The organism is Actinoallomurus acanthiterrae, from assembly GCF_054775715.1.
Window position 1 is genome coordinate 4,807,286 of record NZ_BAAHCO010000001.1, and the last position, 110,712, is coordinate 4,917,997.

General features: G+C 68.9%; 116 protein-coding genes and 3 pseudogenes (2 of these 119 only partly in view). 62 read left to right on the forward strand and 57 right to left on the reverse strand.

Features of this window, described 5'->3' with window-relative positions; genetic code table 11:
• A protein-coding gene (locus tag ACYVF7_RS23080) for a hypothetical protein (RefSeq protein ID WP_460344221.1) crosses the window boundary here: on the forward strand, positions 1-764 show its 3' portion. Its footprint begins 637 nt before the window's first position; the window shows 764 of its 1,401 coding nt (coding positions 638-1,401); its start codon lies off the left edge, out of view; the stop codon is at positions 762-764.
• Between the two features lie 71 nt (positions 765-835).
• Here ACYVF7_RS23080 and ACYVF7_RS23085 read toward each other — a convergent pair whose 3' ends face one another.
• From ACYVF7_RS23085 to ACYVF7_RS23120, 8 genes are all read right to left on the reverse strand, one after another.
• Positions 836-1,732: a hypothetical protein gene (locus ACYVF7_RS23085; RefSeq protein ID WP_460344224.1), complete on the reverse strand. Its 897-nt coding sequence runs from the start codon at positions 1,730-1,732 to the stop codon at positions 836-838.
• Positions 1,729-2,628, reverse strand: a complete 900-nt coding sequence (locus ACYVF7_RS23090) for a type II secretion system F family protein (RefSeq protein ID WP_460344227.1) — start codon at positions 2,626-2,628, stop codon at positions 1,729-1,731. The genes ACYVF7_RS23085 and ACYVF7_RS23090 overlap by 4 nt, the downstream gene beginning before the upstream one ends.
• Positions 2,625-4,043, reverse strand: a complete 1,419-nt coding sequence (locus ACYVF7_RS23095) for a CpaF family protein (RefSeq protein ID WP_460344230.1) — start codon at positions 4,041-4,043, stop codon at positions 2,625-2,627. The genes ACYVF7_RS23090 and ACYVF7_RS23095 overlap by 4 nt, the downstream gene beginning before the upstream one ends.
• A complete protein-coding gene (locus tag ACYVF7_RS23100) occupies positions 4,040-4,798 on the reverse strand; it encodes a hypothetical protein (RefSeq protein ID WP_460344233.1) in 759 nt (252 codons plus the stop codon). Before ACYVF7_RS23100 ends, ACYVF7_RS23095 begins: the two co-directional genes overlap by 4 nt.
• 41 nt (positions 4,799-4,839) lie before the next feature.
• Entirely contained in the window at positions 4,840-5,421 is a 582-nt protein-coding gene (locus ACYVF7_RS23105; protein ID WP_460344236.1) for an SAF domain-containing protein, read from the reverse strand.
• Between the two features lie 140 nt (positions 5,422-5,561).
• Entirely contained in the window at positions 5,562-5,864 is a 303-nt protein-coding gene (locus tag ACYVF7_RS23110) for a hypothetical protein (RefSeq protein WP_460344239.1), read from the reverse strand.
• Between the two features lie 503 nt (positions 5,865-6,367).
• On the reverse strand, positions 6,368-6,685 hold the full coding sequence (locus ACYVF7_RS23115) for a hypothetical protein (protein ID WP_460344242.1): 318 nt from the start codon (positions 6,683-6,685) through the stop codon (positions 6,368-6,370).
• Between the two features lie 433 nt (positions 6,686-7,118).
• Positions 7,119-7,940: a DUF2637 domain-containing protein gene (locus ACYVF7_RS23120; RefSeq protein WP_460344244.1), complete on the reverse strand. Its 822-nt coding sequence runs from the start codon at positions 7,938-7,940 to the stop codon at positions 7,119-7,121.
• Positions 7,941-8,181: 241 nt separating this feature from the next.
• On the opposite strand from ACYVF7_RS23120, the gene ACYVF7_RS23125 reads away from it, so the two are divergent.
• Positions 8,182-11,109, forward strand: coding sequence for an AfsR/SARP family transcriptional regulator (locus ACYVF7_RS23125; protein WP_460344247.1), 2,928 nt, complete (start codon positions 8,182-8,184; stop codon positions 11,107-11,109).
• A gap of 723 nt (positions 11,110-11,832) precedes the next feature.
• The gene (locus ACYVF7_RS23130; protein WP_460344250.1) at positions 11,833-12,150 is read left to right on the forward strand and encodes a hypothetical protein; all 318 of its coding nucleotides are present in this window, start codon (positions 11,833-11,835) and stop codon (positions 12,148-12,150) included.
• A gap of 570 nt (positions 12,151-12,720) precedes the next feature.
• Here ACYVF7_RS23130 and ACYVF7_RS23135 read toward each other — a convergent pair.
• The gene (locus ACYVF7_RS23135) at positions 12,721-13,071 is read right to left on the reverse strand and encodes a hypothetical protein (protein ID WP_460344253.1); all 351 of its coding nucleotides are present in this window, start codon (positions 13,069-13,071) and stop codon (positions 12,721-12,723) included.
• Between the two features lie 403 nt (positions 13,072-13,474).
• On the opposite strand from ACYVF7_RS23135, the gene ACYVF7_RS23140 reads away from it, so the two are divergent.
• The 5 genes from ACYVF7_RS23140 to ACYVF7_RS23160 all read left to right on the forward strand — a co-directional run bounded on the left by ACYVF7_RS23140 (position 13,475) and on the right by ACYVF7_RS23160 (position 19,082).
• On the forward strand, positions 13,475-14,500 hold the full coding sequence (locus tag ACYVF7_RS23140) for a MarR family transcriptional regulator (RefSeq protein ID WP_460344256.1): 1,026 nt from the start codon (positions 13,475-13,477) through the stop codon (positions 14,498-14,500).
• Positions 14,501-14,590: 90 nt separating this feature from the next.
• Positions 14,591-15,232 (forward strand): hypothetical protein, encoded by a 642-nt coding sequence (locus ACYVF7_RS23145; protein WP_460344259.1) that lies wholly within the window; start codon positions 14,591-14,593, stop codon positions 15,230-15,232.
• Between the two features lie 103 nt (positions 15,233-15,335).
• On the forward strand, positions 15,336-16,517 hold the full coding sequence (locus ACYVF7_RS23150; RefSeq protein WP_460344262.1) for a tyrosine-type recombinase/integrase: 1,182 nt from the start codon (positions 15,336-15,338) through the stop codon (positions 16,515-16,517).
• 610 nt (positions 16,518-17,127) lie between these two features.
• Entirely contained in the window at positions 17,128-18,660 is a 1,533-nt protein-coding gene (locus ACYVF7_RS23155) for a tyrosine-type recombinase/integrase (protein WP_460344265.1), read from the forward strand.
• Positions 18,657-19,082 (forward strand): DUF6262 family protein, encoded by a 426-nt coding sequence (locus ACYVF7_RS23160; protein ID WP_460344268.1) that lies wholly within the window; start codon positions 18,657-18,659, stop codon positions 19,080-19,082. Before ACYVF7_RS23155 ends, ACYVF7_RS23160 begins: the two co-directional genes overlap by 4 nt.
• On the opposite strand, the gene ACYVF7_RS23165 is transcribed toward ACYVF7_RS23160, so the two are convergent.
• Positions 19,075-19,527 carry an nSTAND1 domain-containing NTPase gene (locus ACYVF7_RS23165; RefSeq protein ID WP_460344271.1) on the reverse strand — a complete coding sequence of 151 codons (453 nt, stop codon included), beginning with the start codon at positions 19,525-19,527 and terminating at the stop codon, positions 19,075-19,077. The genes ACYVF7_RS23160 and ACYVF7_RS23165 overlap by 8 nt on opposite strands.
• 159 nt (positions 19,528-19,686) lie before the next feature.
• On the opposite strand from ACYVF7_RS23165, the gene ACYVF7_RS23170 reads away from it, so the two are divergent.
• Genes ACYVF7_RS23170 through ACYVF7_RS23180 form a run of 3 tightly spaced genes read left to right on the forward strand, consistent with a single transcriptional unit; the run spans position 19,687 to position 20,466 of the window.
• A complete protein-coding gene (locus ACYVF7_RS23170) occupies positions 19,687-19,920 on the forward strand; it encodes a hypothetical protein (protein ID WP_460344274.1) in 234 nt (77 codons plus the stop codon).
• Entirely contained in the window at positions 19,917-20,102 is a 186-nt protein-coding gene (locus ACYVF7_RS23175; RefSeq protein WP_460344277.1) for a hypothetical protein, read from the forward strand. The genes ACYVF7_RS23170 and ACYVF7_RS23175 overlap by 4 nt, the downstream gene beginning before the upstream one ends.
• Positions 20,089-20,466 (forward strand): hypothetical protein, encoded by a 378-nt coding sequence (locus tag ACYVF7_RS23180; RefSeq protein ID WP_460344280.1) that lies wholly within the window; start codon positions 20,089-20,091, stop codon positions 20,464-20,466. The genes ACYVF7_RS23175 and ACYVF7_RS23180 overlap by 14 nt, the downstream gene beginning before the upstream one ends.
• A 251-nt stretch (positions 20,467-20,717) precedes the next feature.
• Here the strand turns inward: ACYVF7_RS23180 and ACYVF7_RS23185 are convergent, their stop codons facing one another.
• The 3 genes from ACYVF7_RS23185 to ACYVF7_RS23195 all read right to left on the reverse strand — a co-directional run bounded on the left by ACYVF7_RS23185 (position 20,718) and on the right by ACYVF7_RS23195 (position 24,054).
• Positions 20,718-21,284 (reverse strand): hypothetical protein, encoded by a 567-nt coding sequence (locus ACYVF7_RS23185; protein ID WP_460344283.1) that lies wholly within the window; start codon positions 21,282-21,284, stop codon positions 20,718-20,720.
• Between the two features lie 144 nt (positions 21,285-21,428).
• Entirely contained in the window at positions 21,429-22,880 is a 1,452-nt protein-coding gene (locus ACYVF7_RS23190) for a serine/threonine-protein kinase (RefSeq protein WP_460344286.1), read from the reverse strand.
• Between the two features lie 97 nt (positions 22,881-22,977).
• A complete protein-coding gene (locus ACYVF7_RS23195; RefSeq protein WP_460344289.1) occupies positions 22,978-24,054 on the reverse strand; it encodes an IS110 family RNA-guided transposase in 1,077 nt (358 codons plus the stop codon).
• Between the two features lie 920 nt (positions 24,055-24,974).
• Here ACYVF7_RS23195 and ACYVF7_RS23200 point away from each other — a divergent pair.
• From ACYVF7_RS23200 to ACYVF7_RS23240, 9 genes are all read left to right on the forward strand, one after another.
• On the forward strand, positions 24,975-25,652 hold the full coding sequence (locus ACYVF7_RS23200) for an AAA family ATPase (RefSeq protein WP_460358068.1): 678 nt from the start codon (positions 24,975-24,977) through the stop codon (positions 25,650-25,652).
• Between the two features lie 49 nt (positions 25,653-25,701).
• Positions 25,702-27,555: a VWA domain-containing protein gene (locus ACYVF7_RS23205; protein ID WP_460344292.1), complete on the forward strand. Its 1,854-nt coding sequence runs from the start codon at positions 25,702-25,704 to the stop codon at positions 27,553-27,555.
• A 115-nt stretch (positions 27,556-27,670) separates the two neighbouring features.
• Positions 27,671-28,066, forward strand: coding sequence for a hypothetical protein (locus ACYVF7_RS23210; protein WP_460344295.1), 396 nt, complete (start codon positions 27,671-27,673; stop codon positions 28,064-28,066).
• Between the two features lie 187 nt (positions 28,067-28,253).
• Positions 28,254-28,736: a hypothetical protein gene (locus tag ACYVF7_RS23215; protein WP_460344298.1), complete on the forward strand. Its 483-nt coding sequence runs from the start codon at positions 28,254-28,256 to the stop codon at positions 28,734-28,736.
• Positions 28,733-28,942 carry a hypothetical protein gene (locus ACYVF7_RS23220; RefSeq protein WP_460344301.1) on the forward strand — a complete coding sequence of 70 codons (210 nt, stop codon included), beginning with the start codon at positions 28,733-28,735 and terminating at the stop codon, positions 28,940-28,942. Before ACYVF7_RS23215 ends, ACYVF7_RS23220 begins: the two co-directional genes overlap by 4 nt.
• A gap of 253 nt (positions 28,943-29,195) precedes the next feature.
• Positions 29,196-29,423: a winged helix-turn-helix domain-containing protein gene (locus ACYVF7_RS23225; RefSeq protein ID WP_460358071.1), complete on the forward strand. Its 228-nt coding sequence runs from the start codon at positions 29,196-29,198 to the stop codon at positions 29,421-29,423.
• A gap of 31 nt (positions 29,424-29,454) precedes the next feature.
• Positions 29,455-29,787, forward strand: coding sequence for an SPDY domain-containing protein (locus tag ACYVF7_RS23230; RefSeq protein WP_460344304.1), 333 nt, complete (start codon positions 29,455-29,457; stop codon positions 29,785-29,787).
• Positions 29,788-29,853: 66 nt separating this feature from the next.
• Positions 29,854-30,447, forward strand: coding sequence for a hypothetical protein (locus tag ACYVF7_RS23235; RefSeq protein ID WP_460344307.1), 594 nt, complete (start codon positions 29,854-29,856; stop codon positions 30,445-30,447).
• Between the two features lie 331 nt (positions 30,448-30,778).
• Positions 30,779-31,723, forward strand: a complete 945-nt coding sequence (locus ACYVF7_RS23240) for a DUF3631 domain-containing protein (RefSeq protein WP_460344310.1) — start codon at positions 30,779-30,781, stop codon at positions 31,721-31,723.
• A gap of 239 nt (positions 31,724-31,962) precedes the next feature.
• Here ACYVF7_RS23240 and ACYVF7_RS23245 read toward each other — a convergent pair whose 3' ends face one another.
• Genes ACYVF7_RS23245 through ACYVF7_RS23285 form a run of 9 tightly spaced genes read right to left on the reverse strand, consistent with a single transcriptional unit; the run spans position 31,963 to position 43,143 of the window.
• On the reverse strand, positions 31,963-33,057 hold the full coding sequence (locus ACYVF7_RS23245) for a C40 family peptidase (RefSeq protein WP_460344315.1): 1,095 nt from the start codon (positions 33,055-33,057) through the stop codon (positions 31,963-31,965).
• Positions 33,054-33,659, reverse strand: coding sequence for a hypothetical protein (locus ACYVF7_RS23250; protein WP_460344318.1), 606 nt, complete (start codon positions 33,657-33,659; stop codon positions 33,054-33,056). Before ACYVF7_RS23250 ends, ACYVF7_RS23245 begins: the two co-directional genes overlap by 4 nt.
• Positions 33,656-34,549, reverse strand: coding sequence for a replication-relaxation family protein (locus ACYVF7_RS23255; RefSeq protein ID WP_460344321.1), 894 nt, complete (start codon positions 34,547-34,549; stop codon positions 33,656-33,658). The genes ACYVF7_RS23250 and ACYVF7_RS23255 overlap by 4 nt, the downstream gene beginning before the upstream one ends.
• 52 nt (positions 34,550-34,601) lie before the next feature.
• Positions 34,602-37,127, reverse strand: coding sequence for a type IV secretory system conjugative DNA transfer family protein (locus ACYVF7_RS23260; protein ID WP_460344324.1), 2,526 nt, complete (start codon positions 37,125-37,127; stop codon positions 34,602-34,604).
• Positions 37,124-38,974, reverse strand: a complete 1,851-nt coding sequence (locus tag ACYVF7_RS23265; RefSeq protein WP_460344327.1) for a VirB4 family type IV secretion system protein — start codon at positions 38,972-38,974, stop codon at positions 37,124-37,126. Before ACYVF7_RS23265 ends, ACYVF7_RS23260 begins: the two co-directional genes overlap by 4 nt.
• Positions 38,971-39,948: a PrgI family protein gene (locus ACYVF7_RS23270; protein WP_460344330.1), complete on the reverse strand. Its 978-nt coding sequence runs from the start codon at positions 39,946-39,948 to the stop codon at positions 38,971-38,973. Before ACYVF7_RS23270 ends, ACYVF7_RS23265 begins: the two co-directional genes overlap by 4 nt.
• Positions 39,945-41,657 (reverse strand): hypothetical protein, encoded by a 1,713-nt coding sequence (locus tag ACYVF7_RS23275; protein ID WP_460344333.1) that lies wholly within the window; start codon positions 41,655-41,657, stop codon positions 39,945-39,947. Before ACYVF7_RS23275 ends, ACYVF7_RS23270 begins: the two co-directional genes overlap by 4 nt.
• Positions 41,654-42,013: a pilin gene (locus ACYVF7_RS23280; protein WP_460344336.1), complete on the reverse strand. Its 360-nt coding sequence runs from the start codon at positions 42,011-42,013 to the stop codon at positions 41,654-41,656. The genes ACYVF7_RS23275 and ACYVF7_RS23280 overlap by 4 nt, the downstream gene beginning before the upstream one ends.
• Positions 42,010-43,143, reverse strand: a complete 1,134-nt coding sequence (locus ACYVF7_RS23285; RefSeq protein ID WP_460344339.1) for a sigma-70 RNA polymerase sigma factor region 4 domain-containing protein — start codon at positions 43,141-43,143, stop codon at positions 42,010-42,012. The genes ACYVF7_RS23280 and ACYVF7_RS23285 overlap by 4 nt, the downstream gene beginning before the upstream one ends.
• Before the next feature lie 261 nt (positions 43,144-43,404).
• Here ACYVF7_RS23285 and ACYVF7_RS23290 point away from each other — a divergent pair, with 261 nt between their 5' ends.
• The 6 genes from ACYVF7_RS23290 (at position 43,405) to ACYVF7_RS23315 (ending at position 49,333) form a co-directional block, all read left to right on the forward strand.
• Positions 43,405-43,812 (forward strand): hypothetical protein, encoded by a 408-nt coding sequence (locus tag ACYVF7_RS23290; RefSeq protein ID WP_460344342.1) that lies wholly within the window; start codon positions 43,405-43,407, stop codon positions 43,810-43,812.
• Positions 43,813-44,217: 405 nt separating this feature from the next.
• Positions 44,218-44,430, forward strand: a complete 213-nt coding sequence (locus ACYVF7_RS23295) for a hypothetical protein (RefSeq protein ID WP_460344345.1) — start codon at positions 44,218-44,220, stop codon at positions 44,428-44,430.
• A 691-nt stretch (positions 44,431-45,121) separates the two neighbouring features.
• Complete coding sequence (locus ACYVF7_RS23300) at positions 45,122-46,168, forward strand: TRM11 family SAM-dependent methyltransferase (protein ID WP_460344348.1); 1,047 nt, start codon at positions 45,122-45,124, stop codon at positions 46,166-46,168.
• Positions 46,169-46,992: 824 nt separating this feature from the next.
• Positions 46,993-47,226 (forward strand): DNA-binding protein, encoded by a 234-nt coding sequence (locus ACYVF7_RS23305; RefSeq protein ID WP_460344351.1) that lies wholly within the window; start codon positions 46,993-46,995, stop codon positions 47,224-47,226.
• A gap of 4 nt (positions 47,227-47,230) precedes the next feature.
• The gene (locus ACYVF7_RS23310; protein ID WP_460344354.1) at positions 47,231-48,778 is read left to right on the forward strand and encodes a tyrosine-type recombinase/integrase; all 1,548 of its coding nucleotides are present in this window, start codon (positions 47,231-47,233) and stop codon (positions 48,776-48,778) included.
• A gap of 270 nt (positions 48,779-49,048) precedes the next feature.
• The gene (locus ACYVF7_RS23315; RefSeq protein WP_460344357.1) at positions 49,049-49,333 is read left to right on the forward strand and encodes a hypothetical protein; all 285 of its coding nucleotides are present in this window, start codon (positions 49,049-49,051) and stop codon (positions 49,331-49,333) included.
• A gap of 416 nt (positions 49,334-49,749) precedes the next feature.
• Here the strand turns inward: ACYVF7_RS23315 and ACYVF7_RS23320 are convergent, their stop codons facing one another.
• On the reverse strand, positions 49,750-50,232 hold the full coding sequence (locus tag ACYVF7_RS23320) for a GbsR/MarR family transcriptional regulator (protein ID WP_460344360.1): 483 nt from the start codon (positions 50,230-50,232) through the stop codon (positions 49,750-49,752).
• Between the two features lie 144 nt (positions 50,233-50,376).
• Here ACYVF7_RS23320 and ACYVF7_RS23325 point away from each other — a divergent pair, with 144 nt between their 5' ends.
• A complete protein-coding gene (locus ACYVF7_RS23325; protein WP_460344363.1) occupies positions 50,377-51,081 on the forward strand; it encodes a DUF998 domain-containing protein in 705 nt (234 codons plus the stop codon).
• A gap of 161 nt (positions 51,082-51,242) precedes the next feature.
• Here ACYVF7_RS23325 and ACYVF7_RS23330 read toward each other — a convergent pair whose 3' ends face one another.
• The 4 genes from ACYVF7_RS23330 to ACYVF7_RS23345 form a co-directional block, all read right to left on the reverse strand.
• Positions 51,243-51,929, reverse strand: coding sequence for a response regulator (locus ACYVF7_RS23330; RefSeq protein ID WP_460344366.1), 687 nt, complete (start codon positions 51,927-51,929; stop codon positions 51,243-51,245).
• A 9-nt stretch (positions 51,930-51,938) separates the two neighbouring features.
• On the reverse strand, positions 51,939-53,915 hold the full coding sequence (locus ACYVF7_RS23335) for an APC family permease (RefSeq protein ID WP_460344369.1): 1,977 nt from the start codon (positions 53,913-53,915) through the stop codon (positions 51,939-51,941).
• Between the two features lie 118 nt (positions 53,916-54,033).
• Positions 54,034-54,936, reverse strand: coding sequence for an alpha/beta fold hydrolase (locus tag ACYVF7_RS23340; RefSeq protein ID WP_460344372.1), 903 nt, complete (start codon positions 54,934-54,936; stop codon positions 54,034-54,036).
• A 43-nt stretch (positions 54,937-54,979) separates the two neighbouring features.
• Positions 54,980-55,450 carry a GbsR/MarR family transcriptional regulator gene (locus ACYVF7_RS23345; RefSeq protein WP_460344375.1) on the reverse strand — a complete coding sequence of 157 codons (471 nt, stop codon included), beginning with the start codon at positions 55,448-55,450 and terminating at the stop codon, positions 54,980-54,982.
• Between the two features lie 87 nt (positions 55,451-55,537).
• Between ACYVF7_RS23345 and ACYVF7_RS23350 the strand changes: the two genes are divergently transcribed.
• The 5 genes from ACYVF7_RS23350 to ACYVF7_RS23370 all read left to right on the forward strand — a co-directional run bounded on the left by ACYVF7_RS23350 (position 55,538) and on the right by ACYVF7_RS23370 (position 59,570).
• Positions 55,538-56,455 (forward strand): ABC transporter ATP-binding protein, encoded by a 918-nt coding sequence (locus ACYVF7_RS23350; RefSeq protein WP_460344378.1) that lies wholly within the window; start codon positions 55,538-55,540, stop codon positions 56,453-56,455.
• 58 nt (positions 56,456-56,513) lie between these two features.
• Positions 56,514-57,362 carry an ABC transporter permease subunit gene (locus ACYVF7_RS23355; protein ID WP_460344381.1) on the forward strand — a complete coding sequence of 283 codons (849 nt, stop codon included), beginning with the start codon at positions 56,514-56,516 and terminating at the stop codon, positions 57,360-57,362.
• A 322-nt stretch (positions 57,363-57,684) separates the two neighbouring features.
• Entirely contained in the window at positions 57,685-57,987 is a 303-nt protein-coding gene (locus ACYVF7_RS23360; protein WP_460344384.1) for a DUF3040 domain-containing protein, read from the forward strand.
• Between the two features lie 517 nt (positions 57,988-58,504).
• A complete protein-coding gene (locus tag ACYVF7_RS23365; RefSeq protein WP_460344386.1) occupies positions 58,505-58,951 on the forward strand; it encodes a hypothetical protein in 447 nt (148 codons plus the stop codon).
• Positions 58,952-59,000: 49 nt separating this feature from the next.
• Complete coding sequence (locus tag ACYVF7_RS23370; protein ID WP_460344389.1) at positions 59,001-59,570, forward strand: PP2C family protein-serine/threonine phosphatase; 570 nt, start codon at positions 59,001-59,003, stop codon at positions 59,568-59,570.
• A 141-nt stretch (positions 59,571-59,711) separates the two neighbouring features.
• Here the strand turns inward: ACYVF7_RS23370 and ACYVF7_RS23375 are convergent, their stop codons facing one another.
• On the reverse strand, positions 59,712-60,176 hold the full coding sequence (locus ACYVF7_RS23375) for a hypothetical protein (RefSeq protein WP_460344392.1): 465 nt from the start codon (positions 60,174-60,176) through the stop codon (positions 59,712-59,714).
• 11 nt (positions 60,177-60,187) lie between these two features.
• Complete coding sequence (gene nhaA / locus ACYVF7_RS23380) at positions 60,188-61,513, reverse strand: Na+/H+ antiporter NhaA (RefSeq protein ID WP_460344395.1); 1,326 nt, start codon at positions 61,511-61,513, stop codon at positions 60,188-60,190.
• A 212-nt stretch (positions 61,514-61,725) separates the two neighbouring features.
• Between nhaA and ACYVF7_RS23385 the strand changes: the two genes are divergently transcribed.
• From ACYVF7_RS23385 to ACYVF7_RS23395, 3 genes are all read left to right on the forward strand, one after another.
• On the forward strand, positions 61,726-61,938 hold the full coding sequence (locus ACYVF7_RS23385; RefSeq protein ID WP_460344398.1) for a hypothetical protein: 213 nt from the start codon (positions 61,726-61,728) through the stop codon (positions 61,936-61,938).
• Positions 61,939-62,127: 189 nt separating this feature from the next.
• A complete protein-coding gene (locus ACYVF7_RS23390) occupies positions 62,128-63,606 on the forward strand; it encodes a potassium/proton antiporter (protein WP_460344401.1) in 1,479 nt (492 codons plus the stop codon).
• A 293-nt stretch (positions 63,607-63,899) separates the two neighbouring features.
• Positions 63,900-64,559 carry a recombinase family protein gene (locus tag ACYVF7_RS23395; RefSeq protein WP_460344404.1) on the forward strand — a complete coding sequence of 220 codons (660 nt, stop codon included), beginning with the start codon at positions 63,900-63,902 and terminating at the stop codon, positions 64,557-64,559.
• Positions 64,560-65,002: 443 nt separating this feature from the next.
• Here ACYVF7_RS23395 and ACYVF7_RS23400 read toward each other — a convergent pair whose 3' ends face one another.
• Positions 65,003-65,197 (reverse strand): STAS domain-containing protein, encoded by a 195-nt coding sequence (locus ACYVF7_RS23400; RefSeq protein ID WP_460344407.1) that lies wholly within the window; start codon positions 65,195-65,197, stop codon positions 65,003-65,005.
• Here ACYVF7_RS23400 and ACYVF7_RS23405 point away from each other — a divergent pair.
• Positions 65,184-65,369, forward strand: coding sequence for a hypothetical protein (locus tag ACYVF7_RS23405; protein WP_460344410.1), 186 nt, complete (start codon positions 65,184-65,186; stop codon positions 65,367-65,369). The genes ACYVF7_RS23400 and ACYVF7_RS23405 overlap by 14 nt on opposite strands.
• A 98-nt stretch (positions 65,370-65,467) precedes the next feature.
• Here ACYVF7_RS23405 and ACYVF7_RS23410 read toward each other — a convergent pair whose 3' ends face one another.
• Entirely contained in the window at positions 65,468-65,659 is a 192-nt protein-coding gene (locus tag ACYVF7_RS23410) for a hypothetical protein (protein ID WP_460344413.1), read from the reverse strand.
• 257 nt (positions 65,660-65,916) lie between these two features.
• Between ACYVF7_RS23410 and ACYVF7_RS23415 the strand changes: the two genes are divergently transcribed.
• Positions 65,917-66,222: a hypothetical protein gene (locus ACYVF7_RS23415; protein WP_460344416.1), complete on the forward strand. Its 306-nt coding sequence runs from the start codon at positions 65,917-65,919 to the stop codon at positions 66,220-66,222.
• A gap of 17 nt (positions 66,223-66,239) precedes the next feature.
• On the opposite strand, the gene ACYVF7_RS23420 is transcribed toward ACYVF7_RS23415, so the two are convergent.
• Both ACYVF7_RS23420 and ACYVF7_RS23425 read right to left on the reverse strand, forming a co-directional pair.
• Positions 66,240-66,587: a hypothetical protein gene (locus tag ACYVF7_RS23420; RefSeq protein WP_460344419.1), complete on the reverse strand. Its 348-nt coding sequence runs from the start codon at positions 66,585-66,587 to the stop codon at positions 66,240-66,242.
• A gap of 604 nt (positions 66,588-67,191) precedes the next feature.
• The gene (locus ACYVF7_RS23425) at positions 67,192-67,617 is read right to left on the reverse strand and encodes a nuclear transport factor 2 family protein (protein ID WP_460358074.1); all 426 of its coding nucleotides are present in this window, start codon (positions 67,615-67,617) and stop codon (positions 67,192-67,194) included.
• 35 nt (positions 67,618-67,652) lie between these two features.
• Here ACYVF7_RS23425 and ACYVF7_RS23430 point away from each other — a divergent pair, with 35 nt between their 5' ends.
• Positions 67,653-67,925: a TfoX/Sxy family protein gene (locus tag ACYVF7_RS23430; protein WP_460344422.1), complete on the forward strand. Its 273-nt coding sequence runs from the start codon at positions 67,653-67,655 to the stop codon at positions 67,923-67,925.
• Positions 67,926-68,165: 240 nt separating this feature from the next.
• Here ACYVF7_RS23430 and ACYVF7_RS23435 read toward each other — a convergent pair whose 3' ends face one another.
• On the reverse strand, positions 68,166-69,980 hold the full coding sequence (locus ACYVF7_RS23435) for a chloride channel protein (RefSeq protein ID WP_460344425.1): 1,815 nt from the start codon (positions 69,978-69,980) through the stop codon (positions 68,166-68,168).
• A gap of 55 nt (positions 69,981-70,035) precedes the next feature.
• Between ACYVF7_RS23435 and ACYVF7_RS23440 the strand changes: the two genes are divergently transcribed.
• From ACYVF7_RS23440 to ACYVF7_RS23465, 6 genes are all read left to right on the forward strand, one after another.
• A complete protein-coding gene (locus ACYVF7_RS23440) occupies positions 70,036-70,557 on the forward strand; it encodes a MarR family winged helix-turn-helix transcriptional regulator (protein WP_460344428.1) in 522 nt (173 codons plus the stop codon).
• Between the two features lie 143 nt (positions 70,558-70,700).
• Entirely contained in the window at positions 70,701-71,363 is a 663-nt protein-coding gene (locus ACYVF7_RS23445; RefSeq protein ID WP_460344431.1) for a hypothetical protein, read from the forward strand.
• Between the two features lie 176 nt (positions 71,364-71,539).
• The gene (locus tag ACYVF7_RS23450; protein ID WP_460344434.1) at positions 71,540-72,322 is read left to right on the forward strand and encodes an SCO family protein; all 783 of its coding nucleotides are present in this window, start codon (positions 71,540-71,542) and stop codon (positions 72,320-72,322) included.
• Complete coding sequence (locus ACYVF7_RS23455; RefSeq protein ID WP_460344437.1) at positions 72,319-72,807, forward strand: copper chaperone PCu(A)C; 489 nt, start codon at positions 72,319-72,321, stop codon at positions 72,805-72,807. Before ACYVF7_RS23450 ends, ACYVF7_RS23455 begins: the two co-directional genes overlap by 4 nt.
• A 37-nt stretch (positions 72,808-72,844) precedes the next feature.
• Positions 72,845-74,068 carry a Dyp-type peroxidase gene (locus tag ACYVF7_RS23460; RefSeq protein WP_460344439.1) on the forward strand — a complete coding sequence of 408 codons (1,224 nt, stop codon included), beginning with the start codon at positions 72,845-72,847 and terminating at the stop codon, positions 74,066-74,068.
• Positions 74,065-75,132, forward strand: a complete 1,068-nt coding sequence (locus tag ACYVF7_RS23465; RefSeq protein WP_460344442.1) for a cytochrome c oxidase assembly protein — start codon at positions 74,065-74,067, stop codon at positions 75,130-75,132. Before ACYVF7_RS23460 ends, ACYVF7_RS23465 begins: the two co-directional genes overlap by 4 nt.
• A gap of 81 nt (positions 75,133-75,213) precedes the next feature.
• On the opposite strand, the gene ACYVF7_RS23470 is transcribed toward ACYVF7_RS23465, so the two are convergent.
• Both ACYVF7_RS23470 and ACYVF7_RS23475 read right to left on the reverse strand, forming a co-directional pair.
• On the reverse strand, positions 75,214-75,525 hold the full coding sequence (locus tag ACYVF7_RS23470; RefSeq protein ID WP_460344445.1) for a hypothetical protein: 312 nt from the start codon (positions 75,523-75,525) through the stop codon (positions 75,214-75,216).
• Positions 75,526-75,618: 93 nt separating this feature from the next.
• Positions 75,619-76,626 carry a PP2C family protein-serine/threonine phosphatase gene (locus ACYVF7_RS23475; protein WP_460344448.1) on the reverse strand — a complete coding sequence of 336 codons (1,008 nt, stop codon included), beginning with the start codon at positions 76,624-76,626 and terminating at the stop codon, positions 75,619-75,621.
• A 423-nt stretch (positions 76,627-77,049) separates the two neighbouring features.
• Here ACYVF7_RS23475 and ACYVF7_RS23480 point away from each other — a divergent pair, with 423 nt between their 5' ends.
• From ACYVF7_RS23480 to ACYVF7_RS23490, 3 genes are read left to right on the forward strand one after another with little or no spacing between them, the layout of a single operon-like run.
• Entirely contained in the window at positions 77,050-77,223 is a 174-nt protein-coding gene (locus ACYVF7_RS23480) for a hypothetical protein (protein ID WP_460344451.1), read from the forward strand.
• Positions 77,220-78,404 carry an FAD-dependent monooxygenase gene (locus ACYVF7_RS23485; RefSeq protein ID WP_460344454.1) on the forward strand — a complete coding sequence of 395 codons (1,185 nt, stop codon included), beginning with the start codon at positions 77,220-77,222 and terminating at the stop codon, positions 78,402-78,404. The genes ACYVF7_RS23480 and ACYVF7_RS23485 overlap by 4 nt, the downstream gene beginning before the upstream one ends.
• 3 nt (positions 78,405-78,407) lie before the next feature.
• A complete protein-coding gene (locus ACYVF7_RS23490) occupies positions 78,408-78,890 on the forward strand; it encodes a nitroreductase family deazaflavin-dependent oxidoreductase (RefSeq protein WP_460344457.1) in 483 nt (160 codons plus the stop codon).
• Positions 78,891-79,005: 115 nt separating this feature from the next.
• Here the strand turns inward: ACYVF7_RS23490 and ACYVF7_RS23495 are convergent, their stop codons facing one another.
• Together ACYVF7_RS23495 and ACYVF7_RS23500 are read right to left on the reverse strand one after the other, a co-directional pair.
• On the reverse strand, positions 79,006-79,278 hold the full coding sequence (locus ACYVF7_RS23495) for a hypothetical protein (protein WP_460344460.1): 273 nt from the start codon (positions 79,276-79,278) through the stop codon (positions 79,006-79,008).
• 384 nt (positions 79,279-79,662) lie between these two features.
• The gene (locus ACYVF7_RS23500; RefSeq protein WP_460344463.1) at positions 79,663-80,745 is read right to left on the reverse strand and encodes a class I SAM-dependent methyltransferase; all 1,083 of its coding nucleotides are present in this window, start codon (positions 80,743-80,745) and stop codon (positions 79,663-79,665) included.
• A gap of 244 nt (positions 80,746-80,989) precedes the next feature.
• Between ACYVF7_RS23500 and ACYVF7_RS23505 the strand changes: the two genes are divergently transcribed.
• The 3 genes from ACYVF7_RS23505 to ACYVF7_RS23515 all read left to right on the forward strand — a co-directional run bounded on the left by ACYVF7_RS23505 (position 80,990) and on the right by ACYVF7_RS23515 (position 84,876).
• Entirely contained in the window at positions 80,990-81,364 is a 375-nt protein-coding gene (locus ACYVF7_RS23505) for a DUF2752 domain-containing protein (protein WP_460344466.1), read from the forward strand.
• Positions 81,365-81,531: 167 nt separating this feature from the next.
• Positions 81,532-81,693, forward strand: coding sequence for a hypothetical protein (locus tag ACYVF7_RS23510; protein WP_460344469.1), 162 nt, complete (start codon positions 81,532-81,534; stop codon positions 81,691-81,693).
• 33 nt (positions 81,694-81,726) lie between these two features.
• Positions 81,727-84,876, forward strand: a complete 3,150-nt coding sequence (locus ACYVF7_RS23515) for an ATP-binding protein (protein WP_460344472.1) — start codon at positions 81,727-81,729, stop codon at positions 84,874-84,876.
• Positions 84,877-84,939: 63 nt separating this feature from the next.
• On the opposite strand, the gene ACYVF7_RS23520 is transcribed toward ACYVF7_RS23515, so the two are convergent.
• From ACYVF7_RS23520 to ACYVF7_RS23540, 5 genes and pseudogenes are all read right to left on the reverse strand, one after another.
• Positions 84,940-85,761 carry an SDR family NAD(P)-dependent oxidoreductase gene (locus ACYVF7_RS23520; RefSeq protein ID WP_460344475.1) on the reverse strand — a complete coding sequence of 274 codons (822 nt, stop codon included), beginning with the start codon at positions 85,759-85,761 and terminating at the stop codon, positions 84,940-84,942.
• Positions 85,762-85,855: 94 nt separating this feature from the next.
• The gene (locus ACYVF7_RS23525; protein WP_460344478.1) at positions 85,856-86,032 is read right to left on the reverse strand and encodes a hypothetical protein; all 177 of its coding nucleotides are present in this window, start codon (positions 86,030-86,032) and stop codon (positions 85,856-85,858) included.
• A 313-nt stretch (positions 86,033-86,345) separates the two neighbouring features.
• Positions 86,346-86,534, reverse strand: a pseudogene (locus ACYVF7_RS23530) (MerR family DNA-binding protein); the annotation flags it as partial.
• 43 nt (positions 86,535-86,577) lie between these two features.
• The gene (locus ACYVF7_RS23535; protein WP_460344481.1) at positions 86,578-87,402 is read right to left on the reverse strand and encodes an ABC transporter permease; all 825 of its coding nucleotides are present in this window, start codon (positions 87,400-87,402) and stop codon (positions 86,578-86,580) included.
• Entirely contained in the window at positions 87,399-88,355 is a 957-nt protein-coding gene (locus ACYVF7_RS23540) for an ATP-binding cassette domain-containing protein (RefSeq protein WP_460344483.1), read from the reverse strand. Before ACYVF7_RS23540 ends, ACYVF7_RS23535 begins: the two co-directional genes overlap by 4 nt.
• Before the next feature lie 254 nt (positions 88,356-88,609).
• On the opposite strand from ACYVF7_RS23540, the gene ACYVF7_RS23545 reads away from it, so the two are divergent.
• Positions 88,610-89,050, forward strand: a complete 441-nt coding sequence (locus ACYVF7_RS23545) for a universal stress protein (protein WP_460344486.1) — start codon at positions 88,610-88,612, stop codon at positions 89,048-89,050.
• Between the two features lie 275 nt (positions 89,051-89,325).
• On the opposite strand, the gene ACYVF7_RS23550 is transcribed toward ACYVF7_RS23545, so the two are convergent.
• Positions 89,326-90,693 carry a WD40 repeat domain-containing protein gene (locus ACYVF7_RS23550; protein ID WP_460344489.1) on the reverse strand — a complete coding sequence of 456 codons (1,368 nt, stop codon included), beginning with the start codon at positions 90,691-90,693 and terminating at the stop codon, positions 89,326-89,328.
• A 14-nt stretch (positions 90,694-90,707) separates the two neighbouring features.
• A complete protein-coding gene (locus ACYVF7_RS23555) occupies positions 90,708-91,319 on the reverse strand; it encodes a hypothetical protein (protein WP_460344492.1) in 612 nt (203 codons plus the stop codon).
• Positions 91,320-92,573: 1,254 nt separating this feature from the next.
• Between ACYVF7_RS23555 and ACYVF7_RS23560 the strand changes: the two genes are divergently transcribed.
• From ACYVF7_RS23560 to ACYVF7_RS23575, 4 genes are read left to right on the forward strand one after another with little or no spacing between them, the layout of a single operon-like run.
• Entirely contained in the window at positions 92,574-93,218 is a 645-nt protein-coding gene (locus ACYVF7_RS23560) for a TetR/AcrR family transcriptional regulator (RefSeq protein ID WP_460344495.1), read from the forward strand.
• Entirely contained in the window at positions 93,215-93,865 is a 651-nt protein-coding gene (locus ACYVF7_RS23565; RefSeq protein WP_460344498.1) for an ABC transporter ATP-binding protein, read from the forward strand. The genes ACYVF7_RS23560 and ACYVF7_RS23565 overlap by 4 nt, the downstream gene beginning before the upstream one ends.
• A complete protein-coding gene (locus ACYVF7_RS23570; RefSeq protein WP_460344500.1) occupies positions 93,852-94,124 on the forward strand; it encodes a hypothetical protein in 273 nt (90 codons plus the stop codon). The genes ACYVF7_RS23565 and ACYVF7_RS23570 overlap by 14 nt, the downstream gene beginning before the upstream one ends.
• 11 nt (positions 94,125-94,135) lie before the next feature.
• A complete protein-coding gene (locus ACYVF7_RS23575; RefSeq protein WP_460344503.1) occupies positions 94,136-94,675 on the forward strand; it encodes a hypothetical protein in 540 nt (179 codons plus the stop codon).
• Between the two features lie 132 nt (positions 94,676-94,807).
• Here the strand turns inward: ACYVF7_RS23575 and ACYVF7_RS23580 are convergent, their stop codons facing one another.
• From ACYVF7_RS23580 to ACYVF7_RS23615, 8 genes are all read right to left on the reverse strand, one after another.
• Positions 94,808-95,641 (reverse strand): class I SAM-dependent methyltransferase, encoded by an 834-nt coding sequence (locus ACYVF7_RS23580; protein ID WP_460344506.1) that lies wholly within the window; start codon positions 95,639-95,641, stop codon positions 94,808-94,810.
• Positions 95,638-96,288 (reverse strand): YHS domain protein, encoded by a 651-nt coding sequence (locus tag ACYVF7_RS23585; protein WP_460344509.1) that lies wholly within the window; start codon positions 96,286-96,288, stop codon positions 95,638-95,640. Before ACYVF7_RS23585 ends, ACYVF7_RS23580 begins: the two co-directional genes overlap by 4 nt.
• Before the next feature lie 481 nt (positions 96,289-96,769).
• The gene (locus ACYVF7_RS23590) at positions 96,770-97,054 is read right to left on the reverse strand and encodes an AfsR/SARP family transcriptional regulator (protein WP_460344512.1); all 285 of its coding nucleotides are present in this window, start codon (positions 97,052-97,054) and stop codon (positions 96,770-96,772) included.
• 287 nt (positions 97,055-97,341) lie between these two features.
• The gene (locus ACYVF7_RS23595; protein WP_460344515.1) at positions 97,342-97,611 is read right to left on the reverse strand and encodes an alpha/beta hydrolase; all 270 of its coding nucleotides are present in this window, start codon (positions 97,609-97,611) and stop codon (positions 97,342-97,344) included.
• Positions 97,608-98,201 (reverse strand): alpha/beta fold hydrolase, encoded by a 594-nt coding sequence (locus ACYVF7_RS23600; protein WP_460344518.1) that lies wholly within the window; start codon positions 98,199-98,201, stop codon positions 97,608-97,610. The genes ACYVF7_RS23595 and ACYVF7_RS23600 overlap by 4 nt, the downstream gene beginning before the upstream one ends.
• A gap of 171 nt (positions 98,202-98,372) precedes the next feature.
• On the reverse strand, positions 98,373-99,344 hold the full coding sequence (locus ACYVF7_RS23605; RefSeq protein ID WP_460344521.1) for a TerC family protein: 972 nt from the start codon (positions 99,342-99,344) through the stop codon (positions 98,373-98,375).
• Between the two features lie 1,575 nt (positions 99,345-100,919).
• Complete coding sequence (locus tag ACYVF7_RS23610; protein ID WP_460344524.1) at positions 100,920-101,576, reverse strand: response regulator; 657 nt, start codon at positions 101,574-101,576, stop codon at positions 100,920-100,922.
• Positions 101,573-102,763, reverse strand: a complete 1,191-nt coding sequence (locus ACYVF7_RS23615) for a sensor histidine kinase (protein WP_460344526.1) — start codon at positions 102,761-102,763, stop codon at positions 101,573-101,575. Before ACYVF7_RS23615 ends, ACYVF7_RS23610 begins: the two co-directional genes overlap by 4 nt.
• A 200-nt stretch (positions 102,764-102,963) precedes the next feature.
• Between ACYVF7_RS23615 and ACYVF7_RS23620 the strand changes: the two genes are divergently transcribed.
• The 6 genes and pseudogenes from ACYVF7_RS23620 to ACYVF7_RS23645 form a co-directional block, all read left to right on the forward strand.
• Positions 102,964-103,890, forward strand: coding sequence for an ATP-binding cassette domain-containing protein (locus ACYVF7_RS23620; RefSeq protein ID WP_460344529.1), 927 nt, complete (start codon positions 102,964-102,966; stop codon positions 103,888-103,890).
• Positions 103,887-104,717, forward strand: a complete 831-nt coding sequence (locus ACYVF7_RS23625) for an ABC transporter permease (RefSeq protein ID WP_460344532.1) — start codon at positions 103,887-103,889, stop codon at positions 104,715-104,717. The genes ACYVF7_RS23620 and ACYVF7_RS23625 overlap by 4 nt, the downstream gene beginning before the upstream one ends.
• Entirely contained in the window at positions 104,710-105,564 is an 855-nt protein-coding gene (locus ACYVF7_RS23630) for a hypothetical protein (RefSeq protein WP_460344535.1), read from the forward strand. The genes ACYVF7_RS23625 and ACYVF7_RS23630 overlap by 8 nt, the downstream gene beginning before the upstream one ends.
• 73 nt (positions 105,565-105,637) lie before the next feature.
• Positions 105,638-105,754, forward strand: a pseudogene (locus ACYVF7_RS23635) (IS982 family transposase); the annotation flags it as partial.
• A 42-nt stretch (positions 105,755-105,796) separates the two neighbouring features.
• Positions 105,797-106,036 carry a hypothetical protein gene (locus ACYVF7_RS23640; protein ID WP_460344538.1) on the forward strand — a complete coding sequence of 80 codons (240 nt, stop codon included), beginning with the start codon at positions 105,797-105,799 and terminating at the stop codon, positions 106,034-106,036.
• Positions 106,036-106,260 (forward strand): annotated as a pseudogene (locus ACYVF7_RS23645) (lipase); the annotation flags it as partial. The gene ACYVF7_RS23640 and the pseudogene ACYVF7_RS23645, both read left to right, overlap by 1 nt.
• Before the next feature lie 171 nt (positions 106,261-106,431).
• On the opposite strand, the gene ACYVF7_RS23650 reads toward ACYVF7_RS23645, so the two are convergent.
• On the reverse strand, positions 106,432-106,614 hold the full coding sequence (locus ACYVF7_RS23650; RefSeq protein ID WP_460358631.1) for a hypothetical protein: 183 nt from the start codon (positions 106,612-106,614) through the stop codon (positions 106,432-106,434).
• On the opposite strand from ACYVF7_RS23650, the gene ACYVF7_RS23655 reads away from it, so the two are divergent.
• Positions 106,613-106,999 carry a hypothetical protein gene (locus ACYVF7_RS23655; RefSeq protein WP_460358633.1) on the forward strand — a complete coding sequence of 129 codons (387 nt, stop codon included), beginning with the start codon at positions 106,613-106,615 and terminating at the stop codon, positions 106,997-106,999. The two genes, ACYVF7_RS23650 and ACYVF7_RS23655, sit on opposite strands and share 2 nt — an antisense overlap.
• Positions 107,000-107,486: 487 nt before the next feature.
• On the opposite strand, the gene ACYVF7_RS23660 is transcribed toward ACYVF7_RS23655, so the two are convergent.
• From ACYVF7_RS23660 to ACYVF7_RS23670, 3 genes are all read right to left on the reverse strand, one after another.
• A complete protein-coding gene (locus tag ACYVF7_RS23660) occupies positions 107,487-108,683 on the reverse strand; it encodes an MFS transporter (protein WP_460344540.1) in 1,197 nt (398 codons plus the stop codon).
• A gap of 434 nt (positions 108,684-109,117) precedes the next feature.
• Positions 109,118-109,813 carry a cytochrome P450 gene (locus ACYVF7_RS23665; RefSeq protein ID WP_460344543.1) on the reverse strand — a complete coding sequence of 232 codons (696 nt, stop codon included), beginning with the start codon at positions 109,811-109,813 and terminating at the stop codon, positions 109,118-109,120.
• A 580-nt stretch (positions 109,814-110,393) separates the two neighbouring features.
• Positions 110,394-110,712 carry the 3' portion of an FAD-dependent oxidoreductase gene (locus ACYVF7_RS23670; protein ID WP_460344546.1) on the reverse strand. The gene runs 1,175 nt beyond the window's last position, so 319 of the gene's 1,494 nt are visible here — the last part of the coding sequence; its start codon lies beyond the right edge, outside the window — the gene reads right to left on this strand; the stop codon is at positions 110,394-110,396.

The window sequence follows — 110,712 nt, forward strand, 5'->3', positions numbered from 1 at the left end:
GGCCCCGAAGTCCCCGCACCGTCCGCGGCTACGTCTCCGCCACCGTCCCGATGCTGCACGCCTGGGCGGCAGCCGGTCACCAATCGCTGCGCGAGATCACGCGAGCCGACATCATCGACCTGCTGCCCGACCGCCCCCACCGCAGGGAAAAGACACTGACCGCGGTGCGCGCCATGTTCCGATTCCTGCGCGCACGCCGCCTGGTCTTCACCAACCCCACGGCGCGCCTTCGGGGACTGCCCACCCAGCTCGGCCAGCCGCTGCCGGCAGACCTGGCATCGATGCGCGCAGCCGTGCACAGCGACAAACCGGCCCGGGCCGCCATCGCAGCGCTGGTCATCTTCCACGGCCCGCGCCCCAGGGAACTGTGTCACCTGGAACTGACCGACGCCCGCGACGGCCGGCTGCACCTGCCCGGACGGACGATCGTCCTGGCCGAACCCGTTCGCGCCAAGCTGGCCGCCTGGCTCGACGAACGCGCCCGCCGCTGGCCCGAAACAAGCAACCCCTACCTGTTCATCAACGGTTACACCGCGGTGAGGACGAGCACCGTCAGCCCCGAATGGATCACCAGGACACTTGGGCTGTCCGCCAAGGCGCTCCGCGAAGACCGCATCCTGCACGAAGCCCTCGCCAGCAACGGCGACATCCGGCTGCTCTGCGACCTGTTCGGTCTCAGCCCCTGCGGCACCCGACGCTACGTCCAGACACACCGCGAACCGGCTGGCCCCCACTTCGGTACGGGAACCGAAGCACACCGATAGCCTCGAATCCGGTGTCTCGTCCTTCAGTTCCCTCACCTCCACACTTCAGAAATCACGAACCCACGAACCTTTCAGCCGGAGCCGATCAGTCGGATGAAGAACGGGAACCCGATTAGCACCACGAACCCGAGCATCAGCAGAGAGGTCGGCACCCACATCGCGGTGGTGCGGGCGTTCGCCTCGGCACGGGTGGCGGCGGCTGCCTCGTGGCGCATGGCGGTGATCTTGGCGGTCAGGACGTCGTGCATCTTGGCGCCTTCGGCCCCGGCGATCTGCGCGCTGTGCGCCAGATCCACCAGGTCACGAACGCCGATGCGCTCGCCGAGTTCGGCCAGGGCACGCCAGGGTTGCTGTTGCCCGCGCCGGGCGGTCTCGAGAGCATCGGCGATGCGGCGGAACGGCCAGGCCTCGGCCACGGTGACGGGGCCTTCCAACGCGGCGTTCAACGCCGCACCGGCCTCGCGTTCCAGCAGCACGAGTTGGAGGTAGCAGGCGAAGGCGTATCGGAACTCGCTGCGTCGGCGGCGTGCCTCGGCCCGTACGTTCACATCCGGGATGAAGGACAGCCCGAACGCCGACGTCAGCACTGCGAGCACCGGAAGCGCCCACGGCAGCGAGGCTCCCATCACCGTCAGCGCACCAAGGAACAGCGAGGGGATGATGATGCCGGCGATGAGCAGGGCGAGCTTGTCGAGCATGAAGCGTTCGGCGGTCCGGTCCAGCAATGCCAGATCCGTACGCGGCAGCGCGAGCAGGCCGGCTGGGCGGGCCAGATGGGTGGCGAGCCAGCCCCCGACCCGCTCAGATCGCCCCAGAACCGATGCCGGCTCGGCGGCAGGATGCAGGCGGGTGGCCTGGATCCGGGCCAGCGCCACATCCAGCCGAGGCGGCGCCGGCCACACCTGCCAGGCGATGATCAACACACCCGCAACGGTGAGACCCGCGGCCAGGACAGCGAACGCGATCACGATACCGCCTCCCGCCGACCGCCCGCCGCACCACCCGCGACGTCGGTGGCCTGGAGCAGGCGGGTGCCGGTGCTGATGGTCGCCAGACGCCGCATCCACCACAGCCCACCCGCGTACAAGCCGGTCACCCCCGCCAGGACAAGCTGGCCCACGGGCGTGTCGTAGGGGGCGGCCAGCGTTCCCGACGCGATGAACAATCCGGTCAACGCCCCCACGGAGATGACGATGACCAGCAGGGTGGTGCGCAGGGAGGCGCGTTCGGCCTCGACCTCCCGGCGGACGCGCACCTCCTGGGCGACCGCGTCGGCCAGGGCGGTGAGGGCTTGGCGGGTGCCGGGCCCGCGCCGTTTGGCCGCCAGGATCAACGCGGTGGCGATCAGATCCCCGACGGGGTCATCCAGCTCGGCGGCGAAGGCCCGCAACGCCTGTTCGGTGCCCGCCCGGTTCTTCAGCCGCTCGGCCAGCAGGGCGACCGGCTCGCGGATCGGGGTGGGGGCGACGCGGAGGCTGTCGGTGAGTGTTTGTTCCAGGCCGCGGCTGGCGCCCATCACTTCGGCCAGCCGCCGCGCCCACGCCTCCAGTGCCTCCAACCGGACGATCCGCTGCTGGGCCGCACGCCCGGACAGCATCCGCGGCAGCACGTAGACCCCGGCGGCCACCGCGAGCGCGGCCACCGGCCACCCGAGCACCAACAAGACCCCCAGCCCCGCCGCGACGGCGGCGAGCAGCCGGTTACGACGGCTAGGGTCGCCTGCCGAGTGCAGGAATTCACGCCAGCGGGCCGGTGGCCGCCCGGACGTGGCCTTGGCCGGGGGGACGCCGGTGAGGGCGCGGACGGTCAGGAGGACGCCGCCGGCAACACACAGCCCGGCCAGCCCGGCGACGAGCAGCATCATCGGGACCACCCGCCCTCGTCACCGAGCCCGGACCGGCCGCCGTTCGGCCCACTCGAAATCAGTGCCGGGTCCAGTCCGTAGCCGACGAGGTCGTCGAGCAGATCGGCGCTGATGTGCCCGCCTGCGGGGACGGCGCGTCCGTCGGGGCCGGGGATGAAGACGCGGTTGCGGGCCGGTTCCGGGCCGTCGGCGGGTGGGCCGGTTTCCATGATCTCGGTGACGAACCGGGCGTTCGTGTGCGGGTCGCGTTGCAGGTAGACGATCAAGGGTTCGGCCAGGCCGAACATCAGGTGCAGGTCTTCGGGACTGAAACCGAGGCCGGAGCGGCGCCCGAGCTGGATGACGCGGTTGAACACGTGCTGTGGGCGGTGGACGTGGAGCGTGCACATCGAGCCGCGAGCGCCGGAGTACATCACCTCGAGCATCGGCGCGAGTTCGCCTTGGCGGGCTTCGCCGACGATGACGCGGTCGGGGTTGAGGCGCAGGCTGGCCGGGACCAGGTCTTGGAGGGTGACTTCGCCGGCGCCTTCGGAGTTGGCGTGGCGGGCTTCGAGCGCGACGACGTCGTGGTGGCGGTGCGCCAGCCGCGGGTCATCAAGGAACAGCTCGAAGTCAGATTCGAGCGTGATGATGCGCTCATCCGGGTCGATCTCGTTGGCCAGGGCGCGGATGAGGGTGGTCTTGCCGGTGTTGACCTCGCCGGCCACGATGATGTTCCGCCGCGCCCGTACCGCCGCCCGCAGGAACGCCTCAACCGCTGGGGTGAGGGTGCCGAGTTCGGTGAGCTGGTCGAGGGTGACGTCGACCAGGCGGTGGATCCGCAGCGCCAGGTGCGGGCGGCGCGAGACCCAGTGCACCACCGCCAGCCGCACCCCGTCGGTGAGGGCGACGTCGAGGAGGGGGGTGGCGTGGGAGAACTCGCGGTTGGAGTTCCCGCGCCTTGCCAGCAACTGGATCCACTCGATGAGTTCCTCATCGCTGGCCGCGACCGGCGGGCCGGCCTGTTTGGTGCCGTTGGTGTAGGTGACCCAGGTCTGGTCACAGCCGTTGACGACGATGTTCTCCACATCGGTGCGTTCCAGGAACGGCTGCAGCACCCCCAGCCCGTACCGGCGGTCGAAGATCAGGCGGGTGAGGTACTGCTGGGCTTGTGCCGTGGGCATCGGATGGCCGGCCGCGGCCTGCTCATGCGCCCACCCCTGCACCGCCCGCACGATCGCCTGTCGCGCGTGCGCGCGGTCGAGGTCGTCGCTGAGCACATCGACCAGCTGCTCGCTGATCTGCCGTACCGCCGCCCACCATGCGCGGTTGTCCGGTTCGGCTGCATGGGCGTCGCGTGAGCCGTTCACCAGCCCGGCAGAGGTCAGGTCCGCGGTTGGCTGGATGGTGGTCGGTGACCAGCCGTAGCGGGTCACCCGGCACCTCCTGGAGTGGTCTCCCGGGTCGGCAAGGCTTCGGGGTGGAAGGCGCGTTCTTCGACCAACCGGCGGATCTCGTGACCGAGGTTTCCCGCCGTGCGCATCAGCAGGCAGGTGCGGAACGCCAGGCGAGGACGAGCCCCGTCTGACAACACCTTCGCATCAGCCGGAGCGTACGGAAGCTCGGCCAGCACCGGAAGCCCGAACAGCACTCGGCTCACCTCGGAAGCGGGGTAGCGGCCGGACTCGATCAGGCACAACGCCACCGGCACCCGCCAGTTCAACGCCCCCAATAGGGCGTCCAAGCGGGGCTGGGCGGCGTCGACCTGCGCGAGCGTCCCGCGCAGCACCATCACCACCACAGCCGCGCCCGCCAGCAACCCCATCGGGGTCTCCGGACCGCCGACCCGGCCGACATCGGCGATCACATCGACCTCGCACGCGGCGAACCGTTCGGCCAGCGGCTGCCAAAGCCGGGCGAGCTGGGAGGCATGCCGGGGGTCACGGATTCCGTGCAGGAGCCGCGCCCGGCCGTGATCGGCCAGCCGGATCGTGTAATCCTCCACCCACCCCGCCTCGTCCTCACCCTCACGACCGGGCGACATCGCCAGGCCCAGCAGCCCGGGGCCAGGCGGGCCATCGAGCCGCTCAGCGAGATACCCGGGCAGAATCCGCCGGCCCGCTGGGTCGCACTCGGCCAGCACCACCTCCCGCGGCCAGCCCAGCGCCAGCGCCAATGCGGTCGTCGTCACCCCCGGCGATCCCCCCGGCGAACACAGGCAATACAGCGCCATCACGACCCCACCCGGCTGGTCACGACCAACGCGACCCGCCCCGCAGCAGCCAGCCGCGCGACCGAGCTGGAATCGCCGTCAGCGACCAGCAGGGACACCGTCACTGATCCGTCGGCATCCGGGCTACCGACCGCATCGACCACTGCTGCGACGTCCTTGCCGGGTGCCGGACTGGCCTGACCGGCCTGACTGGTGGCGTCTTCTTGAGCCCCGGTGGTGGCCACGATCCGAACTTGTGATCCGGGCTCGAGTCCCCGGGGTGGCAGCTGGCTGGGTTTGAGCGCCACCGCGACCAGCGCCTGCCCCGGGCCTGGCGTCAGCTGCGTCGTCACCTGCGAGGCCGTCAGCAACGTTCCGGCCCGCAGCCCGACCGCCGCACGCCGCCCAACCACCTGGCCCAACTGGTCGGCCGGAATCGTCTGCACCCCGAGTCCGAGCGCCACTGCCGTGGCGTCCAGATCCGCGCGGGTGATGGGCTGACCGACCGCCACGTCCCGCGCCACCCGTACCACCGACACCCGATCGCTGACGGTCTGGAACAGGTACACGTTCGCCAGCACACCCAACGCCAGCAGCGCCACACCCGCAGCGATCCACCCCGGACGGCGCTGCCGGGCCAACCGCACTGGGCCACGAGTCTGGTTGCCGGCTGCTGGTGCCTGCGTACGGATCGCCGTGCTCGACCGCCGCCCACTCGTGCCTGCCGCCATCTCGCCACCCTTCATCCGTACAGCCCTTGCCCTTCGGCCACCTTGAGACCGAAGACGGTCGACCGGCTGATGTCCGGGAGCGTCCCGCCGGCACCCCCCGAGCCTGTCCAGGCACCGGACCACACCACCGTGACCGTCACCCGATAGACAGCGCCAGGCTCGGCGACCGAGGACCGGCGGTAGGTGTAGGAGCAGTCGGTGTGCTGCGTGGACGCGGGCTTGGCCGGGTCGTATGTCGTCCCCGGGCCGTCGCAGGACACTGGGGGAAGGTCGGAGCCGGGTTTGATGACCAGGCGTCTGGGCGTGGCCGTCACTTGTGCCCACACCGACCCCGTCGACGTCCTCCTCGACGTCGCGTGCCACTGACTACGTGGCACCCATACCCATTCCGGAAGGCCGACCAGCCCTTGAGATCCGCGTGGGGGTGCGGTCCGTGCGTCGGGTATGGGCAGGCGGAGGTCTTTCCAGGCTCGCTGAGCGAGTTCCTGCGGTGTTACGGTCGGCGTGGATTTCGGGTCGGCTGAGCAGATGACCGGGGTGCCGGGTATGACGCCGAAGGTGTCGGCGACGGCGCCGGCAGCCGCTGCCTCCGCGCAATAGGTGGGAGTTTTTTCGCGATTCGATTTTCTGTCGTTCGTCCCTGCCTCAGATTTCTTGCCGACGCTCGTGGTGTGAGATCCTGGCTGCGCTGCATCGATGTGATATCCGAAGGGGTCCGCCCATCCGGCTGCTTCCCCCGTGGGCCCTCCGTGGCCGTGACTTGCGAGCGCGTTTCCGGCCGTGGAAATAAGCGCATTCGCCGTGATGCATGTCACGCTCAGGAAGCGTGACACGCTGCGGGGTATTGCTTGAGGCCTGATACTCGCCATTGGCCATCACCACCTAGGGTCATGTCCGCGATGAGATTTCTGCTAGCTGTGCCGCGAGTCCGAGGAATCAGTTGATGATTCTTAGCGTTGGCCAGGCCAGCGTTTGAAGCGTCCTGGCAGTCGTGGATTTTTGCGCTCGTCGCGGTGAGATCCACGCGGGTCACGTGCAGGACGGGCTTGCCCCACGGCTCTTCGTGTTGTGATTGGTGGATCATGAGCTGGCGAATCTCCCAGTCCAGGTATTCGCCGGTGACGTAATCCCTCATGATTGATCGAGCTTGCTCCGGCGGCGCGAGGACCGCCTTGTCCGCAGCTTCGTAGAAGGCTGTGTAAGCGGCGATTGCGGCGTCCCTTGCCGTCTGCGGCGACGACGTGGCTGAACCTGGTGCGGCGGCTCCACTCGTCGGCCCTTGAGGCGGGGTCGTTACGGGAAAAGCGACAGTGGAACGGTGGCCACCGCAGCCCGCGGTGAGAGGACTGATTGCAAGCGCGCCGATAAGGATACTCAAATGTCGACGGTTCACCCGAGTGCTCGGCTTCGGGGCCGGTGTGGAGGGTGCCTTGGTGCTCACCTGTCGCATCGGGCGGCCACCGTTTCCATAGGCCGACATTGGTTGCAATGCCTTATTCGCGTGCGATAGCGCGGGCGCCTTGTGGTCACGGATGAGAGGTGGGTTTGCTTGGTATTTCTTGGAGCGTTCATTTTTGCACCTCTGCGGCTTCCAGCGCGTGTTGCTTTTTGGTGATGCGGGTGAGTGTCCGGGAGACGTAGGACAGATCGACGTCGACATCACGCTCGGCGAGCCATCTTTGGACCGCTGCGGGTTCGTAGGAGCCGGCGGCTGCAGCGGCGTAGGCGACGGCGCGGCGCTTGCCGCCACGCTCGGCGGCCAGGGCAGTCAGCCGCTCCGGCGGCAGTTCCTCTTCACAACCGGCGGGCGGAAGCAGGAGGAGCTCCCGTTGCGCCTGTGCGATGGCGTCTGCCGGGCGGGTGATGTTCTGGCGGATTGCGACTTTGAACGCCGCGTAGGTCTCCTGAAAGGCGAACATCCACCGCAAGAGCCGGAAGCGGGGTAGCGGGTCTTCGAGCGCTTCGGCCTGGCGAAGGTCCGAGCGGCGCAGCCGGGTCAAGATGTTGTGCCACATCAGGTACGCGGCGACACTCGCGCCGGCGAGATAGTCAGCGGCCAGGGTGGACCGGCCGGCGTGTTTGGCGCCCTGGTAGTTGGCGCAGGCGGCAGCACCGATGAACGCCATCGTCATCAAGCGCGACAACGCAGCCGAATCGTGGTTCAGTACCGCCCACAGCGTCAAAGTGGCCGCGGCCAAGGTGCCGCCCTCGAGCGCGATCGGAGGGATCGCCAGCCACCGACCGTTCAGCCTCAGCACGTACCGGCCGAAATCTACTTGTCCGCGCAGCGCCATCGCCTCGATAGCGGCCAAGACACCGAGGAAGGACACGAGAGCGATCAGCGCGGCAACCGGCACCCGCCACCGGCGAGCACCCGGTATGTCCGCCATCGATCCGACCCTCCTCTCACCGCCTTGGAGTGCCACCCTCTGCCCAAGCAGAACGCAACAGTGACCAACTCACAACAGACAGTAACCGAGTCGGATCACCCGCACCTCATCAAGCAGCACCGCGATCAATTACTAAGAGTAGTCAGAGGTGACTGTTGGTGGCCAGACGTGGCCATGACGGAACGTCAAGGGTGGTTGTAGCGTGGTCCGTTCCGAAGAGACGGGGCAGGGACTACCGGGGATGAAGTTTCGGGTTCTTGGGCGCTTCGAGCTGATCAGCGAGGAAGGGACACGTGTCGTCACGCGTACGCTGGCGCGCGGCGCGTTGCTCACGCTGACGCTGGACCGTAACCATGCTGTCCCCCCGGATCGCCTGATCGACCTGCTGTGGGGCGCGGTGGCTGAGGCCGATGACCGACTGCCTTCTCTACGTAACTGCGTGTGGAACCTCCGCCAGGCCCTGCCGCCGAACCGGCTTCTCACCGACGATGTCGGCTACCGGCTGCGCGTCAACCCCGACGACGAAGTCGATGTGGACCGCTTCCGGGCGCTGTACCGGCAAGGCTGCACGGCGTTGAACGACGGCGATGCGACCACTGCGGCACGCTCGCTCGAGGCGGCGATCGCCGAGTGGGAAACCGGCCAGCTCGCCGAGCTACTCCCATCGACTCCCGCCATGGCCTCGCTCATCACCGGGCTACTCCAAGAACGCCGGGATGCCCGCAACGCATTAGTGCGAGCTCGGCTGGCCTTGGGCCGGCATCGGGAACTGCTGCCCGAGCTGCGAACGACCCTCACCGCCGAGCCGGAAAACGAGCAACTCTGGGCCGATCTGATGCTCGCCCTGTACCGGTGTGGTCTGCAGGCTGACGCGCTGCAGGCGTTCACCGAAGCCCAAGCTGCCCTCGCCACCCACATAGGAGTCGAGCCGGGACCGATCTTGCACGCGCTACGGCGCCGGATCCAAGGCAACGACCCGGCCCTGCGCCTCCCAGCGACCGCGGATCCCGTGACGCTCCACAAGACGGGCCAGGCGGTGCCGCCACGTCAGCTCCCGGCGGATTTGGCGGACTTCACCGGCCGGGAGGAGGAGGCGGCCGAACTAATCGCGTTGCTGTCGCCGATCTCGCTGGCGACAGCACCCCGTGTGGTCCAGATCAGCGGACCACCAGGGGTCGGCAAGACCGCACTGGCCCTGCGGGTCGCGCACGCCGTCGCCCACGACTACCCCGACGGCCAGCTCTACCTCCGGCTCACCGGAGCATCACCGGCCCCGCGGAAGACATCGGAGCTACTGGGGGAAGTCCTGCACGGCTTGGGGATGGCGGCGTCGGCAATCCCGCCTACGCTCGCCCAGCGCGCCGCGCTGTTGCGGACGCGGCTGGCGGGTCGGCGCATGCTGCTCGTGCTCGATGACGCTGCCTGGCCGGAGCAGATCCAGCCGCTGCTTCCGGGCGCCGCCGGATGCGCCGTCATCGTCACCAGCCGCGCCCGGATGCCGGGCGTCGCCACCGGTCGCTCGATCAACCTGGCACCGCTCGACCATGCCGAAGCACTGCACTTGCTGACCCGCCTGGCCGGACATGAACGAGTGAGCGCCGATCCCGAGGCCGCCGACGCTGTCATCGAAGCGTGCGGGCGGTTCCCGCTCGCGGTACGGATCGTCGCTGAGCGCCTGGCCGCGCGCCCGTCGTGGCCCATCGCCTACCTCGCCCACCGCCTGGCCGATGAAAAGACCCGGCTGGATGAGCTGGTCGCCGGGAACCTGGCCGTCCGTGCCAGCATCGCTCTCAGCCATCAGACCCTTGAGCCTGCGGCACAGCGGGCGTTCCGGCTGCTCGTCCTCGCCCCGGCGGGGGAGTTCGCGGCCTGGGCCGGCGACGTCATCCTCGGCGAACCGGCAAGCGACCTGATCGGCACACTCGTGGATCGCTCCCTGCTCAACAGCACTGGAATCGATCCGCTCGGTCAACCCCGCTACCGCTTCCACGACCTGGTACGGGAGTACGCCACCGAGCTCCTCACCGCAGACCCCGACGCCGACGCCGCACGGGAACGCCTGATGAACGCATGGCTGGAGCTGGCCGACATCGCCGATGCTCATATCCCGCGTGGCCTGCACGCGCCTCCACGGACTCGCCCGCCGCTTCCCATCCGCCTCGTCCCCTCGTATCTGGCGGAGCGGATTGTCGCCGATTCCGAAGGTTGGTTCGCGGCCGAACGCACGAACCTCTTGGCCGCCGTCGAGTCCGTCTGCAGTATCCCAGACGGGTATCGGCAAGGCCGCGAACTGGCGCTGCGGCTGGCCGCGTTCTTGCACCTGCGCGGCTGCCACGAGGACGCCGAACACATGTGGACCGCGATCGCGCAGGCCGCCGAGTCCGCCGGGGACACGGCGTTCGCGGCGCGAGCGTGGCTGCGGGCCGCCATCGTCCTCGCAGGCGACAGCGGCGACCCGGGTGCCGCACTGCCGCTGGCCGAGCGATGCATCACCGCCTTCGAGCAGGAGAAGGATCACCTGCGGCTCGCTCGCGCCTACGGACTGCGCGCCTACTGCACCGGTGCCCGAGGTGACCTGCCCGCGGCCAGAGCCGATGTCGAGCGCGGCCTGGCCCTTGCGCGGCAGACCGGCGACCAGCACGCGGAGTTCTTGTGCCTGCGGGTCCTGGGGGGAACGCTTATACGCCTCGGTCGTCATGCCGAAGGCCTGGCCCGCTGCCAGGAAAGCCTTGACCTGGCTCGCAGCCTGGGAAACACCCGCTACGCCTGTGTGGCACTGCACTCGCTCGCCAAAGCCCACCTGCTGGCCGGCGAACCCGACGCCGTACTCGACCTGTGCCGCCAAGGACTCGACCTCAGCACTGATGGCCGCGAACCACTGCGCGCCTACTTTCACCACCGAGCCGGACTGGCCTATCAGACCCTGCATCGTCATGACGCGGCGATTGAGTCCCTCACCACCGCAGCGGAACTGTTCGGGGCCCGTCATGATGACTACCAGCACGCCTGCTGCCTACGCGCACGCGCCAAAAGCCACCAGGTCACCGGCCACAACGATCAGGCGACCAGCGACCTGGAGAAAAGTGTCGCTCTATTCAGCAGCCTTGGCCGTACGGATCTGGAGAACCAGGCACGCGAAGAACTCGCCCGATGTCAGCGTTCACTATAATGGCGCTGCAGGCAGTGTCTTTTGGTGCAAGTCCAGTTTCAGGGAAATTGCCTTGTGATGCCTTGAAAGTCGGCCGATAATAGATGTCGGACCCGTCGAGCCCTTGGAATTGAATACAGGGCATCGGTTCAGCCTCGCATACAAAGGGCGGGCGACGTGCCATTGGAGGCCGGTGCCTCAAGTGGCAGATTGTGGGGCCTGTATCTGCTGCGAGGTCCTATGGGTCGGCCCGCTGTGGCTGCCGCCACGAGGCTGTTTCCTTGGGCGTGACCGTGGCCACGGTGGCCGTCGTTATGCCAGTTGGTCTACCGCTGGTATGCCAGCTTGCCCACCGCCCAGGCCGGTAGAGCGCGCACGCACTAACACTGCAGGTCGGAGCTGATCTGCCTATGCCGATGGCTCACCCGACTCCTATAAAGAACCCCTCTATCGAATGACGGCCGCCGCCGTGCCGGCCAACCGTCATGCCAGGGCTGGCCTCTCATCGGCCTGCCTCGAACACGTCCCGCAAAATCATCACCCATCATTATTCATTCGCGAATTCGGCCGACGACTCTCATGTGGGGTCGCTGAAAAAGCCGATCCGGCGAGTCCGATCTGAATGCCAACGGCACCCTAGAAAGAGTCTTGAAAACGAATACGAAATGACGTTTGGCGGCCATGGTTGGCGGGGTATTATTGATGCAACGAACAAAAACGACCGATTCCCAACGGGGGGACGCGATGACCGTGACGATGGATCAATTCGACGGCGAATTCAAACACGTCACCGCCGCCGCCGTCCGGCAATACGACGTGATCTTGGGTGGTGCCCGGATGGTCAAAACCCCGCCGGTGACCGACAACGGCCGCGTGACCATCGCCACCGCGCACGGCACCGAAACATTCGACACCACCGCGCCGGTTTACGTGTACCGCCCCGCCGCCGGATCCGCCGACGACGGTTGCACCCAATGTGGTGCCGAACCGGGTGAGCCGTGCACGGCGGATTGTCTTGGTTGTGCGTTGCTAGATGACGCGGCCGGTACCGCCATCGCGTGACATGCGCACCCGTTGTGCCGCACCCGGCCGGGTGCGGCACAACGGTGTTACGGATCCACGCCACGAAACCCGCGCGCCACGTGTCTGCGGCTGCCCGGGTGATCAGGTCCCGCGTTGACGCGCGGGAAACGGGCCGGGGACATGACCCCGCCGGATGACGTCCCCCGTATCACCGGGTGCCGCGTGACACGCTGTCGGCACACATCGGCCCGGTCACCCCGCCGCATGCGGGGTGACCGGGCCGATGTTGTTTCCCCGGGCTGGTGCCGGGGGGCCGCCGTTGCCGGGTGCGCGGTGGTGCCGGTGGCCCCCCGGATGACCGCCACCGCCGCACCACCCGGCGGGCGCGGACCTCACCGGTGACCCACGTCCGGTGATGGCGGGCAACGCCCATCGCGGACGGCACGCCGATCACCCGCGCGGCGTGGACATGATCGGATGACCGGTCATCGGCCCCGGGCGGTGGTCGCCCGCAATCCCCCCGGGGGGGGGCCGTAGATGGTTGATCGCCGCGCGGGGGGTGATGGCGTGTAGCCATCGTGGTGGCGACCGGTCAACCGGCGCGGGGCATCACCAATCGAACGCGGTGCACACCGGGCCGCAATCGCCGCGTTGGTGGGGGCCGCCGGGGGCGTAGTGCGCGGCGATGGCGCGCCGCCGTTCGTCCTCACCCCGGGCGCGGTCGCCGGTGCGGGCGGTGCGCGGCGGCGCGCCGTCGTGGAGCTGGTCGCATCGCGGGCACGCCCCGTGCGGCATGCGCCGTCCGAACGGCAACGGCGCGTGGGTGTGATCGATCAGGCCGCGCGCGGCGCGGTCGGCGCGGCGGGCGTCGCATCGGGGGCATTGCCCGGGCGGGCGTAGCGGGTTGAACGGTTCGGCCGGGTGGTTGTGCCCGGCCGCTTTCCCGGTGCTGGCATTCATCGCATCCCCGTGGATGACGGTTCGTGTTTCGGTGTCGTGCTACGTCTATTGGAACTCGTCGGCGCATGAAGTCAAGTCACCCGATCGAGTCGATTAACGGCTGGACTCGATATCGGGCCGGTAAGGAACTCCAGCCGTTAAAGACTGGCTACCGGCGCGGGTGGCCGAGGTGATGTTCTTCAGTCCCCGGCGACATCCGGCTGCACTTGACTGCGGCGCGTTTATCGAGGTAGAGGGCATGATCGTGGGCGTGGTGGAGGTGAGGTAGTCCAGCCGTTCCGGTAACCGAGAAACCGGCGTGGCCCTATTGCGCGGACGCCGGGTGTCGAGAAATGGTCGAGCTCCACACGACAGGAAACGGCACCAAATGAAAGGTGCCGACACCGACTGAAAGGACCCGGCAATGACCGCCACCGACACCCGCAACAACGCCACCGATAACGGCCCCGCCAATGACGCCGGGAACGGCGCGCAGACGGTCGGTACGGCGACCGGAACCGCCACCGCACCCGTTAGCCCGGTTCAGTTGGCCGGGGCCGTGTTGGGGGCGCTGAACGCCAACCCTGGCGCGTCGGTCGCGACCATCGCCACGGCGGCGGGCGTATCGATGCCCACCGCACGCCGCGCCCTGAACGAGTTGGAGGCCGCCGGGCACGCCACCCGCACGCCGGGCGGGCACCGGGACGGCAAACGCGTCCCGGACGCGTGGAACGCCACCTCGGCCACCGACACCCCCGGGACCACACCCGAGGCGACCGGGGATACCGCCACCCCCACCGGTACGCGCGAGACGACCGCCACCGAGCCCGATGACGACACCACCGCCCCACCCTCGGCCACCGCCGACATGCCACCGGTTGCCGAGGCCACCGGCGACGGACACCACAACGACACGCCCACCGACGGCGAGGCGGCCACTGATCCGGCGGACGCCCCGACCCCGGACGCCGGTACCCCGCCCGCGCAGGATGCCGCCCCGGCACCCGACGACGGCGAGGGATTGGATCCGGCGGCGGTCAACGAGGCGCGGGATGCCCTGACCGCCCTGGGGGATGCGATCACCTCGGCGCTGTCGGCCCTGCAGGCGGGTGACCGGACGGCGGCGCTGGAGGCGGCCGAGACGGTCTACTCCGGATCAGGCCGGTCCCGGCGTTTGGTGCGGGCTGCCGCGCACCGGCGGCCGCGTGGCGCGTCTGGGGTGGCGCATTCCGCGCCGGGGCAACTGCGGGAGAAGGTCGCCGCGCATCTGGCCGCCCACCCGGGCAAGGAGTTCACCCCGCACGAGATCAGCAAGGTGATCGGGCATTCAGCCGGGGCCATCGCCAACGCCCTGGATCGGCTGGTCGCGCTCGGGCAGGCGATGGAGACGTGTGAGCGTCCCCGCCGGTTCGCCGCCACCGAACACGCCGCCGCCACCGCGACCGCCTGAACCCGTCTCGGGCGGGCGTCCGCCCCTTACCGGGCCGGTACGCCCGCCCCCGGTCCCCCCGGAACCGACGATGCGCCTAGGGAGATCACGATGACGACCACCACCACACCCACCCCACCACCGGCCGCACCATCGGACACCGAGACCACGGCCACGACGACACCGCCGGGCACGCCGCCGGTTGTGCCGGTCACCGGGTTCGCTGTGCGGCACACGCCGACCGGACGGCTCGGCCAGGGCGAGTTGCGCCGTCAGGTGGCCGCCCACCTGCTGGCCAACCCGGGCAGCGATTTCACGCCGGGACAGATCGCGCGCGCGTTGGGCGACCGGTCCTCTGGTGCGGTCGCGAACGCGTTGGAGACCCTGGTCGACCATGGCCACGCGCAGCTGACCACGGCCAAACCGCGACGGTTCCGCGCCACCGACACCACCGCCGAGGCCACCAAAGGCGGGTCGGGGGTAACGCGCCCGCGCACCGCACCGGCCCAGAGCGCGTCGTCGGCCACGTCCGGCGCGCCATCCTCCGGCACGGCCACGCCGGGTAGGGCGGCATCGGTAACGCCATCGGCCGCCCCGGCCCTCGAGGCGGGTGGCGGGGTGCGGCGGCCGAACGGGCAGACCTACCACCCGCGCCAGCTCGCCGACCTGCCGGACGTCACCGCGCTGCGCAAACTCCGCACCGCCGGAATCCCCGCTCTGCTGTACGGGCCGCCCGTTATCCACGGGACCTGAGTCAGTCGCATCTATGTCATGAACGACCGCTCTTGGTGACGTTCTGTCATCGTTGTTGCCTTCTTATCCATGGGAGTGCAGCAACAAGAAGGAGTGATGCCTGGTGGCCTACAGTCTTGCCTTGCGTCCTGCGGGTGGGCGGCGGACGTGGACGGTGGTCGACGCGGACTACCGGACGGTGGCCCCGATCGAGGAGTGGTTGGAGGCTCATCGGTACCTGTGGTCGCCGAACACGGTGCGGGGCTATGCGACGTCGCTCGCGCAGTGGTGGACGTTTCTGGAGGAACGCGGTGAGACCGGCGGGTGGCGGGAGGTCGGCGTCCCGGCGGTGACGGGATTCTTGTCGTGGTTACGGAACGGCCGGACGGTCGAGCACTCGCTCGTCGACCCGGAGGACGTGCCCTCGCCGGAGACGCTGGAGGCTCGGCTTGCGGCGCTGATCTCGTTCTATCGGTGGCAGGAGGCGGTGTTCGGGGTCACGGTTGCGGGCCGGCTGCTGCGTGGGGCGCCACGGCGGGCTCCGGCTCGGGGACTGCTGGCGCACCTGGACGCCCGGTCGGCTCCCGCACCGTCTTGTCTCGTGAGGGTCCGCCGCAGCCGGCGCCGGGACCGGCCGCCTCTGCTGCTGCCGCAGCAGATTCAGGCGATCCTGGACGGCTGCGCTGTCTTCGACACCGCGACCGGCGAGTGGGCGGGCAACCTGCGGGACCGGCTGATCTTCGCCCTCCTTGCCGAGAGCGGCATGCGCCTGGGCGAGGTGCTGGGTATGCGGATCAGTGACTTCGTCATGGGTCGCGGGGATATCGCATTCATCGACATCGTGCCGCGTGAGGACAACGCCAACGATGCTCGGGTGAAGATGATGCGGCCCCGGCGGGTCTATGTCAGTGCCGATCTGGAGCGCCTGTTCGCCGACTACCTGACCATGGTGGCCTGCCGGGCCACCGAGTTGGGGTTGGAGGTGAGGCCGGACTTTCCGCTGCTGGTGAATCTGGCGCGGCCGCCGCTGTTGGCCGCGCTGCGTGAGGGGACGGTTCGCGACAAGGTCACGGCGTTGAAGAAGAGGGGGATCGGCCCGGCGGGGTGGACGCCGCACTGGTTCCGTCACAGCCATGCGACCGCGCTGCTGCTGGCCGGGACACCGGACTGGGTGGTTGCTCGGCGGTTGGGTCACGCCCACGTCCAGACCACGCTCGACCTTTACGGCTGGGTCCGCGAAGACGAGGCACTGCGGGCCGCGGCGAACTGGGTGTCCTACGCCGGCGGCTGGCGGGTGCAGCGGTGAGCAGTGAAGGCCCTCGCAGGCTCGGTCCTGCCGAGCACCTCGAGGAGGCCCAGCGGCTCTGGGAGGATCTCCCGCCGGCCTGGCGGCGCCTGGTTCTCGGCCCGGACCTCGACGGCTGGGAGGCCAGGGGGTGCGATCAGCGGCGGGTCGACTTGTCGGGGCTGTCCGATCCGTTCCCCGCAGAACTGGCCTGGATGGCGTACTGGCAGGTTACCGACGGCACCAAGGTCTCGAGCGAGGCGTTCAGCCATCTGGCTCTCATCCTGCGCCACGCGGCCCGGGACAACCATCCCTTCCCGGCTTCGATGCGTGCCCTGGACTGGGAGGCGGCGTCAGTGCTGCAACGCCGGTACTACGCCGCTCGCTGGGGACGGCTCCCACCCGAGCACGGCGCCCGCAGCACGCTGCGGGCGGTGTTCAGGTTCCCGCGGCTGGCGCTGCTGGCCCGCTGCCATGACGGGCCCTGGTGGGAACTGGACGATTGGCAGCCTCGGTGCGACCGGAGGATCCCGTTGTCGGCACGGAGCCGGCGGCGAACTACGGATGCTCGCCTGGGAAAATCGCTCTTTCCTGGTTGCGGGCCGCGGCCAAGTGGCACCTGGGGACGGTCTTGGAGTCGGGCACCCTGCGCTGGTCGACGGTCAGCCAGGAACGGATGGGCAGCATGCAGCGCCTGGACCGGTGGCTGACCGGCACCTTCGACGATCCGCGCCAGGTACTTGACGATCCACGCGCGGCGGCCGAGCAGGCCGCCGCGTTCGGTCGCTGGGACGCCGACCCCACCAACCGCATCACCACCGAACACCACCGCACCACGGCCGTTGAGCCTCGGCTGATCAACGACGACCTGCGGGCGGTCGCCGAGCTGTTCGCCTTCATGGCAGCCAACCCGACCGAAGCCCGCAGCGTGCTGGGGCCCTCGCCCTGGGAGCAGGTCACCCAGGCCCACGCCGACAGCTGGTTCCGTCAGGTCACCCGCATCCCGCGCCAGGCGCTCTTGGGCGCCCACCAGTACGTCGATGACCACGCCCTCGGACAGATCACGGCAGCGCTCCCACTCCTTGGCCTGCCGCAAGGCCAGCACATGCAGATCACCCGGGGCGACGGGCAGCAGATGAACGCCGAAGGCGTCGACGACCCGCAGGTCATGCGCATGATCCTGCTGCAGATCCTCACCGGACGGCGCGCCAGTGAGATCCGAACCTGCGACTTCGACTGCCTGTCCCCGGTGCCCGACGGGACCGTCGAGACCGCCGAGGGCCAGGACGTCGTCCGGTTCACCTACGCCCAGAGCAAGATCGACATCGCACCGGACAGCATCCTGGTCGACCGTGAGGTCACCGCGGTCATCGAGGAACAACAGGCGTGGGTCCGCCAGCGGTTCCCCGGACTGACCCCGGGCCGGCTGTTCCTGCAGCTCAGCGGGAACAAGAATGGCACCAAGCCCTATCCGCAAGGCACCTATAACTACAGGCTGCGCCAGTTCAGCGACCTGATCCAGATCCGCGACAGCAAAGGCCGGCCCGTCCGCCTCAGCCACACCCACCGGTTCCGGCACACCAAGCTGACCCGGCTCGCTGAACTCGGCCTGCCCGTTCATGTCCTGCAGCGTTACGCCGGGCACGCCAGCCCGTCGATGTCGATGCACTATGTCGCGCAACGCGAAGAGCACGCCGAACAGGCGTTCTTGGCCACTGTCAAGTTCAAGGCCGACGGCACCCGTCTGAACCTCTCCCGACAAGATCACGACAGCCTGCACCTGTTCGACCGCGCCGATCGGTTTCTGCCCCACGGCTGGTGCCTGCTGCCGCCGCTGCAGACCTGTGACAAGGGCAACGCCTGCCTGACCTGCTCGGTCTTCGTCACCGACGAAACCCACATCCAGACCCTCACTCGGCAACTGGCCGAGACCGAGTCCCTGATCGAACGCACCACCACCGCCTTTCACCAGCGCCACGGCCGTCCGATGCCCGACGACAACGTCTGGCTCGCCCAACGCCACGCCGAACGCGACGCCCTGGCCCGCTTGCTGGCCTCCCTGCAGGCCACACCACACCGGGCGGTGCAGGGCGCCGGATGCCGCACCACCGGCCCGGTCCCCCTCACCCTCGACCTGTCCCGCCATCGAAAGCCACGATCATGACCACCCGTGAACGACGCATCGCCACCCTGACCGCAGCCGCCCAAGCCAAGTCACAGGCCAAGACCAAGGCCGCCGAACAAGCCATCCGCACGCTCGTCAAGCGAGGCGAGCCGATCACCTTCCAGGCCGTCCAACGCGAGGCCGGAGTCTCCCACGCCTTCCTCTACGGCCACCCCGACCTCCGCGGCCGCATCGAGCGGCTGCGCGCGCAAGCCCGCCCGGCCCCGCCAGCACCCAGCCAGGAGGAAACCGACAACACGATCATCGCGACCCTGACCAGCCAGATCACCCACCTCAAGAGACAGCACCGCCAGGAAATCCAAGCTCTGCGGGCCGCCCTGGAACAAGCTCACGGAGAGAACCTGGAACTGCGGCGTCAACTCGCTCGTCGAGGCCTTCCCCGGCAAGATGCGATTACTTGAACGGCGGAACATAGTGGCGACGGGCGCCGCCGCGCCGCCAGTAGCACGGCGATGAACAGCGTACGTCCGCCGAGTCATGGCAGAGGGTGAACACCTCCTCGAACTGGTCCATGACCACCAGCAGTTCCGCCTCGGGCGGCTGGTCGACCAAGGCCTGGCGGACGATGCGATTCAGGCCGCGCACCTCGGTGGCCAGCTCATCACGCACCTGCCCCGGGGCGAGGCTGCAGAGGTGAGCGAGGTGCATCGCGCACTCATCCAGCGGATGCACGCCCGGCGTCAACAGCACCACCAAGGGGCTCTGGTCGCCGGCTGACGCCCGATCATCTTGCATCCGAGGGATCAGGCCAGCCCGCAACAGCGAGGACTTGCCCACCCCCGAGGCGCCGAACACCGTCACGAACCGGCGCTGCGCCAGCCGCGCCACCACCTCCTCCACACACATACGGCGCCCCACGGCCAGCCGAGTCGCCACCCTCTCCGCCGTCTCCGCACTCTGCGGCCTGCGCTCCCACTCCTCGACATCGCCGCCGCACGCCCGCACGTACGGCAGGGTCGGCAGCTTCCGGCCGCCAGCGGCATCCGACAGACTCCCCGCCGAGTAGTGCGCACGCCGTGCCAAGTCCCGGTACTGCGGGCTGCCCGCTTTCACACGCAACCGGCGCAGATCCGCGGCGAACGGCAGCAACGGGCCGTCGCCGGCCTCGACGGCCGTTCCGGGCGCGGCATCACCGGCGCCGAGACCGCCATCGCAGCCGTCCGGGATCTGGCCACCGGCGCCGCCCTGGACGACGCCGCCCTGGCGGCGTTCCTGGACGACAACGGCGGACTGCTGTGAGCCCGCGACGGGACGCCGCCGGCTGGACGCAGGCGGAGACCGACGTCGCGGACGTGATGATGTGGCTGCTCAGCAACCACGGCCAGGAGCTGTCCTACGACGACATCGGCAAAGGGGGTCGGGATCAAGAGCAAGCCCCGGCTGCAGCGGGCGGTCCGGCTGGTGCGGGTGATCGCCGCTGACCGCGGCGACCGGCTGGAGCGGTTCATGCCGTCGGCCGACCCCAGGCGCCGCCGGGTCTTCACCACCCGCTACATGCGCCAAGGCAACGGGGACGAGTTCAGCGCCCGGGATGCGATGGCGGCCGCGCGAGCGGCGATGACGTCGGTGAAGGACATGCACCGCGCGACCACCTTCGAAGCCGCCAACCCCCACTCGATCGCCCGGACCGAGTTCGGGGCGATGGCCCAGGCCGCCGAGGAGTGCATCACCAAGGTCGCCGGAATCGACAAGCTCGGGCCCCAGGCAGTCCGGCGCGAGAACACCAGCCTGCTCACCCAGATGATCGCCGACCTCGAAGCCCGCCTCACCGAAGCCGCAGGCTGAACCATGTCCACGATCCGGCTCGCCACCGAAGACGCGGTCGAACCCGCCGAACTGCTCCAGTTCGTCAAGGACTGGATCACCGCCGACGACCAGACCAAAGCCTCCTTCGCGGATTCGGCGGCACCGCGGGCTACGACGCGGCCGACCTCGGCACCGACACGGTCCCAGACTCAAATTATGGAGGCCTTGAGCTGGTTGTGCGCTATGACGATCGAACGTCCAGCTCCTGGACGAGCTCGTTCTGTTCTTCGTTAGTCCCAACGATTAGAATAGTGAAGTCTGCGACGGCACGACTGCGCAGCATGGACGTACCCTTCCATATTCCCTCCGAGGGTAGTCCAGTTCGAGTAGTAAACTCTATCCTTCTGCGGACGCTTGCTCGTCTCGTGCGTGCAGTAATCATTTTGAGTATCTACTGGCTTTCCATCTTCGGTGAACTGGGCCTCTTCCGCCCCACCGCTGCGCGGAATCGTCCAAACGCGTGCGAGACGAATCTCTCTATCAGAGACGATTATCGTCTGCTTCTTCTTGGCGGCCTCCACGACAGTGCACCCCAGATGCTGTCGCCAATGTCTGTCGTCGGCCGCGTCACTCATCGTCCCGTATTGCTTTTTATACTCTTCCCTTATTGGCTTTTGCCATAGCGCATTTCGTCGCATCTTCTCTTGTCGTTTTCTATTTTCCCGTGCCCCCGCTGTCTCTTCCGGCGCCCCCACCGTCTGTTCCGGCGCCCTCGCCGTCTGTTCCCGCGCCCCCGCCGTCTCTTCCTGCGCCCTCTTTTCTCGCCTTGCCTGTCGCCACGCCGCATATCTGTTCATCAATTAACTCCAAATCTTTCAATTATTCGAAACGGGCATAATGCGTGGAAATGCTGCGGTGTCGACCCCTGTGAACGCACCCCGAGCTGGCCTCAAATCCTGCCGAGCTCGGTGCGCGAATCCGCCAGCCGAACAGTGAGGTGATCACGGACGGGGTGGCGTGGCGGTGGTTGGTCCGTACGACTTCACGCTGGCGGCGATCGCCGCCGTGATCGCCGTCAGGACGCCGAAGATGATCGTCAGCCCCATGGCGACGCCGTTGCTCTTGTGGAAGCCGAAGACCCACCTGAGCTGAGCACCGAAGGTCGTGCTCCCCAGTAGCGGCTGCGCCACCAAGATCGCCACTACGTAAAGCACGCAAAGCGCGCACAGTGTCCACGCGCCGGAAATCCTGCGGGCGAGCGTGAACCCCGCTGCGACCAACAGCGACCCGGCGCCGATGACGCCGGTGAGCACGTTCTCCAACACCAGGCTGGACCAGCGACCGGTCGGCCCGTTGGCGTAGACGACGTTGTAGAGCGCGGACCAGACGAGCATGCCGGCGGTGAGCAGCGCCAGGATGCCGGCGATCACCGCCGCCGCGACGTTTTCCCTCGGCCTAGGGGGCGGCATGCCAGGGTGCGGGGGTGGGCTGGATGGGTGCCAGGCGAACTGGCCGGGGCCGTGGGAGGTCTGACCGTAGGGGTTGGGGCTGGGCTCCAACGGCGGGCTTGGCGCGGCCAACAGCGGCGGCATGGCGCTCTCGACCGCGGTGGCGCCGGCCGCCAGGAGACCATCGGCGTCTCCCGGTGCCGTGCCGAGACCGAGCAGGGCGAGCAGGACGTGCGGTGCGGTCGGCCTGTGGGCGGGCTCCTTGGACAGGCATGCGGTGACCAGCCCGGCCAAGGGCTGGGGAAGCAAGCTGGTGTCGGGGGCGGCATGCAGGATGCGATGCATCACCGCGGGTACGGTGTCGTCCCCGAAAGGGGAACGACCGGTCGCAGCGAACAAGATGGTGACACCCCAGGCGAACATGTCGGTCCATGTGCCGGACTCCTGGCCGCTCACTTGTTCGGGCGCCATGTAGGCGGGAGTTCCGACGACCTGGCTCGTCATGGTGGAGGTGCCGTCAAGAGCCCTGGCGATGCCGAAGTCGATGACTCGCGGACCGTCCTCACCCATCAGCACGTTCGGTGGCTTGAAGTCGCGGTGCACGACTCCGGCCTGGTGGATCGCCGCCAGCGCGGTGGCGGTGCCGATGGCCAGCCGCTGCAAAGCGGCACCTGTCCGCGGCCCCTCGTCACGGACGAGTTCGTACAAAGACGGGCCGGGCACGAACTCGCTGACGATGTAGGGCTGATCGCCATGGATGTCGGCCTCCAGCACCCGGGCAGTACAGAACTCGGCGACCCTCTCCGCGAACCCCAACTCACGCACGAACCGCTCACGCGCCTTCGGATCACGTGCGACATGAGTGCGCAGCAGCTTGACGGCCACCTCCCCACCGTCCAGCCCGCGCCCGGCATACACGACGCCCTGGCCACCCTCCCCGAGACGGCCGGTCAGCTCGTACCGTCCCAGCCATTCGGGATCGTCGGGTTGCAGTGAAACAGCCATAGTTGTCTATTTGACCATGCCGGAGCCCTCCGCCGAGCAGAGATCATCCAAACTCGCGGCGGCCCGCGATCTCCGGGGCGGATGCTCCTATGGTTCGTCAAGCAGCAGGAGCGAGATCGTCCCGGGTGGTCGAGGGTTGCAGTAGTGCGTAGATCTCTCGGGCGATGTGGCGCTTGAGGCAGCGGATGATCTCTTTCTTGTCCTTGCCTTGCTTAGTGCGTCGTTGCACGTAGTCGCGGGTGCGTGGATCGGTGGCCATGCGGGTGATCGCGATCCGCCACAGCGCGCAGTTGGCGTCGCGGTCACCGCCGTGGTTGAGCCGGTGCCGGTGGGTCTTGCCAGAGGAGGCCGGCACCGGCGCAACCCCGCACAGCATCGCGAACGCCGCCTCCGAACGCATGCGTTCGGGGTTGTCGCCGGCGGTGACCAGCAACTGTCCGGCGACATCGGGACCGACCCCATGGACCTGGACCAACGCGGCGTTGATCTGGGTGATCAAAGGCTCGATGAGCTCATCGAGATCACCGATCTCCTCGGTGAGGCGCTGGTGAGGGCGGGCCAGGCTGCGCAGCGCGAGCTTGACCGCCATCGCCGGGTCATCGCACCGGGTGCGGTCGGGGCGTAGCGCCGCGCAGGTGCTGACCAGCTCGCGGGTGGACAGACCACGCAACTGGACGCGGACCTGCTCCGGTGCGGTCACGACCAGCGCCTTGATCTGACGCTGGGCGGTGGCGCGCTGAGTGATGGCGCTGCGCCGGGCGACCCGCAGGTTCCGCAGCGCTTCGACCCGCCCATCGCGATGCTTGGGCACGCCGGTACGGATCTGAGCGAGCGCGGCGCGGGCGGCGGCCTGGGCATCGAGGGGGTCGGACTTGCCCTGCCAGCGGCGTGCCTTACGGTCGGGACGATCGATCTCGACCATCGCCACCTCCTGCTCGCGCAGGTAGCGGGCCAGGCCGGCGCCGTAGACGCCGGTGCCTTCGATCCCGACCAGGACCAGTGCCCCGAACGAGCGCAGCCAGGCCAGCAGGGCGGCGTACCCGGCGCCGGTGGCGGGGAACTGAGCCGATCCCAGGATCCGCCCGGCCGAATCGACCGCCGCCGCGGTGTGAGTGTCGGCGTGGGTGTCGACGCCGCCGGTGACCTCGACCGGGTCCTGTGTCATCGTGGTCATTGACCGTCCTGTTCTCATCGACCGGGCAGGGCGGCACGCACCAGCCGGGCGATACGGACAAGACAGTGATGGGGCCTCTGGCCAGGCTCCTATTAGGTCACGCGCCGCGTCCGGTGAGTGCCGGTGAGCGCCTCCCGGCCAGGGACGGCAGATCCGGTTGAGGACACCATGGTCAGTCAGGCGATGGGCCAGACCCCACCGGGAGGCACTCACCTACATCCTCACTGTCAGCCGAGGTTGGCGAGCTCGCGCACCCCTGCGGCCTGGGTAGCAGTAGCGATCAAGAAGTTTCGATCGCATATGGCCCTGACCTGCGCCGGCCTGAGGCCCTCGGCCGATGTACGCGCCATGATCGCGGTGCCCGTAGCGTCTTCCCGCGCGCCCACTCCACCACGGCCGAAGACGAGGTGAACACCTCCGCCAGCTCCCGCGCCGGCACCCGGCCCTTCAGGCACCAGCACCGGTCATCGCACGGATGCTCGGCTACACCGACCAACAGACCAGCCGCATCGCCACCGCCGTCGGCAGGCCATGGAGCCGCTACGCCCCAGGCGACGACCACTCTCCGTGACAACCATCCGGTTCAATACCCGCGAATAGGCGACAGTCGATTACGCGAGGTCGCCAGTGTGGCTCCCGATGAACGGGCAAGATCTGCGGATCAACTTCACCTACGTGCCTTACATGACTGACAGGCCACCAAGCCGCTGACCTGCAGGTTCACTCAACGACCCCAGATAACGGCGGCGTCCGCGAGACCGAGACCGACTTCGGCCTCAACTACATCCTCCGCAAGCCACTGCCCTGAAACCACGATCCGACGAACAGCGCCTCAAAACCGCAACCAACCCGCCAAGTTCCTGCGATCTCATCAACATCCTGATCTGCAAGAACAACAGCACTTCAAGATCAAACCGTGGATAACGCCCGGCACCGGCAAGACCTCGCTGGTCGAGGCCGCGTTCCCCGACCTGATCACCGTGGCAGGCGACGGGGACACGGCGGTGGCCGATTTCGTCGGCGAATACACCCAGACCGCCGCCGGTGCCTATGAGTTCATCTACGGGCCGCTGGTGACCGCCATGACCGAGGGCCGGTGCCTGTTCATCGACGACGCCACCCTCATCAGCCCCAAGGTTTTGGCGGTGGTGTATCCGGCGATGGACGGCCGCCGTCAGATCACCGTCAAAGCCCACACCGGCGAGACCATCACCGCCGCCGAGGGGTTCTACGTGATCGCCGGGCACAACCCCGGCGTGCACGGCGCGGTCCTCACCGAAGCCCTCGCCTCCCGGTTCGCCGCGCAAATCCACGTGTCGACCGACTACGACCTCGCCCGCACCCTCAAGATCGATCACCGCGCGGTCAAGGTGGCCCGCAATCTCGCCCGGAAGGTCGAGTCCGGGCTGATCGGGTGGGCCCCGCAGCTCCGCGAACTGATCGCCTACCAGAAGATCGCCCGCGTCCTGGGGACCGATGCAGCGGTGGCGAACCTGATCGGTATCGCCCCCGAAGAAGACCGTGACGAGGTCGCCAAGGTCATCGCCACCGTCTACGGCCGCACCATCACCCCCCTGGCGTTGGGCCGCCAACTCTGACCCGCCACCCACCACGACCGCCCGTCACCCACGGATGAGAGGACCCGTCATGCCCGCGCACCTGATCACCACCCAGCCCGAACCTGTCACCCCGAACGGGGAGTGGCTGAAACTGTCCGCCGCGTTCACCGACCAGATCACCCACCTGACCGGACGCGAAGACCTGACCGTCACCTGTGCGCCCGGGGCCGGGCGCGGCGCACCCGGGTGTTTCATCCCCGCCCTGGCCACCATCGAACTCGACGGCACCCACCTGGGCCACAACCCGGGCACCTGCAACCCGCGCCGCCCCTCGGACCGGGAACGCTACCCCGCCCTGTGGGGGGTGTTCGTGCACGAGGCCGCACACGCCCGCCACACCGTCTGGGCCGTCCCCGACGGCGCACCGACCGCGCACGCCGAGGCGGCCACCATCTTGGAGGAGTCCCGGATCGAAGCCGCCCACGTGCGGCGGCGGCCCGCTGACCGCCGGTGGCTACGCGCCTCGGCCCGCCAACTCGTCCTCGCCGACTTCACCACCCCACCGCCGACCGCCCCGCCATCGGCCCCCGGTATGGCCACGACCCCCACAAGTGCCATCCCCGGCATGCCAGGAACCCCTGGCACCGGCACCACGGGCCTGGCCGCCCACGGTTCGGGAACGGCGGGGATTCCCCAGGTGGCGATGACACCGTGGCAGGCCGGGCGCGCCGCCGCTCTCCTGCTGGCCCGCGCCGACGCCGAGGTCCTGGACACCGACGAGGTCACCGCACTGAGGGCGACCATCACCGATGTGATCGGCGCTAGCCGATTGGCTGCGCTGGCCGCCCTGTGGCACATCGCCCACACCACCGCCGATGATGACGCCTCCGCGATGCTGGAGCTGGGCCGCCGGTGGTGCACCATCCTCGACACCGACCCCGACGCACCCCCACCTTCACCCGAAGACGAGACAGAAGAAGGGGAAGGGCCAGAGTCGAGCCGGCCGTCACCTCTGGCCGCCGCGATCACCGCCGCACTCGTCGTCATCGCCGCCGACGCCCCGCCCGCCCTACCGCCCGGCCCGGACAAGGCGAAACAACGCCAAGAGGAGAAGACCGCCCGACAGCGCGCCGAACGCGCCGCCAAAGCGGTGTTCAGCGAAGCCGGTGGGGACGGGCACAGGGACAGCGGTGAGACCGCGATCACCGGCACCCGCCCACCCACCCCCGCCGAACAAGGGGCCGCGCGCCAGCTCGCCCGGCATTTGAAGGCCGCCGCACACCGCGAACGCGTCAGCGTCACCACCACCTCGGCCGCCCCGCCCGGACGGTTGCGGATGCGCGGCGCATTGGCCGCCGACGCCCAGCGCGCCGCCGGGGCCACCCCCACCGCCGAACCCTTCACCCGCACCACCCACCGTCACGTCCCCACCCCACCGCTACGGGTCGGCATCGCCTGTGATGTGTCCGGGTCCATGCACCGGTTCGCCGCACCGGTCGCCTCGGCCGCCTGGATCCTGGCCCGCGCCACCGCCCACATCGCCGACGCCCGATCGGCCACCGTCATCTTCGGCAACCACGTCCGCGCCCTCACCCACCCCGGACGCGCCCCCGCCCAGGTAACCGAGTTCTCCGCCTCCGACGGAAGAGAACGGTTCTGCAAGGCCATCGACGCCCTGGAGGCCGCCGTCGACCTGACCCGCCCCGGTGCCGCCCGCCTGCTGGTCATCGTCTCCGACGGGCTGTTCAAAGGCGACGAACTACCCGGCGGGCAAGACCGCATCACCCGCCTGACCCGCGCGGGGTGCGCCGTGCTGTGGCTCACCCCCGACAAGAAGGAGAACCGCCCGATGGATGGGGCGCACGTGGTCGCCCTGACCGACCCGGCCCAGACCGCCGTCACCATCGGCCGCGCCGCCGCCCGCGCCCTGGCCGCCACCTGACCACCCCGCCGGGGCGGCAGTGCGCCAGCACGCCGCCCCGGACCAGTCAGTCATCACCGCCACCCGCTACGGCATGGCCCCGGGACGCCAGGCCACTGACGCACAGGAGTCACAGATGAACGAGTTCGCCCACTACCTGTTCCACCTCCGCGACGAGGCACTGGAAGCCGCCGGTGACAGACGCGGAAACCTGATCCGCCGGATCGAGGAAGGCGAGGACGACCTCGCCGACGCCGTCGCCGACCTGACCGTCAACCAGTCCTACGCCACCTGGTGGATGACCGTGACCGACCACATCGAACACGGCGGCCTGGATGCCGTCACCGCCCTGACCCGAACACGCGAGGCCGCCTATTGCGCCGTGCTACGCGGCCCGGGCCCGCACACATCGGTGTACCAACACGCCCAATCCCTGGCCCGCGACGCCGCCGCCCGCCTGTTCTACAACGACACCACCGCCATCGACCCGGCCACCGTCACCGCCTCGACCCCCACCGCGCCCGCCGGGTGACCACCACCCGCCCGGGCGCACGCAACCCCCGGGGGGTGGCACCCGCCTGCACACGGGTGCCACCCCGGCGGGACCAGGGCTTCCCGATCGACTTGTGTCGGCGCACCAAGACACGTCACGCTCCCGCCCCGCCCGCCCGGTCCCCGGTGCGGGCCGAACACCCATCCACCAACAAAGAGGAGAAGCGATGCAGCCTTTCGCCCAGCATCTGTTCAACCTGCGCGACAACGCCAAAGACGCCGCCGACGAGGCATGCAACCGCCTCATCAGCCAGCTACGCGGCGCCTCACCCGACCTCGGCCCGGCCATCGCCGAGGTCACGCACCTGCAGGCCTACGCCCGCTGGTGGACCACCCTGACCAACCACATCGAACACGCCCGCGCCGACGCCATCACCGCGCTGGTCCGCACCCGCGAGGCCGCACGCCGCCTCCTGCTCGAAAACGTCATCCCGCGCAGCGAATGCCCCTTCACCGACGCCCAGGCCATCGCCAACCTCGAGGCGGCCCGGCACTTCTACCACGACACCCAAGCGCTGGAAGTCGTCCCGTTCGCCCCGGCCGGACCCACCACACCCACCACCGGACCGGCCGCCCCGCCGCCTGTCACCGGCCCGGCGGTCCCGCCCACCGGCACCTACCCGGCCATCAACCCTCGGAGGCCGATGTGACCACCACGGCCGACCTGGTCTGGCTGTTCCCCGGCGAGGCCGCCCACACCGAACCGATGGCGAACCACCACCGCGCCCTGACCGAGGCGGTCGAGCACCTCGCCTCGGCCCGCGGCCTGCAAGCCGGCCAGGCAGTCATCGAAAGCCTCACCTGCGACGTCGTCACCATCGCACACGCCACCGCCTTGCACGCCATCACCGGCTGAAACAGCGCCGATCGCAGACGGGGATGGGCCGGGCACCAGCACACGAGGGGGCTGCTGGAGCCCGGCCCGTCCCATAGCAGCCATGGCAACCGGCGCAGACCTAAAAACGGTCACTCGGTACCACCACATCACCAAGGAGGGGACTGCATCGATGGTCCACCAGATACAGATCGATGATCAGCTCAAGGCCTACCTCGATCAGCGCGCCTGGCCGGGTGAGACACCCGGCCGAACCCTGCAACGGCTTTTGGACATGGACCGGCCACCAACGGCCGCCTCAACCGTCTCGGCGGCGCTACGGGCCCACCCCGGCGCAACCGCTACCGAACTCGCCCGCGCAGCGGGCGTCTCTTACCCCACCACCGCCCGCGCCCTGAACGCGCTCGTACGCGAGGGGTCCGCAACCCGCACACTCGCCCAACGCACCCGACCAAACCGGCCCGGCAACGCCGGATACCGCTGGTGGCCCACCGAGCGATAACCGGCGCTATTTGACGAGGGAGGCATCGACCATGACCTGTGTAGCGCGTTACCTCGCCGGTCCCGGGGCACCGGAAACGGCCCTGGACGTACTCAAGCAGGCCCGATGGCTCCTGGCCGATGACGAGGCCGGCAACACCTTCGCCTTCGCCCCCGACCGGCGCGTGATCGTGGCGTTCCTACCCGAGACCAACGACTTCGCACCCGGCGGGCCGCTGTGGGTCATCCGCGCCTACCTGCACGGCGACTTCCCCGACATCGCCTGGGAAGCCACCTTCACCAACGCCACACCCGCCGAACTCATCGCCGGATTCCTGACCGAACTGGCCAACCCGGCACCACTCGACGACGAACGCGGCACCTGACCCCGGCACCCACCGGCCCGCACACCAACCTGCATCCAATAGCCGACCCGAAACGAGAGGGAAACCGTGAACGAGATCCGCCAGCACCTGCTCGACCGCCATGACCAGGCACGCCAGGCCGCCGATCAAGCCCGCGACCACCTGGCACACCTGCTGGATCAAGGCGAAGACGACCTCCTCGACACCATCGCCGACCTCGCCCGCCTGCAGCCGTACGCCCACTGGTGGAAGAAGGTCACCGACAACATCGAACGGCGCGGCATGGAACCGATCGCCGCGCTCACCACCGTACGCACCGCCGCCCGCCAGATCCTCATCCACCAACTCGACCACCACACGGCGTCGCTGTTCGAACACGCCGACGCCATGGCCCAGACCGAGGCCACCCGCCGCTTCTACAACGACACCGCCGTCCTCGACCTCGCGACCATCACCTACCCCGGCCCCGCCGTCCCCACCATCACCACACCCGCCGTCACCCTCCTGCCCCGCGACACGGGCACGCGGGTACGCCGACCGGCCACGGCAGCTGAGAACGCCACGGGCATTCGCCCGGCACCGGACCGGCCGCGAGGCGGCGCGGCGGGTCCGATTCGGGTCCTCTGGCGAGGCCGGCGCAAGAAGAAGGGGTCCTTCGACGAGGCCCATGATCAGAACTGAGCCTGATGCCCGAGGTCCTCGCACACGTGGGCCAGCGCGCCGAGCCGCTGACGGACACCGACCCCCGCTGCTACCGGCCAGGCCGATCCGACCCGGCCACGCAATCACCGCACAACACGAGGAGATTCGCCGATGAGCCGGGCGATCTGCATCGCCGACGAGGTCGAGACCTACCTCTTTCGGCACTCCGGGCCGGGCGATGCATCCACCCGGCTCCGGAGGCGGCTGCTCGGCATGGACCGCCCCGCCCCGACGCCAGACCCGCCGATGTCAACGACCCACAGAACACGACGGCAAGCTGCCCCCTGAATCTGGAAGGTGACGATCAGAGATGAAGTGGAATCTGCGCCTGGCCGCCGCCCACCGCGACATCTGGAAACCCAGCGAGCTACAACGCCTGCTCGCTACCGAGGGGCTGACGATCAGCACCGCGAAGGCGTACCACCTATGGTCCGGGAGGGTGCAGAAGATCGATCTGTCCGATTTGGATGCCATCTGTGCCGCTCTCCGCTGTGGGGTCGAAGAAATCCTTATCCCCAGCACGGTCAACCGAATCGATGACCAGCGCGACCAGACCACTCCGGCGTCGCCGGCCGAGACACCCACGCCTCATACGAGGTACGCGACCGACCTGGACACGCCGGTCGGGGTGCGGCTGCTCCGCGATCTACACGCAGTGTTCGCGGGCGTCAACGCGCTGCACAGCGTGACCGTACTCGAACGGCTACATCAGTTCCATGGAAGGCCGTGGATGCACGCGTACGGTCGTGAGCTGACCACCCGCAGCCTGGCGCACCACCTCAGGCCGTACGGCGTCGTGCCGGTACGGTTCACCCTCGGGGGAGTACAACGCAAGGGCTACCGGCGAGAGGACATTCAACGCGCGTGGGACCGCATCCCCAGCATGATGGAACGGATCGATGACCAGCGCGTTCAGACGACTCCGGCGTCGTCGGCCGAGACACTCACCCCTTTGACCAGATGCGTGACTGATCAGGAGACGCCGGTCGGGGTGCGGCTGCTCCGCGATCTACGCGCAGTGTTCGAGGGCGTCAACGCGCTGCACACCGTGACCATCCTCGAACGGCTACATCAACTCCACGGGAGCCCGTGGATGCACGAATACGGCGAGCTGAACGCCCGCAGCCTGGCGTCCCACCTCAGGCCGTACGGCGTCGTGCGGGTACAGGTCAACCTGGGCGGTGTGAATCGCAGCGGCTACCGGCGAGAGCACCTGCAACGCGCGTGGGACCGTTACCTGCCCCGGCCGCAATAGCAGGAAGGTGCTATCGGTCACCACAAGGTCTCCGCCTGACGCTATGCGGGCCTGTGATGCCCCTGGAGCCGTGGTGGCACCGCCACCCCCTCAAAGGCTCTGCCCGAAAGGGCGGCGACGGCCGCCCCGTCATTCGCCAGCTACAGCCAAGTCAGCTCTCACCTGTTCCGCGCCCTGGTCTCGTGCCGCCTGGTCCAGGACCTCGATCCGCCCTCGGCCTGTTCACCGGAAGACGGACGCTACTTCGCCGCACGGGCGCCGGGCCGGGTGAACCCGGCCGCGCCACCCGGGTAGGTCTTATACGACTGCAGCCGCACCTTCGCGCCGGTGTGGGGGGCGACGATCATCATGCCGGTGGCGGGGTCGTAGACGATGCCGACGTGGCCAGGGCCGGTGTGGCCGGGTTTGTAGTCGAAGAACACCAGGTCGCCGAGCTGCTCGGTTCCGGCCGGGATGCGCTTGCCGAACCAGTATTGGGCATCCGACAGTCGGGGGATGGCGATGTGGGCGGCGCGGTAGGCCATCATCGCCAGCCCGGAGCAGTCGAATCCGTCGGGGCCGGTGCCGCCGTAGACGTAGGGTTTGCCGATCTGCGCGCGGGCGTAGGCGATGACCGCCCCGGCCACGCCGCCGGGCGCGTCAGCGTACGCATCGACGTCCCCGGGGCACGCCTGCGGGTCCGTCGCGGTGTCCGTGGCTGCCGGGGCCGTTCCGGGGCCGTAGCGGGAGGCTTGGGCCATGACGTGGCGGACGTATTGGCGGTCGGGGTTGTAGGCGAACACCGCGTGGGTCAGGTGGGCGGGTGCGCCGTGGGCGAGCAGGAACCGCGCCGCGCCGGGGATCGCATCAGCCGGGTCGTAAACGTCAACCCGTCGATCCCCGTTGCCGTCGATACCGACGCCACCGGTGTGCTCGCTCGCGGGGTGGACGGGGGCACCGCCCCAGTTGTTGCCTGCACGGCCGCCGACGCCGATCTGCATGGGCCCGGCCGCACCCGCCCAGTTCGCACCCGAGCGAACCCCGGGGCTGGGGTCACGGCCGTGGTCGGATTCGGTCTTGCCGATCGCGGCGAGCACGCTCCACGGCACCCCATAGCGCAGTCCGGCCTCCTGGTAGAGATCCAGGTAGGTCGGTGGGATGTCACTGGTGGCGGCGGGTGCGACGCTGGGCTGAGGCGCGGCCTGCTGCCCGCAGGCCGCCTGGGTGCCGTCGTGGTGTCCGAGTAAGGCGGCGCCGAACAGGACGGGCAGGAGCAGCAGCGCCGCGATGGCGAGGACGAAGGTGGCCTGCGCCGATCCGGCGTCCCCGCCTCTGGCGCTCGCTGTCGTGGTCATGGGATGCCGCTTGAGTCGCCGGACTGCCCGGCCGCGGCGAGTTCGACGTCATGCACCCGCCATCCATCACTCCCGGTGGTGAGGGTGACGGCGTAACGGGCGGTGTCCTGCCGGGCGGCGTAGGTGGTGGTGATGTGCTCGGTCGCGGCGACCAGGAACATGATCGAGGCGGGCCCCAGCTCGCGGATCGCCTCCGTACGGGCTTCGGCGACAGCGACCTCCTGGGCGCGTTGGCGCTGCACCAGGACGGCCGGGTCGGTGGCGGTGCGTTCGATGACGGCGCGCAGCGAGGCCCTCATCATCGGCGCCAAGCGCTCGATGTACTCGGTGGGCGATTCGTTGTAGCGGTGAGTGCTGTAGGCGGCGACGAACGCCTGCGCCAGCTGTGCGGCCTCGGTCAGCTGGGTAGGGGTGAAGGGCAGTAGCCGCTCCGCCTGGACCGCTGGGTTGACTGGACGCATCGTCCGGCGGGGCGACACGGCCGCTGATGACGTGCCCTGCGCGGGGTGGCCCGCCCGTCCAAGGCGGCGCGCGGACCAGCTCAGGCAGACCAGCACGAGCACGAGTCCAGCCGCGCCGGCTAGCAGGAGTCCGCGGTTCATCGTCGGCCTCCAGTGGCGTCGCGGCTCAGGTCGATGAGACGTCGGCGGACCTGGCTGCCGGTCGGCCGCCAGGCCGCCCCGGCCGGTCCCCCTTCGTCCTCGAGCACCTGTGGGGTGGTGGTGGCGATGAGGGGCCTTCGGGTGGTGGTCCGGGTGTGCAGGTGCTGTTCGCGGGCGGGGTTGGGGAGGATGAACAGGACCGGGGTGTCGGTGATGCCGGTCATCTCCGCCAACGTGGCGTAGTCACTGATCTTGGCGTCGAGGCGGTGCAGGGGTTCGGTGCCGGTGTCGTACTCGGTGAAGAAGTCCAGTTCCCGGTGGTGTTCGCGCCAGCGGCCGTATCCGTCGGGGCGGGCGTATTTCCCCCACGTCTTCTGGCAGCGGTGTTCGGACCACCAGGTCACGAGTTCGGTGTCGGGGTGGGTGCGGGCGTGGGCGGCCAGGGCGGTGAACAAGCCGTTGGAGCCGACCAGGTGGGCGAGTTTGTCCGAATGGGCGATGGCGAGGGCCCGGTCGAGGCGGTAGCCGAGTTGAGCGATGGTCTTGCCGCGGCGCTGGGCGAGGATGGCGGCTCCAGCCGGGCCGAGGACGTAGTGCATGGGCGCCGACCCGACCTCCATGGCGGGGCGGAACCGTTCCAGGGCGTGCAGCCGCCACAGTTTGAGGAGGCGGTGGGTGGTGGTGCTGATGGACGGGAACGCGAGCTGCTGGATTTGGTGGGTGGTCAACACGCGGTGTTCGTGCAGGATCTCCAGCAGCCACCGGTCTCGGGGCCGGAGCCTGCTCGCCAGGGCGGCGACGAGTTCGGGGCTCATCGGCGGCCGGGCCGGGGCCTTGGTGACACCGGAACCGACGTAGGTACGGGCACGTTTCGCAGCGGGTGTGGGCATGAGAATTCCTCCTGTCGTGAATGGATTGGGAATGGTGAGGTCGACGGTGGGATCAGGCCGGGGGCCGCACCGCGGGCGGCTCGTCAGCCTCCGGCTCCAGGTCGGGCTCGGTGAGTGGCGGGGCGTCGTCGTGACGCGGGTCCGGTCGGTGAGGCGTGCGGCGCGTCGTCTCGGCATTGGCGCAGGCGGCCTGGCGCAGTAGCTCGGCGCGGCCGGGGACCGGGTCGGGGAGGGGCCGGGTGGTGAAGGTGAAGGCGCCGGTTTCGGTGTTGCCGACGATGAGTCGGGCGGCGGCCTGGTAGGCGGCCAGGTTCGCCAGGTCATGGCCGGTGAGATTCGGTGCGGTGACCGTGGCGAGTTCTCGGGCGTCGTGGGCGGAGATGGAGAAGATGATTTTGTTGCGGGCGTTGGCGGCGACTGCCTCGCGCATCCCGCTCGGGAACTGGGCCAGGTTCTGGTGGGCCAGGACGATTGAGAGCCGGTGGGCGCGGGCTTCGGCGAGCATCTCCTCAAGGCCGTGGGGGAGGTTGAGGAAGCTGTGCGCTTCGTCGACGTAGAGGGCGGCGTCGCGGCGGGTTGCTTCGGGTTGGCGGGCGCGGCGGGTGGTCGCTTCCCAGACCTTGGCGATCACGAAGGAGCCGAGCAGCCGAGCGGTGTCGTCCCCGAGCGTGCCCTTGGGGACCCGCACGAGGAGGATGCCGCCGGTGTCGAGCAGCCGGTCGGTGTTCAGACCCGGGCCATGCGCGCCGACCACGGCGCGGACGAAGGGCCGCAGCAGGAAGTGCCGGAGTTTGTTCATCACCGGCCCGATCGCCGCCGACCGCGCCTCGGGTGACAGGCCGGTGTACCAGGCCCAGAACCCGGCGAGGATCTCATCGCGTAGGTGAGCGGTGGCGCGGATCCGGTAGGCCTCCTCGGTCAGCAGCCGGGGAATGTCGGCCAGCGTCGCGCCGGGTGTTTGCTGGAGGGTGAGTACGGCCGAGCGCAGGATGTCGTCGGTGCGTGGCCCCCAGGAGTCGGCGAAGATGCGCTGGAAGATCCCGACCAGGTTGTCTGAGGCGAGGTTCGCGTCTTTCCCGGCGAGCACGCCGAGGGCTGGGGGTGGGGTGGTATCGGGGTCGATCAGCCACACCCGATCGGCCACCTGCTCGGGGAGACGGTCCAGCAGGTCGTTGACCAGGTCGCCGCGGGGGTCGATCACCACCGCCGTGCGTCCCGCTTTCGCGTCGCTGAGGATCATGTGGGCGAGCAGGGTGGACTTGCCGGCTCCGGTCGCGCCCAGCAGGTGCAGGTGCTGGCGGGCGTCGGTGACGCGCAGGGCGATGGGGCGGGCGGGACCGGCGTCGGCGTCACCGAGCAGCTTGCAGCCCTTCCCGCCGACCGGCACGACCGGCGGCGGGGGCACCGAGTTTGCCCCAGCCCGGGACAGGCCGGGCACGGCCGGGTCATAGGGCAGGTGTGCGATCGCCGCGAGTTCGGCGACCGACAGCAGGTCCCCGCGTCCCAGCCGCCGCTGGTTCAGTATCTGGGTGGGGTGGTGGAGGCGGTGGCGGGTGAAGTAGTTGCGGCCGGAGAAGACCGCGAAGGCCGAAGCGAGCGCGTGCGCGCGGCCTCGCGCCCAGGCCCGCGCTGCCTGCGGATCTTCCAGTTGCCTCGTCGCCGCTGCGTACCGGATGGTGACGGCGAAGCGAGGCTGGGCGGCTTTGTCGAGGATCGCCTTGATCTCCCCGGCGCGTTCGGGATGCGCCGCCGTGATGCTGCCCGGCCGCGCGGGTCGGGTGCCGGGGCCGGGGGTGAGCAGGTTGAGGAGCCGTCCGGTGAGCGTGGGTTGGGCGGTGCCGCGCAGGTGTGCGGTGGCGCGGTGGGCGCGGGCGAGGCGGCGTCCGGTGATGGGGCGGGCCAGCACCTGCACCACGGTGCTTTGCCCGACCGTGATCCCGGTGGCGGCGCCGAGCAGGGCACGGATCGGGTCGTCTTTGTGCCCGGTGGCGATGGGGTGGTGGTCAGGTCGGGCCAGCCGCAGCGTCCCACCGGTCGCCATGGCGTCGGCGGGGATTTGCGGGGTGGGGGTGGTGATGGTGGTGCGGGCGGCGGGCCAAGCCGCTTCGACCGCGCGGGCGACCAGCGCGGCGGGGACCGGGCCGGGGACCCACAGCTGGATGTGGAGTTGCGGGCCGTCCCATCGGTACTCGAACGCGATATGCGGCTGTCCGGACGCCCACCGGCGCCAGCGGGGGCGCAGCAGGCCGATCAGGTTCGCCCAGAACGTCGCGGCGGCCGAGGCATCGACCTGTGGGGGAACGCGGATCTGCACCAGCTGCGCGCCGTCGGTCAGGTTACGGTGCCGCCACCGGCCCAGCAGGACGCGGGCGGCCGTGATCAGCGTGACTACGACCACCGTGACCACGATCGCGATCGGCAGGTGGGTGATGAGCAGGTGACTGGTCTGCTGCCACCATCGGGTGAGCGTGCCGAGCGGGTCGGTGAGTAGCCGGCCGAGCGGCGAGTTGCCTCGCGGGTGATCTGGAATGGCTTCGAGTGTGGGGATGTGTCGGCTGGGGACACGCGGAGGGTTCATAGGTCGTCTTCCTCCTCATCACCCAGCGCGTACGATTCGCTGTCGGGTGAGTGCAGGCCGGTGAAGGTCCCGGTGGCCTGACGTTCGGCGAGTTCGGCGAGGAACTCCGGGGAAGTCGTGGCCAGCGCGTGCTCGGCCGGACTCGCGACCACGTCGAAGGCGACCCGGTCCGAGCCGGCGGCCAGCAGGCCCTGGCCACGGCGTGCGGAGGCCAGCAGCTGGCGTTCGCCGTCGGTGAGGTCGAACGCGTCGGCGATCTGGTCGAGGGCTTGGGGTGCTTGGCGGAGCAGGATCTGGGTCGCGGCGTTGGCCACGACGGCCTGGCCGAGGTCGGAGCCGAGGACGTCGGCGGCGTCCTGGGTGATCACGCTCAAGCCGGCCCAGTGCTTGCGGGCGCTCTTGGCCATGCGGAACAAGAACCGGGCGCCTTCGGGCTGGCGCATCAGCAGCCAGCCCTCATCGACCACCACCAGCCGGGGTTTTCGGCTGTTGGCGTCGGTGACGCGCCGCCAGATGCTGTCGAGGGTGAGGAGCGTCCCGACCGTCTTCAGCTCGTCCGGCAGGTCGCGCAGGGAGAAGACGATCAGGTGGGAATCGGGACGGGTGGTGGTGGGCCCGTCGAACAACTCCCGCCAGGTCCCACTCACGTACGGGGCCAGCCGGGCGGCCAGATCCTTGGCCGCGGGTTCGTCGTCGGCTTCGAGCGCACGGGCCAGGTCGGCTAGGACCGGTGGTTGGCGACTCCAGGTGCGCGGATCGGCGGTCAGGCCGGCGCCGTGGTAGGCGGCGACGATCGCCCGGTCCAGCGCGGCACGGTCGGCAGGGGTGAGCGGGGCTTTGAGGAGGACGGAGATGAAGGTGTGGATGAACAGCGCCCGCCGGGTCAGCGCGTCCGCGCTGCGGTGCGCGCCAGGTGGCAGGTCGAAGGGGTTGAGGCGCACGCCTGGGGCGCCGAGGGCGATGTGGGCGCCGCCGACCGCGTGGGCGAGGCGTTCGTATTCGTTTTCGGGGTCGATGACGCAGACCTCGACGCCGGTGAACAGAGAGCGCAGGATGTCGAGTTTGGCCAGGTAGGACTTGCCTGCTCCCGAGCGGGCGAGGATCACGCTGTTGTGGTTGTCGCAGGTGAACCGGTCCCACATCACCAGCGACGAGGACGCGGCGTTGACCCCGTACAGGACGGCGTGGTCGCCGAGGTCGGCGTGCAGGTCCGGGGAGGTGAACGGAAACGCCGCCGCCAGCGCGGAGGTGTCGAAGGTCCGCTTGACGTCGAGCAGGTCAACGCCGAGCGGCAGGGTGGTGATCCAGCCCTGCAGCGAGCGGAACGTCGCCGGTTTGGCGTCGATCAACAACCCGGCGGCCAGGGCCCGCACCCGGGAGACCTCATCATCGAGGTGGGCGTGTGTGTGGGCGTGGATGGTGAGGGTCAGGCCGACGCGGAACAGCCTGCCTTCACCGCGGGCAAGCCGGGCGGCCAGGTCGTGGGCGTCGCTGGCTGCGGTGTCGGCGGCGAAGTCGACCAGCCGCCCGTGTTCGTAGTCTGAGCGAGCGCCGGCTTCGAGGCGGGCGAGTTGGCGGCGCAGCCGGGTTGCGGCGACCTGGGGTGGGATGGGTTCGATGTGCAGGGCGACGTCGAGGCGGCCGGGGTAGGTGAGCAGGGGTTCGAGCCAGCCCAGGCCGACCTCCCGCGGATACCCCGTGACGACCAGGGACGCGCAGACTCCATCGGACAAGTCCAGGCGGCGTGGCTGCACATCGATGCCGGGCGGCCCGATCGGGGAGGCGGCCGGGGGCTCGGCGTCGGTGTCGGCGCGGGGGCGTGTCCAGGGCAGGCGTAGGGCGCTCATCGCGTGACTCCCATTCCAGAGGCGGCGGTGATGGGTTCCTCAGGTGCGGCCAGGCCCGGATCCATAGGTGGGGCGGTGGGGTCGGCTGCAGCGGCGAGGATCGCCGCGCTCTGGGCACCGTCGAGGAGGTAGGCGTTGATCCCGGCGGCGGCCAGCGCACGCGCGGTCTGTTCCGCACGGCGCAGCACGCGCTGCGCCGCGCCGTCGGCGTCGCGCCGCCGGGTAGCCGATCCGGTGCCGGTGGAGCCGTGGGGTTCGCGCAGGACGATCAGGACCTGGCGGGCGAGTAGTTCGCGGGTGGTGGCCAGCTCGGTCAGGAAGCCGGCGTGGTCGTGGGCGGCGGCCTCCAGCGCCGGGTGCGGCAACCCGGCGGCGCGGTCCCGCAGCAGGGCGATGGCGGGGGTCAGGTTGATGGGCTGAGCGTGCACCAGGACCTGGGCGGGGCCGGTGAGGGAGTTCAGCCACCCACCGAACGCCCCGACGAGAGCGGCCTGCTCGCCGGACGTGCGCAGAGCGAAGCTGACGGTGGAGCAGGCGACGATGACCGCGACGCCATCGGGCCCGAGACTGATCGCCCCGTCGGCGCGGATCGCGCGGGCCGGCAACCGCAACGGTGACGGAAGCGGCGGCACCTGATCCGGGGCGTCGGCCCAGGCGGGCAGCGCGGGCACCCCCTCGGGCGCGACGACCAGGCGGCGCGGCTGGCCGGCCTGTTTGACCGCGTAGGCCAGGAGCCGGTCCAGCGGGACGCCGTCGCGTTCGACCAGCGCGAGCGCCGCCGCCACGCCGAGGATCGCCATGGCGAGCGCGGCGAAGATCGGCAATGGCAGCACACGCGCGGTGGCCAGGTACAAGGCCCACACGAGCGCGACGGCGGGGATGAGGATGGCGAGCTGGCGGGCGGTGAAGTTCGCCAGCACCCGGTCGGGCTTTTCAACGTCGGCGGGGATGGTCACTGAATACGGCGTGCTCATTGACTCCTCCGAGAGTTGTTCGAGGACGGGTTGGTGGTGCGGCGGCGGGCGCGGGCCTCGGCATCGCGCAGCGCTGCGGCATCGGCGAGGCGGCGCGGGGAGCGGCCGGCCTGCGGGCTTCCCGGCGGCGGGAAGCCCAGCGGCAGCTCGGACTGGACATGCCTGCGTGCTGGCGGGGCCGGGAGTCGCGTCTGGGTGTAGCGAGGATGGATCGGCAGGGCGGTCTGTTGCCAGCGCGGCGGACTGCTCGTTGTGCCTGGCAGCCGCAGCTGTGTCCACCCCGGTGTCGGGGTGCGGGGCTGTGGTGGCGGGCTGATCGGCAGCTGCAATTGGGTGCCGCTGGTCGGCGATGAAGGCGGGAGCGGCAGCTGGGGCTGCACCCATGTCGGCGGGTTCGACGGCGGCGGAGGTGGAGGCGGCGGCAGGGCCGGCGGTGGTGGGGGAGGCGGGGTGATCCGCGGCGGACGTGGCCGGCGCGCAACACGGCCGCCCTTGAACGCCCCGCCCACCTTGCGGAAGATCAGGATCGCGGCGATGGTGCGGGCGGCCCGCACGATCGGGCTGCGACCCGCACCGCCCTGGAAGACCAGGCGGGAGACCCAGGAGGGGATCCGGGCCAGGATGTACAGCAGGCAGATCACCAGGACCAGATCGAACAGGCCCTTGCCGGAGCGGATGCCGAAAAGGTCGGCCTGATCGGAGGTGAAGAACACCCGCAACGCGGTGGCCAGCACCAGGGCTTGGGCGACCTGAATGGCCAGCACTCCGGCGACCGCGCGCCACCACATCCGGGCCAGGCCCTCGGTCTGTGGGAGGGCGTGGCAGGCCAGGGCGAGGGGTGCGGCGGCGGTCAGCAGCACCAGCATCATGACCCGGATCGCGAAGGTGAACAGCACTACCAGGCCGGCGATCACGGCGACCATCGCCAGCATGGCGGTGAAGGGGTCCGTGGCGTCGGTCAGGGCGTGCAGGATCAGGCCCTTGAGGGTGTTGGCGGCCTTGGCCTCATCGACCCCCTGGCCCATGAACGTCCGGGACAGGGCGTTGGCGAACCCGATCACCTGCCCGATCACCGGCAGATTCACATTCGCCGCCACCATCGCGATGACGAGACGAGGCGCGAGGTCCTTGGCCGTGTAGGAGCTTTGGAGGGTCTGGTGGCTCATGATGAGGATGCCGCCGAGAATCACCAGCAGGATGAAGCTGGTGTTCGCGATCCATGCTGAGGTTGTCCACAGGCTGTGGACGCGGTCCATCTGATCCACGCGTGGGGTGGACAGGACCGATCGGGCCAGGAACCGGAACACCGGGTTGAGGGCGTAGGAGACCAGGCCGCGGAAGAACCCGTTGATCGCCTGCCGGAATTCACACACCAGGTCGAACAGCCCGCACCCACCCGACCCGCCGGCCGGAGCCGTCGACGGGCTCTGGCCGGGCGCGGGCGTGGGTGTCGAAGAGGCCGGCGGTGGAGTGGTCGCAGGTGTGGTCGGTGGCGCGGCGGTTGAGCCTGGCCCGGCCGGGGCCGTGCCCAGCGGCGAGGTTGGTGGTGGAGTCGGCGACGGGGTGCCCGGGACCTGCCGCACCTTTGAGAGCGTCTGTGCGTACGCCGGGCTGCCGGTTCCGGTGCACAGGGCGGCGGCCAGACCGGCGGCAGCGCAGACGAGCAGGAATTTGATCCAGACAGGCAGCGTCGTTGGCATCGCGGTCACGCCCCGACGAAGCCTTTGAGGATCTGTACCAGCACCGGGGCCAGCACAGCGACGCCGTAACCGATCGCGGCGTACTTGAGGTTCTCCTTGGCTTTGGCGACCTCGCCGGGGTCGCCGCCGGCCAGCAACATCCGGACCCCGCCGATCGTCAAGAACAGCGTGGCCAGGGCGACCAGCATCCCGACCAGCCACTTGGTGATGTTGCCGATCACCGTCGGCAGATCCTTCACTACCGCGACGACGGCGGCGTCGGCGACCGGGGCGGTGGTGATGACCGCCGCAGCGGCCACCACCACAGCTGTCACGGCGTACAGGACGCAGGCACCGGGACGCGCTCCGCGGGCTCGGCGTTTCATGACGGGTCTCCGCCCGATCGCCGGGATCCGTGGTCGCCGGGACGGCGGGCGCAGCCCCGGGTCCGGTAGCGGCGCCGGTCACCGGTCCGGTGCCGACGGCGCGGGCTCTGGCCCGGCGACTCGGCCGGTGCGTCGGGGGCCGGGTCGTGGGTGGGGGTGGGGCGGGGTGCGGGACGCGTGCAGAAGGCTCCTTCCTTATCGGGGTCCTTGGCGGATCCATCCGTGTCGGGTGTGCCGTCCGAGGTGGTGGATCGGCCCCGCACCCGCCCCGGCTCAGGGTTTTCTCCGCTCGCCTTGTGAAGACCGGGATTCGGCCGGTGAGCGGACAGGCGATGTTCGACATCACCGTTTTTCATCGCGGCGACCAGCCGGGCCTCACCGCGCTGACGCGCCTTGCATGCCGCCTCGTACCCGAGACCGAGTTCGGCGGCGGCGTCCTTGAGGGCGAGGTCTTCGAGTCGGCTGCGGCCGATCAACTCGGCCTGCAACGGCGACAGCACCCCCTTGGCGACCGCGTCGAACAAGATCAGGTCCGGGTGCCCCCACGGAGCGGGCGGCGGCTGGGATTCGGCCACCGGGAGCGGCATCGGCATGAGACCGTCGCGGGTGTAGCGGGCGGTGATCCCGGCCCGGTAGGCGCACCACCGCAACCGGGTGATCACCCCTGGCCGGTCCGTGTCGATCCGGCGTAGGCCTTCCAGGAACCCGGTCAGCACCGCCGAGTCGATGTCGGCTGCATCGCCGCGGTAGCCCTCGGCCAGTTCGGTGGCCATCTTCCGCAGCGCGGGCAAGGCGACTCCGGCGGCGGCGATCGTCCACGCGGGGCGCTGGGTTCGCGCCTGGTCGATCAGGTGCCGCCAGGCCGCGTCCCGGCACGCTCGGCCGGTGGCCGGGTGCAGCAAGATCGCCCGGAGTTCCCCCAGGGGGATCGGCCGACGGGGCAGCCCATGTCCGACCACCCTGCCGTCGAGGGCGATCGGGTTGGGACCGGCGGTCAGCAGGTAGAAGGTCGAGGCCACCGTCTGCAGCGAACTCGGTGGCCTCTGGGGTGTCCGGCGACGCTGCTGCGGGCCGTCTTGATGGGCGCCGGGGTTCTGGTGGTCGGGGCGCTGGTGGTCGGGACTGGCCATGGTGAGGCTCCTTCGATCCGGGTTGGTTCGGGAGCTCTCATGCAGCCAGCCGCCGTAGGCATTTCTTAGGCACACCGCCTGACCTGGGCGCCTACGGATGCGTGCCTACGAAATGCCTAAGCATCACGCGCGCCTGAGCGCGTTCCTACGCCCGCGTCTACCTCGTGATTTTGTTCGGGAGAACTGACCGCGGTGCACGGTGCGGACTGGATGCGGCGCGTGGCTTGCGGCGGCACGGGGTCGCACGGATGATCTGGACTCATGGGAGAGATGAGCATGGTCTTCGCGGCCCCAGACGATGAGACCGCGATCGCGGAGCTCGGGGACTGGCTGGGGAGGCCACCTGTCCACGAGGACGATGGACTCCGGCCCGAGATGCTGGCCGAGCTGGAAGCGCTCCTCACCGGCCGGGACAGCCAGGAGATCACGGCGGACCCCAGGCACGGCGTCCAGATCACTGAGATCTTCGATGAGGGCGCCGGCGTCGTGGAGGCCGGCCTGGTGACGGTCACCGACACGCTCACCCATGCCCTGGCCGTCGCGGATACCGAGGCGCTGTCAGCGGCAGCGGCATGGTCGCACGGCGAGTACGCCGTGCAGGGACTGGCCATCGTCGCGCGCCACGCGGCAGCCCACGGCCACCATATGTACAGCTTCTGGTACTTCTGACCCGATACGTTAAATCCCTGGCGAGGTTGACGCCGATGGCGAGTCCTGGCTCCGGGCCTGGGCCTTGCCCGCTGGTCGCGGCGGCGAGAACCTCTGCGGACCAGGCCAGCGATAACAGGCAGACAAGTCAGCCTGGCGATAAACCGCGATGCGGTCGGAACTCACGAACAACGGCTTCCCCCAGACCAGGGCGCGGTCACTCCTGACGAGCAAGTGCGGTCAGTCCTCGCTAACGAAACCAACCTCGGCACGACCGGGGCGCGTCCACAGTTCCGCACGGCCTCCGGAAGCAGCACACCATCTCGCGTCGTGTGCACCATGTGTCGCGGCGTGCTGCATTCTTGGAACCAGAACGGCGGCGTGCCTTCTCGAACGATAGTTCGATGTTCCGCTAGTCTCCCCGGCATGCGACTCGACGCTCCCATCGACATCGAGACGACTCCGGACGGCAAGCCGGCCGCGATCACGTGGAAGGGGACGCGGTATCCCGTCCGTGTCCTTCGGACCTGGGAGGGCCGAGTCCACCGGATCTCCACCACCCTGCAGGGCCGCCCGGCGATCGGGGAGATCGAACAGGACGGCGCCTGCGGGACGCTGCGCCGCTGGTGGACGTCCTAACCAATCGACGCGCGACCTGTTGTGACCCTGGCAGCGGCCGGCCGCCGGGCGGCTGTTGCCCGGCACGGGTCGGCTGGTGCCCTCAGCGATCCCTGCTGCGCAGCGAACAGCGGTTTGTCCAGGCGCGAAGCGCGTGAAGCTCATGCGGCGGGCCTTGCCGACCGTTGTCCCGTCGCTTGAGGTGAGCCGTTGCACGTGCCGGCAGTGCCGACGGCTTGCCTAAGGACGTGTCGACGCCGCGCGCCTGGACGAAGACATGCTCATCCCTCACCGGTCACGTGCCTAAGCCCGTGCCTATGGGCCCAGACGGTTGTCCACTCGCGCGCCCTACGGTCCGTCCACGCGGTAACTGCTTGCTGACCCGCGTTGCGAGGTGCGGTTCGCGTCCCCGGCGCTTGCCCAGCGGTTGCCGGCCACGTGCCTAAGATCGTGCCTACGGACTTGGCCGCTTGCCTACGGGCGTGCCTATGCCCGCGTCCCCGGCCACCGGCGTGCTGAGTGGTTGCCTACCGCGTGCCTATGCCCGTGCCCAAGGCAATGCGCCCCGCGCCTAACCGCGCGCCTAAGATCACCGCGGTGTCTTCGGCGTCTGCCGATCAGGTGCCCACTGGCCGTGCCTAAGAAGTGCCTACGGGGCCGGGTTGCCTGGGGTGCGTGCCGTTCGAGACGGGTGGAAGCAGAAGCACCCGTCATGAATTTCAACCCTGACCAGTCTGACCGTCACCGCCCGGGCCGGCCCAACCGGACCCACCGCGACGCCTCACCCGCCGCTAGCCCGGTGGAGCCGGTGCCGTTGTCGGTGTGGGCGTGCGCGCAGCAGCCCGCCATCACCCAGCGCCGGGGCCGCTACCTGTCGGCGGCGACCGCGCACCCGGCCAAGATGCTTCCCGCACTCGCCGCCACCGCGATCACCTCCTACACCCGCCCCGGCGACCTCGTCCTCGACCCGATGTGCGGCATCGGAACCACCCTCGTCGAAGCCGTCCACCTGGGCCGGGAGGCGATCGGGATCGAATGTGAACCCCGGTGGGCGCACCTGGCCCGGGCCAACCTCGACCACGCCCGCGACCAGGGCGCGTCCGGGACCGGCGCGGTCATCACCGACGACGCCCGCAACGCGAGCGCTCTGCTCACCGACCCGCACGTCGCGGGACGGGCGGCGCTGCTGTTGACCTCGCCCCCGTACGGGCAGGCCACGCACGGGCAAGTCCGCTCCAGTCGTGAGACCGGCCGCCCCGGCGTCCGCAAGAGCGACTACAGCTACGGCAAGGAGGCCGGCAACCTGGCCCGCACCAGCCACGACCGGCTGCTGACCGGGTTCACCGACATCCTGGCCGGGTGCCTGCCGCTCCTACGGCCCGGCGGGATCGTCGCCATCACCACCCGCCCGTTCCGCCACCACGGCCGGTTCATCGACTTCCCCGCCCAGGTGTGGGCCGCCGCTCAAGACGCCGGCCTGGAGCCGGTGCAGCGGCTGGTGGCACTGCTGTGCGGGATCAAGGACGACCATCTGGTGACGCGGGCGTCGTTCTTCGCGATGCACGAGACCCGCAAGGCCCGCGCCGCCGGCCTGCCCCTGCACGTGAACGCGCACGAGGAAGTCCTCGTCCTCAGACGATCACCGAAGTCCCTGAGTTCAGCCGAACTGAAGGGTCCTCAGCCTGAACCCGAGGATCGGTTCAACTCTTCGGCGTCGGTGGACCGGCGGGGCGACGACCGCGGGAAGCGCGACTCGTGAGGCAGCTCCAAGCCTTCCGCGTCCTCGCTGAGCAACGCCTCGGCGAGGACCGCCTTCGCTCAGCCGAACAGCCCGGCAGGTGCGCCATGAATCCGTCTGCGAGCGCCCCCGGCGGACCGGGCCGGAACGACTTGACCAGCGGTATCGAGGTGGGCGTACATGCTCCGTGCCCTGGGCGGCAGGCCAGCCGGATGGGGCCACCGCATCTGGAGCGGTGGCCAGCGGAGAGACATCCAGGCCGTGGTCACCGCCCAGGGCACCTACCCTGTCTCCTCCCGACCGAGACCCGGCGACGAGCTACCGGCACCGGCTGGCTGAACAACACTGCTGCCGTCGCGGCTCGGATCGGCGTCCTGCCGAACGGCGCGGGTCCAACGCTCATTTTCAGGGCCATCGGTCAAACCCCGGACGGATCGGTTCGCCCGGCCGGATTCTGCCTGTGCGGCCTGCGCCGCCCCGCCGCGCCTCTGTCCCCGGTCCCGAGCGCGGACAGATCAACCCACTCCCTATCCTCGCCCCCGGATCTACCGGCCCTACACACCGCGACGGCACCTACGCCGGAACGGGACCGTACCGGGTGCCGGAACCGGTGGCCCGCGACCCGCGAGCACCTGGCGGCGACCCGCCGTGGTGAGCTGCGGTGACCAGCGGATTCGGCTTGACCCCGGCCGTGGAGGCGAGCGTCGATATCCCCCGCCCCGCACCGCCGTCCACGCCATGGACGGTGCCCCGGCACACCGGGACCACACGGTTCCGGCTGCCGTCTGGGGCACGCCAGCGGCGAGCGGGTCCGCACCCGCCGGCTCCCCGATCGGGGAGTGGTCGTGGTGAGGGCCGGGATGTCGCTGGCGGAGCTGGGCGGGCTGCCCACGGTGGTCGACCTGGTCACCGCGGGCAAAGCCCTGGGGCTGGGCCGTACCAAAACCTACGAACTCGCCCAGGCCGGTGAGTTCCCCTGCCGGATCATCCGCGTCGGCAAGAAATACCTGGTGCCCACCCCGGAGCTACTCGCCCTGCTCGGATACCAGCCGACACATCTCGAATCGGGGAGTGAGTGACCCAATGGCCACTGGACGAACGTTCAAACGATGCAGCTGCCGCGATACCGAAACCGGACGCCGCCTGGAAACCAAATGCCCGAAACTCCGCCGCGCCGACGGCCGATGGAGCCCCCACCACGGCACCTGGTCCTACCAACTCGAACTCCCCCCGGCCCTCGACGGCACGCGCCGCAACCCGCTACGGCGCGGCGGCTTCACGACCCAGACGGCGGCCGAAAACGACCTGGAGAAGGCTCAAGAGTTGCTGGCGATCAGCAACGACCAGCGCATCCAGAACAAGATCACCGATTTCGTCCTCGGCACCGTCAAGAAAACCGGGGAACTGCCCGACGCCGACACCGTGCGGAAGAAGGTCCGCACCGGTCAGCAGCTCAACCGCAAGATCCTGCTCGGCGACTGGCTCGACATCTGGCTGGAGGGCAAGAAGAAGATCACCGCCACCACCAAGAACCGCTACGCCAGCGACATCCGCCTCTACCTCAAGCCCCACCTCGGGAACATCCCCGTTGAGGAACTACGCGTCGCTGACATCTCCGAGATGTTCGACGACATCGAGGAGTACAACGAGCTCATCCGTGAAGCCCGCGCGAGCAACGACCCCACTCTGCGCGCCAAGGTGAAGTGGCGGCGGGTGGTCAATCCGCCCACCTTGCGCCACATCCGCGCGACGCTGCGGCACGCGCTGAATGTCGCGATGAAACAAGAACGCCTGATCGACTTCAACCCCGCCGCGATTGTCGAGCTGCCACCCGCGACCCGGCCCAAGCCGCTGGTGTGGACCGACGAACGCGTCCGCGCCTGGGAAACCGCCCACCGCCGGCACCTGGCCACGGTCCGCGAACGCGCGGGCGGCAAACGCATCAACGTGATCGAGGCCTACATCGGCACCCCACGCCCCTCGCCGGTCATGGTGTGGACCCCCGAACAGACCAGCCGGTTCCTGCAGCGCGCCACCCGGCACCGGCTCTACCCCCTCTTCCGCCTCATCGCCTTGCGCGGCCTGCGCCGCGGGGAGGCATGCGGGATCCAAACCCTCAGCGTCGACCTCAAGAACGGGACGATCGCGGTCTCCTGGCAGATCACCCAGCTCGGCTGGAACCCCCACCACGGCAAACCCAAAAGCGACGCCGGCGACCGCATCATCGACCTCGACGAAGAAACCATCAAGATCCTCCGGGCCCACCGGGCCAAACAGAACCGCGAACGCCTCGCCGCCGGACTCGGGGAATCGGAGTTCTTCTTCACCGACGAAAACGGTGACCCACTCCACCCCGCGCACGTCACCGACCAGTTCCAATGGCTCGCCTACGAAACCGGTCTCCCACCGATCCGCCTGCACGACCTGCGCCACGGCGCCGCATCCCTCATGCTCGCCGCAGGCGTCGACATCAAAATCGTCCAGCACACCCTCGGCCACGTCACCAGCGCCTTCACCCGCGACACCTACACCAGCGTCTACCCCAAGCTATCCCGCGACGCCGCCGAAAACACCGCCGCACTGGTCGCGACGGACCGGCCCGCCAGCGGCAGCACCGCGGCGTTCACATAAACGCGTCGCGGGCCTGCTGAGCGAGGTCGTTCTGCCCCGCTGCCGATCAGGTGCGGCCGGTGGTGGCCGATACGTGTCGGACCGCGTGATCACGCGTGCCGCCGCGTAGTGTCCACGGCCGACACGGTCCCCTGGGGGGCGGATGATGATGACGCTCGCGCGGACGCTCCGGCTGTTAACGCTTCGATACTGCGACCGTGCCAGCCCTGGCAGCACCGGCCCGGGGCGGGGCTCGGCCTCCGGTTCGATCGCGATCCGAGCGCTGACGGCATGAGCAGGCTCGGCCTGATCCAGCGGGTCGCAGCGTCTGGCCGGGCGGGAGATCATCTGGCACGGATCGGCACGCCACTTAGTAGCGACCGGCGATTCCGCAGCTATTTCATCGCCGGTCAGATCAACGCCGCCGGTACGACGATGGAAGTCGGTGCCCTGGCGTTCGTGGTGCTGGGGACCGGGGCCGGTGCGCCAGGGATCGCGATGGTGCTGCCGGCGAACATGGTCCGGCCTACGGTGTCGGCCTCAACGCGGTTTCGTTCTTCGCCTCGGCCGCGCTGATTGCCACGATCCACGCCCCGCGCGTCGCCCGCAAGGCCTCGAGCCTGAGGGCGGACCTGGTCGAAGGCTGGTCGGCAGTCCGTTCCTGGCCCTGGATCTGGGCCAGCCTCTTCGGTGCTGCGGTTATGGTCCCCGGCTGGCACGTCGGCTACGTTCACTTTGCAAGTCGATTGTCGGAAGCTTTTCAGTCGGCGGAGTGGCAGTGTTTTTCGCCAGCCCCGAGCTGCGTCGGCTCTGGTTCAGTCGTGGGTGGTGGGTGCCGGCAGGTGGGGCGGCTGCCATCGCCAGGTGGCGTTGCCATCGGCGGTGATGCCCTTGCGCCACAGCGGTGCGGGTATCAGCCGGATCATGGTGACCATGGCCCGGTAGGCGGCGGTGGAGGTGGTGCGGCGTCGCGACCACGATCGCCTGCCGGGTCACGATGTCTCCTGATCGTCGAGGCCGTAGGTGCCGTCGGGGTGCAGGGGTGGGGCGTTGTCGAAGACCTTGGCCATCCATTCGAAGGTGGCGTGCGCATCGCGGATGCGTGCGGTCCGCTCATCGCCGGGGCCGACCAGCTCTAGGCCGTCGCGGGTGATGTCGAGGAAGGAGGTGATGGCGGCGATCTGATTGCGGGCCACCACCGCCCAGGCGTCATCGGCCATCCGGTAGTAGACGGTCCGCTCGCCCGGGCGGGTGCGCCAGGTCAGAAACCCCATGCCGGACAGCAGCCGCAGGTTCGATGTCAGTGAGGCGCGGCTGGCGCCGATGGCCGCGCTGATCTGGCCGGCTGACTGCTCCGGCGGGTCACAGACCATCAGCCAGCCCAGCACTCGCCCGGCGATCGGCGGCACCCCATCGCGCGCCAGGTACATCGCCACCCGCTCCACCCATTCCAGCAAGCGTTCCTGCTCGGTCACACCTCCGCCTCCCCTCTTGCAGTTATTTCAGCATCAGCTAAAATCCGTGTATTAAGGATACGCCCCGAGGGCGTGCTGTGGAGAGCCGGGAAGTCTGGTCGGCCCGCGATGTTCGCCGTCGCGGAGAAGGAGGAGGACTTCCCGATGAACCGTGTCCTTTCGGCGCTGCTTGCCGGCGGCATCGCCGCCGGCGCCCTGGTGCCTGCGCTGCTGTGGGCCGACGGTGCGACCCGGTCCGGCTACAGCCTGTGGCACCACGGCGCCAGTCAGCTCGGCACCGGTGAGCGCGGCTGGCTGCAGACGATCAACTTCGTGCTCGGCGGGCTGTTGCTGGCGGCCTTCGCTGCCGGAGTGCGTCGCGTTCTGCGCGGTGGGCGAGGCGCGACCTGGGGACCCCTTCTGCTCGCGGCGGCTGCGGCGGGACTCATCGTGGCCGGGCTGGTGCCCACCGATCCCGCACTCGGGTACCCGCCCGGGCAGCCGAGTACCGTCACCGCCGCCGGCCTCGTCCACCAGGTGGCCGGGTTCCTGCTGTTCGCAGGGCTCAGCGCCACCACGTTCGTCCTGGCCAGACGCCTGCGGGAGACAAGCCGTGCCTGGGCGCTCTACTCCCGGCTGTCCGGGACCGTCATCATCGTCTTCGCCTTCGCCGCGGGCATCGCCTATCGCCTGGACGCCCAGGGCCTCTGGCGACCGGCCCCCGCGGGCCTGCTCGAACATCTTTCCCTGCTGGCCGGATTCTGCTGGCTGATCGCTGTGGGCGTGTACCTGCGCCGCGTGCACGCCGACGCCGATCGTCCCGCAGGGTCGGCGGCGTCGGCATCAGGGAGGAGCCGTTTCTCGCTGTAGTCGCGTATCGGGTGCGTACGGCCGTCGGCGCCGCTGCTCGATCAACAGAAGCGGCGCTCGTCGATCACGCCATCGGTCCGCAGCCGTCCCTTTCCCCTGCCGAAGATGAGAAGGACGCACTTCCGAGGGAGCATGTTGGTTCGGTCGCTGTCCGGAGGTGCTTAGGGCGCGAAGCGGTAGCCGATGCCGCGCTCGGTGATGAGATGTCGCGGGCGGGCGGGGTCAGGTTCGAGTTTGCTGCGGAGTTGCCGCAGGTAGACGCGTAGGTAGTTGGTGCTGGTCGCATGTGTGGATCTTTGGATCTCGTGCAGCAGTTGCTGGTGGGTGATCAGTTTTTCGGGGTTGCGGACGAGGATCTGCAGGATCTGCCATTCGGTGGGGGTGAGCTGGACGCGCTGGTCGTCTTCGGGCGTGTGGCGGGTGACGTGTCCGGCCGCTAGATCGACGGTGAAGGCGCTGGTGCGTATGACCGGATCCGGATCGGCCGGTTCTGGTTCGGCTCGGCGGAGCACGGCGCGGATCCGCGCGGAAAGCTCGTTGAGTCCGAAGGGTTTGGTGAGGTAGTCGTCGGCGCCGGCGTCGAGGACGGCGACAGTGTCGCCTTCGTCGTGGTGGGCTGACAGCGCGATGATCGGAATGCGTGACCAGCCGCGCAGCCCGTGGATCACCTCCGTGCCGTTCGGTGAAGCCAGATCAACGATCACCAGGTCGTGCCTGCGGCTGCAGGCCAGTGACAGGGCCGTCGTGCCGTCGGCGGCGGTGTGGACGTCGTGGTGCTGGGCGCGCAGGGAACGATCGAGCGCCTGGATGAGTGGCGGCTCGTCTTCGACGATCAGGATGGTGGCCATGGCAGGGGCTCACGAGGCTGATCGGCGGTCGATGGCGGTCTGTTCGTCGCCGTGGCGCGCGAGTGCGGCCTCTGCGGAGCCGAGTTGCCAGGGCACGCTGATGACCATGACGCCGGGCCGGAACAGCAGCCGGGCCTTGAGCCGTAGCGCGCTCTGGTTGTGCAGCAGGTGTTCCCACCAGTGCCCGACGACGTACTCGGGGATGAAGACCGCCACCACGTCGCGGGGGCTTTTGCGGCGGATGCGTGCGACGTAGGCCAGGATCGGCTCGGTGATCTCCCGGTAGGGGGAGTCCAGCACGGTCAGTGGGACGGGGATGCCGCGTTCGGTCCATTCGCGTTGCAGGTTCTCGATTTCGGCGTCGGAGGTGTGCACCGTCAGAGCCGTCAGCGTGTTGGGCCGGGTGGCGCGCGCGAACGCCAGCGCCCGCAGGGTCGGGGTGTGGAGCTTGGAGACCAGCACCACGGCGTGCACCCGGCTGGGCATCGCGACCGCGTCGTCGCTGGGGCGTAGTTCGGCCGCGACGTGCTCGTAATGCCGGTGGATCCCTTTCATCATCGCGAAGACCAGCGGCATCGCGATCACCACGATCCAGGCACCGTGGGTGAACTTGGTGATCAGCACGATGACCAGGACCAGCCCGGTGAATGCGGCGCCGATCGTGTTGATCACCCGGGCCCGGTGGATCCGCCGTCGATCCGGTCCTGTCTGGGTGCCGCGCAATTCATCGGTCCAGTGCTTGACCATCCCGGCCTGGCTGAGGGTGAAGGAGACGAACACTCCGATGATGTACAGCTGGATCAGCTTGGTGGTGCTGGCGTCGAAGACCCAGATCAACAGCCCAGCCAGCAGCGCAAGGATCACGATGCCGTTGCTGAAGACCAGCCGGTCGCCGCGTCGGGCGAACTGCCGGGGCAGGAAACCGTCCTCGCCAAGGATCGAGGCCAGGATCGGGAAGCCGTTGTAGGCGGTGTTGGCGGCCAGCACCAGGATTGCCGCAGTGAAGCCGGCCACCAGATAGAACAGCAGTGAGCCGTTCCCCGACACGGCGGCCGCGACCTGAGTGATGACCGTCTTTTGCGCATACCCGGCCGGTGCCCCGATCAGATTCTGGGGACTGTCGGCGACCCGTACATGGGACACCAACGCCAGGAGCGTGATACCGGCGAACATCGCGATGGTCATCACGCCCATGATCGCCAGCGTGTCGGCGGCGTTCTTGGACTTGGGCCGCTTGAAGTTCGGGACCCCGTTACTGACCGCCTCCACCCCGGTCAATGCCGTACAGCCTTGGGAGAAGGCGCGTAGCACGAGTGCGAATGCCAGCAGACCGGTGGAGCCGTGCGTGGGATGGATGCCGAAGTGCGCCGACTCGGCCTGTGGGGTGTTCCCGAACGCCGCCCGCAGTGCGCCCCAGAGGATCATGGTGAACACCACGAACGCGAACCCGTAGGTGGGGATCGCGAACACCGTCCCGGATTCCTTGACGCCCCGAAGGTTCATCACCGCCAGGACCGCGACCATGCCCAGGCAGATCTGCACCGCGTACGGTGCCAGCGCCGGGATGGCCGAGACGATGTTGGCGACCCCGGCGGCCACCGACACCGCCACGGTGAGGACGTAGTCGACCAGCAAGGCGCTGGCCGCGGCCAGTGAGGCGTTCACTCCGAGGTTGGCGCGGCTGACCGCATAGGCCCCGCCCCCGTTGGGGTAGGCGTGACAGGTCTGGCGGTAGGACAGCACCACGACGGCCAGCAGCACGATCACCGCCAGCGCCACCCATGGGGCCAGGTGGAACAACGCCAGGCCGCCCAGGCTCAGCCCGAGCAGGATCTCTTCGGTGGCGTACGCGTTGGAGGAAAGCGGGTCGCTGCAGAACACCGGCAATGCCAGCTTCTTCGGCAGCAGGGTTTCGCCCATCTGGGCCGTCCGCATCGGGCGTCCGACCAAGAACCGTTTGGGCACCTGCAGTGCCGTATGCCTCATGCCCCCGAGATACGCCCGTTCAGAGCGGCCATCTTCACTGTGCTTGCGTTCCTAGCGGTTTCCTAACGCCGACGTGATGGGTTTTAACGGCGCCCTAACATCGCGGACGGCCGTTCGTTCATGACCCGGATGCCGCAGAGGTTCCGCTTTGTTCGGTGAGGAAATCGGTGATCATGGCGGCGATGGTGGGATAGTCGTCGCTGAACCAGATGAAGTGGCTGTCGGCGCGGCTGGTGACCAGGTGCCCGTGCGGGATGGCGGCGGCCAGGGAACGGGCATGCGCGAACCGAACCGCTCCATCGTTCGGAGTGGCGATGACGAGGGTCGGTTGACGGACGGTCGCGGGCAGGTGCTCCTGGGCAGAAGGATCGGCCATGGCACGCAGATCAGCGGCGAAACCGCTGCCCGAGCGCATCCGGCCGAACAGTTCTACCAAGAGCGAGCGATGCTCATCGCCCAGAGCGGTCAGGAAGGGACCGACAGGCCGCATCGTCAGGTCGCGTAGCAGCAGCCGAAGCCCGAGTCGTGGTGCGCGGCGCATCAGCGAGTGCGTCAGCGCCCAGGTCATCTTCTCGGCGCGGGGCGCGAACAGCAGAGCCGCGCCCGTGCGGATGCGGCGGGGTGGCCAGGGCAGGAACCCGACAGCGCTTTGAAGGATGAGGCGCTGGACCAGGTCCGGATGGCGAGCGGCCATCGTGACCGCGGTAGGGCCTCCCGCCGACTGTCCCACCACCGCGGTGACTGTCTCGATGCCGAGCTCCCTGCACAGCGCGGTAACGAGGTCGCAGAACCGCGCGGGCGTTGGCCCCGCCGCCAGGGACGTACGTCCGTAGCCGGGACGTGACGGTGCCAGGATCGTGTAGCCGGTGTCGGCGAACACCTGTTCGCCGAGCGGCAGACCGGCGCGCATGTGCCCGCCATGCAGCATGAGCACGATGCGCGGACCACGGCGCTCCAGACGGTACTCCACCGTTGCTCCGGAAACCTCGATCGTCTGCGTGGGGCGCTCGACCTCGGGCATCGCGGTCCTCCGGGGGTACGGCGGCTGATCAGGATTCAGGGTTTCATGAGTCCGGCTCTATTGAGCGGCCACGTTCGGCCCGCCAGCGGTCGACCAGCGCGGGCAGCTCCCGGAACATGAACCCGTAGAAGTCGCGCATCTCGCTCAGCCGCCGCGCGGCCGGGCTGTCTGCACCGGCCGCTTTGATGCCCTGGTCGGCGGCTTCGAACATCGCCTGGACCATGCCGTTCTGCGCCGACATCAGCGTCGCCCAGGCCCCCTCACGCAGCCGGTAATGCTCACGACGGCTCCCGGGAGCGGGCGCGCGTTCGATCAGCCCGACCGTCGACAGCATCTTGATCGCACCAGAGACGGAACCAGAACTGATGCCGAGCTGCTCGGCGAGCTCGGGCGCGGTGACGCTGTCGGCATCGGCGAACAAGAACGCCGCCATCACCCGCGCCGTGGCCTTCTGCAGCCCTCCCTGAGCCAGGGTCAAGGCCATCCGCTCGGCCGCTTCGGTGGTATCCGCCAAGGCCAATCCCTTCTCCAAGAACTCTAGGCGAAGTCTAACAGCTCCAAATCTTCAGAAGTCTCTGAAGATTCTGATATTGTACGGGCTATGCGCACCGCGATCGAGCTGAACGGGCTCACCAAGACCTACGGCCACCGCCGAGGCCTGACCGGCCTGACCCTCCAGGTGCACTCCGGGGAGGTGTTCGGCTACCTGGGCCCCAACGGGGCCGGCAAGTCCACCACCATCCGCCTGCTGCTGGACCTGATCCGCCCCACCTCGGGGACCGCCCGCGTCCTCGCCCTGAACCCCCGCAGCGAGGCCGTCAAGCTCCACCGCCGCATCGGCTACCTGGCCGGTGACTTCGTCGTCGACGGCCGCCAGAAGGCCAGCGAATGCCTGGCCTTCCTCGCCGCCCTACGCGGCGGTGTCCCCGCCCGCCGGATCACCGACCTGGCCGAGCGCCTCGAACTGGACCTGAACGCCCGGATCAAGAGCCTGTCCAAGGGCAACCGGCAGAAGGTCGGCCTGATCCAAGCGTTCATGCACGAACCGGAGCTGCTGATCCTCGACGAACCCACCTCCGGCCTGGACCCCCTGGTCCAGCAGACCTTCCTTGACCTGGTCATCGAGGCCAAACAGGCCGGACAGACGGTGTTCATGTCCAGCCACATCATGAGCGAGGTCGAAGCGGTCGCCGACCGGGTGGCCATCATTCGCGAAGGCCGCCTGGTCGCCCTCGACACCGTCACCGACCTGCGCGCCCGATCCTTCCTGCAGATCCGGATCACTTTCGCCGCACCGATCCGGTCCGAGGAGTTCGCCGCCCTGCCCGGGGTCGCCGCCCTGTCCATCGACGGCACCACCCTGGCCTGCCGGATCGACGGCAGCCCCGATGCCCTGATCAAGGCCGCCGCCCGGCACACCGTCACCAGCCTGCGCGCCGACACCCAGGACCTGGAAGAGCTCTTCCACAGCTACTACAGCGGCCAGGCCATCGAGCAGGACAACGGTCGCGCCGCCTAGCGCCCGTTCCCGCACCCGTACTTCTGCACGCGCCACGATGAACGAAACGGACACATCGATGACCACGACGGCCCGCACTGCCGCGAAGCCCCCCGTACTGCCCGGGACCTCCGGGCTCGCCCGCGCGTTCGGCGGCTCGATGTACACCAAGACCCTCTTCGACAACCGGCGTATCTTCACCGTCTGGGCGCTGGCCACCGGTCTGCTGGCCATGATGTACGCGAGCTTCTACCCACAGATCTCCGCCGACTCCATGGCCAAGGTGCCCCAGGCCATGCGCGGATTCGGCCTCCACGACACCTCCACGGCCGCCGGCTACCTCCAAGGCGCGGTCTTCGGTCTCCTCCTCCCCCTACTGGCCACCTTCTACGGCGCCGCCACCGGCGCCCGCATGATCTCCTCCGACGAAGAAAGCGGCTACCTGGACCTGCTCCTGGCCCACCCCATCAGCCGCACTCGCCTGCTGCTCCACCGCTTCACCGCCCTGGCCACCGGCGCCGTCATCATCGCCACCGCCGTCCTGGCCGCCATGCTCGCCGTCCGCACCAGCGCCGACCTCGACAGCGTCACCATCGGCGCATTCACCGCCCAGACCCTCAACCTCGCCCTGCTAGCCATACTGTTCGGCGCCCTGGCCACCGGCATCGGCGCCGCCACCGGCAAGAACCGCGCCACCGTCTTCGGCATCACCGCCGGCCTCGGCGTCGCCACCTACGCCCTGCACGGCTTCGCCCCCCAGATCGGCGCCGACTGGCTGCGCTACCTCACGCCCTTCCACTACTACATCGGCGGCGAACCCCTCAAAAACGGATTCCAGGTCGCCGACATCGTGGTTCTGGCCGGTGCCGCGGTTGTCTTCGTCGCCGCCGGCAACTGGCGATTCGGCCACCGCGACCTCGGCCGCTGACCATCCCATGGCAGCACATTGCTCGCGAAGGCCTGGGTTGTCCGCTGCGGTAGAGGAGACCCAGGCCCCTCGACATTAGAGAACTGCCGCCAAGTCAGCCGCTGAGCACGACCTCGGGAAGCTCGACAAACCGTGAGCAGCTTGCCCTACGTGCTTGCAGTCGCTCATAGCGGCGCGTGCGCGCCACGCTCCCATACGCTCCGGGGAACGTGACGAGAAACTGCCATTGATGATGGGGCCAAGTAGCGCCGGGCCGGGGCTGGCGGCAATCGACCCGAACGCGTGATACTTGAACCGATGTCTTCTCCGGCCGCGAGGAGGCATGGCCGTGCCCCTGTCCAGAGACGAACAACGCGCTCTTGCCGAGATCGAACGACGCCTTCTTACAGGCGATCTGGCGTTCGCTCGACGGGTGATGGTATTCCGCTGGCGTATGCGCCGGCATGAGGTGATTGCGCCGCACTGGTCATTGAACCTGTTCCTCGCCGTCATCGCCCTCCTGGTGATCACAGCCCTCGTCACGTTCGTGGCCCGCGATGCCGAGGATGGCTCCTCGCCATCACCCGCGCCGTCCTATTACTTCCCCGTCCAGACGGATCACCCATTGCCGTTCGAGCCACGATGATCACCATGCCGACCTGGTCACCCGGTACCTCTGGGGCCACAACGGCCGTCTCAGTGGTTACATGGAGCGGCAGTACACACAGGACCACTATCGAGGCGATCTGCGGGCCCGATGCCAGCCGTGCCGACGCCGAGCTCTTCCTGAAGCCTCGACAGCCTTGAGCGGCTACAGCACCGCGGAAGGGCCAGGGAAATCTCCACCGGCAGGATCGCGACCTGCATCGGAGCGGAGTCCTGGCGCCGGAGAATCGGATATGTCTACTTGACCCAGTTCAATGGCACCGGCTTGTGGACGAATCATCAATGGTGGGCGATGAGCTCCATCGCCGTCATCGCTCTGCTCGCCCTCGCAGTGCCCTGGACTCGGCGCAGACCCGTCCAGGCCCGGGAGGCGATCGCCGCTCAGCGGCAAACCCTCACCACGAGCAACTGACCCTCTCCGCTGCCGCAGGTTCGTCCGCGGGCGCCTGTGCGGATGCGCGGACTATCCTGCCGACGCAGAGCTGAGATGGGGGTGCGTGATCATACAGGGCGAGGGCGCGGGATCGGATTCACTGCTCCAGTGGCTACCGTTCGCGGTGATGGGGGCGGTGGCCGTGGTCGACGTACTCGCTGGCCCGCCGGTGGGATTTGTGCCGCTGCTGACGCTGGGGCCGGCGTTCGCGAGCCTGTCGTGTGGCACGCGCCGGACCGCGCTGGTGGGTCTGCTGGCCCTGATCTTGTGCATCATGCTGGGCTATTACGACCACTTCGTGGGGCGGCGGCAGCACACGCTGATCTTGGTCGCCATTGTGGGGGTGACGGCGGCGAGCGCGTGGGCCAGCGCGATCCGCCAGCGGCGGGAGCGCGTGCTGGCCGAGGTGCGGTCGGTCGCCGAGGTCGCCCAGCGAGTGCTGTTGCGGCCGGTACCCCGCAGGATCGGCGCCGATCCAGCTGGCGCTCAGCTACACCTCTGCTTCGGCTGAGGCGCGGATCGGCGGGGATCTGTACGAGGTCGTCTCCGCTCCATGGGGAGTGCGCGTCATCATCGGGGACGTTCAAGGCAAAGGCCTTCCGGCGGTGGAGACGGCCGCCGCCGTTCTGGGCGCCTTCCGCGAAGCGGCTCACGAAGAGCCGGAACTCACCAGCGTCGTCGCCCATCTGGAGGCGAGCTTGGCACGTCAGCTGGCCGGGGAGAAGTTCGTCACCGCGGTACTGGCCGAATTCGGCGACAGCGACACCGTCACCCTGCTCAACTGCGGCCACCCCGCGCTCCTCATCCTCAGCGGCGAGGACTGCTTCATTGCCGAAGCCGACGACCCCGCGCCACCGCTGGGCCTCAGGGATCTTCTCCACGTCCCGCCCTCCCCGTATACCGTCAAGTTCGCTCCCGGCGATCAGATGCTGCTCTTCACCGACGGAATCATCGAAGCACGCGATCACCACGGCCGTTTCTACCCGCTGCTCGAGCGCGCGGATCTGCTCAATCTGGCGGATCCCCAGCAGGCCCTGGAACGGCTGCGAACCGATGTTCTCGAGCATGCCGGCGGCCCGCTGGCCGATGACGCCGCCATGCTGCTGATCCGCCGACGCACCGGCACATGAGCGGCTACGCACCCGCCGGTCGCGGACGTGTCTTGGGTGATCCACAATGACGCCGCACCTGCCGGGTAACGCGCCACGCGCGACGTGGGGAACGCCGGTGGTTTCGGGGCCGGCCCGCGAGGTGCGACGGGGTATCGGGGGTCATAGATGCCGGCGGTGCCATTGGGGACCTACGTTCTGCCATTCGATGTCGATGGCGTCGGGTTGTGGACGGCGGGTGAGGATGAGGATGATCGCGATGGCGACACATGCCCCGGCAAGAGCGGTTTGCGCGCCGCGGTGCAGGGGGCTCTTGGGCGGGTCAGCGATCTGACCCGCCTCGTCGATCCAGATCGGATGGCTCATCCCGGTGGTGTGGCCGGGTGGCGCGGGAACCGCTCCGGTGCGCCGGGTGCCGTCGGTGGTGGTCCAGTGTCCGATGGCGGGCCGAGATCGTTCGGGTGCGGCGGGTTCGATGACGGTCGCGGTGGCCTGAGACAGACGCGCGTTTTCTGCGCGGGCCGTTCGCAGTAGTGAGATGTGCGTGCTGATCGCGATGAGCGCCCCGCAACTGAGGGAGACGATGAGAGCGATGATCGCTTTGCGTGCCGGCCGGATCGATGTCATCGGTGCTCACCTCATCCTTCCCCTGCGGTATGGCGGATGGTTCCAGCGCGGCCATGTTGGTAGATGTCGGGGATGCCATCGGCGTCCTGGTCCCGGTTTTCTGCCTCCCACAGCCTGCGGTAGATCGTGTTGCGGCGCTTGAGTAGCAGCGCGGCGGTGGCCGCGGCGATCAGGGATCCGGTCAGGACGGCGGCTTTGATGTGTTCGCCCTGGGCGGGGTCGGTGAAGGCGAGCTCACCGATGAGCAGGGCGACGGTGAAGCCGATACCGGCCAGCACCGCCAGGGCGAAGACGTCACTCCAGGCCAGATCGGGATTGAGCCGGGCTCGGGTGAAGCGGGCGGCCAGCCAGGTTCCGGCGAAGATCCCCACCGTCTTGCCGATGATGAGGCCGAGTACCACACCGAGTGGCTCCGGGCGGGTGAACACCGCGCCCAGGGCCGGTGCTGAGAGGCCCACCCCGGCGGCGAACAGGGCGAACAGGGGCACGGCGATACCGGCCGATACCGGCCGCAACAGATGCTCGGTGCGCTCCCCGGGGGAGGCGTCCTCACCGGCTCGCCGGTCAGGCTTGGTGCGCAGGATCAGCCCCATGGCCACTCCGGCCACGGTGGCGTGTACCCCGCCGTTGTAGGTCAGGGCCCAGATCGTCAGCCCGAGTGGCACGTACCACCACCAGCCACCGACGCGGTAGCGCTGGAGCAGGTAGAACACGACCAAGCCGGCGGCGGCGCAGGCGAGAGGTACCAGGTTGATGCCGGCGGTGAAGAAGACGGCGATGATCAGGATCGCGCCAAGGTCGTCGACGACCGCGAGAGTCAACAAGAACGCCCGCATGGCCGAGGGCAGGTGGGTGCTCAGCACCGCCAGGACCGCGAGTGCGAAGGCGATGTCGGTGGCCATCGGCACCGCCCAGCCGGCCGCACTGCCACCGCCGACGCCGGTGATGCTCAGGTAGAGCGCGGCGGGAACCGTCATGCCGCCCACCGCGGCGACCACGGGCAACACCGCGGTCGCCGGACTGCGCAGCTCACCGGCCACCAGCTCGCGTTTCAGCTCGATGCCGGCCACCAGGAAGAAGACGGTCAACAAGCCCTCGGCGGCCCAATGCCCGACCGACATGTCCAGCCCCAGCGCGGGGACGCCGAAATGGAAGTCGCGGACGCGGGCGTAGGAGGCATCCCACGGGGTGTTCGCCCACGCCAGCGCTACCGCGGCGGCTGCCAGCAGGATCAGCCCGCCGACCGTCTCGGTCCGCAGCGTCCGGGCGACCACCGCGCGTTCTGGCCAGGGCAGCCGCTGGAGAAAAGTCGTACGCTCACGCCGGGTGACGCCCATCCGGTGAACCTCCGCAGCATCGATGCACGGGCACACGGCCCCTTCCGATGCCGACCAGGCTTCCCGGCACACCTCGCGTCTCACGACGCGTTATCCCTCACATACCCGGCCAGGATGGCACTTACCGTGACAAACCTCACCGGGTGCCGACCGTACGCCTGAAAGGGGGCACGGCGAGGGCCTCGCGATGATCTTCAAGAAACCATCGTTTATTGAAGACCGGGGCCCACCGCGCGACGCAGCCCGGGCGGCATCGGCGTCTGCTGCGCGTACCCGTTGCTGTCCTCCAGGTGACGCGCGTGCTGCCCGCGGACACCCCCACCTGGTATCTGCTGTTTCAGGGATTCATCGGCGTGCTGCAGTTCGGGATCAGCGTGCCCATGCTGGCCGGCGACCACCGGGCCGGCGTCGGGGGACGCTTCTAGAACCTGGCGCCGCGCGGCAACGACCGCATGGGCATCGGTGGGGGCCGGGCGTGCACGGCTACTCGCGAATTCTGCCCCGGGGATCAGGCATTAAGAATGCGTTAGGGTGATCGGCAGGTGTGCCGGGAAGCCTGGTCGGCGGCTGTCTTCGCCGTCCGACAAAAGAGGGGCTGCCCCGATGATCTGCCTGTGCACAACGAACGACGGTCCGCGCTGATGGACGGCGTCGAGTCGTACGGGCTGGTGATCCTCGCCGTTGCGCTGGTCGGGCTGGCGGCGGTGCTGTCCAGCCGAATCAGCGAACGGCTGCGCGTCCCCGCACCCGCGTTCTTCCTCATCGGTGCCGCCGTCGTATCCGACTTGTGGCCGCGACTCGGCGGGCTGTCGTTCACCACGGTCGAGCACGTGGTCACGATCGCGCTCGCCGTCATCTTGTTCGACGGCGGAATGCACATCGGCTGGCGCCGGTTCCGCACGGTCGCGGCCGGGACGGTATGGGTTGGTGTGGCCGGCACGCTGGTCACCGCTGGTGCGGTCGCCGTCGCCGCGCACACGATGTTCGGTTTCGACTGGCGCGTCGGGCTGCTGCTGGGCACCGCGCTGGCGCCCACGGATCCAGCGGTGGTGTTCTCCGTGCTGGGCCGGCGTGAGATCATCGGCCGCAGCGGCGTCCTGCTCGAAGGCGAATCCGGTGCCAACGATCCGGTCGGGATCGCGCTGCTGGTCGCGTTGCTGGGCGCCACCGGCACCGGCCTGGACGCCGTCGGGGACGTGGCGTGGGAGTTCACGCTGCAGATGACGGTCGGTGTGGCCGTCGGCGCCGCCGGTGGTCTGGCGTTGCTGTGGTTCATGCGCCGGGTGCCGTTGCCGAGTGAGGGCCTGTACTCGCTGCGCGTGTTGGCGAGCGCTTTGGCCGTCTACGGGATAGCGACTGTCGCGCACGGGTCGGGCTTTCTCGCGGTATTCGTCGCCGGCATCCTCATCGGTGACGAACGTGCTCCCTACAAGCGCGAGATCACCGGGTTTCACTCCTCGCTGGCCAGCCTCGCCGAGATCGTCGCGTTCGTGATGCTCGGGCTGACAATCCGATTGCGGGACCTTCCCGACGGGCAGGCATGGCTGATCGGACTGGCGCTGGCCATGCTGCTCGCCTTCGTGATCCGGCCGGTGCTGGTCGGACTGGTCCTATGGCCGGTACGGCTCCGGCTCGGCGAGCGCGCCTTCGTGCTGTGGACCGGCCTCAAAGGCGCCGTGCCGATCCTGCTGGGCGCGTTCGTCGTGCAGTCCGGCGTGAAGGAGGCTCCTCGCGTCTACGACATCATCTTCGTGGTCGTGGTGTTCTCGGTCATCGTGCAGGGCGGAATGGTGCCCTTCTTGGCCCGGCGGCTGAAGGTGCCGCTGCGCACTATCGAACCCGAACCCTGGACTCTCGGCGTCCGCTTCCAGCACGAACCTCAGGGGTTGCACCGCTTCCAGGTCACCACGGAATCTCCGGCCGCCGGCCGCACCATCGAAGACCTGCCCCTGGATCAGGACACCTGGATCAGCTTCATAATCCGCGACGGCCATCTCGTTCCCATCCAGGCCCGGACCCGTCTGCAGACCGGGGACGAGGTCGTCGTGCTGTCCGGCGACGAGACCGACCTGACCGGCCTATTCACCCGGTAACCCGTGAACACCGGATCACTTGGTCCGGTCGACCCCTGACAGCCGCCCCGAAACGGCCCTCCGCTCCCGAACGTGACCCCAGCCGCCAGGTAGCCGATCCGCCGGTCTTCGGTCTGTCCGTGGGGTGTCGGGATTAGAAGGTTTGACGACACCCACGTGAAGCACGCCGAGACGGCCAAAAGAACCGAACAACAGGGAATGAAACACCCCGCCGGGCGGTCTGATCCAGGCGTTGATTGACGACAGGATTTCCCGACAGATAGAACGGGGCTCCGTGCTACCGAGGAGCGCCGGTGCGGATCGTTTACTCCCGCTCGTCCACCGCGACCCAGTCACTGCTCCGGCAGCGGCACATCCTCACCGAGGCCGGCCTGCTGGTCCGGACCGAAGGAGTCGCCGAGGGGTTCCACCCGGCCGACGGGGTGCTGCTATTCGAGGACCCGGCGACCACCTCCAAGATCCCCGCACTGGAGCGGCCCGCGTTCGCCAAGGTCGCCTCCGCCGCGCACCCCGGCGACACCCTCACCGTCTCAGAGCTGTTCCGGCTCTGCCGCGACCTGATGGACATCCACGCCGTCCGGGACTGGTGCCAGGCCCGCGGCGTCGTGCTGCGAGTCCTGTCGGGGCCGCTGTCCAACTTCCACGACCTGGCCGCCGACGACGCCACCACCGCCCTGATCATCAACGTGATCACCGCCGTCGGGCAGTTCCAGCGCGACCTGCAAAACGAACTGACCGCCGAAGGGATCGCCGCGGCCGAAGCCGAAGGCCGCTACCGCGGTCGGCCGCCCGCACTCGCCGGAGACCAGCTCGAGGAAGTGCGGGCGGCGTTCCGCGACCAGGGCGCCTCGATCGCGGGCCTCGCGCGTGAGCACGGGGTGAGCCGAGTCGCCGTGCGCACCGCACTGGCCGACCTGCTGCCCGACCCAAGGACCCCGCCCCCTCAGTCCTGACCGACAGATGGGCCACCCACATCGGACCGGTGGACGGCGGTAACTCCGCCTGAACCGGCTCGCTATCGCCGTTGGCCGTTCGGTTGCTGCTCACGGGCCAGCGCCTGGCCGCGCCGAGTCGCGGCCCGCGAAGTGTCATCAGGGGACGGACGGTGCGAACTGGAAATGCGTGGCAGTTTGACCGACTAGGTCACTCACCGGGTTCTCTCTGTTACTGTCTGCGTCAGGTCGTGCTGGTGTTCCGTGAAAGCCGCTGCCCCGGCCGGCGCGATCGTCTCCGCCGTCGCCTGGCGCCCATGTTTGAGGGGACGGGGCGCCACGGCGGCGGGGAGCCCGCACCCGCATCAGTGACCCGAGCCCCCAGAGTCGGTCTTGTCACGCTGGGGGCCTGCGGGCGTGGTCGATGGCAGCCGACAGGGTGTCGTGGATGAGCAGGTGGCCGGTCAGGCCGGCGACTCGCAGAACCTGGGCGACGCGGGGTGGGGTGCGGCCAGGGCGAGGCAACCACCGGCCCGGCGGGTCTGGGTGTGGTGGCGTAGGAGCAGCCGCAGGCCGCTGGCGTCGATGAAGGTCAGCCGGCTCAACTCCAGGACCAGCCGGTCGCCGTGGGCACGGGCGGACCTGGTGCAGGTGCGCATCCAGCGCGTCGAATCCGGCCAGGTCCAGTTCACCGACGAGATGGACCACGGCCAGCCCATCGATGAGGCGGGTGATGTGGCGCACGAACTCTTCCGGCGCCACCGCCGGGCCGACCGGTGGTGTGCAGTGGAGAAGATGCCGGTGCGAGCGCACACGGTGCTCCATGCATAAAACCGTTGCATACCGTCACCGATCGGAGCAACTCCGAGGTGTGGGCAGCGGCGGGCCGGCCAGAGAGTCGGCAGCCGTCTGGGTGTCGGCCGCGACGGTCAGGCGCAGGGCCTTGATGATCTGTTCCAGGCGTTCGCCGGCGGCCTGAAGGCGTCGTCGTCTTGGTAGCCGGTGCGGGCTTGGGCGGCGGCCAGGTCCAGGCCAGCGGCGAACAGTTGCCGCACCAGCGCGTCGGCCAGCTCGGCGCAGATCCGCTGCTGCCCGCACGGGCGGGCCGCGATCTGGCTCAACTCATCGGTCTCCGGCGGCGGGTCACCGCCGCGGCGGCCATCCGGGAATGTGCGACATGCCGAGCCATACCCTGCCGAGCCATACCCTCTCCTTTGCCTCCGGCAGGTCTTTCCATCCTGATTACCCCATCTGGCCGGATTCGTGCAGCTTCACGTGGATAGACCCGATGCCGGCTCCGCAGCCGCCCGGGACCAAGAATCCGACCCGCTATCGGATGGTCCCTGCGAGCAGAACCCACCCATGACACGATTTCACCGTGAGTGATAGACCAGGTACGCATCGAAACGGCGACGGGGTGACCGGCGAACGGCTCACCGCGGATCTGGCCGCGCTGCTGGAGACCGCCGCAGCCGCGGCCACCGAATGCGAACAGCTCGCCTCGGCCGGTTCCCGGGAGGCCGAACTCGCCGAGCAAGCGGCCGCCCAGGCCCGCGCACGGCTCGCCCAAGCCGAACAAACCGCCCGCACACTGGCCGCTCTCACCGCCGAAGCACGCAAGATCACCGGCGAGTGGTCCACCCGAGAAGGCAATACCTGCGGGCCCGAACAGGGCCCAGGCTGACCGGCCGGCACGCGGCGTCAGTGACGCTGCAGCAGGCCCTCGACGCGGCCGCCGTCCACCCCCAAGGCGGCCATCACCTCGCGCAACTCGCCGCGTTCGGCATCGGTGATGGCCTCGGCGCGGGCGCGCAAGCAGGTGAGCAGTTCATCGACGGCCTCCTCCCAGCGCCCAGAACGAGCCGCCACGTTGATCCGTGCCAGTGCCGAAGCCGACAGCCGGTCGGCGAACCGGCCGGGCAGAGCGCGCATCCGGGCAGCGAGTTCGCGATGCTCCTGCCGCGTCATCGCCATCACGGCCGGCGGCCGGTCATACCGGTGCGGCGCGACGATGCCCAGATACTGCAGAGCCTGCTGCACCACGCTCAACTTATCCCCCCGAACGAATCCCCCACGCCCCGCAGGCCCGGCCATAGGGCACGCCCCCGTGGTCCCCGCTCGGGCGCGGGCCCGGGGCAGGGCCCGCGCCCGCCAAAAGGCCGGGCGCCGCAGGAAGCGTGCCGGCGCTCCCCGGCCCGCCTGTCCCCTTCCGATACTCGGCGACCCCTCGCGAGACGAAGACGGAACAGGCGATCACAGCGCACTGTGATCGATCGGCCGCCGATAGTGAACAATCTGGCGCCGCGGCTCCGGCCGGCTGAAGGTCGTGCGCATGAGGCGACGGCAACGAAGGGTGGGCGCGGGCCGGAAGTGACGCGTCTGCAGGTCCGGCCCGCGCCTCCCGCCTGTACGTGGGTTCCCAGCGCGCACGACAGGCGGGTAACTGATCAACACCAGTCATCGCACACTGTAAACGAGCCATCTCCCATAGTGAACGATGCTCGGCGTCAGGCGGCCTGAGATCTCGGGCCACGAGGACCCGGCCCACTGAAACCGAAACCGGGCAACGACGGCCATCCCTGACCGTCACCATCAGTCACCGCAACTACGCACAGCTACTCTTCGCTTGGTCGCACCGACCCGAGCGGAGGGCCTAGACCGGAGTATCCGTCCGCGACCAGGGGAATGAGCGTCGTGATCGGTGTCGAATGCGCTCCTCGCGCCGGTGTTGGGGTTCTGACAAATGTTGATCAGCGCGTGCCTTCCGCCGTGACCGTGTGGTCGCCGCAGAAGACACGAGGGGCTGGGCTCTGAGGTTCGGACACCTGCCGGGGCCCAGCCTCGGGTCAGGGAGGCCGGGCAACGTAGCGGCGCTCGCCCGCAGGAACGCGGCGATCGCCGTGCCGCCGTGGTATCCGTGCGGGGCGGGAGGCATGGCCAGCCATGCGTCATCGGTGAGCAGGGTGACCAATGTGTCGATGTCGTCGGTGGTGAAGGCCTCGGCGAAGCGGCGGACCAGGTCGTGCTCTGCGCCGATCCCGGGGCGGGCGGTCTGCCGCGGGCGTCGCAGTGGTGCCAGTCGAGAGAGGTCCGCGCCCGCTGCAGCAAGTCCGCGTGACGTACCGGCGGATGTTCGGCGGGCTCACGTGGCTGGCGTGCGGCAACATGGCCGCCGTCGTACGGGCCGGGGGAGGACTCATGGTGCGGGTCTCCCCGGCCGACCACGACGCGATGCTCGCCGAGGCGGGCACCGCCGCGACGGTCATGCGCGGCCAGCCGATGCGAGGCTGGATCACCGTGACGCCGGAGGCCTGCGCCACGCCGCCGGACCTGGCCAGATGGGCGCACCGAGGCATGACCTACGCGCGGCCCCTGCCGGTTAAATGATGGCCACAGCAACGTCCGGCCAGGCCTTCGAACGGGCATCAATGTCGGGGCTGACCTTGATCGCGTAGCGGGGGCGTCGGACGCCGAACACAGATCAAGGTGAGGTCGAGGATGCCCTTGTCAACGTGTTCCCGTGCGAACGCCGGCCTGAGAGCGAGTGCCCGCCTCGCCGACAAGCCGGCGAACGCGACGACACCGACTCGGTACGAACACGACCACAGCGCGATGGTGGCATGTCCCTCAGCCTTCGCTCGATTGTGGCAACGGAGCGCTGACCGATGGGCGGAGGGCGGATAGGACGGTCTGGTGGGTGATCCAGCCGACGAGACTGGTTCTGGTGTCGTCGAGTACGGGTAGGCCCGTTCCCGATGCGGTGACGAGGATATGCAGCGCATCGGCGAGGGGAAGATCCGCCGTGACGGGTGTGGGTAGTTCGGCGAGGTCGCCGATGGTCTGAGGTGCCTGGTCGCTGTCGGTGAGGGCTTCAGCGGCGGCGCGCGCGGTGACCGTGCCCCGGTAGGTGCCGTCCGGCCCGGTGACGGGCAGGATCCCGTGGTCGGACAGGGCGAGGCGCCGGGCGGCCTCAGGAAGCGGTGTGGTGTGTGTGATCGGGCTGGGGACCGGTTCCATGATGTCCGCGACGGGCCTGACGGCCAGGGGGTTGACGTCGCCGTGGTCGTCGAGATCGATGCCGCGCCGGCGGAGCTTGAGCGTGTAGATGGTGTCGCCGGACAGAAGCCTGCTGATGAGCGTGGCCACGACGATCGCCAGCATGAGGGGCAAGATGATCGAGTATTCGCCTGTGAGCTCGAACATAATGATCACGGCGGTGATCGGGGCTCGGGCAGCGCCGGCGAACACCGCGCCCATGCCGACCAGGCCATACGCGCCCGCCGGGCCCGCAAGGCCTGGCACCAGCTGATGAGCGATCAATCCGAAGGCGGTGCCGAACATCGCGCCCATGAACAGACTGGGCGCGAACACCCCGCCCGAGCCGCCGATGCCGATGGTCAGGCTGGTGGCCACCATCTTTCCGACCAGCAGCAGGAGTAGGAAACCGACGAGATACCGGCCGCCAATGGCGTTCTCCAGTACTGGATAGCCCACGCCGTACATCTGCGGCAGGACCAGCAGCAGCCCGCCCAGCAGGACCCCGCCGACGGCCGGGCGCAGCCATTCCGGACCACGCCAGGCCCAGTCGCACGCGTCCTCGATCAGGTACAGGATCCGGGTGAAGCCCACGCCCACCGCGCCGGCCGCGACGCCGAGGAGGGCGTACAGCAGGTATTCGGCCGGGTGACGCACGTGAAAGGCCGGGAGTTGCAGGAAGGCCGCGTTGCCGAGAGCCGAACGGCCGACGACCGACGCGGTGACGCTGGCCAGCACGACCGCGCCGAAGGACTCGGCGGTGAAGTCGCGCAGGATCAGCTCCATCGCGAAGAACACACCGGCGAGCGGGGCGTTGAACGTCGCGGCGATTCCGCCGGCCGCACCGCAGGCGACCAGCACCCGCAGCCTGGCCTCAGTGAGCCGCATCACCTGCCCGATCGATGAGCCGAGTGCCGATCCGATCTGCACGATCGGGCCTTCGCGGCCGACCGAGCCGCCCGATCCGATGCACAGCGCCGACGCCAGGGACTTGACCACCGCGACCTGTGCGGGGATCCGCCCGCCGCGGTGGGCGACCGCGAGCATCACCTCGGGCACGCCGTGGCCGCGGGCCTCGCGGGCGAATCGCTGGACCAGCGGCCCGTACAGCAGGCCGCCGACGACGGGGGCGGCCAGCAGGAACCAGGGCCCGAGCCAGGGAACGTGCGGGTTCACGGCGTGTCCGGCCGCCGAGTAGTCGGCGTGGCCGGAGAACAGATGTGTGAACGTCTGGATCAGCCAGCGGAAGACGATCGCACCCAGACCCGCGCCCGCTCCGACGACGAGGGCCAAGGCGACCAGGCCCCCGGAGGCCTCGCGTAGAAGAGTCAGGGCGCCGATGGTCCCTCGCTGCGTGCGGATGGGGGCGCTGGAGGATGACCTGCGGAAAGGGCTCGTATCGGGCACGATTGCATTATGCAATATTGCTTGGAGTGGTCCGCACACCAGGTAGAACAGACCCATGGCAGAGCATGTGATAAAGCCGACGGCGGCGGAGGAACGTTCAGACCGGGACGTCGATGCGGTCACCTCCGCGGTGCTCACCGCATCACGTCTGCTCGTCGCCATCGCGGCGCGGTCGCTCGCGTCGGTGGAGGAACGGGTGACGTTGCCGCAGTTCCGCCTGCTGGTGGTGTTGGCCACGCACGAGGAGACCAAACTGGTCACCCTCGCCGAACACCTCACAGTCAATCCGTCGACCGCGCTGAGGATGGTCGAACGGCTGGTGGCCGCAGGCCTGATCGACCGGCGGGTGAACCCGGCCAGCCGTCGCGAGATCCTGCTGCGCCTGACCGCGTCCGGACGCCAGATCGTCGACGAGGTAACCGCCCGCCGCCGCGAGGAGATCGCGGCGATCGTCACGGCCATGCCAGCCGACCAGCGAGCCGGCCTGATCACCGCCCTGCGGGCCTTCAGCGACGCCGGCGGCGAGCCGGCGGTGAACGAGACCGTCCGTGACACCATTTCTCTCGGCTGGGAATGAGAAACCGGCAGCTCGTCGCTGGATGAGCCTGCGGGGCTGTTCCTGTCGACAGTCGCCTGGCTTCTCCTGGCGATCGGCCGGCCTCGTCGTCGTAACCGGGAGGCCGAGCACGACCTACTACGGCATGTAGTTATGGTGATGTGGTGCGTCCTCCCGCCTGGTTCCGCCTGATGCGCGCCGGGGCTTTCGCCGCGGTCTGCGTCGTGCTGTCCGTGGCGGCGCACGGCCTGATGGATCCGCGCCCCGTTCCGGCGTACGCCGGGTGGGGGGCTTTCGCGGCGCTGACCGGTATCGGCTATTGCCTGGCCGACCGTCGGCGATCGGTGTGGTGGATCCTGCTCGCGGTCGAAGTCGTGCAGGCAGGCGTCCACCTGTGGTTCAGCGCCTTCTCGGCGCCGGCCGTCTCCGCCGCCGGCGGGAACCCGGTGCGGGTCGCGCACTCCATGCCGGGAATGCCGCACATGGTCATCGGCACCGTCCAGCCGTCCACTCCACACATGGGTGTGCCCGGCTGGGGGATGTTCGTTGCGCATGCCGCAGCCGGTGCGCTGGTCGCCGTCTGGCTGTCCGCCGGTGAACGAGCGGCCTGGCGCGCGCTCAGCGTGATGACGAGGATCCTGCTGGCCCCCGCACTGCGCCTTTTCGCACTGCTCATGGGCCTTGTGATCGTCGAGAGATCCTCGGCGGAAGAGATCGATCGCCGCTCCGATCACGGCCGGCGGCCGCGAATCGGCGCGCTGCGGCACACGGTGGTGCGGCGCGGGCCGCCGATGATCGGCTCCGCCACCGTACCCGTCCTGCTGTGACCGCGGCGGGTTGACACCGTCATGCGCTGGTCTTCCACGGCGTGAACGTCCTGAGTACCCGCCCAGGCGGAGACCGATCGTTCCCGCCTGGCCCGCCTGATCCGTCCGCGCGTGACGACGTCGCCGACTCGCCGTGATTCCACAGCCAATCCGTCGTGCCCTCAAAAGGATTCACCATGCCGTTCTCTGCCAGAGCGCGCCGCTTCGCCGAAGGGAAGCGCCGCCAGGTCCGCATCCGGGGTCATCTGCGCGCCGGGCGCATCGCGACCTCACTGGTCCGCCGTTCCCGCCGTTCCCGCGGTACTCGCCTGTTCGCCGCGTCACTCGTGGTGACCGCGGTGACCGCGGGCTGTACCAGCGCGGCGCATTCACCATCAACGCCGCCGGTGCGGATCTCGACGCCTCCCTCGGACCTGCACGCCGCGACACTCGATACTCCGTTTCACGAGCCGGACCTGACGCTCACGGGCGTCGACGGCCGGCCGGTCAACCTGCCCAACGCCACCAAGGGCAAATTGACGCTGGTGTACTTCGGCTACACCCACTGCCCGGACGTGTGCCCGACCACGATGGCCGATCTCGCCGGTGCCCTCCGGCTGCTCACCCCGGCGCAACGGGCCCGTATCGCCGTCGTGTTCATCACCACGGACCCGTGGCGTGACACCTCGAAGGTCATCAAGTCCTGGCTCACTTCCTTCGACTCCTCCTTCATCGGACTGACCGGCGACTACGCCAAGATCCAGACGGCCGCCAAGTCGGTGGGGATCGCCCTGGAACGCCCGTCACGGACGAGCGGGGACTACGAGGTCGGTCACGGTGCGGAGGTGCTGCCGTTCGGCACCGACCACCTCGCCCATGCCGTCTACACGGCGGGCGTGTCCTCCCGCGACTTCGCCGCGGACCTGCCGAAGCTGCTGGCTCGCATGCCGGCGGCGACCTCCAGGGGCGGCGGAGCATGACCGCGATCGTGAGGCGGCATCGGTCGGCCGGTGCCCCGGCCGCCGTGATGGCGGTGGTACTCCTGTCCGCGACGGCCGTCACGCTCGACGGGTGCTCAGCCGGCCCCGGCGGACCGCGGCTTCGCGTGTCCGGTGCGTACGTTCCCCGCCCGGCCTCGCCGGACGTCGCAGCCGCCTATTTCACCGTCGTGAATTCCGGCGATTCGGCCGATGAGCTGACCGGGGTCACCGCCGACGTCTCCGCCCAGGCGATGATGCACCAGAGCGCCGCCGGGACGATGCGGATGATCGAGCGGATCCCCGTCCCGGCACATGGACGCCTGACCTTCGCACCCGGCGGGTACCACGTCATGCTCGAACACCCGATGCGGAGCCTGCGAGCGGGCGACCACGTCCGGCTCACGCTGCGCTTCCGCCGGTCCGCCGCGATGACCGTCGAGGCCCCGGTGGAACCGATCGGCTACCGGCCGGAGACCTCACGATGACCGGCACGGCAGTCCGACCCCGCCGGGGGACGGACTCATGACCGCGGAAAGCCCGCGCCCCACGGTGACCCGGCGCCGTCTGCTTGCGCTGACCACGCTGGCCGGGACTGCTGCGGCGGCCACCGGCGGGGCCGGGGTCGCCGCTGCGGTGGCGGGGGAGTCCGCCCGGAACCGGGGCGAACGCCGGATCCCGTTCGACGGTGATCACCAGGCCGGGATCCTGGCCCCGTACGCGGCCCACGGCTGGTTCGCCGCCTTCGACGTTGAAACAGGCAGCGGTGCCGCGCAGGTCAGAGAGCTGCTGCGGTCGTGGACCGACGCGGCACGGCGGCTGACCGACGGCCGGCCGCCGCCGGCCGATGACGCGATGGCGACCGGCTACGGTCCGGCTTCGCTGACCGTCACGGTCGGATTCGGAGCCTCGCTGCTCCACCGGCTCGGCGCGCCGGTGCCCGCCGCGCTCGCCCCCATTCCACCCTTTCCCCGCGATGAGATCGACCCGCGGCGCAGCGGCGGGGACCTCGGGGTGCTGTTCACCGCGGACGACGCGATCGTCGTCGCCCATGCGCTACGAACCTTCACGCGCCTGGCCCGGGGAGCCGCACACGTCCGCTGGCAGATGAGCGGGTTCAGCACGAGCGACGGCGTGGTCACCGGGCGCGACGCCACCCCGCGCAATCTCATGGGCCAGCTCGACGGCACCGGCAACCCCCGCCCGGGCGACCCGGGGCTCGATCGGAGCGTCTTCGTGGGACCCGACGGTGACCCGGCGTGGATGCGCGGCGGCAGCTACCTGGTCTTCCGCCGCATCCGCATGCTGCTGGACGAATGGGACACACTCTCCCGCCACCGCCAAGAGCAGATCGTCGGGCGTCGCAAGGACACCGGAGCGCCCTTGTCGGGCGGCACCGAGTTCACGCCGCTCGACCTGGACAAGCAGAACCCCGACGGCAGCCTGGCCATCGGCCCCAGCGCCCACGTACGGCAGGCGTCCGCGCAGTCCAACGACGGCGCCGTCATCCTGCGCAAAGGTTTCTCCTATTACGACGGCCAGAACGCTGATGGGACGCCGGACGCGGGGCTGCTGTTCATGGCGTTCCAGTCCGATCCCGCGAACGGATTCGTCCGCATCCAGCAGCGTCTCGCGCTCGCCGACGACCTCAGCCGCTTCATCCGGCACACCTCCAGCGCCCTGTTCGCGGTCCCGGGCGGCTGCGCGCCGGGACGCTACCTCGGCCAGGACCTCATGGAGGCACTGTGACCCATCCGCACGACATGCATGACATGCTCGCGCCGCTCACCTGGACTCGGGCACTGACCACCTGGCACCTCGCACCGATCACCGTGACTCTCGTGGCCGTCGTGCTGGGCCTCTACATCATCGCGGTGCTCCGGGCACGCGGCGGCGGCAGAAGGTGGCCCCTGGCTCGTACGGCGGCGTTCACCGCAGGTCTCGCCGTGATCGTCGTGGCCCTCATGGGCAGCCCCGCGGTGTACGGCGATGGGGGCCTGTTCTGGGTGCACATGATCCAGCACCTCATGCTGATCATGGTCGCGCCGTGGCTGTTGTGCTCAGGCCATCCGCTCACCCTGCTGCGAGCCGCGACACGCGGCCGCCTCCATGACCGTGTCGAGGCGATCCGCAGGTCGAAGGTGGCGGCGTTCCTCACCTCGCCGATCACCGGGCTGGCGGTCTACGCCGCGGTGCTGTTCGGCGTGCACCTCTCGTCGTTCATGGACGCCATGATGGGCTCGCCCGCCCTCATGGTCCTCGAACACGTGCTGTACCTCGCCGGGGGATACCTGTACTTCTCCCAGCTGCTGACCCGTGACTCGCCGCCCCGGGAGCTGTCGTACCCGCTGCGGCTGTTCGCCCTGTTCATGGGGATGTCGGCCGACACCATCGTGGGCATCGTCCTCCTTCAGGCGACCGAGCCGCCTTTCCCGGCCTACGCCCGGATGCATCCCGCGTGGGGGCCGGGCCCGCTCGCCGACATTCACGGCGGCGGTGCCGTCATGTGGATCGGCGGCGACGGTTTGATGTTCGTCATGACGATCGTCGTCATGCTGCGCTGGCTGTTCGACGGATCGCCGGAGGCGGCGAAGGCCGGGGGGTTCTTCGAGTCCGTCCGGCAGGTCACCCTTGCCGCCACCGGGCACGAGGCTACTCCCGGCACGGATGACGCGGATCGGGAACGGCTGAGGGCGAGCGCGGATCTCGACGAGGACGACGCGGCGCTCCAGGCGTACAACACGCTCCTGGCCCACCTCGACTCCCGGGGGCGCGACGCCCGCCGACCGACCGGTCACCGGTTCGGGGAATGACGCACAGCCGTCTCCGCCGACCCGGTCGGCGGAGACGGCAGCAAGGATCCGGTCGGCACGGCTCCGTCCGCCGCCGGTCTCCTAAACGAACACCCTGCGTGAGACGACGCCGCGGCCGACCTCATTGCGGGCCAACAGTTCGAAGTGCTCGCCGGGCGTCAGGAACTCCGTCGCCTTTTCATCGCTCAGCGTCATGGTCACCACATGGTGGGTGTCTCCTGGACGCAACGGCTCCTGATCATCCGTGGAGATCACCGCGTTGAAGCATCGGGATCGTTCAGGATGGTGCCGATGGGCCCGTACGACGAGCGGATGGGTGGGACTGTCCAGCTCCCATGCCCGTTCGTCGGCCGGATCGATGGTGACGAGCGCCCGGAACTTAAGCAGCCTCATCTCCTCACCTCCACTCGAGCTCTTCCCGAATATCTCGGTCCATACCGACGAGCTGCAGCTGACGCGCTGAGGGCGAGGGCGGCGCAGCGGCGTTCAGCGATGTCGTATCAGAAGCATCGCGGCGTCGTCGGTGATCGGTCCGCCGGTGTGATGCACCAGGTCGGCTCGCAGATCCTGAAGCGCCTCTTCGGCATCGGCGGCCTTGAGAAGCGACGCGCGATCGATGAGCGGATAGAACTCCCCGCTACCGCTCCGCGCCTCGATGAGGCCATCGGTGTACAGGAGCATCTGATCGCCGGGAGAGAAGGCGAACTCGTACGGTAGCGGAGGCGCGTCGGTCAGGTCGCTCACACCGAGTGGAGGTGCGGGTTCCTCGGGCTCGGCGAGGCGGACGTAGCCGTCGCGGCCGACGATCAGCGGTGGAGGATGGCCGCAGTTGACCAGGCTTACATGGTCGGCATCGAACTGGGCGAGGGCGGCAGTGACGAACCTCTCGCCGGACAGGACCCGGCCCAGCGACCGTTCCAGACGGCTGATCACGCCGGGCAGGTCGGCCTCATCGTGGGCCGCCTCGCGGAAGGCACCGAGGACCCCCGCGGCCGTCTCGACCGCCTCGAGTCCCTTGCCCTGGACATCGCCGATGAGGACGCGGACGCCGAACGGGCTGATGACGACCTCGTACAGGTCGCCGCCGATCCGTGCCTCGGCCGCCGCTGAGGTATAGCTGACCGCGATGAGCAGGGACCCCGCCGCCCGCGGGACCGGGCGCAGCAGCACCCGCTGGGCGACCTCGGCGACGGTGCGCACGGTGGCCAGTTCGCGCTCGCGCTGCCGCCGCCTGGCACTGGCCAGGGTGCTGGCCGAGGTTACGCCGATGATCGATGCCAATATCAGGTTGTTCTGCCGATGCCCGAGGACATGATCATAGGCCGCGAGCGCCACGCACAGGACGAAGGCGATCAGACCGATCAGAATGGTCTGGCGTATTCCGTAGTACAAGGTGGCGAACGCCGGCCCGAGAGCGAGCAGCGGCAGGTAGCCGAACGCCGGACCCGCCGCCAGATCGACGATCGCGACGGCCCCCATCATCGCGAACGGCAACCACCGAGCGATCGGATCGGCCTTGGCTGTTCTGGCTCCGTTGATGATGCGCCCCCTGTTCCGCGTCTTCGCCTTTGCGGGACACCGTCGGACCATCCATCCGGTAACGAACCCGCGGTTGATCGAAGCGTCCGTGTCCGCGGCTTTGCGGCTACCTGGATCGAACCCCGGCCCCGGCGGGGATCGAAGAGGTGCGGATCCCTTCCGCACGCCCCGTGAGATTTATTATTGCACTGGACAAGGATTAAACGTGTGTTTAGTATGCTGTACATGCGTTCAACGGCTGCGCGACCATCTCACCGACGTCCTGGGCGTCGACCCGCTGTCGGGGCAGGGCATTGCCCGCTAGGCCCACGAGGTCCTCGCCGTCTACGCCACCGGACTGCTCGCCGAAGCCGAAGACGACTCCCGGGGACAACAGGCATGAGCCCCGCAGTTGACGTCGCGTTGGAAGCGCTGGAGGTGCGCGAGGCCTACGCCAGGCACCAGGTCCTGTGCGGCGCCGACCTGTCCCTGCGAGCCGGGCAACCGATCGCCGTCTCCGCAGCTGAGGCGTTGTCCGCGGTGGGGGAGTTGCCGAAGGAGGACGAGGCGTGAGGGTCCTCATCTGCGGTGGCGGAATCGCGGGGCTCACGCTGGCGTACTGGCTGCGGCGTCGCGGCATGGAGCCGGTGGTCGCAGAACGTGCTCCGCACGGCCGTCTGGGCGGATACGGCATCGACTTCTTCGGCACCGGCTACGACGTCGCTACCCGCATGGGCATCATCGACCAGCTGACGCCACACCGGTTGCCGGTCGACTCGATCGACTTCATCGACGCCTCTGGCCGGGCCGGAGCCCGGCTGACGGCAGGGCTCCTGGACAAGATCATCCAAGGTCCCCATCTCGGGCTGATGCACACCGCCCTCGAAGGCGCCCTTCTCGACGTGGTCCAGGACGATGTGGAGATTCGCTTCGGTGAGACGATCTCCGCCGTACGCGACACCGGCACGGCCGTCGACATCGACTTCGCGGGCGGCGGCGCGCAGCGGTTCGACGTGTTGGTAGGCGCTGACGGGATCCACTCGCGGACGCGGGAGTTGGTCTTCGGGCCAGAGCCGCGTTTCGCCCGCTATCTCGGCGTCCGCCTGGCGTCCTATCCGGTCACCGACCGCTACGGCTGGGGACGAATCCGGGCCCATTACACCGAGCCCGGCAGGCAGAGCGTGGTCTACCCCACCGGAGAGGAGAACCGGCTGATCGCCTTGTTTCTATTCAGATCGCCGAGTGGCACGAGCGTCCTGCGCGCCGAACGCCTCGATCTGCTCCGCTCCGTCTTCCGCGGAATGGGTTGGATCACGCCGTCGCTGCTGGCTGACGCTCCCCCGAGCGAGTCCGTCTTCATGGACACGATGACCCAGATCGTGATGCCCTCCTGGCATCGCGGCCGCGTGGCACTGGTCGGCGATGCCTGCGGCTGCATGACCATGGTGTCGGCGCAGGGCGTGTCCATGGCGATGGCGGGCGCGTACATCCTGGCCGAAGAACTGGCGACCCAAGGCGACCACATCCGCGCGTTCACCCGCTACCAGGCGCAGATGCAAGAAGAGGTGACCCGGCGGCAGCGCAACGCGCTGGTATTCGCCCGCTCGCTGGTGCCCGGCACTCGAGCCGGCCTGATCGCACAGGGGCTGGCCAACCGGCTGATCATGCGCAAGGCGTTCGCGTCGATGCTGCGCCGCCAGTTCGGCGCACAGAGCATTCTTCCCCCGCAGACGACCGCTCCTGGAAAGGACTGAAGCATGGAGATCGTCAAGAACGTCACCCCGCCTACCGGGCTGCGCCGCAGGCTGTGGCGCCTCCCCATCCGCCTGTACCGCATGGGGCTGGGACCGTTGTTGGGACACCGGATCATGCTGCTCACCCACACCGGCCGCGTCTCAGGCCGGCAGCGCCGGGTCGTCATCGAGGTCGTCCAGCACGATGAGAACGGCTACGTGGCGGCCTCCGGATTCGGGCCACGCGCGGACTGGTACCGCAACGTCATCACGACCCCGGACGTCACTATCCAGATCGGTGGCAAGATTCTCCAAGCCACCGCCACGCCGATCGAGGCCGACGAGGGCGCACAGATCATGGCCGAGTACGCCCCACGCCACCCGGCCGCGGCCCGACGGCTATGCAAGATCATGGGCTTCGCCGTCGACGGTAGCGTCGAAGACTACCGCGAGGTCGGCCAGCGCATCCCGTTCGTGCGATTCGTCCCACGAGCCACTCATATCTGAGAATGCTCGTACGACTGCTAAGAGCAGACTGCAGTCGGAGGCCGGGTAGCGGCGAAGCAGGCGACGGTGAGGAGGCCTCCCGGCCGGAGATCCGCAGGGAGGCCGGGGTCGCCGGTCAGCAGTCACTGGCCTTGCAGTACCGTCCGTCGACGATCACGAACGGGTGGCCGAGGGCGGAGCGCAGGTTGATCTGCCGGGCGTTGGTCGCGGGGGTGCGCGACGCTGAACGCATCCGTGCGAACAAGGCCGCGGCCAAGTTCCGGTGCGATTCGGCCAGCGAGGCCAGGGTCGGCCCGACGGGCTGGACGCTCAGGTCGCGCAGCCAAGCCGGCGGTGGGCGTGCGGTGCGCCAGGTCGAGTCGCGGGCTGCCTCCGATCGACCCTGCACGTTTATCCGTACACAGCTCTTATCCGTACTCAGCTCTGCACTCCAACGAGAACGCCAACCGTCCGCAGCCCGAACTGCGCGGTCACCGCACGGCCCCGGCGTCAGGACGTACCGACGTTTTTAGGCGATCGTCTTGCGGGATCGGCCTGACCTTCGCGCGCTCTGGACGCGGGTGGCGCCCTCCTCCGCCATAGTCTCCCGCAGATTGGCCATCTGAACCTCCTGGATCAGCAGCTGACCGGCCGCCGTTAGCGGTCCCCATTGCGTTCGCTCGGTTCTGAGGCCGGGCAACATCGGAACACCCCCCCAACGGCAACCCGAGGAGAGCAGAGTACGACCAGGCCAAAGATCGCGGCGTTCACCGGGTGTCGGACAGGACACCGATCATTTGATGGCGGTGGTGACGGCATACGGTCCGAACGGGGTGAGATACCGTCGGTCGGCGGTGACGATGAGGCCGGACCGCGTGAGGACACGGACGGGATGGGACGCCTCATCGGTGCGCTCCACTTTGTGCCACCACCGTTTCCGTTGGTCGGACACTGGCAGGAAATCACCGATGACGATTCGGCCGTCGGCCCGCAGCACGCGGGCCATTTCTTCTACGGCACGCAGCGGGTCGGTGAAGGTGTGCAGCGCTGAGACGCAGGCAATCGCGCTGAAGGTCTGTGCCGGAAAGGGGAGCCGCTGGGCGTCGGCCATGAGGAAGGCGATGCGGGATGCCGGCATCGTGTGCTTGCGCGCCTGCCTGATCATGCTGGTGGCGTTGTCGATCCCGACGGCTCGCCCGGCGATGGCGGCCGCGAATCGCACCGCGAACCCGGTTGCGCACCCGACGTCGAGGAATCGGTCTTCCGGCCGAAGCGGAAGCTCCCCGAGTACCAGCCGCTGCATCGCCAGCAGGACAGTCGCAAGGCCGTCACGTTCATACCCCGGGGCGCGCCGCGCGCTCCGGTCCGTGTGTGACGTGGTGGATCGGCCCACAGCACATCCTTGATTCGGTCCGCCGCAGGGATGTGGACCCGAGCGGACTCGCCGAGAACGTACCGACATCATTGCACACTGCAACGGACTCGTATAGCCGGTGGGTGTCAATGCAGGCCCGTGAGTGGCTGATGGCGGGCCATGTGAGAGTCCTCCCAAATCCTCTACACCGAGATCGGCGTCGTGCTCGCGCTCGTGCTCGTCCTGGTCTCCTGGGGCATGCTCGGCTCCTTCCAAGCGACGCTGTCGCGGCAGCTCAACCAGGTGCAGCGCCAGGATGCGCAACTCACCCTCGACCGCCCCGCCGAGAACCTGCTTCTCGTCACCGCCGGGGCCATCCCCGGGCTGGTGCTCGGATACCTGGCCGCCGCCGGGTTCCTCGGCGCGTTCAACAGCGACCAGATGCGCTTCACCCCAGTCGTCCGCCCCTCCACCTTCGCCCTCGCTGCGGCGGCGGTCGTCGCGGTCGCGCTGACCGCCCAACTCCCCAGTCTGCGCGTCCTCGCCCGTCTGGATCTGGGCCGCGTCGTGCGCGAACGCGCCACCTGGACGCGGTTCGCCGTGGGCGGCGGCAGAATCAGACAGGCGAACGATGGCCTACGAGGTTCCTGCATCGGCTTCATTAGTAGACGGAGGTTTCGTGAGGTCACAGACGGAGGTCGAGTCGGTGGCGGCTCCACCCAGAAGAGTCGTGGCGTGGGAGCGGACGGACCGTCATCGCCGGCTCATGCCGCTGGCCACCTTCGGCTTGGTGATCGGCGGCGTGATGGCCGTGTTCGGGCTGCCGCCGGTGGACCTGCACGGTCCGCTGCATTTCATCGGGATCATGGATCCCCTATGCGGCGGCACCCGCGCGGTACGGCTGGCGATGCGCGGCCAATGGGCACGCTCGTGGAGCTACAACCCGCTGGGCGTGCCGCTAGTGATCGGCGCCGTACTCGTCCTCCTCCGGCAGATCGCCGGGCTGGTGACCGGGCACTGGCTCAACGCCCGCCTGCGCCGCTCCCGCCTCACAACGGCTGTCATCATCGCTGTGTTCATCGCCATTGAGATCAACCAGCAATTCCACGCCGACCTGCTGATGAGCCGATCCGGCAGCTGAGACGACCGGCCTGTCGCAGCCGAGCGGTGGATCGCGGTTGCGCGCGGATTCACAGTGAGAGGTTCGCCGCGACGCGAGTGTAAGGCCGGCCACCGCATCCGGGTCAACGCCGTCACCTCAGGCCGGCCGAAAGCGAGGCTCTGGCGGCAGCGGGCCTGCCGGATGCGGTGATCGATCAGATCAAGCAGGATGGGGTCGCGCGCATCCCGGTGGCCAGGCGTGGTGATCCCTCTGAGGTGGCCGCCTGGTTTACCTGGTTCACGGACTCGAACTCCGCCTGGCTGACCGGTCAGGTGCTCACGGTCCACAGCGGACTCGAACTGACCTGAACCCATGCCTTCGGCGAGTGGCACAGTGGCGGTATGCGCGTGGGAATCCTGGGCCCGCTGGAGGTCACGGCCGGTGAACGAGTCGTCGAAATCGGCGGCGCCCGGCTGCGCGCGTTGTTGATCCGGCTTGCGCTCGACGTCGGCCATGTGGTCCAGGTGGAATCGCTGGCGCAGGCGCTGTGGCCGGATAGCGGTCCGGCCGATCCGGCGCACGCGCTGCACTCGCTGATGTCCCGGCTGCGCCAGGCGCTGCCGGAGCGATCGGTGGTGCGTTCGGCCCCTGACGGCTACTGCCTCGATCTTCCGGCCGATGCGGTGGACGTCATGTCGTTTGATCGTCTGGCGGCTGAGGGCCGGCGTGCGCTGAAAAACGGAAATGCCGACGTCGCGGCGCGCCGACTTCGGGAGGCGCTCGCGCTGTGGCGAGGTGACCCGCTCGCCGAGGTGGCCGAGGCGTCGTACGTGGCTGGTGTCGTGGCCCGGTTGCAGGAAGTGCGGCTGAGCGCGATCGAGGATCGGGTGGAGGCCGAGCTTGCCACCGGACCGGAGCCGTCGCATCTGGTGGCCGAGTTGCGGGAGCTGGTGGCGGTGCATCCGCTGCGGGAACGGCTGCGCGGTCTGCTGGTCAGGGCGCTGTACGCCGACGGCAGGCACGCTGAGGCGCTGGCCGCCTATGAGGAGTCCAGGAGATTGCTGGCCGATGAGCTTGGCGCCGATCCGGGGCCGGAACTGCGTGCGGCGCACCTCGCCGTGCTGCGGGACGAGCAGGCACCGCAGCGGCGGTCCGGCGTACGGCGACACGGAAACCTGCGGGCGGACCTGAGCAGGCTCATCGGCCGCGCACGGGAGCAGAGGCAGATCCGCGCGCAACTCACCGAGTGGCGGCAGGTCACGCTCGTCGGCCCGGGCGGGGTGGGCAAGACCCGGCTGGCGGCCGCCGTCGCCGCCGGGCTCGCCGATGACCTGCCAGGCGGGATCTGGCTGGTCGAGCTCGCACCGGTGACCGATCCTGGCGACGTTGCCCAGGCGGTGATCGGCGCGCTCGGTCTGCGCGACGCGGGTCCGCTCAGCACACCCGAGATGCCGCGTGATGCGGTGGCCCGGCTGGCTGAGGCGTTGTCGTCGGCAGAGGCGATCATCGTGCTGGATAACTGCGAGCACCTGATCGATGCGGTGGCTCGCTTCGCCGAGGACCTGCTAGGCCGTTGCCCGCCGCTGCGGATCATCGCGACCAGCCGCGAACCGCTCGGGATCGGCGGCGAGGCGCTGTTCCCGGTGCCGCCGCTCGACCTGCCCGGACGCGGCGCCACCCTGCGAGAGGCTGCGGTCTGCCCGGCGGTTCGCCTGTTCGCCGACCGCGCCGCCGCCGTACGGCCCGGCTTCACCATCGATGACGGCAACGTCGCGGCCATCATCGAGATCTGCCGGCGGCTGGATGGTTTGCCGCTGGCGATCGAACTGGCTGCCGCCCGGGTGCGCTCCCTGCCCGTCGGCGAGCTGGCCGCACGGCTGGATGACCGGTTCGGTCTGCTCACCGGCGGGAGCCGTACGGCGCTGCCACGGCACCGGACGCTGGGCGCCGTCATCGACTGGAGCTGGGACCTGCTCGCCGAGGACGAGCGGCATCTGGCGCAGCGGTTGGCGGCCTTCCCTGGTGGTGCCAGTCTGGAGGGCGCTGAGGCGGTGGCCGGTGCGACTGTTGATGCGATGACGGCGCTGGTGGACAAGTCGCTGCTGCAATTCGACGGCTCCCGCTATCGGATGCTGGAGACGATCCGCGAGTACGGTCTGGAAAAGCTGGCCGATAGCGGCGAGATGACCAAGGTCAAGGCCGCTCATGCCGCCTACTGCCTCGACCTGGCGCAGCGGGCCGAGCCGCACTTGCGGGGAGGTGACCAGGTGTCATGGTCGCGCACAGTGACGGCCGAGCACAACAATCTGCTCGGCGCCCTCCGGTTCGCCTGCGACACCGGCGATGCCGCCACTGCTGTGGGACTGGCATCGGCGCTCGGGCTGTTCTGGACGATTCGCGGCAACCACGCCGAGGCCGCGAGCCGGCTGCGGCTCGCCCTCGAGGTCGCCGGCGAGGCCGCGCCCGAGGCCAGAGCGAGCGCGACGGCGTTCTTCGCGTTCAATGTCGTGCTGTCCGGCGTTTCCCGCCGGGAGATCATCATCGCAGGGCTGCGGGAACGGGTTCCTCGTGTAGACGATGGCACCGGGCACCCCGCCGCCGCGCTGTTCGAACCCGCTCTCGCGGTGTTCACCAATGACATGACCGCGGGCCTGGCCGCGGTCGATCGGCGGCTGTCCCATCCCGATTCGTGGACGCGGGCGATGCTGCGGTTCATGCGGGCCTTTCTGCAGGGCAGCAGGGGCGGTATTGCGGCCATGCGCGAGGATCTGACGGTCGCTGTCGCCACGTTCCGCGAGGCCGGGGAGCGGTGGGGGCTGGCCCAGGCACTGACGTATCTGGCCTACGACCGGATCACCTTCGGCGACTTCGACGACGCCGCTGCCGGACTGAATGAGGCGATTCGGCTGCTGAGGGAACTCGATCCCGCCGACGACGCCGTTCTGCCGCGTGTGCTGCTGGCGATGGCCCACGTCCATGGCGGCCAGTACGAGCGGGCGCGGATCGAGCTCCTCCAGGTCGTCGCCCCCGGCGTGGCGGTGTCGTCGGCGGGCTCTCTTGCTTATGCCCGGATCGCCCTGGGAGATATGGCGCGGTACGACGGCGACCTGGAGGAGGCGACACGGCAGTACAACAGCGCTGACGAGGACCTCCGCCGTTCAGCCTCCGACGCTCCTCCATTTCGCGCCATGCTGGCGTCCGCGAGGGGACAACTGGCCACCGCCAGAGGCAAGCTCGAGCTGGCGCGGCGGCAGCTTGAGGAGGCGGTCGCCCTCGTCATTGAGGTGCCGGATCCCCCGATCGCGGCCGGGGTCGCCGTCGCGACAGCGCGGCTTCGCCACCGGCAGGGAGCCGACCGCGACGCGGCGGAACTCCTCGGCGCCGCCCACGCACTGCGCGGCACGCCTGATTCGTACAATCCCGATGTTGCCGGCCTCGCGCACGAGCTGCGAGGCGCACTGGGCGAGGACGCCTACCGGGCCGCCTACGCCCGCGGCAGCCGGCTCGATGGCACGAGTGCGCTCGCCCTCATCAAGACGCGACTCCAGTAGCCGGTATGCGGCGGCACCGGCAGGCGGGAGTCGCGCCGCGCGATCGGTGGGCCTGCCCCGTTGTCACCGGGGCAGCCCGTAGCCTCGGCGCAGGAGACGGTCAAAGAGCCGCCCGGGCAGCAGAGTCTTGACGGGCGGTACCCACAGCGCGTCTCGACCCGCTCCGTACCGGGGAAGCGGTGAGCGGGTACGAGCGATCTTCAGGACTACAGCGGCCACTTTGCGTGGGTCATCGCCGTTGCGGAGGCCTTCCTGCAGTGTGCGGTGGGTGCTCTCGCGTGGGCCGTCGTAGTCCGCGATGGCCGCGTGGGCCGTCGATGCGGCCTGCAGCATGTTGGTGACGAACGCGCCCGGTTCCACCAGGGAGACGGCGATGCCGCAATGCCACACCTCATGGCGCAGCGCCTCGGTGTATCGCGCCAGGGCAGCTTTCGAAGCCGCGTAGAAGCCCTCTCCCGGCTCTCCGATCCACGCAGCCAGCGACCCGATGTTGATGATCCGCCCCGTACGCCGACTGCGCATGCTGGGCAAGACGGCGTTCGTCACCCGTACGGTACCGAAGAAGTTGGCGGCGAAGACGGCCTCCGCCTCGGCCACCGTCGTCTCCTCGGCGAATCCTTCGTGCATCACTCCGGCGTTGTTGACCAGCACGTCGATGTGACCGGCACGTGCGAGGACCTCTCCCACGCACCGCTCGGCCGACTCACCGGAACGGACGTCCAACTCCAGCATTTCCACACCGCCCTCATTCGGGCGTTTCCGTCGGCTGGTGCCGAAGACCCAGAAACCTTCCTGCGCGAACAGCCGCGCTGTCGCCAGGCCGATGCCGGATGAGGCACCGGTGATGACAACGTTGGAGCCGGAGGTGTGCGGTGAAGACGACATCGATCCAGCCCTTCCGGTCGTGGCCAGTCCTCGGATTGACGCTCACAGCACGGTCTTCCACGAGACGCGGCGGGGCCTCGGCAGCGGCGGACCGTCATCTCGATGGGGTGAACAGTTCGGCGAGCAGGCCAGAGGCATCCGCCGGGGCGCGTACCTCCAGATGCAGCACGGTGCCGTCGAGGTGGAGGCGGAAGTCGAAGAACGGGCAGCACCGCTGGTCGTCGGCGGCGAGCGCGGCCACGGCGCCGTCCCGCTCGACGGGCAGGGTCAACCGAAGGCCATCGGGGATGGGTGCCGTCAACGAGTTCACGCCACTGCCCGGCACGCTCGACCGCCTCCATAGCGGACAGTGAGCAGGTGATCGGACCGGCATGACGGCGAGCGATCTCTATCCTCGACTCCTGGGATGACGGCGCCGCGGTCAACGCCTGGGCCGGGGCGGGTGGGCGCGGCGTGAGATAGCCGCAGTCTGGGCCGCAGCGGCCGGACCGCTCAGGCAGCGCATCCAGCTGCGCCAGCGTCTCGTGCAGGGAGGCGGTGAACGCCGCCAACTCGGCCGTGCGGCGCTCGGCCTCGCTGAGGCGCGCGAGGATCCGGGGCCGGATGTCGGCCTTGACATCTGAGCAGGCCCCGGACTCCCACACCGTCAGCAGCCCGGCGATCTCCTCCAGCGGGAGTCCGAGGTGCTTGGCCGCGCCGATGAACGCCAGCCGCTCTACCGTGTCCTCACCATAGAGGCGGTAGTTCGAGGCGCTGCGGCCCGCCGGCAGCAAGCCCGCACTCTCGTAGAACCGCAGTGTCGTCGCGGCAGCCCGTTCAGGTGCGGCGCCGGTAGGCGTACACCGCCAGTGGCGCGAACACGACCAGGAAGACGGCCGACCACACCAGGGTCCCGATCGCAGGGGTGGCCACCGGCCCGCCGAGCAGCAACCCGCGGGCGGCGTCCACCGTGTGGCTGACGGGGTTGACGTGCAGCCAGGCCTGCAGCCAGCCCGGCAGCGTCCTGGCAGGCACGACCATGCTCGTCCCGAAGGCCAGCGGAAAGATCCCCAGAAACGCCACGGACTGCACGATGACTTCTTCCTTGATCAGCACGCCGATCAAGACATTGATCCAGCTCAGACAGAACCCCAGCGTCGTTGCGAGCGCGACCGCGGCCAACGCTGGCAGCAGGCCGGTGTGCACCCGGAAGCCCAGCAGGTAGCCGACGACGAACAGCACCACCGCGGCCACCACGTAGCGGAGCAGATCGCCGAGTACCGAACCGATCAGCGGCGCCGATCGGCTGATCGGCAAGCTGCGGAACCGGTCGAACACCCCTTTCTTGATGTCGGTGTTGATACTCAGACCGGTGGCCAGCATTCCCGTCAAGATCAACGTCATCACCAGGATCCCCGGGAAGACGTATTGCAGGTAGGCGTGAGTGGAACCGGAGACGGCGCCGCCGAAGAGGTAGACGAACAGCAGCAGGAAGATGACCGGCACGAACACCGCGTCGCTGAGTAGGCCGGGGTTGCGCCGTGTCTTGATCAGGCTGCGCCCTGCCAGCAGGAGGCTGTGCCGGGCCAGCCCGTACGGCCGCCGCCCGGCCTCGCGTGTTGTGGAGACGCTGCCGTAGGTCTGAACGCCGGTGCCGGTCATACCGCCGCACCTTTCTCCTCGTCCGTGTGTTGACCTGTCAGGGCGAAGAACACCTCATCGAGGCTGGGTAGCCGCAGCGACAGTTCGGTGACGCCGATCCCGGCCGCCTCCAACCGGCGCACGGCCTCGGTGAACGTGGTGTCGCCATCGACGGGCACGGTGAGCACGCCACCAACGGCGGGCTCGGGCAGGCGGCCGGTGACCGCGCCAAGGATCGCCGCGACCTCACCGAGCCGTCCGGCGTCGGTCGGGCGTACCGCGATGGTCTGCCCGCCCGCGATCTGCTTCAGCTCCGCAGGTGTGCCGGCCGCGATGACCTTCCCATGATCGATGACAGAGATCTCATCGGCGAGGGCGTCGGCCTCCTCCAGATACTGCGTGGTGAGAAGGACCGCGGACCCGTCACCGGCCATCGCACGGATCATCCGCCACACGTCCTCCCGCTTACCCGGGTCGAGGCCGGTCGTCGGCTCATCGAGGTAGATGACGGCGGGACCGCCGATCAGGCTCGCGGCCAGATCCAGGCGGCGGCGCATCCCCCCGGAATAGGTGGAGACCCTTCGCCCGCCCGCCTCGGTGAGCTCGAAACGCCTCAGCAACTCGGCGGCCCTGGATTGCGCCTCGGACTTGCGCAGGTCGAGCAGCCGACCGATGAGAGTGAGGTTCTCGACGCCGGTGAGGTCCTCATCGACGGATGCGTACTGCCCGGTCAGGCCGATCAGCCGACGCACCCGGCCGGCGTGCCGCACGACGTCGAACCCGCCCACGGTGGCCGAACCCGCGTCCGGCTGCAGCAGCGTGGCCAGAATGCGCACAGCAGTCGTCTTGCCCGCCCCGTTCGGCCCGAGAACCCCCAAGACGGTCCCGGGCCTGGCGGCCAGGTCGATTCCGGCCAGCGCAGTGGTCTTCCCGAATCGTTTGACCAGGCCCTCGGCCTGGAATGCGTAGCCCATGCGGCCGAGACTGCCTCGACCGGCTCACACCGCGCACACAGGCCACTCTCAGAGAGCGCAGGCGCTCGGCGCTGACACCGGCCGCCCCAGCGCCGCGCTTACAACACCCGGGGTGTGCGCAGAACGGTCATACCCCCCATGGCCGGGGGCACCACGTCGTCTGCCACATTGCTCGGCGTCATCATCGGGGCCGAAAGTCCCTGGCCGTTCACCGTCGTCTGCCGCCACGGTGGAGTCACATGGGAGGTGTGCTCATGGACAACGAGCAGGCCGGTTCTGTCATCGTGGTCGGAGTGGACGGATCGGAGCCGAGCAAGGACGCGCTGCGCTGGGCTGCCCGGCAAGCCCAGTTGACCGGCGCGGAACTGCGCGTCGTTCGGGCCTGGCGACAGCCCGTCAGCTACGGCTTTCCCGCCGACTACGCCGATGCCGACTTCGAAGGCGACGCGCGTGAGGACCTGGACCAGATCCTTGAGGACGTGCTCGGCGGTGAGCCTCGCATCTCCGTCACCGCCCACGTGGTCGAAGGCCATCCCGCACAGGTCCTGATCGAGACGGCCGACGGTGCGGATCTGCTCGTCGTGGGATCCCGCGGCCACGGCGCTTTCGCCGGGATGCTTCTGGGCTCGGTCAGCGCCCACTGTGCCCACCACGCGACCTGCCCGGTGCTGGTCGTCCGCCACACCGGCGCCTGAAAACCTCGCCATCAGGAGGCGCCTGGCGTGATCAGTCCCAGCCGAGCGAGATAGCGTCGCGGACCGCTTCGTCGACGGAGGTTCGCCGCCCGCATCGGCAACGCCACCCGCCCGCACGATGAGCTCGGCGATACACGCGCCGTCGACGGCAACGCTCCTGCATGTCCAGTTGGCCGTCGGCTGAGACGGTGGCGACGCGGGCAGTCGCTGGGACTGCAAGCAGGCCTCCTTCTTCGCTGCGAGACATTCCCCGTGGTTCGCGTTCGAACCGAAGGCTAGCGAGCCACGATCCTGACTCCGCCCTTCCGGCAGTCGTCGATGATCGTCTTCCTGGATTGGTCATTGGCACGCGCTGGTGTGAAGGTGCAGGTCCATCCGTCGAAGGTGACCGGCTTGCCGGGGATCTGTCCGGCCGGCATCGAGATCTGCGTGTTGAATACCTGAATGGTTTCGCGGCAGCTGATCGTGCCGCTGATGACATAGGCGATGACACTGTCGGGAGAGCCGATGACAGGACCGCAGTTGACGTTCTCGGTGCCGGCCGGTGTGACCGAGATGGCCGGAGCGGCCGTCGGCGTCTGCGGGTGTGGCGTGGGCACGTGGTAGGCGATGGCACCGGCGCTGCCGAGGTCCCACAGTTGGATGCCTTGCATGGAGGCGACGGCGATGGTCTGGCCATCCGGCCTCATCGCCAGGATCGGGTTCTGCAGCGCTCCGGCGAAGAGCGTGGCCGCGATCTTCGTGGTGGCGATACTCCACATCCTGACGGCGCCTTTCGCGGAGGCACTGGCGAGGAATCTGCCGTTGGGGGTGAAGACGACTGAGCCGATGGAGTCGTCGGTGATACCGGTTCCGAGAGCCACGGCCTTGTGCGTCGACAGATTCCAAAGGTCGAGGGCGCTCTGGGAGGACCGGTTGCTGCCGCCTGCCGCCAGGGTCTCGCCGCCAGGACTGAACGCCATTGCCAGGGATGAGTAGTCTTCGGCGGCCGTGGACCAGGTGGCGATCTGGGTCACGCCAGGTTGTTTCCAGAGGTGCAGGACGCCATCAGTGGTCTGAGCGGCGATGGTCCTGCCATCGGGGCTGAACACCGCCCCCATGGGCAGGCTCGCAGCGAGGGTTCCGGTCGTGACGTCCAGGACCTGAGTCGGGTTCTGCTGCATTCTGACGGCGATGGTCTTACCGTCCGGGCTGAAGGCGATCGCGTAAGGCTTGTCGGGCGTGTGCAGGGTCCCGACTCGTTTCCTACTCGCCACGTTCCACAGCGTGATGCCATCGGCGCACGCGGCCAGCGTTGAACCGTCCGGGCTGAATGCCAGGCAGTCGACAGGCCAGCCCGCGGCGACGCGAATATCGGCGATCTTCGTGCGCTTCGCCACGTTCCAGAGGCGCACGACGCCGTCGTACATCCCCATCGCGAGGGTGGTGTCGTCCGGGCTGAACACAACGGAGTACGCGCCCGCGGCGGCCGAGTACGGTGTCGGCGCGGAGTCGGAAAGGACCAGGCGTGGCGAGACGGATGGCTCGGTCTTCGCCGGGCCTGGCCCCGAGCCCGGGGCCAGGACGTAGTGACGGATCGCGACTGCGCCGCCGATCGTGACCACGAGGATGGCCGAACAGATCGCCGCGAGTCGCCACGGCATCTTCCTCTGCCCACTCACTTGGGCGCCTTCCCGGGAATGAATGCGGACGTCGGGCTGGTCTGGTGGAACCAGGGAAGCCCGGTCGTGCCCATCACACGGAAGCCTGCTCCGCCGTTGGTCAGCATCTTTTGATGCCGTCTGCCGCGGGCCGTCCAGCGCAGCCTCACATCGAAGGTGCAGTCACATCCGGTGTCGCTGACGCGCAGCAGATACAACTGCGGGTCGGCCTGGGAGATGTGGTAGTAGAAGCCTTGCGTGGATCCGTTGGATCCAGGAGCCGCCGATCGGAGAACCTGGGGCGAAGCGGCGTCGAGATCGGTCCGATACACCGCGGCGGTGCCGCCGCCGCCTGGGGACGGCGATATCTGAAGGATGAGCCCATGGGCGGCTGACGGCTTGCGGGAGCGGACGACCACCTCCAGGCCGTCCAAGATGATCGCTTCGCTGCTGTCGGTCTGAACCGGGATCTCGATCGCTGCCTCTCCAGCAGGGACGACCCCAGGCAGTCGGTCGATCGAGGTGCCGGCGCGTACGGGCTGGCTGATGCCGGGAAGGGATCCCGGCCAGTAGAATTCGAGGTTCCTCATATTGACGGCGCGACAGCACCAGTAGGCGTCGGCCTGCACGCTCCCACGGGCCGCAGAGCTGGGCGACATGGGCCGGGTGAGGATCAGAGCCGCCACCACGATTCCGACGATCACTGCCGCGACCACTGCCAGGCCGGCCGCGCCTTTGCCGCCGGAGATGTGGAATCCGCTCGGCGGCCCTTCATTGACGGTGAGGTTCCCGCCGGCCACGTTCGCACGGCCCTGCCCGGAGGCCGTGGCCCGCACACGGGTACGGCGGACGTCCGATGGTTCCGGCGAGGTACTCTCCGGCGGCACAGTCATCGCTCGTTGATCGTCTGGTCGCCACCGGCCATGTAGATCCTGCCGTGCCCGGACGCCCGGGCCCGCATCTCGATGCCGGCCCGCTCACCCCCAGGCGTCTCCGTGTTCGCTCCGCGGCCGGCGCGGGTCGATCGGCCACCGTCAGCCAGACCTGCACCACGGCCCCGATCACCACCAGCACGATCGTGGCCACCCACCACGCCACAGCCCAACGCTGGGTGAGCATCCCGGTCGCGACATTCACCGCGGCCGCAAGCCCGACCGTACCCGCCGCGGCAGCCCCTCGCTTGACTCCCGACCGCATTCCGCCTCCAAGGCAGCATCGAGACGCACCCACGTGACCCCACCTATTGGGATTATCTCGCGCTTCTGGCACTATTCTGGATTTCAGAGAAAACGAAGTTGATTCTTTATAATCGATTTCGGGCCGACCGGACAGGAATTACGGCCAGGGCGCCAATGGGACTTCTTGCAGCAGTTTTCGATCATCCAAAGAAGATGATCTCGGCGGGCCTCCGGTGGTGAACCAATGGCCAGGACCCTCTGGTGCCGGGCCGCGGTCCGCGTGAGTGGCGGTCGCTTTGCGAACTCGATTCGATACGCGACGGGGTCACGGCGGCGCTCGCCTTCCGAGTTTCGCGTCGGCTGAGAAACCCTGGCAGTGCGCGGTCGAACGGTGGCGGCGCCCGGTACTCGACTGGCCAATCCGAAAAGCGGTGCTCAGGGGGCGTGAGGCAGCGCCCGGCGGAACGGTGGTGGCGCCGGGTGAGGGTTGTCGTAGGCCGGGCGGCCTGAACCTGGGCGGCCAGGAACTCCCGCCAGGTTGGCACTGGCCCGTCGAGGCGCTGGATCGATACCCGCACCGTGCGGGATCGCCCACATCGTGAACCGCGCCCGGGCCAGCGGTCGAAGCCGTGCCCATCCCTGCGCCCTCCACGAGGCAAATTATTGCACTAGACAAAGATTGAACCCATGTTTAGCATGCTGTACATGCGTTCAATGCCTGACGATCGGACCGCCCGGGCGATCATCCGCGACGAGGCGTTGCGGTTGTTCGCCGAGCACGGGCCGGAGGCAGTGACGGTCCGCCAGATCGCCGCGGCGGCCGGCGTGTCCGCGGGTCTGGTCGTCCATCACTTCGGATCCAAGGAAGGGCTGCGTGAGGTGGTCGATCAGCACGTGCTGGAGATGTTCGACGCGATGCTCGGGGAGATGACCCGCCCAGGCGCCCCGGATCTTTACGATCCGGCCGCGAGTGGGTCGCTGGTGGAGATGATGCTGCGGCACCTGCCGCCCGACTCGCCGCTTCCGGCCTATCTGCGCAGGCTGCTGCTGAGCGGAGGTGACGCCGGCACGCGGCTGTTCCACCGCCTGTTCGACACCGGCCAGGCGACACTGAGCGCTCTGGCGGAGGCCGGTTTGGCGGTGCCAGGGCGTGACCCCGAGGTGCGCGCCGCGTTCTTGATGGCCAACGACCTCGCCGTCCTGCTGCTACGCGACCAGCTCACCGATGTCCTGGGCGTCGACCCACTGTCGGAGGAGGGCATCGCCCGCTGGGCCCGGGAGATGCTCACCGTCTACGCCGCCGGACTGCTGACCGAAGCCGACGACAACCCCGGGGGAGAGCAGGAATGACCACCACCACATCCGCCGCCGTGCTCGAAGCCCGGAACGTGCACAAGTCCTACGGCAAGCACCAGGTCCTTCGCGGTGCCGACCTCGTCGTAGAGGCAGGTCAACTGATCGCCGTCGTAGGGGAGAACGGCGCCGGCAAATCGACACTGCTCAAGACCCTTGCCGGCACACTTCCGGCCGACAGCGGCCAAGTGCGACTGACCGGGACTCTCGGATACTGCCCTCAGGAGCCCGTGCTCAACGACAACCTCACCGTCGACCAGCATCTGCGCTACTTCGCCGCTGCCTACCGCCTACCGGATCTGCGGCGGGCCGAGGAACTACTCGACCGGCTCGGCTACCCGCGATACCGGCAGCACGTCGCCGGCGCGCTGTCCGGCGGCACCCGACAGAAACTCAACCTGACGCTGGCGCTGCTCCACGATCCCGACGTGCTGCTGCTGGACGAGCCTTATCAAGGCTTCGACTGGGACACCTACCTGCGCTTTTGGGACCTGGTCACCGACCTGCGCTCACGTGGCAAGGCCATCGTGATCATCACCCACCTGGTCTTCGAACAGGACCGATTCGACACGCTCGCCGACCTGGCCGACGGCCGCCTCATGCCCCGCACGCTCACCGGGAAGGACCACCATGCCGACTCCTGAACTCGCGTCCGCCACCGGTTCACCCGCCGCCTCCCGTCCGGCGCCGGCGTTCGGGCAGTTCTCGACCGCGCTGCGGTTCGCCGTCCGGAATCAGACCCGCAACCGCCTGGCCGCGCTGCTGCTGGTGGCCTTCGTCCCGGCCTGGTACCTGCTCATGATCGCAATGGCCGGACACAAGCCCCTGAGCTTCCGGCTGTTCGCCACCCGCCAGGTCATCAACGTCGACGGAGGCCACCTCACCTGCTCAGCGCTGGTCTGAACTCCCTGACCATGATCGTCGGATTCGCCGTCTTCGACGCCGTCCGCAAAGCCCTCACCTTCGACAGGCGTCTGGTGTTCGCCGGCTACCGGCAGAGCGTCCTGATCGCCGCGAAGACGCTGGCGGTCGCCTTGATCGCCATCGGTGTCGCCGGATACACCGCCGCCGTGCTGGTCGCCTTCTGGCGCCCCGGGCTGACGGGCTGGCCAGCGATCTTCGCCGGATTCGCGGTCATCGCCCTTATCTACGGGGCCTTCGGCCTTCTCCTGGGCGTCACGGTCAAAGGCGACCTGGAGGGCTTCTTCATCATCATCATGGGCGGGCTGACCGACACCTTCCTGCAAAACCCCCTCGGCAACCCGCTTGCCAACAAACCCATCCTGCAGTGGTTCCCCTCATTCGGCCCCATGCAATTCGCCGTCGGCGGATCACTCGGCCACACCGCCCTGTGGCGTCACCTGGCGTTGGGACTCACGTGGGCCATCGGCTTCACCGCCGCCGGCCTCATCATCTTCCGGATCAGAACCCGAACCCGACGGCACACCACCTGACGCTCGCCGTTGTCGGCCAGCGCGCGACGTACCTCGAGCGGGACGGAGATGTGGTGGAGAGCCCTGCCTTCATGGGGGTGATGTGGTCATCTGCGCGGCCGTCATCAGCCGCTGACGAGCGTGCAGTTCCGGTCAGGCGGTCCGGATTGCGGTGTGTAGCCACCCCGCGGCGGGCACCCGCACGGCCTCGGCCTCGGCGAATGGACGAAGGGCAGCCGCGATGGCGGTGCGGGCTCGGCTCAGCGCCTCATCATCGGCACCCTGAACCAACGCACGCAGATTCCCGTTGAGCAGAAAGTCGGCGGCGTCGGATGCGGTCCCACCTATGGCGGCGTCGGTCTCGAATGGGACGGCTGACTCGCTTCGGAATCCCGCTATGGTCAGGATGTCGCGCACCTGGCCGGGGTCGGTGAAGGTGAGCACGCCGGGAGCCTGGGTGGCCAGGTTCGGGGTGATGCCCGCGGTCGGCAACGCGTCGAGGACGGGATTGCGCGTAGGGCTACCGTGGCAGACGAAAACCAGGCGACCATCGGGCTCGAGCGCGCGGCCGACATTGGCGAACGCGGCGACGGGATCGGCGAAGAACATCACACCGGCCCGGCTGATGGCCAGATCGAACGCCGCGGCCGGGAACCGGTGCACCTGGGCGTCGCCGAGCACGAAGGTCGCATTGGGCAGGTTTTCTTCGACCATGCGGCGCCGCGCGAGATCCAGCATCGGCTCGGAGACGTCGATGCCGGTCGCGTGGCCACGGACGGCGGCGCGAGCGGCGATGCGGGTGGTCTGGCCAGTGCCGCAACCGATGTCGAGTACCCGATCGTCCGGCGTAATGGCGGCCGCAGTGAACAGATGTTCGGTGAATCCGCCGGCCATCGTGTCGTACCGATCGGCGTTATGGACCCAGTGGACGGCGTCCTCGCCGTTCCACTGTTCAGCCTGGTCGGCGTTCGGGATGGTGGACGTCACCGGGACGCCTCCTCAGCCAGTTTGTCGGCGAAGTGGCGGCGGCAGCCGGCGCAGCAAAAGCCGTAGGTCGTGCCCTGGTGTTCCAGGGTGGCCACCATGGTGCTGGCGACCATGCCGCACACCGGGTCGATGAGCATGTTGGGATCGTCCGGGATCGGGGTGTCGGTCTTGGCGTCGCTGATCATATTCAGCAGCGCCGACTCATCGACGACGCGGCCGAACGCCCCGTATCCGCCCTCCGGCACGCCGATGACGTGGACCTCGACGCGCGGCTCGCGGTAGCACCGCTCCGGTTCGGGGTCGGTCTGCGAGATCGCTCGAGTGATGCTTGCGATGAGGAACGCGCTGATGGCCTTGCGCCAGGGGCCTGGTACGTAGACACGCGCCACGTAGCGGGGCGGCTCGGCCGGGCCCAGCGTACGCCCGCCGCCGATCCAGGTGCCGATCTCGTGCACGACCACATGGTTGATCGATTCAAGAAGGTCGAGCACGCCGGGATTGGCGCTGGACGCCTCGCCGGCGTCGATCACGTCACGGATGGCGTCCACGTGGGTCAGCAACTGCTTCATGGTGAGCCTCTCGGCAAGCCGGCGCAGCTGCTCGGTGTCGTACGTCCCGCGCGGGACGAACAGCTCAAGGAACATCATCTCCAGGTCCTCCGTGCGTGGTTGAGTCGACGCTGATCCGGGCGCGTCGAACGGTCTGATCGCACACGTTGGCGCGGCGGCCTGTCAGATGACTCTCAACCGGGTCACATCCGGCTTTCGGCGGCTGTCGAGCGGCGGTCAGCACACCAGCCGGTCGGCGATGGCGGCGAGTGCGTCGTCACGGCCGAGGCGCCGACCTTGGTCATAGGCCTGGTATGCACGTGGGTCGAGCGTGGCTCGCAGCTTGTGGCCCAATCTGCGGACGTCGGGGTTGCCCGTGGCCAGGGCACCGCGCAACGCATGGGCCGCGCCGAGCACACGGCGGCGTCCTCGGCGGCTTGGCGCCGCAGCGCGAGTTCCGCCACGCCCACCGCGACCTGCGCCGCCATCAACTCCCGCAGTCGGACACCAGCGGCCACCGCATAAGGCGCGTCCAGCACATCGATCAGCGGCTCACCCCGTCACAACGCCAGCGCCTCCCTCACCCGACGCCACGCCAGCTCGGCGTCCCCCGCCCGTAGCGCCCGCCTGCCTCCGCCGGCCAGTCGCTCGAACAGACAGACGTCCACCGCATCCGGTGGTAGATCAAGCTGATACCAACCACTCCCGGATCGCACGATCTGCCGTTCGGAAGCGCCTGACGCAGCCGCCACACCAGCGACTGCAACGCTGCCGCCGGATTGACCGGAGCCACCTCCGGCCACAGCGCATCCATCAGGGACTTCGCGGTGACCGGATGGCCGACGTCGACCGCGAGCCGGATCAACAGCGCCCTCAGCCGTCCACGCCGATATCCACCACGTTGTGGTCAGCGGCCACCTCCAACGGCCCGAGTATCGACACCCGCATACCAAAGACCCTGCCACGAGCAATGAGCCGAAGATCAGCCGACGGCGAGCGGGTGTTCCCACCGACCGACTCGTCCTGGCTGATCTGGATCGACCTGCGAATTCGTCGAAGATCCGGCTATCGGATCGCCCACGTACGTAGCCCGACCGGCCACCGGTGTCAGTTCCACGGAATCCGTCCGGTGCTGTGGCCTCGTGATGTTGTTCAGCTGGTGGGCTGATCGGCGACCTCGGCTACCAGTGACACCACATCGTCGAGGTGACCCGGGGTGGTCAGGTGGCCCATGCTGGGGAGGACCCGCAGGTCGAGGTCCATGGTCCGGCGCAGTGCCGGTGCCAGTCGCCGAGGTGGGAGGAACCGGTCATGCTCTCCCACCCCGACCACGCAGGGCCGGTCGGCGCGGCGGGCCAGCAGTTCGGCCGGCAGGGGCGGCGGGGCCAGGGTGGTGCGGCAACCGGCGGCCATGAGGGTCATCCATTCCACTTCGGTCTCGGGCGGGTCCTCACCGGGGGCGACGAACAACCGAAGCATGCCGCGGGTGTGTTCAGTGTGGGACGCAGCAGCCACCGGGCCGAAGCCAGCGCCAGTGTCGGGTCCACCGCGAGACGGATGAAACCGGCGGGCGAGACCAGCGCCCGCGCCGCGATCCGGGGTGAGCCGGCGACCAGGGCCACCGCCGCTCCCAGCGAATTGCCCACCAGCACAACCCGGTCCAGGTCCGCGACCGTCAGGATCTCGTCCAGTACCTGGCCGTACCAGGCCAATCTTCCCCGTCGAGGCCGGTGCGGGTCGCTGAGTCCGGGCTGACCGGGCAGATCCACCACCGTGGTCGCCCAGCGTGCCGACAGCGCCCGCAGCCATGGCAGGGCCACCGCGGCGTTGAAGCCGGTGCCAGGCACCACGACGACCCGTGGCCTTCGGCGTCCGGCCGACACGAGCGTTACCCGGCCGGCGCTGGTGTCGAGCGCCGTAATCGTGAGTGGGAGGTCGGCCCGCGCCAAAGCATCCGAACACCACTGCCGCACCGCGAGCCGGCGGCGCGAACTCTTGTACACGGTGGGCACTGCGCCAGTGTGCTCGGCGGCACCGGGTCCGTCCAATCTTCCTGACCCACTAGCGATGCCGCGGCAGCGCAGTTCGATCGGATCCGCCGAACCGGTTACCTATCCGACCTTCCTGGGCGAGGCATTAGTTCTCTCCTGCTTGCGCCGCGAGTGCCTGAGTTTCCGTAGGCGTCAGCTGGATTTCACGGCATCCATGGCGTTGGGACTCTGCCGGGCTTTGATGAGGCTGGCGACGGTGGTGACGAACATCGTCGCCCCGATGACGGCGAGGGAGAGGCCGGTCGAGATCTCCGGGACGTGCGGGAACCAGGTCGTGTGCATCGCCTCGAGGACGAGCTTGATGCCGATGAAGGCCAGGATGAACGCGAGCCCTTTGCTGAGGTACACGAGGCGGTCGAGCAGTCCCCGGAGGAGGAAGTACAACTGCCGCAGCCCCATCAGCGCGAAGGCGTTCGCGGTGAAGACGAGGTAGGACTCCTTGGTCAGCCCGAAGATCGCGGGGATGGAGTCGAGGGCGAACAGCAGGTCGGTCGATCCGATGGCGACCATCACGATCAGCATCGGGGTGATGAGGCGCTTGCCGTCGATGCGGACGGTCAGCCGGTGCTCGTGGTAGTCCTCCGTCGTCGGGACGACCCGGCAGATCCAGCGCACGAGGATGTTCTCCTCGTACTCGTCCTCGTCGGGCTCACCGCGCACCAGGCCGTACGCCGTCCAGATGAGGAACGCGCCGAAGATGTAGAACAGCCACTCGAACCGGGCCAGGGCGGCGGCGCCCACGGCGATGAAGATCCCTCGCATCAGCAGCGCGATCATGATGCCGATCAGCAGGACCTTGTGCTGGTTGGCCCGGGGAACGGCGAACCGCGCCATGATCACATAGAAGATGAAGAGATTGTCGACGCTGAGGCTGTACTCGGTGAGGTAGCCGGCGAAGAACTGCGCCGAATAGTCGGCCCCGACCACGAACAGCAGGCCGATGCCGAAACAGATCGCCAGGAGGACGTAGAACGTCACCCACGCGGTCGCCTGCCGCAGGGAGAAGTCGCGTGGCTTTCCACGGTCGACCACCCACAGGTCGAACATGATGAACGCGAGCAGCCCCAGCAGGGTGAGACCCCAGACCCAAAGGGTGACGTTCACAAGAACACTTCCTCCGGTGGCAGACAACGGCCCCGGAGGTCTCTTCCGCTCTCACTCATCGTGAGGACCGACAGCACCGGGCCGCATGTGGCTCCTGGGACCGTGGTGACGACACTGCCGCGAAGGAATACTCCCCTCCTGAGGGGCGACTATATCGGCGTGACGATCGCCTTCCGCGCCGACCGAGCGTTTCAGTTCGATGCCGACGGCCAGGAGGAAGACGGTCAGCAGGCCTCGGCGGTCCAGTGCTCCGCCGACAGGTCCAGCACCAGCGCGGGACTCCGAAGCGGAAGTCACGGATGTGGGCGTAGAAGGCGGCCCACGGACTGTTCGCCCATCCGGGTGCCGCCGCAGCGGCCGCCAGCAGCACTGGCCCACTGATCGTCTCGGTCTGCAAGGTACTGGCCGCCACCGCATGCTCCGGCCAAGACCTGTGGCCTGTGCCATGGGAAACACTACGGACATGGGCACAGATTCACCACATCCTGACCACCCCGTACTTCGGACGCGGCGGATACCGCTGGCGATGGAAATGACTTCCCGCTCACTCATCATGTGCACGAGGAGTTGTACACGGACTTGCGCCGCCTGGATGTCCTGGTCCCGCGCCCGTCAGCCAACCACAGCGCCCGCGATCACCACGTCGTCGAGGTGATCTGGTCCAACCGGCTCCTCATTGGGCAGATCGACCTCCCATCACGGCGCCGCCCGGCAGGCTCGAATCAGCTCGTGTTCTGTTGCCGTTGGGCTGACGGGAGGAGCACGCCCTCTCCGTCGTGGTGACGCGGTACGTCGATGAGCAGAACGGTGAACATCGGATCGTCCGTCGCTTCGCCGTGCGTCCGGCCACTGCGGTACTCCTGCGCCGAAACCATCCAGTTCACCCCTGCTCGGCGTCATCGGCGGATGGATGCCGGAACCGGATGGCGTCGTGCAACGCGGAGGCGGGGATCCCTCAGCTGTGAACGTATCGGTCAGGGCTCACTCGGCCTGGGCCACGTCCGATACTGCCGAAGCAACCCGCGATGGTGACCGCATCCGACAAGATCACGACCAAAGAGCACCCAGGGAGCACCCACGCCCCCTGAACGATCACTACATGATCCGCTAGCGGAAAGAAACCGCAGGTCAGCGGCAAGATAAGTGGTAGGGCGCCTGGGACTCGAACCCAGAACCTATGGATTAAAAGTCCACAGTTCTGTCAAGAAGGCGATATCGCACCGTGTTTCGCGCTGCCGGTACGTGTCGTTTGGTCCGCGTTCGCCGTCCCGTCTCCAGCAGATCGGTTCGATGCCGTACCGGGTGCTGCCGGGCGGTACCGCGACGTACGAGCACTCGCCGAGCACCCACGCAACCCGCTGACGGCCCTTGCCGGGTGCTGCATGGCCGCAATTCACACCCATGAGAGCAACCTTCCCTGCCGTGCACCACCGTGGTGGATGCAACCGGTGCCAGCCGCCTCGGTGGACAGGTCGAGCCCAGGCACCCCGCTTGTCGTCCTCGGTGGGCTCATTGCGAGGTTCGCGACTGATGCGGTGTGGTGGAGGAGGTGGTCGGCGCCACGGTGCTGCCGTGTCAGCGGATGGTGATCAGGCCTGTCTGGTAGGCGATGATGACGAGTTGTACGCGGTCGCGGGCGTTGAGTTTGGCGAGCAGCCGGCGGACGTGGGTTTTGGCTGTGCCGGGGCTGATGTGTAGCCGTTGGGCGATCTCGGCGTTGGTCAGACCCTTGGCCACGAGGGTGAGGACTTCGCGTTCGCGGTCGGTGACGGCCTCGAGCGCGGCGGGGGTGGTGGGGAAGGGGTCGGGTTCTGGTCTGGCCGCGAATTCCTCGATCAGTCTCCGGGTGATGCCGGGGGCCAGCAGCGCGTCGCCGGCCGCGATCACCCGGATGGCGGCCAGCAGATCCAGTGGTGGGGTGTCTTTGAGCAGGAAGCCGCTGGCCCCACCGCGTAGTGCTCCGTAGACGTATTCGTCCAGGTTGAAGGTGGTCAGTATCAGGACGCGTACGGCCGTGGATGATGTGATGAGGCGGGTGGCCTCGATCCCGTCCATTTCGGGCATTCGCACATCCATGAGCACGAGGTCGGGCAGTTCGAGCCGGGCTTGCTCAACTGCCTGTAGTCCGGTCGCCGCCTCGCCTACCACGGTCAAATCGTTGGCTGATTCGACGATGCCCCGCAACCCGGCCCGTACCAAGGTCTGATCATCAGCGACCACCGCACGGATCATGTGGGGTTCTCCGCCAGTGGGAGCCGGGCGGCGACCTGGAAGCCTTGGCCGGGCAGGGGGGCTGCGTGGAACCAGCCGCCGTAGAGGTTGACCCGTTCCTGCATGCCGTGCAGGCCGTGGCCGTGGACCGGGGGTGTGGCGCCGCCGCTGCCGTGGTCGGTCACCTCGATGGTCAGCTCGTCGGCCCGGTAGTCGATGACGGCGCGAGCTGTGGTGGTCCCGGAGTGCTTCACCACGTTGGTCAGGGCCTCCTGGATGATCCGGTAGGCCGACAGGTCGATCCCGGCGGGCAGGTCGCGGGGCTGCCCGCTGATGGCGAGTTCGACCCGTACGCCCGCTTGGGCGGTCTGCGTCACGAGCCGCTCCAGATCTGCCAGCCCCGGTGTGGGGGCGCGGGTGGGGCCTTCTGTCGCGCGGTCTGGATCCTCCTCGCGGAGCAATCCGAGCAGCCGGCGCATCTCCCGTAGGGCTTCCCGGCCGGTGGACTCGATGATGCCCAGCGCGGTGCGGGCCTCGGCTGGTTTTTCGTCGATCACGAGATGGCCGAAACCGGCCTGGACGGTGATCACGCTCATGCTGTGCGCGACCACATCGTGCAGCTCGCGGGCGATCCGTATCCGTTCCTCGGTGACCTGGCGCTGGGCCTTGTGCAGTTCGGCCTTGGTCTGCTCGGCCTGCCGCGCGGCCTGCTGCCGGAGCAGGTTCTCGGTGTAGGAGCGGTGCTGTCCCACCGCGAAGCCGACCGTCCACACGGTGACGAAGAGGAAGACGAACATGATCATGCCCCGGCTGGGCGAGACCGCGATCGCCAGTACCGGCGCCTGCGCCACGGCGAGCGCGATGAACGCGGTGCGGGGTCGGCAGATGGAGGCCACCGAGTAGAGGACATAGGGCATCGCCATGACCGGCGGAACCACACCCGCGCCGCCGTGGACTGGAAGCATGATCAGGATCGAGACGGTCATCGCGACGGTCGCGGCCAGCGGGTACCGCCGCCGCAGCACCACCGCCGCAGCGACCAGCGCGGTCCCGGAGAGCACCAGCAGGGCGATGCCCGGCGTGCGCATGTACTTCCACAACGACATCGGCATCAGCAGGGCACATGCCGCGGCGGCGAGGTAGTCCAGCGCCTGCCAGTGCCCGGCGCGCACCCACCTGAACAGTGGCGGGCGGGGCTCAGAATGCATAACCCGAGCGTATGGGCGCTTTCCCGGGTATGGCATCGCCCTGCGGGCGTATCCCCACAGGCATAGCCGCAGCGATGATCGCGCCAGTCGTACGCCCCTGCGCAGAGCCGAGAAAGGGCCCCGCCGGGGGACGATTCGCAGTCGCCTGGACCGGCACTGTGGAACGCGGGGTGAGGGACGCCCCTGGTCAAGGAGACCCAATGATCGAAGTTTATGAGCTCACCAAACGCTATGGCCCTGTCAAGGCCGTCGACCGCCTGTCTTTTGCGATCCGGCCCGGCCAGGTCACCGGCTTCCTGGGTCCCAATGGCGCGGGCAAGTCCACGACGATGCGGACGATCCTCGGGCTGGACACCCCCACGTCGGGACGGACCCTGGTCAACGGCGTGGCCTACCGTACGATCGAGAAGCCGCTGCGTGTCGTGGGGTCCCTGCTGGACGCCGGCGCGGTGCACGGCGGGCGAAGTGCCAGGAGCCACCTGGAGTGCCTGGCGGTCACCAACGACCTGCCGCGCTCCCGCGTCGGCAAGGTCCTGGAACAGACCGGCCTGTCCGGTGTGGCCCGCAAGCGGGTCCGCGGCTTCTCGCTCGGGATGCGGCAGCGACTCGGGATCGCCGTGGCCCTGCTCGGCGACCCGCCGATCCTGATGTTCGACGAGCCGGTCAACGGGCTCGACCCCGAGGGCATCGTATGGATCCGCAACCTGATGAAGTCGCTGGCGGCCGAGGGCCGTACGGTCTTCGTATCCAGCCATCTGATGAGCGAGATGGCGCTCACCGCCGACCACCTGATCGTGATCGGTCGAGGGGCCTTGATCGCCGACACCGGAATGGCGGACTTCATCCAGTCGAGCTCGCTGAACGACGTTCTCGTCCGTACGCCACAGAGCCGATATCTCGCCGACCTGCTCACCGCCAAGGGCGCCCAAGTCGTCGCCGAGCCGGACGGCGGGCTCGCGGTCACCGGCCTGACCACCGAGGCCATCAGCCAGGTGGCCGCCGCCAACGGCGTCGAGGTCTACGAGCTGGCCAGGCGGCAGGCATCGCTGGAGGAGGCCTACATGAAGCTCACCGACACCTCCGTGCAATACCGCGCGACCGACCCCGGAAAGCGTGGCAGGCGATGACCGCACAGCCTTCCCTACCCCAGCGCGGGGTACTGCGCTCCTTCCTGCCCGGGTGCGGGGTGCTGCGGTCGGAGTGGATCAAGCTGCGCTCGGTCCGCTCCACCTATCTGTCGGTGCTGTTCGCGACCCTCGTCGCCGTCGTGCTCGGCGTGCTGGCCACCTCGTCGGACGCGAGCAACTGGGCCACGATGACCGCCCAGGACAAGGCGCAGTTCGATCCGCTGGGGGACTCGTTCATCGGGCTGATCTTCGGCGAGCTGGCGTTCGGTGTCCTCGGGGTGCTGGCGATCAGCACCGAATACCGGACGGGCATGATCCGTGCGACGTTCTCGGCGGTGCCCCAGCGGGGGCGGGTCTATGCCGCCAAGGCGCTGGTGGTCGGCGTGGTCTCGCTGGTCCTCGGGATGCTGCTGGTCTTCGGGTCGTTCTTCCTGGGGCAGGCGATGCTGTCGTCCAAGCACCTCGATGTTCATTTGGGAGATCCCGGCGTGCTGCGGGTCGTTCTCTCCGCCGGTCTGTACCTGTTCGTGGTGACGATGATCGGATTCGGGCTCGGTGCGATCCTGCGGCACAGCGCCGGTGCGATCGCGGCCCTGGTGGCGATGCTCTGGCTCGCCTACCCGATCGGAAGAGTCCTCGATCACCTCTCCTACCTGCCCTCCCGGATGCTCCTGTTCAACATCGCAGACGCGATCACCAGGACGCACCCGGCCACCGGGAAACCCGCGCTGCGGATACCGTCCCTCGAACTGGCCTACTCCAGCCTCGCGCTCTACCTGGTCGTGTTCCTCGCGCTGGGCGCCTGGAGGGTCTCCCGCGATGCCTGAACCCGTCATGACGCTGCGATCAGGTCAGGCGTCTGTCTCGGCGCCCCCACGCCGTGGCGGGTTCCTCGTCACGCGGGGGATGCTCGTCTCCGAGTGGATCAAGCTACGCTCGGTCCGGTCCACCTGGCTGACTCTGCTGTGCGCGCTGCTGTTCGTGCTCGCCTTCGGCCTGTTCGACACCCTGTCGGTCACGGAGACCTGGAACACCATGTCCGCCGCCGACAAGGCGTCATTCGATCCGCTGGCGGAGGCCTTCGCCGGAATGCAGATCGGCGAGCTTGCCTTCGGCGTGCTCGGGGTCCTCGCCATCAGCGTGGAGTACGAGACGGGCATGATCCAGACCACATTCTCCGCCGTACCCAGGCGTGGGAAGGTCTTCGCGGCAAAGGCCGTGGTGGGGGGCGGCGTCATGCTCACCGCCGGCCTGGCGCTCGCCTTCGTCACCTTCCTCGGCGGCCAGTGGATGCTGTCCGCAAAGAACCTCGACGTCCAGTTGCAAGATCCCGGCGTACTGCGGTCCGTGGCATGCACCGGCCTCTACCTCGCCGTGGTCGGCCTGATCGGCTATGGCCTGGGCGCCCTGATCCGGCACACCGCCGGCGCGATCTCGGTCATGTTCGCCCTCATCTGGCTCACCTACGGCGCCACCCACGCCGTCGAGAAATGGTCCTACGTCCCCGACCGCTGGCTCCTCGTCAGCGCCTACCAGACCCTCTCCAGAATCCACCCGCAGTCGGGCACCAGCGCACTGCGGGCCCCGACGATCACCATGGCCTTCGTGGAACTGGCCATATACCTGCTCGTCTTCCTCGGCCTCGGCGCCTGGCGCATGTCCCGTGACGCCTAGATGAGTAGTTCCGAAGTGATCTCGGGGCGTGGCGTTCCGGCAGGAACGCGGAGAGGGTGTTCAAGATCCGTGTGTGACGGCAGAACTGAACACCCTCTTGACGGCACTGAACGTGAAGATCGACGACGAGATCGCCGGGCCGCGCCGGCGTGGCCGCCCGCCGCTGTTGACCGACTCCGAACTCATCTGTGCTTCGGAGCACCCCCACTTCCAATGATCTGAAGGAGTGCGTGTGATCTCCCCGCGAGTGGTGGGCACCGCCGCCCTGCTGGCCGTCGTGTCGCTGGCCGTACCGACTGCCGCCGAGGCCAAGACACAGCTCAAGACCCAGGCCCGGCCCCAGGCCGCCGCCCCGCCCCAGCTGACCCTTCCTGCGCCGACGGGCCCCTCCCCGCTCGGCACGGTGTCCCTGCATCTGGTCGACCGCTCAAGGAAGGACCCGTTCGCCGCGCCGGCCACGACCGCGAGCTGATGATCAGCCTGACCTATCCGGCCAGGAAGGTTGCCGCGTACCCGGTGGCGCCCTGGCTGCCGCCCAAGGCAGCGGCCCAGTACCTGCGCCAGGAGGGCCTGCCTCCGGGAGCCGTCCTGCTGCCGCAGACCCACGGGCACGAGGGCGCCCCCGCCGACCGGCGCGAGGGCCGGTTGCCCGTCGTGCTGTACTCCCCGGGCAACAACTCCTTCCGCTCGGCCAACAGTGTGGTGGTCGAGGAGCTGGCCAGCCGGGGATACGTGGTGGCCACGATCGACCACACCTACGACGGCCTGGTGGAGTTCCCCGACGGCCGGGTGGTGACCCCGGTTCCCGACGGCGCCGGGACCGGCTGGGTGGTCTATAAGCAGCGCATCGCCGACACCCGCTTCGTTCTAAACCAGCTCGCGGTGCTGAACCGTGGTGGCAACCCCGACGCCGAGCACCGCAAGCTCCCCAAGGGGCTGCACGGCCTGCTCGACCTCGGCCGGGTCGGCCTGTTCGGCTTCTCGGCCGGCGGGGCCCACGGTCGCATCCGCCATGTTCGAGGACCGGCGGATCAAGGCAGGGTTGGCCATGGACGGCCCGGTGGCGGGCCCGGTCGTCACCGCGGGGCTGGCCCGGCCGTACATGCTGATGACCGCCACCAAGGCCGTCCGCGACCGGATCCCCGACCTGGCCACGTTCTGGTCGAATCTGAAGGGCTGGAAGCTCAACATCAGGGCCGAAGGGGTAGAACACGCCTCCTACGGCGACCTGGAAGTGATCGCCCCACAGGTGGCGTCACTGCTGAAGTGGACGCCCGCCCAGCTCGCCGAGCAGATCGGCACGCTCGCCCCCGAGCGCGGCGAGGCCGTCCAGCGGGCCTACCCGCTGGCCTTCTTCGACCTGCACCTGCGCGGCAGGGGCCACCTGCTGGACGGCCCGTCACCGAGGTTCCCCGAGGTCACCTTCATTCCGTAGCGTCGCCCGCATGGCCGTTGGTCCTCGGGATCGGCGACCAACGCGGCCGCCGCCTGTGCCAGGTCGTCGAAGCCGGACGCGGAGGCCAACTCGCGGACCAGCGGCGCAAGCTCGGCAGACGACAGGGCGTCGGCGGCGCGCCGCAGGATGCGCAGCGCACCCTGGACGTCGCCAGCCCGGTAGAGCTCCTAAGCGTGGGGGAGCGGGGACGGTTCGATGCTCATGGGTCCTCCCGAGGGCGGTCGGCGGTCAGCCACGACCCGCCGAAGGGATGCCGGACGGCGGCGGGGCTGTGCGACGCCTGAGGACCCGTGCTCGATCGGCCGCTTCGCGGCAACCGGCAGCACGTTTACCGGACGGGGGCGGAGGCCGCCCTTCCGATCGTGGTCTCGGTCGTACATGCGTGATCATGACGGATCGTCACTCCGCTCGGCAACCGGCGACCGCGCCGGCTACGTTGCGCGCAAGCTCCGTAAGGCCAAAATGATCAACGAGGGTAGAGTCGCGGGCGTCCCTCGTGCGGCCCGGCCGCCAGGAGCGGTTCGCCGGCCAGGACGGCGAGCGCGACTACGGCCAGCAACCCGCCGGCGAGGGCCAGGGCACGCACGCCGAGCCCGGGCAGCAGCAGCCCACCGACGAGGGCACCACCGCCGATGCCGACGTTGAACGCGGCGGAGGTGCCCGCCGAGGCGACATCGGCGTTGCCGGGCGCCACCTGGAGAACGCGGCTCTGCAGGGCCGTGACGAGCCCAGGGAGCGGGAAACCCGACAGCGTGAGGAAGAGGACCGCCGCCCACGGCGTGGTCCCGAACGCGTACAGCCCGAGCAACGCCACCGCGAGCAGCGCCAGCGAACCGATCATCGCTCGTGTGGGAGAGCGGTCGACGACCACGCCGGAGCAGGCGATGCCGGCGCTGTCCGCGATCCCCTGCACGAACAGCAGCAGGCCGATCCGGTCCGGCGAGAAGCCGCTCACCCTGGTGAGGAACGTGCTGATGTACGTCTGCGTGGTGAAGAAGCCGGTGATGGCGAGCACGATCGTGACCACTAGCAGCCAGTAGCGGCGGGCGTCCGGTGTGTCGCCCGCGGCCGGCCCGCTCTCGCGCGGAACGACCCCCGGCATCAGGACGACGATCACCACGAGCGCGAGCAGGCCGAGGCCGCTGAGCGACAGGAACGCCACCCGCCAGCCGGCCTGGCCGCCGAGCCATGTACCGGCGGGCACGCCCAGAACCACGGCGAGTGAACCGCCGGCGAACACGGTCGCTGCGGCGCGCCCGCGCAGCTCCGGGGCGAACACGCCAGCCGCCGTTACCGCCGCGACGGGCCAGAACACCGCTTGCGAGAGTGCCGTCACGACGCGGGCCGCCAGCAGCATCCAGTACGTGGACGCGGCCGCCGAGATCCACGTGGAGACCACGAAGGTGACCAGCAACCCGGAGAGCAGCAGTCGCCGCGGTATCCGGACGACCGCGCTGGTCAGCGGCACGGAGACCACCGCGACCGTCAGGCCGTACCCCGTGACCAGCAATCCCGTGGACGACAGCGAGGTCCGCAGGTCCGCCGAGATGAGCGGAAGCAGGCCGACCGGCAGGTTCTCCGTGGTGCCGTAGCAGAACGCGGCCACCGCCAGCGCGACGACGACCCCGACCGCCGCCGACCGGCCCCGTGGGCTCTCGGCCATTAGGCACCCTCCACAACCGGTCACCGAGCGGTAGCGCCCACTCACGTGTCGAAGCGCTTCGACGCGTGAGTGTCGATCACCGGCGCAGGAAGGTCAAGAGAGTCAAGCCGCCGGGGCCCGCCCGCCCGGTGACGAGTCAAGATGCAGCACGAGTCGGCCGCGAACCGGAACGGTCCTGGGCGGAATGGGGGCTGTACTTGTTCGACGGTCCTCAGCCCGCCGACGCCGCCACCGCCGGCTACGGCACACATCGAGCGACTGGCCGCCGCCGAATGTCCGCCCTCACCGGTCACCGGTAGCGACCCTGGGCGAGGATTCGGAAACGGACGTATGTTCCTGGTGCGGTCGCCCGGCGTGGCCTTGGTCGGCCTGCCGGGTCCGTCGGCGGCTTCCTCGGACGACCCGGTTGGCGCAGGGTGCGGTGGTGGCCGTGGTCAGCGGGTCAGGGCGTCGTAGGTGACGGAGAGTTCGGCGGGGCCGCGCAGGATGGTGTTGGGGCGGTAGCGGGGCGGGTCGTCGGCCAGGCGGGGGTTGACCAGGCGGGTGGCGATGGCGGCCAGCGCGGCTTGGGCCTCCATGCGGGCCAGGGCGGCGCCGAAGCAGTAGTGGACGCCCCCGCCGAACGCCAGGTGCGCGTTGTCCGGGCGTTCGGGCCAGAACGCGTCCGGGTCGGCGAACCGGCGCGGGTCGCGGTTTCCGGCGGCGAGCAGCAGCCGTACGTGCTGGCCCGCGCGCACCGTGCGGCCGGCGACGTCGATGTCCGCGGTGGCGCGGCGGCCGGTCAGCTGCACCGGCGGGTCGTACCGCAGCACCTCCTCCACAACGGCCGGCGCGAGTTCGGGATTCGCGCGCAGTCGCGCCAGGACGCCGGGATTGCGCAGGAGCGCCAGAGTTCCGTTGGCGACCAGGTTGACGGTGGTCTCGTGGCCGGCGATGAGCAGCATGCCCAGGGTGATGGCGAGTTCGAGGAGGGTCATCCGGGTGGCGGGGTCGCCTTCGGTGAGCAGTGCGGAGATCAGGTCCGTACCGGGCTGTGCGCTTCGCTGGGCGATCATCGGCATGAGGTACTCGCGCCACTCGCGCTGGGTGGCCGTCAGATCGGCGAGTTCCTGTTCGGTGAGGGTCTCCACCGGGTCGAGTGCTTTGGTGAGCCGCGGCGAAGGAGTGGAAGACGGGTTCGTCCTCGGGTGGGACGCCCAGCAGTTCGCAGATCACGCCGACCGGCAGCGGGTAGGCCAGTTCGGCGACGACGTCCAGCCGGCCGGGTGCGTCGCTCGAACGCTCGTCCAGCAGCGCGGTCACGAGCGTGTCGATGTGCGGGCGCATGCCGATGATGCGCGGTGCGAACCGGTTCATGGTCTGCCGGCGCAGGGTGTCGTGGTGCGGCGGGTCGCGGAACAGGAAAGGTCCGGTGACCGGTCTACCGTCCGAGCCGCGCGGCGCGTCACCGGCGTCGGCTCCGGGGTCCTCCACGCTCATCCGGGGGTCGCGCAGCAGCCGGGTGATCTCCTCGTACGTGGTGACCAGCCATTCGTCCGCGCCGATCCGGTGGATCGGCGTGCGGCCCAGCTCGGTGAAGAAGGGGTAGGGGTCGTGGCGGTTGACCGGATCCAGGATCTGCCGGTAGACGGTCGCGGCGGCGTGGTTCGTCTCGGTGGTCATGACGGGTCCTTCCGGAAGGGTGAGGGCGGTGGTGCCCGGGCCACGGGATCAGGTGTCGGCGCCGGCGATGACGGGGCTGGTCGCCGAGGTCCGCGGGGCGACGGGGCTGAGCCGTGCGGGGCCGTCCGCGGCGTTGATGGCGGGCGGGAACGGCGCGCGCTCGGTGATGAGCGCGGCATAGCCGTCCAGCACGCGCGGGGAGTCGACCGCGACCGCGCCCACGGTGATCCCGGCGCGGCCGTAGGCGGCGACGAACGGACCGTGGTCGAATGACCCCTGGGCGAGCGCCACCTGGTCGGCGATGGCCGGCATGCCGACCGACTTGATGTTGAGCCCGAACTGGTCGGACCAGAACGCCGGCAGGGCA

What these genes read in the sequence shown, in the direction of transcription:
- ACYVF7_RS23090 (WP_460344227.1), bottom strand. Translation starts at nt 2,628, where the DNA reads ATGATGCTGCTCGTCGCCGGGCTGGCCGGGCTGTGTGTTGCCGGCGGC.
- ACYVF7_RS23115 (WP_460344242.1), bottom strand. Translation starts at nt 6,685, where the DNA reads ATGAGGGATTACGTCACCGGCGAATACCTGGACTGGGAGATTCGCCAG.
- ACYVF7_RS23120 (WP_460344244.1), bottom strand. Translation starts at nt 7,940, where the DNA reads ATGGCGGACATACCGGGTGCTCGCCGGTGGCGGGTGCCGGTTGCCGCG.
- ACYVF7_RS23125 (WP_460344247.1), top strand. Translation starts at nt 8,182, where the DNA reads ATGAAGTTTCGGGTTCTTGGGCGCTTCGAGCTGATCAGCGAGGAAGGG.
- ACYVF7_RS23130 (WP_460344250.1), top strand. Translation starts at nt 11,833, where the DNA reads ATGACCGTGACGATGGATCAATTCGACGGCGAATTCAAACACGTCACC.
- ACYVF7_RS23135 (WP_460344253.1), bottom strand. Translation starts at nt 13,071, where the DNA reads ATGAATGCCAGCACCGGGAAAGCGGCCGGGCACAACCACCCGGCCGAA.
- ACYVF7_RS23140 (WP_460344256.1), top strand. Translation starts at nt 13,475, where the DNA reads ATGACCGCCACCGACACCCGCAACAACGCCACCGATAACGGCCCCGCC.
- ACYVF7_RS23145 (WP_460344259.1), top strand. Translation starts at nt 14,591, where the DNA reads ATGACGACCACCACCACACCCACCCCACCACCGGCCGCACCATCGGAC.
- ACYVF7_RS23160 (WP_460344268.1), top strand. Translation starts at nt 18,657, where the DNA reads ATGACCACCCGTGAACGACGCATCGCCACCCTGACCGCAGCCGCCCAA.
- ACYVF7_RS23165 (WP_460344271.1), bottom strand. Translation starts at nt 19,527, where the DNA reads ATGTGTGTGGAGGAGGTGGTGGCGCGGCTGGCGCAGCGCCGGTTCGTG.
- ACYVF7_RS23185 (WP_460344283.1), bottom strand. Translation starts at nt 21,284, where the DNA reads ATGAACAGATATGCGGCGTGGCGACAGGCAAGGCGAGAAAAGAGGGCG.
- ACYVF7_RS23190 (WP_460344286.1), bottom strand. Translation starts at nt 22,880, where the DNA reads ATGGCTGTTTCACTGCAACCCGACGATCCCGAATGGCTGGGACGGTAC.
- ACYVF7_RS23195 (WP_460344289.1), bottom strand. Translation starts at nt 24,054, where the DNA reads ATGACCACGATGACACAGGACCCGGTCGAGGTCACCGGCGGCGTCGAC.
- ACYVF7_RS23205 (WP_460344292.1), top strand. Translation starts at nt 25,702, where the DNA reads ATGCCCGCGCACCTGATCACCACCCAGCCCGAACCTGTCACCCCGAAC.
- ACYVF7_RS23210 (WP_460344295.1), top strand. Translation starts at nt 27,671, where the DNA reads ATGAACGAGTTCGCCCACTACCTGTTCCACCTCCGCGACGAGGCACTG.
- ACYVF7_RS23215 (WP_460344298.1), top strand. Translation starts at nt 28,254, where the DNA reads ATGCAGCCTTTCGCCCAGCATCTGTTCAACCTGCGCGACAACGCCAAA.
- ACYVF7_RS23225 (WP_460358071.1), top strand. Translation starts at nt 29,196, where the DNA reads ATGGACCGGCCACCAACGGCCGCCTCAACCGTCTCGGCGGCGCTACGG.
- ACYVF7_RS23230 (WP_460344304.1), top strand. Translation starts at nt 29,455, where the DNA reads ATGACCTGTGTAGCGCGTTACCTCGCCGGTCCCGGGGCACCGGAAACG.
- ACYVF7_RS23240 (WP_460344310.1), top strand. Translation starts at nt 30,779, where the DNA reads ATGAAGTGGAATCTGCGCCTGGCCGCCGCCCACCGCGACATCTGGAAA.
- ACYVF7_RS23245 (WP_460344315.1), bottom strand. Translation starts at nt 33,057, where the DNA reads ATGACCACGACAGCGAGCGCCAGAGGCGGGGACGCCGGATCGGCGCAG.
- ACYVF7_RS23250 (WP_460344318.1), bottom strand. Translation starts at nt 33,659, where the DNA reads ATGAACCGCGGACTCCTGCTAGCCGGCGCGGCTGGACTCGTGCTCGTG.
- ACYVF7_RS23255 (WP_460344321.1), bottom strand. Translation starts at nt 34,549, where the DNA reads ATGCCCACACCCGCTGCGAAACGTGCCCGTACCTACGTCGGTTCCGGT.
- ACYVF7_RS23260 (WP_460344324.1), bottom strand. Translation starts at nt 37,127, where the DNA reads ATGAACCCTCCGCGTGTCCCCAGCCGACACATCCCCACACTCGAAGCC.
- ACYVF7_RS23265 (WP_460344327.1), bottom strand. Translation starts at nt 38,974, where the DNA reads ATGAGCGCCCTACGCCTGCCCTGGACACGCCCCCGCGCCGACACCGAC.
- ACYVF7_RS23270 (WP_460344330.1), bottom strand. Translation starts at nt 39,948, where the DNA reads ATGAGCACGCCGTATTCAGTGACCATCCCCGCCGACGTTGAAAAGCCC.
- ACYVF7_RS23280 (WP_460344336.1), bottom strand. Translation starts at nt 42,013, where the DNA reads ATGAAACGCCGAGCCCGCGGAGCGCGTCCCGGTGCCTGCGTCCTGTAC.
- ACYVF7_RS23285 (WP_460344339.1), bottom strand. Translation starts at nt 43,143, where the DNA reads ATGGCCAGTCCCGACCACCAGCGCCCCGACCACCAGAACCCCGGCGCC.
- ACYVF7_RS23290 (WP_460344342.1), top strand. Translation starts at nt 43,405, where the DNA reads ATGGGAGAGATGAGCATGGTCTTCGCGGCCCCAGACGATGAGACCGCG.
- ACYVF7_RS23295 (WP_460344345.1), top strand. Translation starts at nt 44,218, where the DNA reads ATGCGACTCGACGCTCCCATCGACATCGAGACGACTCCGGACGGCAAG.
- ACYVF7_RS23300 (WP_460344348.1), top strand. Translation starts at nt 45,122, where the DNA reads ATGAATTTCAACCCTGACCAGTCTGACCGTCACCGCCCGGGCCGGCCC.
- ACYVF7_RS23310 (WP_460344354.1), top strand. Translation starts at nt 47,231, where the DNA reads ATGGCCACTGGACGAACGTTCAAACGATGCAGCTGCCGCGATACCGAA.
- ACYVF7_RS23315 (WP_460344357.1), top strand. Translation starts at nt 49,049, where the DNA reads ATGAGCAGGCTCGGCCTGATCCAGCGGGTCGCAGCGTCTGGCCGGGCG.
- ACYVF7_RS23325 (WP_460344363.1), top strand. Translation starts at nt 50,377, where the DNA reads ATGAACCGTGTCCTTTCGGCGCTGCTTGCCGGCGGCATCGCCGCCGGC.
- ACYVF7_RS23330 (WP_460344366.1), bottom strand. Translation starts at nt 51,929, where the DNA reads ATGGCCACCATCCTGATCGTCGAAGACGAGCCGCCACTCATCCAGGCG.
- ACYVF7_RS23335 (WP_460344369.1), bottom strand. Translation starts at nt 53,915, where the DNA reads ATGAGGCATACGGCACTGCAGGTGCCCAAACGGTTCTTGGTCGGACGC.
- ACYVF7_RS23340 (WP_460344372.1), bottom strand. Translation starts at nt 54,936, where the DNA reads ATGCCCGAGGTCGAGCGCCCCACGCAGACGATCGAGGTTTCCGGAGCA.
- ACYVF7_RS23350 (WP_460344378.1), top strand. Translation starts at nt 55,538, where the DNA reads ATGCGCACCGCGATCGAGCTGAACGGGCTCACCAAGACCTACGGCCAC.
- ACYVF7_RS23355 (WP_460344381.1), top strand. Translation starts at nt 56,514, where the DNA reads ATGACCACGACGGCCCGCACTGCCGCGAAGCCCCCCGTACTGCCCGGG.
- ACYVF7_RS23360 (WP_460344384.1), top strand. Translation starts at nt 57,685, where the DNA reads ATGGCCGTGCCCCTGTCCAGAGACGAACAACGCGCTCTTGCCGAGATC.
- ACYVF7_RS23375 (WP_460344392.1), bottom strand. Translation starts at nt 60,176, where the DNA reads ATGACATCGATCCGGCCGGCACGCAAAGCGATCATCGCTCTCATCGTC.
- nhaA (WP_460344395.1), bottom strand. Translation starts at nt 61,513, where the DNA reads ATGGGCGTCACCCGGCGTGAGCGTACGACTTTTCTCCAGCGGCTGCCC.
- ACYVF7_RS23400 (WP_460344407.1), bottom strand. Translation starts at nt 65,197, where the DNA reads ATGCGCACCTGCACCAGGTCCGCCCGTGCCCACGGCGACCGGCTGGTC.
- ACYVF7_RS23440 (WP_460344428.1), top strand. Translation starts at nt 70,036, where the DNA reads ATGGCAGAGCATGTGATAAAGCCGACGGCGGCGGAGGAACGTTCAGAC.
- ACYVF7_RS23450 (WP_460344434.1), top strand. Translation starts at nt 71,540, where the DNA reads ATGCCGTTCTCTGCCAGAGCGCGCCGCTTCGCCGAAGGGAAGCGCCGC.
- ACYVF7_RS23455 (WP_460344437.1), top strand. Translation starts at nt 72,319, where the DNA reads ATGACCGCGATCGTGAGGCGGCATCGGTCGGCCGGTGCCCCGGCCGCC.
- ACYVF7_RS23460 (WP_460344439.1), top strand. Translation starts at nt 72,845, where the DNA reads ATGACCGCGGAAAGCCCGCGCCCCACGGTGACCCGGCGCCGTCTGCTT.
- ACYVF7_RS23470 (WP_460344445.1), bottom strand. Translation starts at nt 75,525, where the DNA reads ATGAGGCTGCTTAAGTTCCGGGCGCTCGTCACCATCGATCCGGCCGAC.
- ACYVF7_RS23480 (WP_460344451.1), top strand. Translation starts at nt 77,050, where the DNA reads ATGAGCCCCGCAGTTGACGTCGCGTTGGAAGCGCTGGAGGTGCGCGAG.
- ACYVF7_RS23490 (WP_460344457.1), top strand. Translation starts at nt 78,408, where the DNA reads ATGGAGATCGTCAAGAACGTCACCCCGCCTACCGGGCTGCGCCGCAGG.
- ACYVF7_RS23505 (WP_460344466.1), top strand. Translation starts at nt 80,990, where the DNA reads ATGCCGCTGGCCACCTTCGGCTTGGTGATCGGCGGCGTGATGGCCGTG.
- ACYVF7_RS23515 (WP_460344472.1), top strand. Translation starts at nt 81,727, where the DNA reads ATGCGCGTGGGAATCCTGGGCCCGCTGGAGGTCACGGCCGGTGAACGA.
- ACYVF7_RS23520 (WP_460344475.1), bottom strand. Translation starts at nt 85,761, where the DNA reads ATGTCGTCTTCACCGCACACCTCCGGCTCCAACGTTGTCATCACCGGT.
- ACYVF7_RS23535 (WP_460344481.1), bottom strand. Translation starts at nt 87,402, where the DNA reads ATGACCGGCACCGGCGTTCAGACCTACGGCAGCGTCTCCACAACACGC.
- ACYVF7_RS23540 (WP_460344483.1), bottom strand. Translation starts at nt 88,355, where the DNA reads ATGGGCTACGCATTCCAGGCCGAGGGCCTGGTCAAACGATTCGGGAAG.
- ACYVF7_RS23545 (WP_460344486.1), top strand. Translation starts at nt 88,610, where the DNA reads ATGGACAACGAGCAGGCCGGTTCTGTCATCGTGGTCGGAGTGGACGGA.
- ACYVF7_RS23550 (WP_460344489.1), bottom strand. Translation starts at nt 90,693, where the DNA reads ATGCCGTGGCGACTCGCGGCGATCTGTTCGGCCATCCTCGTGGTCACG.
- ACYVF7_RS23560 (WP_460344495.1), top strand. Translation starts at nt 92,574, where the DNA reads ATGCGTTCAATGCCTGACGATCGGACCGCCCGGGCGATCATCCGCGAC.
- ACYVF7_RS23565 (WP_460344498.1), top strand. Translation starts at nt 93,215, where the DNA reads ATGACCACCACCACATCCGCCGCCGTGCTCGAAGCCCGGAACGTGCAC.
- ACYVF7_RS23570 (WP_460344500.1), top strand. Translation starts at nt 93,852, where the DNA reads ATGCCGACTCCTGAACTCGCGTCCGCCACCGGTTCACCCGCCGCCTCC.
- ACYVF7_RS23575 (WP_460344503.1), top strand. Translation starts at nt 94,136, where the DNA reads ATGATCGTCGGATTCGCCGTCTTCGACGCCGTCCGCAAAGCCCTCACC.
- ACYVF7_RS23585 (WP_460344509.1), bottom strand. Translation starts at nt 96,288, where the DNA reads ATGATGTTCCTTGAGCTGTTCGTCCCGCGCGGGACGTACGACACCGAG.
- ACYVF7_RS23595 (WP_460344515.1), bottom strand. Translation starts at nt 97,611, where the DNA reads ATGACCCTCATGGCCGCCGGTTGCCGCACCACCCTGGCCCCGCCGCCC.
- ACYVF7_RS23610 (WP_460344524.1), bottom strand. Translation starts at nt 101,576, where the DNA reads ATGATCCGTGCGGTGGTCGCTGATGATCAGACCTTGGTACGGGCCGGG.
- ACYVF7_RS23615 (WP_460344526.1), bottom strand. Translation starts at nt 102,763, where the DNA reads ATGCATTCTGAGCCCCGCCCGCCACTGTTCAGGTGGGTGCGCGCCGGG.
- ACYVF7_RS23620 (WP_460344529.1), top strand. Translation starts at nt 102,964, where the DNA reads ATGATCGAAGTTTATGAGCTCACCAAACGCTATGGCCCTGTCAAGGCC.
- ACYVF7_RS23625 (WP_460344532.1), top strand. Translation starts at nt 103,887, where the DNA reads ATGACCGCACAGCCTTCCCTACCCCAGCGCGGGGTACTGCGCTCCTTC.
- ACYVF7_RS23630 (WP_460344535.1), top strand. Translation starts at nt 104,710, where the DNA reads ATGCCTGAACCCGTCATGACGCTGCGATCAGGTCAGGCGTCTGTCTCG.
- ACYVF7_RS23655 (WP_460358633.1), top strand. Translation starts at nt 106,613, where the DNA reads ATGGACGGCCCGGTGGCGGGCCCGGTCGTCACCGCGGGGCTGGCCCGG.
- ACYVF7_RS23650 (WP_460358631.1), bottom strand. Translation starts at nt 106,614, where the DNA reads ATGGCCAACCCTGCCTTGATCCGCCGGTCCTCGAACATGGCGGATGCG.
- ACYVF7_RS23660 (WP_460344540.1), bottom strand. Translation starts at nt 108,683, where the DNA reads ATGGCCGAGAGCCCACGGGGCCGGTCGGCGGCGGTCGGGGTCGTCGTC.